Raw genomic sequence first — 112,504 nt, forward strand, 5'->3', positions numbered from 1 at the left:
GCGTCCCGGGACTCGACCCGTCCACCACGGCCCTCGTAGCCGCCTACCGCACTCTCAAGAACGTTCAGGAGAACTGATCATGCAGCTCGGTCTCATCGGTCTCGGCAAGATGGGCGGCAACATGCGCGAGCGGATCCGCCGCGCCGGCCACACCGTCATCGGCTACGACCGCAACCCCGACGTCTCCGACGTCAAGAGCCTCGCCGAACTGGTCGAGAAGCTGGACGCACCCCGCCACGTGTGGGTGATGGTCCCGGCCGGCACGGCCACCCAGACCGTCGTCGACGAGCTGGGGGACCTGCTCTCCCCCGGTGACACCGTGATCGACGGCGGCAACTCCCGCTGGACGGACGACGAGAAGCACGCCGCCGCCCTCGGCATCAAGGGCATCGGCTTCGTCGACGCCGGTGTCTCCGGCGGTGTGTGGGGCCTGCAGAACGGCTACGCGCTCATGGTCGGCGGCGACAAGGAGCACGTGGAACGGCTCCAGCCGATCTTCGACGCGCTCAAGCCGGAGGGTCCCTACGGCTACGTCCACGCGGGCCGGGTCGGCGCCGGGCACTTCTCGAAGATGGTCCACAACGGCATCGAGTACGCCATGATGCAGGCCTACGCCGAGGGCTGGGAGCTGCTGGAGAAGGTCCACTCGGTGGAGAACGTCCGCGAGGTGTTCCGCTCGTGGCAGGAGGGGACGGTCATCCGCTCCTGGCTCCTCGACCTCGCGGTCAACGCCCTGGACGAGGACGAGCACCTGGAGAAGCTGCGCGGCTACGCGGAGGACTCCGGTGAGGGCCGCTGGACCGTCGAGGCGGCCATCGACAACGCGGTGCCGCTGCCCGCGATCACCGCTTCCCTCTTCGCCCGGTTCGCCTCCCGCCAGGACGACTCGCCGCAGATGAAGATGGTCGCGGCGCTGCGCAACCAGTTCGGCGGCCACGCGGTCGAGAAGAAGGGCTGACTCCCACCGCCCCCTTCCTACGGGCCCTCCCCGCCCGCTGCCTGGGCCTGCCGCCCGAGGGCCGGCTGTTGAGCTGGCCCTCGGCACGGTGAGCCGGCCGCCGACGGAACACGGCCGCCCGGTGATCGCGGGCGTCACCCGCACGGTCAGCCGCCAGTAGCCGCGTGCCGGGCGCCCGGGCGCCCGGCCGCCCGGGGCCGTCGCGGCCGTCCCGGGGTGTGACGAACATCCCCGCGGAAACCAGCGGCCCTGCTTCTAAAATCACCGGCACGCGATCGGGCGCGCCGCCCGGGCGCCCCACGGCCGAAGGAAACCGATGACCAGCGTCGAAGAGCCGGCAAGACCCGGCGGGCGGGTGCGTGACGCCGCCCGTACCAGGGCCGAGATCCTCGACGCGGCCACGCAGGAGTTCGCCCGCGCCGGCTACGACGGCGCCCGGGTCGACGAGATCGCGGCCCGCACCCGCACCACCAAGCGGATGATCTACTACTACTTCGGCGGCAAGGAGCAGCTGTTCACCGCCGTGCTGGAGCGGGCCTACGAGGCCATCCGGGAGGCCGAGCGGCAGCTGGACGTCGAGCACCTGGACCCGGTCGCGGCGATCCGCCGGCTGGCCGAGCTGACCTTCGACCACCACGAGCGGCACCCGGACCTCATCCGCCTGGTCAGCATCGAGAACATCCACGGCGCCGAGCACATCACGTCCTCCGCGGGCCTCGGCCGGATCGGCTCCCCCGCGCTGGACGTGATCCGCCGCATCCTCGCCGCCGGCCGGGAGTCCGGGCTGTTCACGGCCGACGTGGACGCGGTCGACCTGCACGCCGTGATCAGCTCGTTCTGCTTCTTCAGGGTCGCCAACCGGCCCACCTTCGGCGCGCTGTTCGGCCGGGACCTGACGCACCCGGCGCAGCGGGAGCACTACCGGACCATGCTCGGCGACATGGTGATCGCCTACCTCACGGCGGAGCGCACGGCCGGCTGACGCCGTGGCCGGCGCCCGGCGTCAGCCGCTCACCAGCAGCTCGGTCCAGGCCGCCGCCACCCGGTCCAGCGCGTAGCTCTCCCGCACCTGGGCACGGGCGGCCTCCGCCGCGGACCGCCAGGTCTCCTGCGTCTCGCCGAGCCCGGCGATCGCCTCGGCCATCGCGTGCGGACCGTCGTGGATCCAGCGCCGGTCGTAGATCTCGTCGGCACCGGGCCACGGCAGCAGCGCCGGTACGGCGCCGGAGGCCATGCCCTCGGCGGGGGCGAGGTGGAAGCTCTCGTCGTCGCTGGTGGACAGGACGTGCCCGATCCGGCGCAGCCAGGCCGCCACGTCCGCGCCGAATTCGTCGAAGACGACCGCGCCCCTGAGCAACGGGGAGGTCTGGACCCGGCGCAGGACCGCGTCGTAGTGCGCGCGCTCCTCGGGCTTGTTCCAGATCCACCAGTACTCCCAGGGCGGTCTGGACTTGACCGACAGGTGCCAGCGCCGGTCCCGGGCGCGCAGCGCCTCGAGCACGTCCAGGCCGAGGTCGAGGCGCTTGCGGCTGGGTGCAATGCCGATCATGCCGAGCCGGTGCCGGGCGCCGGGCGCCTTGGGCCGGTCGAGCTGGTCGTGGTCGACCCAGTTCGGGACGACCACGACCTTGGACTCGGGCCAGCCGGTGTGCTCCAGGGTGCGGCGGGCGTAGAGGGGGCTGACGCAGACCACCTTGTCGACGGCGTCGATGTCGACCTGCCGCGGCCACTCGGCGTCGAGTTCGAAGCGGTGCAGCCGGATCACGAGCCGGCTGCCGCGCCGCTTGTGGCGGCTGTACCAGACGGCGGCCGGGCCGCACCACTCGACGACCACCACATCGGCCCAGTCGGCGAGTTCGCGGCTCGCGGCGGGATCATGCCGGGCCAGCGCGCGCCAGGCGTCGACGCGGACGTCGAGTCCGGGCAGGGCGTGGAAGTGGTCGAGGAGCCGGGTGAGGAACTTCAGGTCGTGGCCGGCGACGCCGACCCGGAGCGGGCGGGTGCGGTGGGCCACGGCGGCCGGTGCGGGCGGGAAGGCCCGCTCGAGGTGGGTGCGCCAGCGGCCGGCGGCGGCCCGGAGGGTGTGGCGGCGGGCGGCGTCCTGGCAGCGGGCCGCCGCGAGCCGGCGGGCCTCGGGGTCGCCGGCGGCCCGGGCCACGGCCTCGGCGGCGTCCTCGAGCCCGGCCCGGCCGGGGACGTAGAGGGGGTAGTCGGTGCCCAGCAGCGCCTCGTGGGCGGGCGTGCGGTTGAGTACGACGGGCAGGCCGAGGGCCCCGAACTCCAGTACCTTGGTGGACAGTTCGAGGCTCGCGTCGAGCCGCGGGTCGCGCCAGCCGAGGCCGAGGTCGCAGTCGGCGGCGATGCGCATGGCCTCCTCGCGGGGCTGTCCGCCGTGGTGGCGGACGCCGGGGGCGCCACCGTGCAGGGCGCGGAACATGGCGTCCTGGAACTCCGGGTGCGCCCGGTCGTGGTGGATCTTGTCGCCGACGGTGTGGAGTTCGGCGTGGACCCCCCGTCCGGCCAGCAGCGCCGGCAGCCGGGTCATGGGCAGGGTGTTCCACAGGGGCGCGAACTTGCCGGTGTAGACGAGCCGCAGCGGGTCGTGCGGCCGGTCGTGGACCGGCACCGGGAAGGCGGGCTCCGGAACGGCGGGCGGGCAGAGCACGCTGCGACCGCAGGCCTGCGGCACCCAGGTCTCCAGGAAGCAGCGCAACTCTTCGGTCTGGCACAGGAGTTGCCCGGAGGCGGCGGCGATGCGGGCGAGTTCCGCGCGGGACTGCTCGGTCATCGCCGCGGCGGACTGCGGGATGTCCGTCAGGTAGGCCCAGATCCGTCCGTCGAAGTGGCCGTCGGCGACGACCCTGCCGACGAGCCTGCGTCCGCGCAGGACGAGCAGGTCGCAGGGTTCCTCCCGGTCCAGCCGCGCGAGCAGCCGCGAGGCCTGCACCGGTGACAGGGGCCGGCCCGCCTGCCCGTCGACGAGCCGTTCCTCGGCGGGCCGCACGAGTCGTACGCCGGGCAGCCCGGTCAGCGGGTCGGTCAGCCGGCCGGTCTCCACAGGAGCCTTGAGCACCAGCCGGGTCTCGCAGCCGGCCATCGCCAGCGCCTGCACGGTCGACTGGGCCCACACGGCGGAGCCGTCGATGAGGTTGAGGTCCACGTCGCCGTAGACCAGTGCTCTTACCACGCGGCTCATGACGGCTCCTTCCCGCGCACGGCGAACAGGCGGTATCCCCGGCCGCACCAGGTCTCCGGTGGCGCCCCCGTGAGGTACAGGGCGCGGCGGACCAGCAGGGGCCGCCGCAGTGCCGGTACGAACGTGAGGTCGGCGTCGCCGGGCGCGTGACCCAGCGCGTCGGCGCCCGAGTACTCCTGGGCGCACATCAGGTCCAGCAGCAGGGTGTCCGGGCGTTCCTCGGTGAGGTCGGTCCAGTCGGCGACCCAGGCCGCGGTGGGCGGGCCGGTGCGGACGGCCACGCCGGCGCCGGCGAGTTCCTCCAGGCCCGCGGGGTCGGGGACGACGACTTCGGCGGGGCGGTGCTGCTGGCCGAGCACCTGCGCGACCAGACGGGCCACGTCGTGCCGGCCGCGGGGGGCGGCGAGCACGGCGACCCGGCGTCCGTCCAGCGGGTCGGGGGCGCCGACCAGCCGGGCGAGTTCCGCCAGCCGCACCCTGGTGCTGTCCCACTGGAACGCCTCCCGCAGCCGCTCCCTGCCGTCCGCGGCCGGGTCGAGCCGGGACAGCCGCACGCCGGTGTCGGCGTCCAGGACGGCGTCCCAGGCCAGGTGGGCGAGGCCGGGCGCGGCGGACGCCGGGGCGTCCCGCCACAGGACGGCCGAGCGGCCCAGGGCGCGTGCCTCGGTGAGGAGTTCGACGAGCCTGCGGTCGAGGTCAGGGGCAAGGCCGGTGCCGGTGAGCGACCAGGGGCCGTCCTGGGTGCAGGCGCTGAGCTGTACCACGACGGCGTCGGGATCGGTGCGGCGCACGAGCAGGCCGCCGTCGTGCGGGAGCGGGCGGTTCACGACGGCGTCGGCCGCGAAGTCCTCGGCGGTGCGGTCGGTGAGCACGCCCGCGATCACCAGCCGGTCGCGGGGGGCGCAGGAGAAGGCGCGGTGGACGAGGTGCAGGCGGTCGTCGGCGACCACGGCCGCGGCACCGTCCGCGGCCGCCGGAGACGCCGGAGACGCCGGAGACGCCGGGGCGGGTTTCCGCGTGGCACGCGCCCGCCACAGCCCGTACAGCTCCCGGGGCAGCCGCGCCGCCCTGTGCCGCGGCGACCGTGCCGCCGAGACCAGTGCCTTGCCGACTTGGAGCGAGGTCGAGCCCTCCAGCATGGTCACCCGGGCCTGCAGCACCTCGACGCGTGCCCGGGCCCCGCGCAGGGCGGAGGCCAGCCGTTCCTTCTCGCGTACGGCGGCGGCGAGACGGTCGGCGAGCCCGTCCTCGCGGACGGTGTCCCGGGCCCGTTCCGCCTCCTCCGCGCGGCGCTGCAGATCCAGGTGGCGGGCGCGCAGGGAGCGGGAGACGAGGTCGGCGAGGACGTACTCGCCGGCGGTCCGCAGGGTGGTGGCGAAGCCGCCGTCCGGCACCGGCCGCCCGAACCAGTCGTGCGGGGGCAGGAGTTCGTCCGTGCCGAGGCGGGCGAACACCGCGCCCGCGTGCAGGTGGGCGTAGTCGAGGGGGGCGGCCCGCAGCACCTGGCAGCGCTGGGCCACCAGGCCGTCCAGCAGCCGGTGGTAGGGCGGCTCGGGCCCGGGGTGGCCGAAGAGGAGCAGGCCCCGTGCGCCGGGGCGCATGCGCGCCAGCACCGCGAGGCAGCCCGCCTCGGTGCCGTGCAGGGCGGGGTCGGGCCCGTAGGACAGGAGCACCAGCTCCGTCGCGCCGATGTCCCGTTCGCCGTCGTCGCCGAGCAGGGCGACGCCGTCGGGGAGATGGACGTAGGGCTCGAGGCTCAGGCCGGGGCCGGCCGCGTCGACGACCGTGGTGACGCCGTCCAAGTGCGGGTGGAGCAGATCGGTCAGGCGCATCAGCGGATCCTCGTGAAGACGTGGAAGCCGACCTCGATCTCCCGGAAACGGTACGGCCGGAACTCGGTGTGCCGCAGGCCGAGGGGTTCGAGTGCGGCGCGGTAGGCGGCCGTCGGCCGGTGCAGGATGTAGTCGCCGCGGGCCCGGGGTACGGGCGTGTCCTCGTCGGTGAGGATCAGGCGGCCGGTGAGGCGGACCAGGGAGGCCAGGTTGCGCAGGGCCGCCGACCACTCGGTGTCGTCGAGGAGGTGGAAGAGCACGTCGACGCAGACCACGATGTCGTACGGCCACGGGCTGCGCCATGTGTCGAGCCGGGCCCGGGCGTAACGCGGGCCGCCGCCGGCCGCGCGGGCCCGGTCGACGGCCTCCTCGCTGGCGTCGAAGGCGTCGACGCGGTGACCGCAGCGGGCCAGGGCCCGCGCGAAGTGGCCCTTGCCGCAGCCGGCGTCGAGGACGAACAGCGGGGCCGCCGGGCTGCTGAGGTCGCCGACGAGGCCGAGCAGGGTGCCGAGGCGGAGCGCGTAGAAGAGTTCGTTGCCGGCCCGGTCGAGGCCGATGTGGCCGCCGGAGGCCAGCTCGTCCTGCTGGCGGTGGCGGGTGTCCCAGTAGTCGAGGGTGCCGTCGGTCTCAGTCATGGTGCTCCAGCCACCGGGTGACCACCCGGGCGATCCGGGGGCCCGCCTTGCCGTCCCACAGCGGCGGTCCCTCCGGGGGTGCGGCGGGTCCGCCGTCGAGGGTCTTGCGCAGGGCGGGGACCAGTTCGGAGTGGGTGACGAGGCGGTTGGTGCCGTGGGTGACGGTGACCGGGCGCTCGGTGGTGGTGCGCAGCGTCAGGCAGGGCACGCCGAGGACGGTGGTCTCCTCCTGCACCCCGCCGGAGTCGGTGACCACGGCGGCGGCCCCGCGCACCAGGCTCATGAACTCGACGTATCCGAGCGGTTCGAGCAGATGCACGCCCGGGGCGCCCTCCAGGCCCGCCGCGCGCAGCGCGTCCCGGCCCCGGGGGTGCAGCGGGACGGCGAGGTCCAGGTGGCGGGCCGCCTCGGTGAGCGCACGGGCGGCGGCGCGGGCGGCCTCGGGGTCGTCGACGTTGGCGGGGCGGTGCAGGGTGACGACGGCGTAGCGGCCGGGCAGCCCGTACGCGGTGCGGGCGGCTGCCGCGTCGAAGAGGTCCAGGTGGGTGAGCAGGGTGTCGATCATGGGGTTGCCGACGAAGTGCACCCGGGCCGGGTCGGCGCCCTCGCGGGCGAGGTGGCCGACGGCTTCGGGACTGGTGACGAACAGCAGCTCGGCCAGCTGGTCCACCAGGCGCCGGTTGACCTCCTCCGGCATCGCCATGTCGAAGCTGCGCAGGCCGGCCTCCACGTGGGCGACGGGGACGCCGAGCTTGGCGGCGGCCAGGGCGGCGGCCAGTGTGGAGTTGACGTCGCCGTAGACCACGGCGAGGGCCGGCGCGCGGGCGGTCAGCTCGGCCTCCAGCGCCACCAGGAGGTCTGCGGTCTGCCGGGCGTGACTGCCGGAGCCGACGCCGAGGTCGGTGTCCGGCCGGGGCAGGCCCAGCTGCCGGAAGAACACCTCCGACATCCGGGCGTCGTAGTGCTGGCCGGTGTGGACCAGGACCTGGTCCACACCGGCCGTTCCGAGCGCGGCGACGACCGGTGCCGCCTTGACGAAGTTGGGCCGGGTGCCGACCACATGGAGTACTCGGCCGTTCATGTCCTCGCCTTCCGTCGGCGGTCGAACGAGCGGGGATCGGGGGGGGGAGTCGGTGCCGGGCCGTCCCCGGCGCGTGCCCACGGCCGGAGCGCACCGGGCCGTGTCGGCCTACCGTGGCGGCATGTCCCGACATGTCCCCCGCGCTGTCAGTCTGGCCGCATCCGTGGCGTGGGGCGAGTTGCGCCACGATCCCGCCCGGGCCGCGCTGCTCGGCGTACGACTGCTGCCGGCGGCCGTGCGCCGCCGGGTGGGGCCGGTGGAGCGGTGGCTGTCGGCGCGGGCCCGTGCCACGGGTCCCGGCGCGGCGCCGTCCGCCGTCCGGGTGATCGCGCCCGCCGGGCGGCCGGTACGTCCCGTGCCCGGCCGGGTGCTGCATCTGGTGACCAACTCGCTGCCGTTCGCCCACGCCGGGTACACCGTGCGCACGCAGAAGCTCGCCGAGGCCCAGCGGGCCGCCGGGCTCGACCCGCACGTCGTGACCCGGATCGGGTTCCCGGTGACGCGCGGGGTGCTGGACGCCTCGCCGGTGCAGACGGTGTCCGGGGTGCCGCAGCACCGGCTGCTGCCCGCCCGGCTGCCGTACGGGCAGGGTGCGCTGCTGGCCCGCAACGCCGAACTCGCGGGGCGGCTGGTGGAGCGGCTGCGGCCGGCCGTGCTGCACGCGGCCACCGACCACGGCAACGGGCGGGTGGCCCTCGCCCTGCGGGAGGCCTACGGGCTGCCGGTGGTCTACGAGGTGCGGGGCTTCCTGGAGGAGACCTGGCTGACCCAGGACCCGGCGCGCAGTCCGCTGGATCCCGTGTACCGGACGCGGCGCGAGCTGGAGACGCACTGCATGCGGGAGGCCGACCTGGTGCTGACGCTGGGTGCGGCGATGAAGGCCGAGATCGTGGCGCGGGGGGTGCCCGGGGAGCGGGTGCTGCTCGTGCCGAACGCCGTGGACGGGATGTTCCTGGCGCCGCCGCCGGACGGGGCGCCGGTGCGTGCCCGTCTCGGTATCGCGCCGGACGAGTACGTGGTGGGCACGGTGAGCAGCCTGACCCCGCACGAGGGGATCGCTACGTTGCTCCATGCGGGTGTCGAGCTGAGACGGCGCGGAGTTCCGCTGCGGCTGCTGATCGTGGGCGACGGTCCGGAGCGCGGGGCGCTGCAGCGGCTGGCCGCCCGGCTGGGCCTGGACGACGGCGCCGTGCTGTTCACCGGCCGCGTCCCGCACTCCCAAGTGCGGGAGTTCCACGCGGTGTTGGATGTGTTCGCGGTGCCGCGCACCGACGAGCGGGTCTGCCATCTGGTGACCCCTCTCAAACCGGTCGAAGCGATGGCGAGCGGTCTTCCCGTCACGGCCAGTGATGTCACCGCCATGCGAGAACTGGTCGAACCGGAGGTTAACGGACGACTAATTCCCCACGGATCCCCCCTTGCCTGGGCAGATGCGATCGAAATGGTGCTTTACAGTCATAAGCGGCGGCTCGAATGGGGAGCCGCCGCTCGCGCGACGGTTGCGCGGGAACGCACCTGGGACCGGGTCGCCGCGACGACCCTCGAGGCGTATCGCTCTCTCGGATGCGTCTGAGGCCCCGCGCACCCTTACCAGTCCAGCCGTGAAGGCCGGGTGACGCCCTATGCAGGTCGAACGGATACAACCGCTCTGGCACGAGGAGCGGGACGACAGCGAACCGCTCGGGCACGAGGAGCGGGACGACAGCCAGCCGCTCGGGGACGAGGAGCGGGACGACAGCGAACCGCTCGGGGACGAGGAGCGGGACGGACCGGACGGCGACGTCGAACTCGCCGTGATCGGGCTCGGTTACGTCGGACTGCCGCTGGCCCGGGAGGCGTCCGCGGTGGGCCTGCGCGTGCTGGGCCTGGACCGCGACCCGCGCGTCGTGCGGGGACTGAACGCCGGACGTTCGCACGTCGACGACGTGTCCGACGAGGACGTCCGCCGGATGCGGGACGCCGGTTTCACCGCCACCACCGACGAGGCCTGCCTGGCACGCGCCCAGACCGTGGTCATCTGTGTGCCGACACCGCTGGGCGATGACGGCGGGCCGGACCTGGGCGCGGTCGTCTCGGCCGCCCGCGCGGTGGCCGGCAGGCTCCGCCGCGGCCGGCTGGTGGTGCTGGAGTCCACCACCTATCCCGGCACCACCGAGGAGGTCGTCCGGCCCCTGCTGGAGGAGTCCGGACTGCGCGCCGGCGAGGACTTCGCCCTCGCCTTCTCACCGGAACGCATCGACCCCGGCAACACCCGGCACGGGCTGCGCGAGACCCCGAAGGTGGTCGGCGGCTGCACCCCGTCCTGCGCGCTGCGCGCGGTGACGTTCTACGGCAAGTTCGTGGACATGGTGGTCCAGGCCAAGGGCACCCGCGAGGCCGAGATGGCCAAGCTGCTGGAGAACACCTACCGGCACGTCAACATCGCGCTGGTCAACGAACTGGCCGTCATCAGCAGGGAACTGCGCGTGGACGTGTGGGACGCGATCCGCTGCGCGGCGACCAAGCCGTTCGGCTTCCAGGCCTTCCGGCCGAGCCCCGGAGTGGGCGGCCACTGCATCCCCATCGACCCCAACTACCTGTCGTACAAGGTGCGTTCGTCGCTGGGCTACGAGTTCCGGTTCGTCGAGCTGGCCCAGGAGATCAACCGGCGGATGCCGGAGTACGTGGTGCGCCGCGCCCAGGACCTGCTCAATTCCGCGGGGCGCCCGCTGCACGGCTCCCGGGTGCTGCTGCTCGGGGTCACCTACAAGCCGGACGTCGCCGATGTGCGGGAGACCCCGGCGGCACCGGTGGCCCGGCTGCTGCGGGAGCGGGAGGCCGAGATCGCCTTCCACGATCCGCACGTCCGGCAGTGGTCGGCCGACGGGCGGCCCGTCCCGCGCGTCGGCGACCTGACGGCCGCGCTGCGCGAGCACGACCTGACGATCCTGCTCCAGGACCACTCCGCCTACGACCTGCCGGCCCTCGCGGACGAGGCGCGGCTGCTGTTCGACACCCGCGGACGGATCTTCAGGCCCGGCGTCGAGGTCCTGTAGCCCCCGCCTCGGCAACCGCCCCGCCCGGCGGGGAGTGGAAAGGCACCGCCATGCGGATACTCGTCGTCACCGTCGTCCACCATCCCGAGGACGCGCGGATCCTGCACCGCGAGATCGCCGCGCTGCACGAGCGCGGCCACGAGGTGGTGTACGCGGCCCCGTTCACCGCCCGTGGCACGGCCCCCCGGCCGGAGGTCGAGGGCGTGGACCTGCCCCGCGCGTCCGGCCGGGACCGGGTCGCGGCACTGCGCGCGGCCCGGTCGCTGCTGGCCGAGCGCGGCCCGGTGGCGGACGTGATCCTGCTGCACGATCCGGAGCTGCTGCTGGCCCTGCCCGGCACGCTGCGCCGCCTGCGGCGGGAGGGTCCGGCCCCGGTGACCGTGTGGGACGTCCACGAGGACACGGCGGCGGCGCTGGTCATGAAGGCCTGGGTGCCCCGGGTGCTGCGCCCGCCGCTGCGCACGGCGGTACGGGCGGCCGAGCGGCTGGCGGAGCGCCGGCTGCGGCTGCTGCTCGCCGAGGACGCCTACCGTTCCCGCTTCCGCCGGGCCCATCCCGTCGTCCCCAACCTCGCCACCCCGCCGGCCGGACCGCCGCCACCGCCCGGGAACGACCGGGTCGTCTATCTCGGGCAGCTGTCCCGGGCGCGCGGTGCGCTCGACCTGATCGCCACGGCGCGGCTGCTGGCTCCGGACGTCGGCGTCGAGGCGATCGGCGCTGCGGATCCCGACGTGCGGGACGCCCTGCAGGCGGCCGACCGGGACGGGGTGTTGCGCTGGCGCGGCTTCCTGCCCAACGACCGCGCCCTGGCCCGGCTGGAGGGCGCCCTGGCCGGCTTGTCCCTCCTGCACGACCAGCCCAACTACCGCCACTCCCGGCCCACGAAGGTCGTCGAGTACATGGCCCATGGCGTCCCCGTCGTCACCACCCCCACCCCGCTGGCGGCGGAGCTGGTCGAGCGGCACGGCTGCGGTCTGGTGGTGCCGTACGAGGACCCGCCGGCCGCGGCCGCCGCGCTCCGCCGGCTCGCCCGGGACAGCCGGCTGCGACTGGACGCGGCCCGGCTGGGACGCGCGGCCGCCCTGTCGGAGCTGAACTGGGGGCACCGGGCGGCGGGCTTCGTGGACCAGCTCGAGGCGTGGGTCGAGGAGGAGACGGCCGGGGTGCCGGTGGCGGCCGGCACGGCGGGCGCCGGCCAGGGGGTGGTCAGGGGCGCGCGGCGGCGTCGAGCAGGGGCCCGAGTTCCCGCACGACCGTGGTGAGGGGCCGTACGTCCCGCTCCGCACGCGCCATCAGGATGGCGCCTTCCAGGGTGCTGATCATCAGCGTGGCCAGGGACCCGGTGCGGGCCGCGGGGACTCCCATGCCGGTGAGGGCCGCGGCGAGCGGCTCCCGCCAGGCCGCGAACGCGGCGGCCACCGCCTCCCGGGTGGAGTCGCCGGAGGACGCGCAGTCGACCGTGGCGGCGGCGACCGGGCACCCCGCCCCGAAACCGTCCGCCGCGTACTCGTCGGTCCACTGCGCGGCCATCGCCGCGAACAGAGCGCTCGGGCTCGGTTCGTCCAGCCCCGCAAGGAAGCGTGCGATCCGTTTGCCCGCGTAAACCCCGGCCCAGGCGACGGCCTCGTTGACCAGTTGCTCCTTGCCGCCCGGGAAGTAGTGCTGGAGGGAGCCGCGGGGGGCGCCGGCGTGTGCGGCCACCTCGCGCATGCCGGTCGCGGTGACCCCGTCGCGCCGGATCAGCTGGGCGGCACTGAAGACCATCCGCTCCCGCGGTCCGGGACGCGCCTGCGTCATCGTCGACCTCCGTTCCTCGCCCTCACCCTATGACCACTGTCATAGCGCCCGCTACTATGACCACTGTCATAGTCAGCCCGTGCTGCGAAGGGCGGCCTCCCGTGCGCGTCGGATTCATCGGTCTCGGAGTGATGGGCCGGCCCATGGCCCTGCGCCTGGCGTCCGCCGGTACCCCCTTGCTGGTCTGGAACCGCACACCCGGCCGCGCCGAGCCGCTGCGGGCGGCCGGGGCCGAGGTGGCCGCGGACGCCGGGGAGGTGTTCACGCGGACGGAGGTGGTGCTGCTGATGCTCGCCGACGAGGCCGCGCTGGACGCGGTGCTCGGCCGGGGCACGCCCGCCCTGGCCGCGCGGGTCGCCGGCCGGACCGTCGTGCACATGGGCACGACCTCCCCGGAGTACTCCCGCACGCTCCAGGCCGAGATCCGCGCCGCCGGCGGCCGGTACGTCGAGGCGCCCGTGTCCGGCTCCCGGGTGCCGGCGGAGCAGGGGCAGCTGGTGGCGATGCTGGCCGGTGAGGAGGCCGCCGTGGCCGCCGTACGGCCGCTGCTCGCCCCGATGTGCCGGGAGACGTTCGTCTGCGGTCCGGCGCCGGGCGCGCTGCTGATGAAGCTGTCGGTGAACCTGTTCCTGATCACCCTCGTCACCGGGCTCACCGAGGCGTTCCACTTCGCCGAGCGGCAGGGCCTGGACCGCCGGCTGTTCCTGGAGGTCCTGGACGCGGGCCCGATGGCCAGCGGGGTCTCCCGGATGAAGGCGCCGAAGCTGCGCGAGCGGGATTTCGCGGTGCAGGCTGCGGCGCTGGACGTACTGAAGAACAACCGGCTGATCGCCGAGGCGGCCCGCGGGGCGCGGCTCGCCTCGCCGCTGCTCGACGTCTGCCACACGCTGTTCGAGGAGACGGTGGCCCACGGGTACGGCGGCGAGGACATGGTCGCCGTGCTCCGGGCGATCGAGGCACGCACCGCCGACGCCCGCCGGCCCGGCCGCGGGCCGGCCTCCGGGGATCCCGTACGCCCGCCCGGCGTACAGCCGCAGCACCGGCCGGCGCCCGCGGACCACGGCGGCCGGTAGCCGTCCCGGTCCGGATGTGTTCCGGGGACGTCCCGGCAGGGCGGGACCTTCCCGAAGGTCTCGTGGTGCGGGGCGCGGAGATCGGACCCGGCCGAAGTAGACACTGTCTACGAGGCCTGGTAGACAGTGTCTATGACCGAGTCCGACATCAGCCTGCGGGACCGCCTGGTCGACGTCGGCGTGCAACTGCTGGCCGCCGAGGGGTTGCAGGCCCTGACCCTGAGGGAGATCGCCCGGCGCGCCGGCGTCTCGCACGGGGCGCCGCGCCGCTACTTCCCCACCCACCTCGAACTGCTGTCGGCCATCGCCCGCCGCGGCTTCGCCGACCTGGCCGGGCGGGCGCACGGCGCGCTCGCGCGGGAGACCGGCGGGCCACGCGCACGGGTGGGCGCGCTGGCCCGGACCTACCTGGAGTTCGCCCTGGACGAGCCGGGCATGTACGAGCTGATGTTCCGTCACGACCTGCTGGAAAGCGGACACCTGGGCCTGCGCGGGACGAGCCTGCCACTGTTCGGGCAGCTCGCCGGCCTGGTCGCGGAGGTACGCCCGGAAGCCGACGCCCGCCGGGTGGCCGGCGCCCTGTGGGCCGGCCTGCACGGGATCGCCCAGCTGTGGCGCTGGGGCAGTCTGCAACTCGCCGCGGGCGAAGAAGACTTCGGCCCGCTGCTCGACACCGTGCTGACCGCGCACCTCGGCCCCGAGGCCGGCCGGTGAACCGGGGCTGGACGCTGACGAGCAGCGTGGCGGGGGCGGTGGTGGTCGCCCTGGACGGCACGGTCCTCACGGTCGCGCAGCCCGATCTGCAACGGGAGTTGCACGCGTCGTTCGCCGAGGTGCAGTGGACCAGCACCGCCTACCTCGTCGTGGTGGCGAGTCTGCTGGTGTTCGCGGGGCGGCTCGGTGACCGGTACGGGCAGCGGCGCGTGTTCGGGCTCGGGATGCTGGGCTTCGGCGCGGCCTCGGCCGGTATCGGACTCGCGCCCGGGGTGGGGTGGGTGATCGGACTGCGGGCGGTGCAGGGGCTGTTCGGGGCCCTGTCGCAGCCCGCCACACTGGGCATGCTGCGGATCGCGTATCCGCCGGACCGTCTCGCCCGGCCGCTGGCCGTGCGGACCGTCGCGATCGGGCTGGCGGCGGCAGCGGGGCCACTGCTGGGCGGGGCGCTGGTGACGGGTTCGGGCTGGCGGGCGGTGTTCTTCGTCAACGTGCTGCCCGCGCTCGTCTTCGGCCTGCCGGCCCTGCTGGGTCCGGACCGGCGCCCGGCGCCCGCCCGGACCCCGCTGGACCTGCCCGGGGCCCTGCTGCTCGCGGTGACGCTGGCCTGTCTGGTGTACGCGCTCACGGCGCGGCCCGTGTCCGGCGCGGCCCTCGCGCTCGCCGTGCTCACGGCCGCGCTCCTCGTGCGGCACGAACGGCGCACGGCGAGCCCGCTGTTGCCGGCCGCGGTGATCGGCTCCCGGGCGGTCGGAGCGGCGCTCGGCATCCTGATCGCCGTCTCCGCGTCCCTGTCCGGCACCCTGTTCGTCGCCACGTACGTCCTGCAACGCCACCTGGGACTCGACCCGTTCGCCAGCGCGCTGCGCAGCCTGCCGCTCGCGGTGCTGATGGTGCTGTCGGCGGCCCTGTGCCCCGCCCTGCTGCGCCGCCGCGGCGCCCGCCGTACGACCGCAGGAGCAACCGTGGCGCTCGCGCTCGGCGTCCTCCTGCTGTCCCGGACCACCTCGCCGGCCGGGCTCGGCTGCGGATTCGCGCTGCTGGGCGCCGGATTCGGCACGGTGATGGTGGCGGCCACCCAGGTGATCGTGCGGCGGGCGGAGCCGGAGGTGGCGGGAGTCGCCGGCGGACTGCAGCAGACCGCGCTGAACGTCGGCCCCGCCGTGGGCGTGGCCGCGGCGGCCGCACTGCTCGGCGCGGGCACCGGGCCGGCGCTGCTCGGCCTGGCCTGCCTGGCCGCGCTCGCCCTGCCCGCCGCCCGTGCGCTGCCGGGACCGGCCGGGACCGTACCTCCCGCGGACACTCGCGGTGAGCCGGTCCCGGCGGGTGGTCCTGCGCGACGATGAGAGGGCGACGGCCGGGCGGGGCAGCCGGGCCGCACCGGGGACGACGCGACCGGAGGACGAGCGATGGCACAGCTGCGACAGGACGTCGAGGCGGCGGAGGCGGGGCTGGACGGCGCGGCGCTGGACCGCCTGGACCGGCACCTCGCCCGCCTCGTCGACGAGGGGCGCCTGCCCGGCCACCTGGTGGCGGTGGCCCGCGGCGGCCGGGTCGCCCACCTGACCACGTACGGCCACCGGGACGTCGCGGCCGCACTGCCCGTCGAGCCGGACACGCTGTGGCGGATCTACTCGATGACCAAGCCGGTCACCGCGGTCGCCGTGCTGCTGCTGGTGGAGGAGGGCCGGCTGTCCCTGGACGACCCGCTCGACCGGCATCTGCCGGCCTTCGCCGAACCCCGGGTGTACGACGGCGGTGAGGGTGCCGGCATGCGCACCCGCCCGGCCGCCGGCCCGGTCCTGATCCGGCATCTGCTCACCCACACCGCCGGTATGACCTTCGGCTTCTACCACCGCCACCCCGTGGACGCGCTCTACCGCGCGTCGGGACTGGAGTACTCGGTGCCGCCGGGCGCCGGACTCGCCGAGACCGTCGAGGTGTACGCGCGGATGCCGCTGCAGTTCGACCCGGGCACGCAGTGGAACTACTCGGTCGCCTCCAACGTGCTGGGCCGGGTGATCGAAGTGGTCTCCGGGCAGCCGCTGGACGCGTTCTTCGAAAACCGCGTCCTGCGCCCGCTCGGCATGACCGACACCGGCTTCCACATCGCGCCCGGCCAGGCCGGCCGGCTCGCCGAGTTGTACGGCGAGACCGACGAGGGCGGGATCGAACCGGTGCCGGGACTGCCCGTGCACGGCCGGCCGCGGTTCCTGTCCGGCAGCGGCGGCCTGGTCTCCTGCGCCCACGACTTCCACCGGTTCATGGAGATGCTGCGCCGGGGCGGCGAGCTGGACGGCGTGCGCCTGCTGTCCCCGCGTACGCTCGCCCTGATGACCCGCAACCAGCTGCCGGGCGGGGCCACCCTCCGTTCCTTCGGCGCCCCGGTCCACCAGGAGGCGGGCAACGACGGCCTCGGCTTCGGCTTCAACGTCTCGGTGGTCACCGACCCGGCCCGCACCCTGGCCCCGTCCAGCCCCGGCACGTACGGCTGGACGGGCGTGGCCAGCACCGCGTTCTGGGTCGACCCGGCCCACGATCTGACCGTGCAGTTCATGAGCCAGGTGCGCCCCAGGAAGCTGAAGGTCTTCCCCGAGCTGCGGCGGCTGGTGCACGCGGCCCTGAGGGACTGAGCCCGGCGGCCCGCTACTGGCCGAGGGTCAAGGTGAACTCCACTCCCTGATCAGCGAGTTCGGCCAGCCAGCGGTCCGACCGCTGGGCGGTCTCCGCCGCCCGGTGCAGGCCCGCCGGCAGGCTGCCGTCCAGGATGCGGCCCACGCCCAGGGCGAGCGGACGGGAGACACAACGGGCCATCGCGGACTCCTCCGTGTCACCGGTCAGGTCGAGCAGGTAGGCGCCGGTCCAGGTGCGGCCCTCCCCCGCGTCGACCTCCAGTGCGACGGACAGCACCACCCGGTCGCGGTCGGCCTCCGTAGTCGGGTGAGCGTCCGCCAGTTCCCGGGCCAGCGCCGCGATCCGGTCGTCGTCGCCCGCTGTCAGCTCCTCGAAGACCGGCTGCCACGCCTTGAGCCAGCCGTCCAGCCGGAGGGTGCCCCGGACGAAGGTGCGCGGGGACCATGCGTCGGGCAGGTCGTACTGGTCGATGAAGGGGATGCTGTCCCGGTTGGGGTACGCCTCGAAGGTCTCGCCGGCCAGGACGAGCGTCCGCGTCGCCTCCCAGGGGCGGTCCGCCGTGGTCTCGGTGCCCTCGTCCAGGTAACGCGCGGGTGAGCGGAGGGCGTTGAGGACACCGAGCGGGGCCCAGCTGAAGCGGTACCGGAACTCGTTCGGCACGGCCGGGACGCCGCCGCAGTAGGAGGTGAGCCGGTAGGAGGCCGGCGTGTGCTCGCCGACCCGCGCCCGGGCGCGGCCGATGAGACTGTGCGCGAACAGGTGGTCGATGCCGGGGTCCAGGCCCGTCTCGGTGAGGACGACGAGACCGGCCGCCCGCGCCGCCCCGGCGTGCTCGAGCACCTCCGGCGACACATAGCTGGAGCAGGCGAAGTGCGCCCGGCCCCGCACGCACGCGGCCAGCAGCCCGGCGTGCTCCGCAGCCGGCAGCATCGACACCACGACGTCACCCGGCCCGAGTCCGGCGGCGAGGGCGTCCGGGCCGAGGGCCCGCGGCTCGGCCCGGCCGGTCAGTCCCAGGCCGGCCAGGGCCTCGGCCGCCCGGTCCACGGTGCGGTGCCACAGCAGCACCCGGCCGGCCGAGGCGCACAGGGCGGCCAGGCCGCTGCCGGTGGACAGGCCCGCACCGACCCAGTGGACGGTGCCGCTCGCCGGGACACGGTCGGTCATGACTCCCACTCCCCTTCGACGATGCCGAGTTCACGGCAGGCCTGGTGGAACCGGTCGAGACAGCGGCCCCAGGCAGCGCCGGAGCCGAAGGCGAGCAGCTGCGGCAGCAGGGCCGCCGAGAAGTCGACACTGGACTCGCGGGGCAGCAGGGACGGCAGGTTGTCGATGGCGATGAGGTCCAGCGGGGGCTCCTTGCGCAGGCGGCGCACGGGCTCGGTCCAGTCGGTGGTGCGGTCGTACACCGGCAGGACGTTGAACGGCGAGCCGACGTCGCAAGTGACGTCGCACAGGGTGCGCAGCCTGCGGGCCGGGGTGTCCAGGTCCTCCTCGCGCAGGAACGGCGGGACCAGGCTGGTCGCGAGGACCGCGTTCACCATCACGTCGTGCCCGAGCAGGGCCTGCCGGTCCAGGTCCCGGGTCTCCGCCAGGTCCCAGCGGGTCACCGGGACGCCCGCCGTGCCGAAGGCGGTCCAGGCGCCCCGGCCGCTGCGGCCCAGGGCGCCGATCACGAGCGCGGTGAACTCCTCGTCGCCGGCGGCCGGCCGCAGCTCGGCGTCCAGGTCGTCCTTGGCCGTCGGCGTGAGCGGTGCCGCGAGTCTGCCCCGGTGCTGGAGCACGGCGAGCGCCGCGCCCAGGTAGCCCGCCCAGAAACCGAAGGCGGCGAGCCTGCGGCCCTCGTCGTCCACCAGGTACTCCAGGTCCAGCAGCGCCCCGCCGCCGGCCGCGAACCGGCGCAGCAGCTCCGCGGCGCCCGGCTGCCGCTTGTAGGCGTGCCCGAAGAAGACGTGCCGGTGCGCCAGTTCCGCCGGTTCGCCGGGGAGTTCCTTCAGGCCGAGGACCACGGCGTCCCGCGGTGCCGTCGGCCAGGAGCCCGCCGGGGCGCGCCGGCAGCCGGCCGCCTCGTACTCCTCGACCGGGAAGATCCGCTGCGGGGACTCCTCGACGGTCAGCCTCACCCCGCTGCCGGTCAGACGGCGGGCGTCGGCGGGGACGACCGGTGTGCGCCGTTCGGTCGTACGGGGCTCGTGGCGCAGCCACAGGTGCAGCTCGGTCATACCAGGTTGGCCTCCGGGCGCGGGGCGTCGGCCGTGAACCGGCCGGCGCTCAGGGGGCTGATGTCCAGGAAGGGTACGCGTCCGAGGTACAGGTCACGGACGATCTCGCCGACGGCGGGTCCCTGCAGGAAGCCGTGCCCGGAGAAGCCGGTCGCGTACAGGAACCTGGACACCGTCGTCGCCTCGCCGATGAGGGCGTTGTGGTCGGGCGTGTTCTCGTACAGGCCCGCCCAGCCGCCGGTGCGCCGCAGGTCCAGCAGGGCCGGCGCGCGCTGCCGCATCGCCTCGGCGAGCCGCGGGATCCAGCGGTCGTGGGTGGCGGTGGCGAAACCCGGCTTCTCGTCCGGGTCGGACATGCCGAGCAGCAGGCCGGGGCCCTCTCGGTGGAAGTAGAGGCTGGTGGTGAAGTCGATGGTCATCGGCAGGTCGGGCGGCAGGCCCGGGACCGGCCCGGTGACAGCGATCTGCCGGCGCAACGGCTGCACCGGCAGCTCCACTCCCGCCATCGCGCCGACCGCCCGCGACCAGGCGCCGGCCGCGCAGATCACCGTCTCCGTCTCGATCCGGCCGAGGGTCGTACTGACCGCGGTGATCGTGTCCCCGCGCAGTTCGATGCCGGTGACCTCGGTGTGACGCAGGATGCGGGCGCCGTGGCCGCGGGCGGCCGTGGCGTAGCCGTGGACGACGGCCTCGGGGGTGCAGTGGCCGTCGTCGGGTGACCAGGCGGCGGCCAGCAGGCCGTCCGTGCCGATCAGCGGGGACAGCCGGCGGGCCTCCCGCGGGGTGAGCAGGCGGCTGGGCACCCCGAGGGAGTTCTGCAGCCGCACCCCCGCCTCGAAGGAGGCCAGCTGCCCGGGGGTGGACAGCAGGAACAGATAGCCGACCCGGTGCAGTCCGATGTCCTGCCCGACCTCCTGCGCGAACCGGCCGAACGCCTCCAGGCTGCGCGCGCCGAGCTGGATGTTCAGCTCGTCCGAGAACTGCGCCCGCACCCCTCCGGCGGCCTTGGAGGTGGAGCCGGCGGCCAGCTCGTCCCGCTCGACGAGGACGACGTCCCGCACCCCGGCGCGGGCCAGGTGCCAGGCGATGCTCGTGCCCATCACCCCGCCGCCGACGATGACCACCCGGGCCCGAAGGTTCACGCCGCCTCCTTCACCGCTCCACCGTCTCACCGCGCGGTCACGATCGCCCCCTGATCCTGTCCACCCGGCCGCCCGCCGAACCGGCCGGCGTCAGGAGCCGTGGGCGACGGCGTCCAGGTGCGGCAGGTGGTGGTCCATCCGCTCGCGCTTGGTCCGCAGGTAGGTGATGTTGCTCTCGCACGGCTCGATCAGCAGCGGCACCTGCTCGGCGACCTCGATGCCGTGCCGGACCAGCGCGTCCCGCTTGGCCGGGTTGTTGGACATCAGCCGTACCGAGCGCACTCCGAGGTCGCGCAGGATCTCGGCGGCGACCTTGTAGTCGCGGGCGTCGACCGGCAGGCCCAGCGCGAGGTTCGCCTCCACCGTGTCCAGGCCCTCCGCCTGCAGGGCCATCGCGCGCAGCTTGGCGAGCAGTCCGATGCCGCGGCCCTCGTGTCCCCTCAAGTAGACGACGATGCCGCTGCCTTCGGCGACGACCCCGCGCAGGGCGGCCTCCAGCTGGTCGCCGCACTCGCAGTGCCGGGAGCCGAACGCGTCCCCGGTCAGGCACTCCGAGTGGAGCCGGACGAGCACGTCCTCGGTGCCTATCTCGCCGTACACCAGGGCCACTTGCTCGTCACCGCGGTCGTGGTCCAGGTAGCCGATCGCCTGGAATTTCCCGTACACGGTGGGCAACGGTGCATTCACGACGCGTTCCGCGCCCGAACGCCGCGGGGACTTCTTGCCGAGTACGCCGATGTTGACGCTGGTGTTTTCTGTCATGATCTGATTCCTAAGCAGAGACGAAAGGCCGTGAAAAGATGAGTGGTTCGGGCGTACAGGCGGACGGCTACGGGGTGGCACACGTAGTGGTGCCGGCGGACACCACGGAGGACGTACGGACCAGGGGGGCGGGCGTTTCAGCACAGGTCGCGGTCCTTCCCGTCGGGAGCTTCGAGCAGCACGGTCCGTTCCTTCCGCTGGCGACCGACACGCTGGTCGCCTGCGCCGTGGCGCGGGAGATCGCCGCCGCGTACCCGGTGCACCTCCTTCCTCCGGTGACGGTCTCCTGCTCGCACGAGCACGTCGCCTGGCCGGGGACCGTCAGCATCTCGTCCGTGACCCTCCACGCGGTGGTCTCGGACATCGCCGCGTCGCTGCGCCGTTCGGGCGTCGACGCGCTGGTCGTGGTGAACGGGCACGGCGGCAACTACGTGCTGGGCAACGTCGTCCAGGAGGCGTCCGCGCGCGGCGAGCGGATGGCGCTGTTCCCGGCCGCCGAGGACTGGGAGGGGGCGCGGGAGCGGGCCGGTGTGGTCACCTCGCTGCTCACCGACATGCACGCGGGAGAAATCGAGACCTCGATTCTGCTGCACGCTCACCCCGAATTCGTCCGACCCGGACACGAGTCCGCCGATTTCACCGCCGACGACCGGCGCCATCTACTCACCGTGGGAATGTCCGCCTATACGGAATCGGGCGTCATCGGCCGTCCTTCCCTGGGTTCGGCGGAAAAGGGGAAGGCGCTGTTGGCGAGCCTCGTGAAATCCTTCGAGCCGTATTTCGCGCTGCTCACCTCGGCGACCGGGGAGGAGTAGCCCGGGGCGGGAGCACGGCCGGGGCCCATGGGGGCGGCCCCGGCCGGCAGGCGCTCGTCGGTCGCGGATTCCCCGTCCGGCGGACGCGTGCCCGCCCCGCGGCACTCCGCCGGAAGGCGCACGTCGGTCGCGGGCGGTCCCGGCAGGGCGGGGCCCACAGCGGGCCGGGGGCCGGGCACCCGGCCGGGCGCCGGAGTGGGGGATCCGGCGCGCAGGCCCTCGTACCAGCGCCAGGCGAGTACGACGGCCCCGGGCAGGCTCGCCACGAGGCTCAGCACGCCGTAGACGACGGCCACCGCGACTCCGGTGTCCGCGCCGAGCCCCGCCGCGCCGAACGCCCATGCGGTGACGCCCTCCCGGGGGCCGAAACCGCCGACGTTCAGCGGCAGACCCATCGCCACCAGCGCCAGTACGGCGAGCGGCACCAGGACCGCCACCGGGGCGGCCGAGCCGGCGATGCGGGCCGCCACGACGAACATGGCCAGATGCCCGGCCAGGACGATCGCGGACGACAGCGCGACCCCTGGCCCGCTCTGCCGGGAGGCCAATCCCCGGCGGGCCTCGCCGAGGGTCTGCCGCAGCGCGCCGCCCCGGCGGGCCGGCGGGCGGTTCATCCGCACGGCGAGCGCGACGGCCAGCGCCCCGGCGGCGGCCAGGGCGAGCAGCGGCGCGAAGCCACGGACATCGGCACGTACCGGCGACGGCAGGGTCAGCAGCACCGCCGCACCGGCCACGGCCAGCGCGACCTGCCCCGCGACGCGTTCCAGTACGACCGCCTTCACACCACGCTTGAGGTCACCTGCGCTCTGCCCGTGCCGGACCGCCCGGTGCACATCGCCCAGGATCCCGCCGGGCAGGGCCGCGTTCAGGAACAGCGCGCGGTAGTAGTCGGCGACGGCGGCGCCCAGCGGCAGCCGCAGCCGCAGCCCCCGGGCCACCAACTGCCAGCGCCACGCGCTGAACACGGTGGTGACCGCGCCGATGCCGAGCGCGGCCAGCACCGTCACGGCGTCGATCCGCCGCAGCCCGTCCAGCAGCACACCGGTACCGAGCCGCCACAGCAGCGCGACGAGGATGCCGGTGCCGACGAGGGTGCCCAAGTGGGCTCGCAGGGAACGGGAGTCACGACGCCGGGCCTCACCCGCCGATGCCACGCCGCCGCCGGTCGCGTCGGCCGGCACCGCGGATGCGCAGGTCACGTCGACCGGCACCGCGGATGCGCCGGTCGCGGCGGCCTGCACCGCGGAGGCGCCGGTCGCGGCGGCCGGCAGCGCGTCGGCCTGCGCCCCGGATGCGCGAGTCGCCTCCGGGGGTGTCGGGGCCGTGTGGGCTGTGTCCGGTGACGGTGCCGGGCGGCGGCGGGCTCGGCTCGTCGCCAGGGCCGTGCGCGTGTGTGCCGGGTTCGGGGGCGTCGTGCGCGTCTGTGTGCCGATGGACGGCCCCGGCACCGCCCTCGTCCCGGCCCCCGCCGCAGCCCCCGTACTCATGCCGCGCCGTCCGTGGGCCGGGGCAGGGCCAGCAGGTCGCTGTGGTGGAGGGTGACCCGCAGTGTGCCGGCCGCGCAGGCGGCGAGCCGGGCGTTCAGGTAGCGCTCGGCCCGGTCGGCCAGCTCGGGCCGTTGCTCGACGGCCGCGCCCACCCAGCCGCGCAGCCACTGCTCGGTCAGCGCGGCCTCGCCGGGCCCGAGCCGCCACGGGCTCGGCTGCACGCGGACCGTGGCACCGCGCTCGGAGAACGCCTCGCAGGCGAAGGTGATCGCGTCCGGGCCGAGCAGTCCGGTGCGCCGCTGGTGGGCGTTGAACGCGTCGGCGATCTCGGCGTCCAGCGGGTCCCCCGGGGCGAGTTCGACCCGGCCCGCGACGGAGAGCGTGAGCAGGACCGGGCAGCCAGCGCCCGTGCAGGCGTCCGCCAGGGTCTCGATCTCCTCCTCGGTGAGGACGTCGAGCAGCGCGGACGCTGTCACCAGCGAGGCACCGGTGAGCGCGTCCGGGGTGAGCCTGGCGACGTCGCCGCGCCGGGTCTCGACCGTGACGCGGCTGCCGTCGGCGGCGGAGCGCGGGGACGCCACGGCGGCGAAGTGCAGCAGGTACGGGTCCCGGTCGTGCAGGACCCAGTGCTGGGCGCCGTCGAGGCGGGGCGCGAGCCAGCGGCCCATCGAGCCGGTGCCGCAGCCCAGGTCGTGCACGACCAGTCCGCCGGATCGGCCCGGCAGGTTGGCCAGCCGGATCCGCAGCGGGTCGAGCAGGTCCTCCGCGCGGGCCGCCGCGTCGGCGGGCTCGCGCAGTTGCAGCCACTCGGGCGCGTACCGCGGGCCTTCCTCGGGGCCGCCGTCCCGCAGCCGCACGGTGGCCCGCTCACCGGGGCGGGTCACGGGCCCGGCACCCGCGATGACCGGACCGGCGGCGCCGGCCGGCCCGCCCGCCGCGCTTCCGACGGCACCACCCTGCGCCCCGGCCTCGGAAACGCTCCCGGGCCCCGTGCCCAAGGCTCCCGCCTCAGAAGCGTTCCCGGACTCGGTGCCCAAGGCTCCCACCTCAGAAGCGTTCCCGGACTCGGTGCCCAAGGCTCCCGCCTCAGCAGCGTTCCCGCGGTCAATACTCAGGGCCATAGCCCCGGAAGCATCCCCACGCTCCATGCCCAAGGCCCCAGCCCCAGCCCCAGCCCCAGAAGCGTTCCCGGGCTTCGCGCCCAGGGCCCCAGCCCCGGGAACATCCCCGCGCTCCATGCCCAGGGCCCCAGCCCCGGAAGCATCCCCGCGCTCCATTTCCAGGGCCCCAGCCCCGGAAGCGTTCCCGGGCTTCGTGCCCTGGGTCTCCGTACCCGCAGCGCTGTCCACGGCCGCCGCCTCCTCGTTCCGCGTGTTCGCGGTTCCCCGCACGGACTCCTCGTCGGCGGGCCCCGGCTGCGCCGGGATCAGTCCGCCGGTCTCCGACCGGATCGCGGCAGGCCGGCCCGGCCCCCGCTTCGCCGCGGACAACCCGGCCGGAACACCTCCACGGCTCCCGCCGCTCCTGGCGCCGCTCATGCCGCCCTCCTCGGGGGTTCGGGGAGTCGTCCGAGGACTCCGGCCAGGCTGCGGGCGGTGGTCGCCCAGCCGTCGAGCGCGGCGCGGCGGCTCCGGGCCGCGGCCTTCAGACGGCGGCGCACGTCGGGTTCGCCGAACCAGCCGCGCAGTTCGGCTGCGAGCGCGGCGGGGTCCTCCGGCGGCACGAGGATGCCGGGCACGCCGCCGTCCGGAGCGCGGCCGACCGCCTCGGGCAGCCCGCCGACGTCGGTGGCGAGCACCGGGATGCCACGGGCCAGGGCCTCGGTGACCGCCATGCCGTAGGTCTCGGCGTACGAGGTGAGGACCGTCAGGTCGGCCGCGGCGTAGGCGGCGTCGAGGTCGGCACCGGAGCGCGGGCCGCTCAGGTGCAGCCGGTCGGCGAGGCCGTACCGGGTGATCAGCTCGCGCAGGTGGGCGACGTACGCGGGGTCCTGGCCGAGACCGCCGACGCACTCGCAGGTCCAGGGCAGGTCCCGGACCGCCGCGAGGGCCTCCACCAGCCGGTGCTGGCCCTTGCGCGGGGTCACGGCGGCCACGCACAGCAGCCGGGAGACGCCGTCGGTACCGGGCGCGAGGGGTGCGATGTCGGCGCCGGGCGCGGCGACGTGCACCCGGTCGGGGGCGAGTCCGTGGTGGGAGACGAGCCGGCGGACCGCCCAGTCGCTGGTGGCGATGACCGCGGGCGCCGCCCGCAGCACCGTCCGCTCACGGCCGTCCAGGTCGGCGGCGACGGCCGGGTCCAGGCCGGTCTCGTCACCGAGCGGCAGGTGGACGAGGACGGCGAGGCGCAGCCGTGCGGCCTCGGGGACGACGATCTCCGGGACGCCGCAGGCGACGAGGCCGTCGAGGAGGACCACCGTGCCGTCCGGCAGGCCGCGGAGCACGCGGGCCAGGCCCTCCCGGGCGGTGCCGTCGGGGCGCGGCCAACTGCCCGGTGCGGCGTGCCGGGTGACCTGCCAGCCGAAGCCGGGCAGGTCCAGGCAGACCCGGCGGTCGTAGGCGTTGCCGCCGCTGGGCGTGGCCGGGTCGTCGACGCCGCCCGGCATGACGAAGTGCACGTTGCGCAGGGACATGGGGACGATTCCGGCGTTCTCGGCGGCGACGGCCTGCGCGGGCACGTACGTGAGACGGGCCCGTTCCACGGTCAGGTCGGTCACAGGTCACGCTCGTAACTCGCCCAGGCGATGTGCGACTCGTGCAGGGTGACCGTGATCCCCGCGAGGCCCTTGGCGCCCTCCCCCAGCGCGCCCTTGTGGACGCGCTCGGCGAGCCGGTCGGCGATGACCTTGGCCAGGAACTCGGTGGAGGTGTTGGTGCCGGCGAACTCGGGTTCGTCGTCGAGGTTGCGGTAGTTCAGCTCGGCGGTGACGGCCCCCAGTTCCTGGGTGGCCAGGCCGATGTCGACCACGATGTTGTCCTCGTCCAGCTGCTCGCGGCGGAACGTCGCGTCGACGAGGAAGGTGGCGCCGTGCAGTCGCTGCGCGGGCCCGAAAACCTCGCCGTGGAAGCTGTGGGCGATCATGATGTGATCGCGGACGGTGATGCTGAACAACTGACGACCCTCCAGGTGCGGCGCGTCCGGTCCCCCTGCCCTTGACCGCCGGGGGATGCCCTCTAGTACGGCTCCTCGCTTCCCCGTGTTCAGCCGTCCCTCACTCTTTTCTCAGGTCAGGCCGTCACCGCGTACCGGACCCGGTGGCACAGGGCCGGGATCTCACCGGAGGCGAGCCGCGGCATGACGTCGGGGAGTTCCTCGAACGCGCACTCCCCGGTGACGAGCGCGTCCAGCGCCGGGTCGGCGAGCAGGTCCAGGGCGAGGGCCATCCGGTCGGCGTAGCCGCGGCCGGCCCGGGCGGCCGGGGAGACGGTGCCGACCTGGCTGCTGCGCACGGTGAGCCGGCGGGAGTGGAAGGCCTCGCCGAGCGGCAGGGCGACGCTCCGGTCGCCGTACCAGCTCAGCTCCACGACCGTGCCCTCCGGGGCGAGGAGCTGCAGGGCCCTGGTGAGGCCGGCCTCGGAGGCGCTGGCGTGCACGACGAGGTCGCAGTCGCCGAGGGCGTCGGCGGGCGCGGCGAAGTCGACGCCGAGCGCCTCGGCGGTCTTGGCGCGGTCCGGGTCGGCGTCGACGAGTTGCAGCCTCACGCCCGGGAACCGGGCGAGCAGCGCGGTGACCGCGCAGCCGACCATGCCGCCGCCCACCACCGCGATCCGGTCACCGATCAGCGGCCTCGCGTCCCACAGGGCGTTCACGGCGGTCTCGACGGTTCCGGCGAGTACGGCCCGCGCGGCGGGCACGCGTTCGGGCACCACGGTGACGGCGCTCACCGGGACGACGTAACGGCTCTGGTGCGGATACAGGCAGAACACCGTGCGGCCGAGCAGCCCGGCCGGGCCCTCCTCGACCACGCCCACGCTGAGGTAGCCGTACTTCACCGGGCCCGGGAAACCGCCCTCCTGGAACGGGGCCCGCATGACTGCGTGCTGGCTCTCCGGCACCCCGCCGCGGAAGACGAGCGTCTCCGTGCCGCGGCTGACCCCGGAGTACAGGGCGCGCACGAGGACCTCGTCCTCGGCGGGCGCCGCGAGGGTGACGTCCCGCAGTTCCCCGTGGCCGGGTGAGCGGAGCCAGAACGCGCGGGCCGACCGGTTCATCGGCATCCTCCTGAACGATCGGGAAGTTGTTCACGTACCGAGTTGTGCACAGGCCGCGCAGAGTACGCGGCGTTGATCGACTCTGTCACTCGGCCGGAGGAATGCGCGGTGGCCCTGAACAACACGTTTGACGCGAGGCTCCAGCAGGAGACGGCCGTGGGAGCGGGCGTCCAGATCCTGCTGCTGGCCCTGCTCGGCTCGGCGATCGGCATGGGGCTGGCCGGCTGGCTGACCGGGCTCGCCTTCGCGTTCGCCACCTGGGCGGTCCTCTCCCGTGCCCTGCACCGGTCCCGGCTGCGCTCCTTCGGCCCCGCGAACCGGGTCACGCTCGGCCGGGCCACTCTGGTCGGCGGGGTGACCGCGCTGGTCGCGGACTCCTTCGAGAGCGCGCCGCCGGTGACGCTGCTGGTCGCCCTGACGGCCGTGGCCCTGCTGCTGGACGGCGTGGACGGCAAGGTCGCCCGCCGTACCGGCACCTCGACCGCGCTGGGCGCGCGCTTCGACATGGAGGTCGACGCGTTCCTGATCCTCGTGCTGAGCGTGTACGTGTCCATGCAGCTGGGCCCGTGGGTGCTCCTGATCGGCGGCATGCGGTACGCGTTCGTCGCCGCGGCCCGGGTCGCGCCCTGGCTGAACGCGCCGCTGCCGCCGTCGTTCGCCCGCAAGACGGTCGCCGCGCTCCAGGGCATCTGCCTGCTGGTGGCGGGCGCCGAGCTGCTGCCGCCCGCGGTCAACCTGGCGGTCGCGCTGCTGGCGCTGGGCTCCCTGGTGTGGTCCTTCGGCCGGGACGTGCTGTGGCTGTGGCGCAACCCGCGCACGGCGGCGCAGCCGACGGGTCCCGAGCCGGAGCCGAGGGTGCTTGAGCTGGCGGCCCACTGAACACCCGCACGCGAGGGGCCCGGACCGGTACCGGTCCGGGCCCTTCAGCGTCCCGCGGCCCTTTCGTGTCCCGGGCCCTTCGTGTCGCGGCCCTCACGTGTCCACGGGCCCATCGATTCCCGCGACCCACACGTGTCCACGGGCCTTCGAGTTCCCGCGGCCCTTTCGTGTCCCGTGGCCCGATGGTGTGTCGTGCGTGTCGTGCGTGTCGTGCCGCGCCGGGTTATGACCGCGTGGACCGTCCCCGTACGAGCGCGAACGCGGCGGCGGCGAGGCCGAGCACGCCGACCACCAGCCCGGCGACACCGAGCCCGCGGGCGGTGGAGTCGCTCGCGTCGGCGGCCTCCGACGTGCCGGCCGCGCCGGTCTTCGACGCCGCGGGGGCCGTGCCCTCACCGCCGGCGGTCAGTTCCAGCACGGGCGCCGGGGTCTCCGGCTCCTCGTCACCGGCCGGCTGCTCGATCCAGCGGGCGACCTTGCCGTCGGAGTAGGTCTGCAGCGTCTTGAAGGTCAACCGGTCGGTGTCCTCGGGCAGTTGTCCGAAGGCGACGTCGAAGTCCTCGTACTGCCCGGCGCCGATCTTCCCGCCGGTGAAGGTGATCTCGGAGGCGGCCTCCGTGATGGTGCCGTCGTCGGTCTTGACCGGGGTCTTGAGCTTCGTGGTCGTCACCTTGGCGGTCCAGCCGTCCTGCGGGTGGACGAGGACGCCGAGGACGGGGTGGTCGGTCGGCAGGAACACCTGCACCTTGGTGGTGGAGGCGCTGTCCTCCTCGTTGGGCACGCGGAAGGTGAGGACGCCGTCGGTGGCTCCCTTGGCGTAGCTCTCGGGGTGGACGGTGACGTGCGCGGAGGCGACACCAGCGGCGAGCAGGACCGAGCCGGCGGCGACGGCGGTGACGGTTGCGGCACGGCGCAGGGTGATGCGTGACGTGGACATGGGTGAATGGATCTCCGTACGAAGGATGGGCGTGAGGGGCCGGAGCGAGTACGGGATCAGGACCGGTGGCCCGCGCCGACGGACCGCGTGACGCAGCGGAGTCCGGCGGCCTGGCACGCAGTCGCCCGGGGCGCGGGCCGCGTCGAAGGCGAGGTGCGGGACCGCCTGGGTGAGAAGCATGGCCGCGGCGAACACGGCGGCACGCACACCTCTCACCGTCGGGGACGCGCTCATGGTGAGGGATCTTCCCACGGCCGGGAGATACGTGCCGCGCAGAAGCTGCGTTCATCACCGCCGCGGAGGTGTACAGCGCGCCCGGTGCCGGAGTGGAACACGGGCCGCGCGCCTCGAGTGTCACACCACGGCGGACTCCCGCTCCGTCCGACCGCACAGCTCACGGAGCTTCCCGCGCGTCTCAGGGTCCGTCGAGTACACGACCGTGCCGATCATGCCGCGGGTGAGCAGCACTTTGTAGGTGTTGCGGATCAGGCGGTCCACGTCCGCGTCGGACGTGGACCTCTTGAAGACCGGGTCCTTGGACTGCGTACGGTCCGTGATCCAACGGTCGCCGCGCCAGACGAGATCGGGGCCGATGATCACACCGGACCAGTCGTACTCGAAGCCCTGGGCGGTGTACACGCAGCCCACCTGGCCGAAGCCGGCAGGGTCGGTGGCCCACAGCGCGGACGGCGGTGCCCCGGAGACCGAGCGCTCGCCACGGAGGTTCCAGGGGCGTGCCCAGTCGCCGATCGTCACGTCGGCAGGGAGGGGATCGCCGGGCCTGGGTTCCGGGGACCACGGCCAGCAGTATCCGGCCGACATACGGGCGCCGTAGCCGTGGGCGCGCCGGGCCTCCAGGAAGGCCTCCAGCTCCGAAGGGCTGTCGGCGACCAGCAGTTGCATGCGGTCGTCGGGTTCCCAGACCACCGGCCCGCCCGGCTGCAGGCCGAGAAGGCGCACCACCCAGCGCAGATACGCGTCGCTGCCACCGCAGCGGAACTGGCTCTCCAGCGGTACGACCTGGCACTCGAGGCCCTGTGCCGCCGCGGCCGCCTTGATGTCTTCCACCGTTCCCATCTCGCCGGGGCGCACCACCTGGTGTTCGTCGAGGAGGAAGACGGGGACGCGGGCGACATCGATGAGTTCGTCGATCTGTCGTCTGCCGGTCCGCTGGGCCGCCGGGGTGTACCGGTTGGCGGAGGTCTCGCGGATGCGGTGGGCCTCGTCGCAGATCAGCACGTCAAGGGAGTTCCGCTCGGCCGTCATGAAGCTGTTGAAGTACTTGAAGAGGTCCTGGACCTCCCGCTTGCGCGTACCCGCGACCTTGCGCATCGTCTTGGTGAACGACTGCGAGCCCGTGGCGTGCAGCGCCGGCACACCTTGACGGTACAGCTCACCCAGCAGGGAGAGCGCGATCACACTCTTTCCGGTGCCCGGGCCGCCGGTGACGACCACGACCTCCTTGTGATCGGACTGCTTGGCCTTGCGTACGGCGTTGAGCACCATGCGGTACGCGACCTGCTGCTCGTCCAGGAGCACGAACTGCTCGCGGTCACGCACCTCCTGGGCCGCGACGGACATCAGCTGCTTCGACGGCACCGCCTTGCCCGCCAGCAGTTCGTCGGCGGCCCCGGCTCCCGGCGTCTGCGCGCGGAGTCTGCTGCGGAGGTAGTCGATGAACTCTCCCCGCCGCTCCCCCGTGAACATCTGGCCCCGGTCGTCGAGTTCGAGGGCCCGTAGACCGCCCACTCCGAACTCCGTGGCGTTGTGCAGGTACGCCACGCCGCTGACCCTGCCCGGGTGCCCGGCCACGGCGCCGTTGAAGTTGACGAGGTACTCGCAGTACCGCCGCACCTGCTCGATGGGGTTGAGGACCGGGTGCGCGTAGGCATCGATCCGGCACAGCGCCGGGTCGTCCTCGTCCGGTTCGGCCTGGCTCCACTGTTTCAGCTCCACGACGACGTACGACGGCTCTCCCGTCGCCGGGTGCACTCCGGCGAGGATCGCGTCGGCACGCTTGCTGTTCAGTGGCAGCGCGTACTCGAGCATCACCTCGACGGCACCCAGGCCCGCGTCGTTCAGCGCGGCGGTCAGCGCGGGGATGCTCCGCTCCCAGGAGCGGACTTCGGCGGCGCTGGGCCGGTGGCCGTGCATGTGGACGAACTGCTCGGTGAGGTGGAGGTAGAGCGAACTCTCGAGCGCACTCGCGGCGATCGTTCGGGCGGACTCGCGGAACAGCAAGAACTTCCCCCAGGCAGCACGAAGTGACTCGTGCGGGTGGGGGCGTGTCCTTCGAAACTCCGCCGTGGCGGAGCGGAAGCCCGTCGGGCCGCTATGACGATGTGATCAAGCGTACCTGGCCCCGGTCGACGCGCGGGGGCGCACGCGGAGGGACCATGCGCTGCGAGCGCACGCTCCCGTACCCGGCTCCTGTGCTTCCAGCCCTTCTGCTCCACCGCACCCAGGCCACCTCCGCCTGCACTCCGCCGCCCGCGACGCGGTCCACGCTCGGCTGCGGGAGGCCCCGAGTACGGGTGGGTGGAGCGAAAGTTGCGGCTCGCTGTGGTGCCGGCCGGTGGGCACGGGATCTGCCTCCGTGTCCACCGGCCCTCCGGGCCCGGCTCAGGCGGCCCGGTGTGAGCGGCCGCGGTGGACCCGGACGATGTCCGCGTACCGGTGTCCGCTGCCCTTGATCGTGCGCACCTGGGTGCGGTAGTCGACGTGGACCAGACCGAAGCGTTTGTCGTAGCCGTACGCCCACTCGAAGTTGTCCAGCAGCGACCAGGCGAAATAGCCGGCGAGCGGGGCGCCCTTGCGGGCGGCCGCGGCGCAGGCGGCGAGGTGCCGCTCGAGGTAGTCCTGGCGCTCGGGGTCGTCGATGCTGCCGTCGGGGCGCACGACGTCCGGGAAGGCGGAGCCGTTCTCGGTGACGTAGATCTTCCGGGCGCCGTACTCCTCGGTGAGCCGCAGCAGCAGCGTCTCGATGCCGTCGGCGTCGATCTCCCAGTCCATGCCGGTGCGCGGGACGCCCTCACGGCGCACGGAACGGACGTACGGTGCCGGCCCGCCGGGGTCGTGGGCGACGTACGCCGGGAAGTAGTAGTTCAGACCCAGCCAGTCCAGCGGGGCGGCGATCGTCTCCAGGTCACCGCCGAGTACGGGGAGTTCGACGCCGTAGGTCTCCACCATGTCGGCGGGGAAGCCGCGGCCGTGCACCGGATCGAGCCACCAGCGGTTGACGTGCCCGTCGTGCCGGCGGGCCGCCTCGCCGTCCTCGGGGCGGTCGGTGGCCGGGTGCACGGTGGAGAGGTTGTTGACGATGCCGACCCGGGCGGCGGGGGCTGCGGCGCGGATCGCCTCGGTGGCCAGGCCGTGGCCGAGGAGCAGGTGGTAGGACGCCCGGACGGCGGCGGTCAGGTCCGTCCAGCCCGGGGCCATCCTGCCCTCGAGGTGGCCGATCCAGGCTGAGCAGGAGGGCTCGTTGAGGGTCGCCCAGAGCGTGACGCGGTCGCCGAGGCGGTCCGCGACGGCCGAGGCGTAGTCGGCCAGGGCGAAGGCGGTGTCCCGCTCGGGCCAGCCGCCGTGGTCCTGGAGCACCTGCGGCAGGTCCCAGTGGTAGAGCGTGACGGACGGGGTGACGCCCGCCTCCAGCAGGGCGTCCACCAGCTCGTCGTAGAACGCCAGGCCTGCGGGGTTCACCGCGCCCCGCCCGTCCGGGACGACGCGCGGCCAGGCCACGGACAGCCGGTAGGCGTTGACGCCGAGCCGGCGCATCAGGCCGACGTCCTCGCGCCACCGGTGATAGTGGTCGCAGGCGGTGTCGCCCGTGTCGCCGTTCGCGACCTTCCCCGGGGTGTGCGAGAAGGTGTCCCAGATCGAGGGCGAACGGCCGCCCTCGGCGACGGCACCCTCGATCTGGTACGCCGCTGTGGCCGTGCCCCACAGGAAGTCGTGCGGGAAGGCGGCCAGGTCGATGCGTTCGGACACGGAAGTCCCTTCGGAGTACGGGGTGCCGGTCACTTGACGGCGCCTGCCGTCAGACCGGTGACGAGATAGCGCTGCAGGAGGAGGAAGCCGGCCACCACGGGCACGCTGACGACCAGCGAGGCGGCCATGATCTGATTCCAGTAGACGTCGTTGAGGGTGGAGTAGCCCTGGAGACCGACGGCGAGGGTGCGGGTGGTGTCATTGGTCATGACGGACGCGAAGAGCACCTCTCCCCACGCGGTCATGAAGGCGTACACGGCGACCGCGACGATGCCCGGGACCGCGGCCGGCACCACGATCCGCAGCAGCGCGCCGAACGGGCCGCAGCCGTCCACCAGGGCCGCCTCGTCGAGGTCGCGCGGCACCGAGTCGAAGTACCCGATGAGCATCCAGATCGAGAAGGGCAGGGAGAAGGTCAGGTACGTCAGGATCAGGCCGCCGCGGGAGCCGAACAGGGCGACGCCGGTGGCGTTGCCGATGTTGACGTAGAGCAGGAACAGCGGGAGCAGGAAGAGGATGCCCGGGAACATCTGCGTCGACAGGACGGTGACCGTGAAGACGCGTTTGCCGCGGAACTCGTAGCGGCTGACCGCGTAGGCCGCGAACACGGCGATGACGACCGAGCACAGGGTCGCCGCGCCGGCCACGATCAGCGAGTTCACGAAGTACTTGGCGAGCGGGACCGTGGACCAGATGTCGATGTACGGCCGGACGGTCAGCCCGCTGGGCAGCCAGCGGAACTTGCCGGTGACGTCGGCGAGGGGTTTCAGCGAGCTGGAGACCATCACGTACACCGGGACCAGCACGAACCCGGTGAGCACGGTGAGGAAGATCCGCCGGGACCACAGGAAGGAACGGGGTGGTGCCAGCGGCGAGTTGCGCTTGGGCGGGGCGGTGGACGGGGCGGACCACGGCGAGTTGCGCTTCGGCCGGGCGCGGGGCGGGCTAGACATCGGCGGCCCTCCGTCCGCGCGAGGTGACCAGCAGGTACACGCCGGTCACGGCCAGCAGGAAGAGCAGCAGCAGGACGGACATGGCGGAGCCGGTACCGAAGTTCCAGGTGACGAAGGAGGCCTGGTAGATGTGGACCGAGACGAGGTCGGCGGCCTCGGGGGCGGACTTGCCGAACAGCACGTACGGCGTGTTGAAGTCGTTGAACGTCCACAGGAACAGCACGAGGACCAGGACCTGGTTGACGGGCCGCAGCGACGGCAGGGTGATGCGGCGGACCTGCTGCCACATCCCGGCGCCGTCCAGCGCGGCCGCCTCGTACAGCTCCCGCGGGATGTTCTGCAGTCCGGCCATCACGATGAGGAAGGCGAACGGCCAGCCCCTCCACACCGAGACGGTGAGCAGCGCGTAGAAGCTGTTGTCACCGATGAGCCAGAAGGACGGCTCGCCGGTGAGGTGGAGCTGGTCGTGCAGGACGTGGTTCACCAGGCCGTTGTCGTGCTGGAACATGAACACCCAGGTGATGACGGCCGTGTAGACGGGCAGCGCGTACGGCACCAGGAACAGGGCGCGCAGCAGGCCCCGGCCGCGGAAGGTGTCCTGCATGCAGATCGCGGCGGCGGTGCCGATCAGCCAGCACAGGCCGACCGACAGCAGGGTGAAGCCGACGGTGACGGAGAAGGAGTGCAGCAGGGCCTTGCCGACGGGGGCGTCGAAGTCCACCGACACCTTGTAGTTGCCGAAGCCGGACCAGGGGGCGGCCCCCCAGTCACGGATGTAGAACTGGGTGAGTTCCTTGAAGCTCATCACGACGCCGATGACCATCGGCACCAGATGGACGAGGAGTTCGAGCAGGAGGGCGGGCAGCAGGAGCAGGTAGGGCAGTCCGATGCGGCGGATCCGCCCGGTGCGGCGGCGGGGTTCGCGCGCCGCACCGGGGGACGTCGGGCGCACCGGCTCTTTCAGGGCGGTGGTGGTCATCTCGGATCAGGCCGCCGGCATCTGCTGCTGGGCCTTCTCCAGCTCGGCCTTGACGGAGTCGGTGGTCACCGCCCGTCCGGCGGCGGCGTCGGCGAACAGGTCCTTCACGGCGGTGCCCACCGCCGTCTCGAACTGTGACTCGGAGGGGACCTGCGGCAGCGCCGCCGCGCTGGTGGCCAGGGTGTTCTTGAGGACGGCGGTGTCGGGGGCGTCGAACGCCGCGTCGCCCTGCGCGGCCTTGACCGGCGGGATGGTGCTGTAGGCGGTGTTGAGGGTCTTCTGCTCGGCGTCGGACGTCATGAACTCCACGAACTTCGTGGCGCCGTCGAGGTTGCGGGTGTTCTTGAAGACGGCGATGTTGATGCCGGCCACCATGGAGTTGACCTGGGGGCCGCTGCCCGGGGCGCCGGACCGCACGGGCACGGGGGCGACTCCGTAGGCGTCCTCGCTCATGCCCTGCGACGTGAGGTTGGCGGCGGCGGACTGCCACAGCAGCATGGCCTGCTTGCCCTTGGCGAAGTCGCTCACCGACTGGTTCTGCGCGTACTCGGCGTCACCGGTGGGGATGACCTTGTCCTTGGCCATCAGGTCGACGTACTGCTTGACCGCGTCGACCACCTTGGGGCCGGTGAAGTCGGGCTTGCCGTCGGCGGTGAAGAAGTCGGCGTCGTGCTGCTTGGCGAAGACGAAGACGTGGTGGATGTTCTCCGACAGGTTCGCGCCCTCGGCGCCGAGCACCGCCTTGCCCCCGGCCTTGATCTTCTTGCCGTCCGCGACCAGTTCGTCCCAGGTGGCCGGCGGCTCGGCGATACCGGCGTCGGCGAAGATCTTCTTGTTGTAGTAGAGCGCGTAGGCCATCGAGTACAGCGGGACGGCGGCCGGGTCCTTGCCGCGGACGCCCGTGGAGCTCAGCGCGGAGTCCACGAAACGGTCCCTGCCGCCGATCTTCGCGAAGTTCCCGTCGTCCCACGGGAGCAGCGCGCCGGTCGCCTGGAGCGAGGCGCTCCAGGTGTTGCCGATGTTGAGCACGTCCGGGCCTTGACCGGAGGTGGTCGCGGTCAGGATCCGGTTGAGCAGATCCGACCAGGGCACGACCTCCAGCTTCACCTTGATGCCGGTCTTCTTCTCGAACTTGTCGAGTTCGGGCTGGAGGACCTTCTTGTCGACGGCGATGCTGGCGCCCTGGTTGGAGGCCCAGTACGTCAGGGTCCCGGGCGAGTCGTTCGACCCGCTCCCGTTCGACGAACCGCCTCCGCAGGCCGTGGCCGCGAGGGCGAGAGACAGGGTGACGGCGCCTACGGCCGCGGCTCGGATACTGCGCATGGCTCCTGGGGTCCCTTTCCGGGAGTCGGCAACCGCGAGGGCGATCGGCGGGGACCGGCACCCCGTTCGACCCACGACCGCCCTCATGGCTTAATTTAGGACGTGAGTTAAACCTCAAGACAATCGCTCGTCAAGGGATCCGGCACCGGCAACCGATCCGGCGGAGCGGCAAAACGCGGCAAACTGGGAGGCCAGGTGGCGGAGTTGGGCGGCCGTACAGTGCGTGACCTGCGACGGGAGAGCCGGAGCGCCGTTCTGCAACGGTTGTATGTCGATGGGCCGATGAGCCGGCAGGCGCTGGGCCCGGCGACGGGTCTGAGTTCGGGCTCCGTCAGCAATGTGGTGGCCGGGCTGCTGGCCGACGGCCTGCTGGAGGAGGCGGGCACCGTCGGTGCCGACGCGGGCCGGCCGAGCCGGCTGGTGCGCATACGGCCGGGCAGCGGACACCTGATCGGCGTCGACGTCGGCGAGACCCGGGTCAGGGTGGAGCTGTTCGACCTGGCCTTCACCGAACTCGCCCGCAGCGAGCACCCGTTGGGGCCACGCGGCTACGACGTCGACGCCGTCGTCGGTCATGTGGTGGACGGCGTGGGCACGGTACTGCGGGCGACGGGCCCCTCCCCGGGCGAACTCCTCGGCATCGGTGTCGGCGTCCCCGGCATCATCGAGGACTCCGGCCCGGGGGGTGCCGTCGTGCACGGCCAGACGATCGGCTGGGACGCCGTGCCCCTGGAACGGCTGCTGCGCCTGACCGGCCGGCTTCCCGCGCACGTACCGCTCTTCATCGACAACGGCGCCAAGGCCCTGGGACAGGCGGAGATGTGGTTCGGCGGTGGCCGCGGGGCACGCAGCGCCGTGGTCGTGCTGTTCGGTTCGGGCGTCGGCGCCTGCGTGGTCGCCGAGGAGGCGGCGCGGGGCCGGGCCGTGGAGTGGGGCCACCTGACGGTGCGGGTGGCCGGGCGCCGGTGCCGGTGCGGGGCGCACGGCTGCCTCGAGGCGTACGCGGGTGCCGAGGCACTGGTGGCGCGCTGGCGGGAGGCGGGCGGGCGGCCCACCGCGGGGGCGGACGAGGAGCAGGCGCTGGGCGAGCTGCTGACCGCGGCCCGCCCCGCGGAGGGCCGGGCACCGGACGCGGTGGCCGCGGCGGTGCTCGAGGAGACAGCCGCGTACCTCGGCGCGGGACTGTCCGACCTGATCAACCTCTTCCAGCCGGAGCGGGTCCTGGTCGGCGGCTGGGCGGGCCTCCGGCTCGGGTCGGGCTTCCTGGAGCGGGTGCGCGCACACGCCCTGGCCCAGGCGCTGCGCTACCCGGCGGGCCGGGTGAGCGTCGAACTGGGCCGGCTCGGCCCGGACGCGGTGACCGTGGGAGCGGCGGTCCTCCCCCTGGCCGCGTTCTTCGCAGCCGGCGGCCACCGCCCCCGCCCGGCAACCCCACCGGCCCCCTCACCGGCCTGGCGGACGGCGCTGGAAGGGCGGTTGATGTGAGGGGCGGTTGGTGTAAAAGGCGTTGATGTCAGGGGCGGTTGGTGTGAGAGGCCGGGGGTGGGCGGGGCGGCGCGGGGCGAGCGTGGGCGGTACGCGGTGGGGCGCGATCCGAGGCGTGAACCGTGTGGGAGGTGATGTGGGGGCCCGGAGGGTCGGCAAGGCCGGGGTGGCGGGGCGCGCGGTGCGAGCGTGGGCGGTACGCGGGGTGGGGCGCGATCCGAGGCGTGGGCCATGTGGGGGGATGTGCGGGCCGGGGCGGGCGAGGCTGGGGGCGTGACCCCGGCCGCCTGCACCACCGCAGTCGCGACGGCGGTGCAGGCGGCCGGCGGGACTACCGGACCGCTGCCGGCTGTGGCGCCGGTGCGTAGCCCGCGGGCCGGGTGGTGAAGGTGCCCCGGCCCTGCGTGCGGCTGCGCAACCGCGTGGCGTAACCGAACAGTTCGGCCAGCGGCACGGTCGCGGTCAGGACGGCCGCGCCGCCCCTGCTCTCCGAGCCGCCGACCCGGCCCCGGCGGGCGGCCAGGTCCCCGAGGACCCCGCCGACCGCGTCCTCCGGCACGGTCACCGTCACCTCGGCGACCGGTTCCAGCAACACCGTCGTACAGGCCCGCAGGGCGTCGCGGAGGCCGAGCCGGCCGGCGGTGCGGAAGGCCGTGTCGGAGGAGTCCTTCACATGCGTGGAGCCGTCGGTGAGCGTGACACGCAGCCCGGTCACCGGGTGCCCGGCGAGCGGTCCCTCGGCGAGGGCGTCCCGGCAGCCGGCCTCCACCGCGCGCACGTACTCCTGCGGCACCCGCCCGCCGACCACGGCGGAGCGGAACTCGAAGCCGGTGACGCCGGCTTCGGGCCCGAGCGGTTCCACGTCGAGCACGACATGGGCGAACTGCCCCGCCCCGCCATCCTGTTTGACGTGCCGGAACACGAACCCGCTCACTCCGCCGACGACCGTCTCCCGGTAGGCGACCCTGGGGCGGCCCACGGTGACCTCCGGGCCGCCGTCGCGGCGGATCTTCTCCACCGCGACCTCCAGGTGGAGTTCGCCCATCCCGGACAGCACGGTCTGCCCGGTCTCGGCGTCGGTACGCACCACCAGCGAGGGGTCTTCCTCGGCGAGCCGGGCGAGCGCCGTCGCAAGCCGTCCGGTGTCCGTGCTCCGCCGTGCCTCGACCGCCACGGACACCACGGGGTCGGCGGCCACGGGCGGCTCCAGCAGCAGCGGGGCACCGGCGTCGCACAGCGTGGCGCCGACCCGGGCCGACTTCACCCCCGCGAGCGCGACGATGTCGCCCGCCACGGCCCGGTCCAGCTGGACGTGCCGGTCCGCCATGACCCGCAGGATCCGCGCCACCCGCTCGCCGCGCCCGTTGCCCGGGTCCCACACGGTGTCCCCTTTCTCGATCGTGCCCGAGTAGACGCGCGCATAGGCGAGCCGCCCGGTGCCGGTCGCGGTCACCTTGAACACCAGCCCCGCGAAGGGCACTTCCGGATCGGCGGCCCGGCGCTGCTCGGCGCCCTCGTGGACCCCGCGCACGGCGGGTACGTCCAGCGGAGACGGCAGGTAGGCCAGCACCGCGTCCAGCAGCGGTTCGATGCCGCGGTTGCGGTAGGCGGAGCCGCACAGCACGACGACGCCGTCCCCATTGAGCGTGAGGTCGCGCAGTGCCCGGGTGAGGGTCGCGGCCGAGAGCGTCTCGTGGTCGCAGAACTCCTCCAGGGCGGCCGGATGCCGCTCGGCGACCGCCTCCTCCAGCGCGCGCCGCCGTCGTACCGCCTCCTCCCGCAACTCCTCGGGCACCGCCTCTTCCACGGCCGCGCTCAGCCCGTCCCGCCACACCAGGGACCGCATCCGCACCAGGTCCACCACGCCGGTGAAGCCGTCCTCGGCGCCGATCGGCAGCTGGACGACCAGGGGCGCGGGGTGCAGCCGTTCCCGGATGGAGTCGACGGCACGGTCGAGGTCGGCCCCGGCGCGGTCCAGCTTGTTGACGAACGCGATCCTCGGCACGCCGTGGCGGTCGGCCTGCCGCCACACCGACTCGCTCTGCGGCTCGACCCCGGCTACGGCGTCGAACACGGCGACCGCCCCGTCGAGGACGCGCAGCGACCGCTCGACCTCGTCGGCGAAGTCGACGTGGCCGGGTGTGTCGATGAGGTTGATGCGGTGGCCGTCCCAGGTGCAGGTCACCGCGGCGGCGAAGATGGTGATGCCGCGGTCGCGTTCCTGCGGGTCGAAGTCGGTGACGGTCGTGCCGTCGTGCACCTCGCCCCGCTTGTGGGTGGTGCCCGTCGCGAAGAGGATCCGCTCGGTGACGGTGGTCTTGCCCGCGTCGACGTGGGCGAGGATGCCGAGGTTGCGTACGGCGGCGAGGTGGTCGGTGTGGTTGCGCACGGCCCGGTGCCTTTCGGGGAAACGGTGCTGAAAAGGGCAGCGCGATTTCCCGTGCGCCGTTCGGAGCGGACGGTACGGCGCCGGCCGGGCGGGATGCCGGGCAGGGCGCCGGGGTGTCAGCGGGGCGTCACGGGTTCCGGTGCCGGCCGCGCAGCGGGCACCGGCCGGACGAGGACACGAGGATCACCTCGTACCGGGAACGGGGAGCCATGACAGCGGTGCGCTCGTACACGGCCTGGCCCCCCTCGCTCGTCGTTCCGGTCCCGACCGGCGGCCCCGCTGCGGGGCGGCGCCGGTTGCGTGGTGAGTCTAGGCAGGGCGGTCGGGCGGGGGCATGCGATTTTCCGCGGCGGTCATCCGTAACGGGCGGCGAGTGTCCGTACCGTTCCTGCGATGCGGGTGCGGAGTTCGGGCGGTGCCAGGACCTCGACGTCGCCGCCCAGCCGGAGGAACTCGCCGTGGGCGTGGTCGATCGACTCGATGGGCACCCGGATCGTCGAACTCCGGCAGTACACCCTGCGGCCGGGGGCCCGGGAGACGCTGGTCGAGCTGTTCGAGCGGGAGTTCGTGACCGGGCAGCAGGCGGCCGGCATCACGGTCGGCGGCCGGTTCCGGGACCTGGACGACCCGGACCGCTTCGTCTGGCTGCGCGCCTTTCCCGACATGGCGCACCGCCGGCGGGCGCTGGAGGCGTTTTACACCGGCCCGGTCTGGCGGAGGCACCGCGACGCGGCCAACGCCACCATGGTCGACAGCGACGACGTCCTGCTGCTGCGGGGTCCTGGCTTCGCACCGCAGCCGGGCACCCGCGAGGTGGTCACGACGATCTGCCATCCGTCCGACGCGGCCGCCTTCGCGGCGTACGCCGCCCGGCATCTGGGCCCGGGCCATGCGCTGCACCGCACCGAGCACGCCGAGAACGACTTCCCCCGCCTGCCCGTCCGCACCGGTGAGGACGTCCGGGTCTGGTTCGGACCGTCCGAGCCACCGCCCTGGCCGGCCCAGCGGCTGCGGCTGGAGTCCGTGACGCCTTGACCGGGGACGACTGGGCCGAAACCGCACTCGCCCAGAGTCGGCCTCGGCCGAAACCGCACTCGCCCAGAGTCGGCCTCGGCCGAAGCCGGACTCGCCCGGAGCAGCACTCGGCCGAGCTTGCCCTTCCCGTCGAGCGCACTCCAACTCCTAGACTGACGCCGCCACTTCAACCCCTCCACCTGTGACGGAGCACCGGTATGCGCTATCGCGTCCTCGGCAAGACCGGCATCGAGGTCAGCACCCACTGCCTGGGCACGATGATGTTCGGATCCTCCGGCAACCCCGACCACGAGGACGGCGCGCGCATCATCCACGCCGCGCTCGACGCCGGCATCAACTTCGTGGACACCGCCGACATGTACTCGGCCGGCGAATGCGAGGAGATCGTCGGCAAGGCACTCAAGGGCAGGCGGGACGACGTCGTGCTCGCCACGAAGGTGCACTTTCCGCTGGGTGGCGGACGCAACCGCAGCGGCAACTCGCGCCGTTGGATCCTGCGGGCCGTCGAGGACAGTCTGCGGCGCCTGGACACGGACTGGATCGATCTCTACCAGGTGCACCGGCCCGACCACACCACCGACATCGAGGAGACGCTGTCGGTCCTCGGCGATCTGGTGCGGGCGGGCAAGATCCGGGCGTTCGGCTGCTCCACGTTCCCGGCCGAGGATCTCGTGGAGGCCCACCACGTGGCGGAGCGGCGCGGACTGATGCGAATGCGTACGGAGCAGCCGCCGTACTCGATCCTCGCCCGCGGTGTCGAACGGTCCGTCCTGCCCACCGCGCAGCGCCTCGGCATGGGAGTGCTGACCTGGTCGCCGCTCGCCTCGGGTTTCCTGTCCGGCGCCTACCGCCAGGGGCGGCCCGTCGACCTCACCGGCGGCCGCGCCAAGCGCACCCCGCACCGCTTCGACCCCGCCCTCCCGGGCAACGCCGCGAAGTTCGCCGCGGTCGAGCAGCTCATCGCTCTGGCCGAGGAGACGGGCCGCACCCTGCCGGAACTGGCCGTCGCCTTTCCGCTGGTCCATCCGGCGGTCACGTCCGTGATCATCGGTCCGCGCACCATGGAGCAGCTCAATTCGCTGCTCGGGGGAGCCGACCTGCTGCTCGAGGACGCGGTGCTCGACCGCATCGACGAGATCGTGGCTCCCGGCACCGACCTCTATCAGGCCGACGGCGTCTGGCAGCCGACGTCTCTGACCGAGCCCGCCCACCGCCGCCGCCCGTCCGGCGAGCGGGCCGTCGCGGACTGAGCCCGCCGACGGCCGGGCCGGGAGCGGGCGACAACGACGAAATGCCGGCGAGTCTCATGACTCGACCGGCATTCCAGAGGCACACGAACGCATTCGCAAACGTTCCTGCTGGTGTCCGAGGGGGGACTTGAACCCCCACGCCCGATAAAGGGCACTAGCACCTCAAGCTAGCGCGTCTGCCATTCCGCCACCCGGACTAGGTGTCTGTCGCCTTGCGCGGGGTGTTCCCCGCGGCGACATGCACAACAATACCAAGGTTTCGGAGCGCGTTTCACCTGCGTATCCGTCGGCCGGGCGGCGGCCTGGGGGCGCGTCGGGCAGCCGATTGGCGACCGTATGCAGTCTGCAAGATTCTGCCTACGGTGCGTAGAAGATCACGCAAAGGCGCGAGACGGCCTCCGGCGCGACGGCGAGGCACCGCTGCCAGGCGCCGGCGTACGCCGTGCCGGGCTCGAGGAGTCCGGCGGCCGGCGGCATGACGGCAGCGGATGCGGATGCGGATGCGGATGCGGATGCGGCACGACGGCAGCGGATGCGGCGGCGGCTGTGGCACGGCGGGCAGCGGATGCGGATGCGGGGCCGCCGAACGGCAATCGGCCGCCTGACCGCGCGCCCCGACTCCCCGCGGTCTCCCCGCCGTCCCCCTCTACGATCTGGTCACGGATCACCGGAGGGGGAACATCGCATGCACAAGGACGCCGAGCCCGCCCAGAGACCGGCCCGTACGGGCAGCCGTGACGAGGAGCCCGCGGGCCGGAGCGAGGAACCCGGGCGCCGGGCCGAGGAACCGGCGGGCCGGAGCGAGGAGCCGGGGCGCCGGGTCACCACCCTGGAACTCTTCTTCGACCTGGTCTTCGTCTTCACGCTGACCCAGCTCACCGTCCTGCTGGCGCACGACCTGTCGTTCGCCACGGCCGGGCGGGTGGCGCTGATCCTCGTCGTCCTGTTCTGGATGTACGGCGCGTACGCCTACCTCACCAACCAGGTGCCGCCCGACCGCCCGTCCCGGCGGCTGCTCCTGATGCTCGGCATGGGGGCCTTCCTGGTGTGCGCGCTCGCGATACCCCGCGTCTTCGAGGACACCGGGGTGGTCTTCGGTCTGGGGCTCCTGCTCGTGGTGATCGTGCACACCGTGCTGTACACACGCAGCCACGGCTGGGACTCCGTCTGGTACGGCGTCCCGAACGCGTCGGCCGCCCTGGCCGTGACGGCCGCGGGCGCCACCGGCGGCCTCGCGGCGGACGGACTGTGGCTGCTCGCGATCGCCCTGCAGTTCGTCACCCCCTTCGTCGCCGAGCACGGTCCCGGCCGCAGGGACGGGCGCAGCGCGGCCACGCTCCGGGTGCAGCTGGGCGCCCTGGACCCGGCGCACTTCGTGGAGCGGCACGGGCTGCTGCTGATCATCGCGTTCGGCGAGTCGGTGATCTCCATCGGTGTCGGCATCGGTGATCTGCCGCTCACGGCGGGGCTGTTCAGCGGGGCGTTCCTCGCGCTGGCACTGGCGGTCGCGCTGTGGTGGACGTACTTCGTGCGGGACGAGGAGGCCGCCGAGTCCGTGTTCCGCGCGACCGCGGCACCGCAGCGCTGGCGGCTGGCGATGAACGCCTACTACTACGCCTTCCTGCCGATGCTGCTGGGCATCGTCTATCTGGCCGCCGGGGTGAAGAAGACCCTGGGGCACCTCGGCGACCACCCGCACCGGGGCCCGGCGCTGGCGCTGGCGGGCGGTGTGGCCCTGTTCCTGGCGGGTGACGCGGTGTTCCGGCGGACCCTCGGCCTGCGCCCGGTCCGCTTCCGCGCCGCCGCGGCTCCGGTGGCCCTGCTGACCGCCCTGCCGGGCACCCTGCTGCCCGCGTACGCCGAACTGCTGGCCCTGGTGGCGCTGCTGACGGTCATGCTGGCGGTGGAGGCGCGGTGGTGCACGACGCCGTCCCCGGCCCGGGAGCGGGCCGGCGGCTAGCCGGGGGTGTTCAGACGCTCAGGCCTCGGGGCGGTCGTGGTACGACCGCCGGGTGTGCTCGGTGTGTTCGCGCATCAGACGCATGGCACGCTGCTCGTCCCGGTCGGCGAGCGCGGTGATCAGCTCGCGGTGCTCGGTCCATGACTGACGGCCGCGCTGCCGGGCCACCGGCGTGTAGTACCAGCGGACCCGCCGCTCCACCTGGGCGGCGAGTTCGGCGAGGACCGTGTTGCCGGCCAGTTCCATCACCTTGGCGTGGAAGGCCGCGTTGAGGGCGACCGCGGCGTCCACGTCCTCGGCGGCCACCGCCTTCTCGCCCTCGGCGCACAGCTCCTCGAGGGCGGCGATGCCGGGGCTGCCCGCGTGGGCGGCGGCCAGCCGGGCCGCCTCCGCCTCCAGCAGCGTGCGGACGGTGAGCAGCTGGTCGGCCTCCTCCTCGGCGGGCTCGTGCACGAACGCGCCCTGGGCGGGGCGCAGATCGACCCAGCCCTCGGTGTTGAGCCGCTGCAGTGCCTCGCGCACGGGCTGCCGGGAGACGCCGAGGTGCCCCGCGAGTTCGCTCTCCACGAGGTGCTGGCCCGGCTGGAGGGCGCGGGTGGTGATGAGTTCCAGCAGCGCCTCGTACACGCGCTCGCGCAGCGGGCCGGGCCGTTCGAGCCTGGGCACCGCCCCCTGCGGCAGTCCGGTCGACCACATCGCGGTCCTTCCTGGGCATTCGGAACGCGTAGGCGCTGGACGCTCAGCATCTGCTCGTGTCCACAGTCTACGGTGCGCAGGATCCACGGACCGGGCGCACGGGGAGCCGGCGCCAGACCCGCGATGGCGCGGTCGAGCCCCTGCGACGTCTCAGGCCCACGATGGCGACGGTCGAACCCCGGCGACGCCTCAGGCCCACGATGGCGACGGTCTAGCCCCGGCGACGCCTCAGGCCCACCATGGCGACGCCTCAGGCCCACCATGGCGACGGTCGAACCCCGGCGACGCCTCACGGGCAGCGCACGACCTGCCCGGCGTACGACAGGTTGCCGCCGAAGCCGAACAGCAGCACGGGGTCGCCGGCGCGCAGCGCTCCTCGTTCGACCAGCTTGGAGAAGGCGAGCGGGATGCTGGCGGCCGAGGTGTTGCCGGACTCGATGACGTCGCGGGCGACGACCGCGTTGACGGCGCCGAGCTTCTCGGCCAGCGGTTCGATGATGCGCAGGTTGGCCTGGTGGAGGACGACCCCGGCCAGTTCCTCGGGTGCCACCTGGGCCTTCTCGCAGGCGCGGCGGGCGATGGCGGGCAGCTGGGTGGTGGCCCACCGGTAGACGCTCTGTCCCTCCTGGGCGAACCGCGGCGGCGTGCCCTCGATCCGTACGGCGTGCCCCATCTCCGGCACCGACCCCCACAGCACCGGGCCGATCCCGGGCTCCTCCCCCGGCGGGCAGGCCTCGACCACGGCGGCGCCGGCGCCGTCGCCGACGAGGACACAGGTGGTGCGGTCGGTCCAGTCGGTGACGTCGGACATCTTGTCGGCGCCGACGACCAGGGCGCGGGTGGCCGCCCCGGCGCGGACGGTGTGGTCGGCGGTGGCCAGCGCGTGGGTGAAGCCGGCGCACACCACGTTCACGTCCATGGCCGCGGGCTGCGGCACGCCGAGCCGGGCCGCGACCCGTGCGGCGGTGTTCGGGGAGCGGTCGATGGCGGTGGAGGTGGCGACCAGGACCAGGTCGATGTCGTGGGGGGCCAGGCCCGCCGCGGCCAGGGCCTTGGCGGCGGCGTGCGCGGCCAGCTCGTCGACGGGTTCGTCGGGGCCGGCGATGTGCCGGGTGTGGATGCCCACCCGGCTGCGGATCCACTCGTCGCTGGTGTCCACCATGCCGGCCAGGGCTTCGTTGGTGAGCACCTTGGCGGGCTGGTAGTGACCGATGGCGGCGATGCGCGAGCCGTTCATGCCGGGGATCCCCCTCGTTGCCGTGGTAGCGGGATCCCTCAGTCTGATCAGTGACTCGCGGGTACGACGGCAGGTGAAGCCACAGGAATCGGGCGCCGGGATTGTCGGCTCCCCATCAGAGCGCCGGTCGCGACACGCGTCCCACCGGGCTCATCGGGCTGACCGGGCTCACCGGGCTCACGGCCGTACCTCGTACGGTGCTCCGCCCGCGCTGCGGCTTCGGCAGACCGGGACGAGCACGGTGCGCGCGTACCGCGGAGTGGGCTGCACCCTCGCCCTGCACGTGCAGGACAATGAGATCGTCGAGGTCACCTCTCCGCACGACAATGCGGTGACCCACGGCAACCTCCGCACCAAGGGCCGTTTCGGCTACCAGCACGTACAGAACCGGGGCTGATCAGAACATGGGACGAGTCACGGAACGCCGCAAGGTCCTGCGCATCCGGGACGGGGAGGTCTCCACCCGGCCGGACACGCTCGTCGCCGAGGAGCCCCTGGAGATCCGGCTGAACGGCAAGCCGCTCGCGATCACCATGCGCACCCCCGGGGACGACTTCGCGCTGGCGGCGGGGTTCCTGGTGAGCGAGGGCGTCCTGGCGACGGCGGCCGAGCTGCAGAACATCGTGTACTGCGCGGGGGCCACGGCGGACGGTCACAACACCTACAACGTGGTCGACGTGAAGACCGCGCCGGACGTCGCGCTGCCCGACTTCACCCTGGAACGGAACGTCTACACCTCGTCCTCGTGCGGGCTGTGCGGCAAGGCCAGCCTGGACGCCGTCCGCACGACCGCGCGCTGGCCCATCGCGGACACTCCCCCGCTGCGGATCACCCCCGGTCTGCTGGCGAGTCTCCCCGACCGGCTGCGTGCGGCCCAGCGCGTCTTCGACCGGACCGGCGGCCTGCACGCGGCGGCCCTGTTCAGCGAGGGGGGCGAGCTGCTGGACACCCGGGAGGACGTGGGCCGGCACAACGCCGTCGACAAGCTGGTCGGGCGGGCGCTGCAGAACGGGGACCTGCCGCTGTCCCGGACGATCCTCATGGTCTCCGGCCGGGCCTCGTTCGAGCTGGCGCAGAAGGCGGTCATGGCGGGCATCCCGGTCCTGGCCGCGGTGTCGGCGCCGTCGTCGCTGGCGGTGGACCTGGCCGCCGAGACCGGGCTGACCCTGGTGGGCTTCCTGCGGGGCAGTTCCATGAACGTGTACGCGGGTGAGCACCGGATAGCCCTGCGGGAGGCGGCCGCCCAGGACTGACCGGCTCCCCGCGGCAGCGGCGGCGGGGCGCCGGTGCGGGTGTCAGCCCGTGCCGAAGCGCAGCCGGGAGGCGGTGACGACGGTGCCCAGCCGGGGGAAGTCGAGCCGTACCGTCGCCTCGTGCTCGGCGGCGGTGAACGCGGCCATGGTGTCCTCGGCGAAGACCAGGTCGTAGCCGAGGTCGGCGGCGGCGCGGGCGGTGGACTCCACCCCGAGGTTGGTGGCGATGCCTCCGAACACCAGGGTGGTGACGCCTCGTTCGCGCAGCCGCTCGTCGAGGCCTGTGCCCTGGAAGGCGCCGATGGTCCGCTTGACCACCTCAAGATCGCCGTCCCGGAGCAGGCCGGGCACCAGCCCGCTGCCGGGCGGCTGTTCGGCGACGGCGGGGCGCTCGACCCGCACCAGGACGACGAGGGCGCCGGCGCTGCGGAAGGCGCGCGCCAGCTCGTCGGCCGTCGCGAGCACTTCGGTGCCTTTGCGGGGTTCCAGGGGCAGCGCGACGATGCGTTCCATCAGGTCGACGAGGATCAGGGCGGTGCGCTGCGGATCGAGCACGGGAGCTGCGGTCATGACGGAACGTTAGCCGCCGTCAGCCGTCCGTGCCGGAGATCCGGATCAACAGGCCCATGAACTGATCGCGTTCGGCGGCCGAAAGGGGGGCGAGGAGTTCGTCGTTGGCGGCGCGGGCGGCCTTCTCGCAGCGTGCCAGGAGCCGGGCGCCGTCGCCGGTCAGGGTGACGGCGTTCTTGCGCCGGTCGCGGGGGTCCGGGGCGCGGTCGACGAAGCCGCCCGACTGCAGGTCGTTCAGGACGCCGACCAGGTCCTTGGGGTCGAGGTGCACGCTGCGGCCGAGGTCGGCCTGGGCGACGGGCGCGAGGTCGTGCACCGCGGACAGGACGACGTGGTGCCACATCTTGAGGCCCTCCGCGGCGAGGGCGTCGGCGACCAGGGTGCGGCCCCGCGCGGCGGCCCGGCCGAGGAGCCAGCTGGGCAGGGAACGGATCGCGGGCAGGGGTGCTTCGGCCATACCGGCAGCCTAACCGAAGAATCATTGGACTTCCCAACGAAAGTTGCCTACCGTTGGGCTTCCCCACGAATTCGTGGGTCCTCCCAACGATTCTTTCCGCCGGGCGTGCCCGGCCCTGGAGGTGTCCGATGCGTCGTGTCCGGTACGAGTCCGCCGGTGGCCCGCTGTTCCTGGAGGAGGCGCCGGTCCCCGAGCCCGGCGCCGGCGAACTGCTGGTGCGCTGTGAGGCGGTCGGCGTCACCCTGCCCGTCGTCCGTAAGGTCGCCGAGGCCGCCGAGCCGATCGCCCTGGGCGGGGAGATCGCCGGCGAGGTGGTGGCGGTCGGCGAGGGCGTGACCCACTTCCGGACCGGTGACCGCGTCACCGGGCTCTGCTTCGGCCACGGCTACGCCGACTTCGCCCTGCTGCACGAGGGCATGGCCTCGCCGGTGCCCGACGAGGCCACCGCCGTCGACGCGGTCGCACTGGTGTGCGCCGGGCTGGTGGCACTTGGCGCGCTGGCGGCGGCACGGCCCGAACCGGGCGAGTCGGTGCTGGTCACGGCCGCGGCGAGCGCGGCCGGGCATCTCGCGGTGCAGCTGGCACGGGCGCGGGGCGCGGGCCGGGTGGTGGGCGCGGTGTCCGACCCGGCCAAGGCGGACTTCGTCCGCTCACTGGGAGCGGACGACTGCGTGCACTACGGCGACGACAGCTGGGGGGAACCGGTCGACTGCGTGCTGGACGCGGTCGGCGGCGACCTGCTCACGCCCGCCCTGGCCGCCCTCGCCCCCTACGGCCGCCTGGTCGCCTACAGTTCGGGCGGTGGCACGGTCCGGGCGTACGACCTGCTGGTGGGGGCGAAGTCGGTGATCGGCTTCCAGATGAGGCTGATCGCCACCGGCCGGCCGGAGCTGTACGAGCGGTGGCGGCAGGAGCTGTGGCGGCGGTTCGCCGACGGCAGCGTACGGCCCGCCGTGCACGGCGAGTTCGCGCTGGAGGACGCGGCGGAGGCGCACGCGGCGATCGAGCGGCGGGCCAACCTCGGCAAGGTCGTCCTGCGCCCCTGAATCCGCACCTTCCCCTCCGGGCCGGGCGGGCTTCATGCTCTGCACGCTTCTTGTGAGGTGCCCGGGCCCCAACTACCTTCGTTGGAGCGCACGTTGGACATGGGATGTCCGGATGTCCAGATGCCCGGCCGACGAAGGGCAGGTCGCTCCATGCCGTCAGGTCTTCGCGCCCGTCTCAGATCCGCACTGTCAACCGCCCTCACGGCGGCGGCGCTGGTCGCGCTGCCGCTCGTGTCCCCCCACTCGGCCCACGCCCGGCCGGCCACCGACGCGCCGGCGTTCGAGCAGCAGATCCTCTTCAAGGCGTCCCAGGACCCGGGGTACGCCTGCTTCCGCATCCCGGCGATCGTCCGGTCGGCCGACGGCACCCTGCTGGCGTTCGCCGAGGGCCGGGTCCTCAACTGCGGTGACGCCGCCGACATCGACCTGGTGCTCAAGCGCTCCACCGACGGCGGCCGCACCTGGGGCCCGTTGCAGGTCGTCAACGAGGGCGCCGGCGACACCCACGGCAACCCGGCGCCGGTCGTGGACCGCGACACCGGCCGGATCTGGCTCGCGGAGACGTACAACACGGGCCGTACGGACAGCGCCAGTTGTGCGGTCCCGTGCGACCGCACCCCCCATCTGCAGTACAGCGACGACGACGGCCGGACCTGGTCGCAGCCGCGCGACCTGAGCCCCGAGATCCTGCCCCCCGACTGGAACTCCTGGTACGCGACCGGGCCCGTGCACGGCATCCAGCTCACCCGGGGCCGCCACGAAGGGCGGCTGGTCTTCGGGGTCAACACCGAGACCTGGAACGGCAGCAGGGTCACCGCCAACCACGCGGCCCTGATCGTCAGCGACGACCACGGCGGCCACTGGCGGATCGGCGCCACCGACAGCTGGCCCATCGCCGGCGACGGCACCTTCCGGCAGAAGCCGTCGGAAGTCACCCTCGTCGAGCGCGACGACGGCACGGTCCTGGTCAGCGGCCGGGAGCAGGACGGCACGGACCTCGGCCACCGCACCCAGGCGGTCAGCCGCGACGGCGGCGGCAGCTTCACCGCCCCGTTCCGCGACCTGCCCGGTCTGTACACGCCGCAGGTGCAGGGCTCGATGCTGCGCCTGGGCGACCGGCTCCTGCTGGCCTGCCCCGGCGACCCCGACCGGCGCCGCACGATGATGATCCGCTCCTCCTACGACGGCGGCCGGACCTGGGACAGCGTCGACCGCGGCACGGTCGTCACCACGGACTGGTCCGGCTACTCCGACCTGGTGCGCCTCGGCTCCGGCACGGTGGGCCTGATGTACGAGGGCGGTGCGGTGGACGCGCGCGACGAGATCCGCTTCGCCCGCTTCACCGAGGACTGGCTGACCCCGCCCCGCGGCCCCGACCCGGTCACCCCCGACCGCGCCCGGCACGCCCCGGACGCCGCGGTGCTCGGCGACGCGGAGGAGACCGACGGGGTGACCCGCGGGGCGCTCGCGTTCGACGGCACCGACGACGCCGTGCGCCTGCCGTACCGGTCCTCGCTCCCGCTGGGCACGAAGGACTTCACGGTGTCGCTGTGGTTCCGGTACACGGCGACGTCCGGGGAGCAGCCGTTCCTGTGGATGGGCGGGACCGGCACCAGCCAGCCGCAGGTGTGGCTGCGCGGGGAGCCGGCGAACAACCGGGTCCAAGGCCTGATCACGGTGCGCAACGGAGCCGCTCCCCCGCAGTCGGCCTACGTGCGCACGGCCACCGCCCACAACGACGGCCGGTGGCACCACGCCGTGCTCCGGCGCGGCGGAGGCCGGCTTTCCCTGGCTGTCGACGGTGCCCAGACCTCTGCCGCCGACGTGACGGGCACGGTCAGCCGTAACTCGCCCTTCGGTGTCCACGTCGGTCAGCGGATGGACAGCCGTGCCTTCTTCACCGGCACGCTGGACGAGGTCCGGGTCTGGGACCGGGCACTGACCGACGAGGAGCTGGCGGACCCGGACGTGCTGCGGTCACCTCAGGACACGGTCCTGTGGCTGCCCCTGGACCGGGTGAGCGGCGGCTGAGCCGTCGGGCGCGCCCGCGGCCGGCTCCGGGTCGCGGGCGCGGCGCTTGGCGATGACCGCGCACACCATCAGCTGCATCTGGTGGAAGAGCATCAGCGGCAGGACGGCCAGCGAGGCGTGGCTGCCGAAGAGGACGCTCGCCATGGGGAGCCCGGAGGCGAGGGACTTCTTCGACCCGGCGAACTGGATGGCGATCCGGTCCTCCCGGCCGAAGCCGAGCGCCTTGCCGCCGTACCAGGTCAGGACCAGCATCACGGCCAGCAGGACTGCCTCGACACCGAGCAGTCCGACCAGCCGGACGGGGCTGACCTGGTGCCATATGCCCTGGTTCATCCCCTCACTGAAGGCGGTGTAGACGACCAGCAGGATGGAACCGCGGTCGACCGGCCCGAGGATCCTCTTGTGCCGGGTGACGAACCCGCCGACCCACCTCCGCAGCAGCTGACCGGCGACGAAGGGCACCAGCAGCTGGAACACGATCTTCACCACCGAGTCGGTGGAGAAGCCGACCGCGTCGCCCCCGAGCAGCCCCGCCGCGAGCAGCGGGGTGACGACGATGCCGACGAGGGAGGAGAAGGACCCGGCACAGATCGCGGCGGGCACGTTCCCGCGGGCGATCGAGGTGAACGCGATGGACGACTGGATCGTGGACGGCACCAGCGTCAGGAACAGCAGGCCCTGGTACAGGGGCTGGGTCAGCAGCACCGGCTCCAGACCGCGGGCGGCGATCCCGAACACCGGGAAGACGACGAAGGTGCAGGCCAGCACGGTGATGTGGAGCCGCCAGTGCTTCAGTCCGTCCAGCGCCTCGCGGGTGGACAGCCGGACGCCGTAGAGGAAGAAGAGAAACGCGATGGCGGCCGTGGAGGCACCCGAGACCACGTCGGCGGACGTGCCGTCGGCCGGCAGGAGTGCGGCGAGGCCCACCGTCCCGAGCAACAGCATGACGTACGGGTCGATCGGCATCCAACTCGGCCAGCGCAGGCGTTTCACGGTGCTCCGATTGCTGTGCGTGTCATCCGGTCCGGGCCCACAGGCCCCCCCTCCATCGTCCTCTCCTGGGCACCGATCGGGAATCCCGTACGCCGCTCTGACTGCCATCACGTTACGCGATAACGGAGGTAGTCTCGGTGGCGTGTACGAGCCCACGCAGCTGCGCACCTTTCTGGCGGTCGCCCAGACGCTGAGCTTCACGCAGGCCGCCCGGCGGCTGGGGCTGCGCCAGTCGACGGTCAGCCAGCACGTGCGCCGGCTGGAGGGCGCGGCCGGCCGGCAGCTGTTCGCACGGGACACCCATTCGGTGGAGCTGACCGAGGACGGCGAGGCCATGCTGGGCTTCGCCCGCCGGATGCTGGAGGTCCACGAACAGGCGACGGCGTACTTCACCGGCACGCGCGTGCGGGGCCGGCTGCGTTTCGGTGCTTCGGAGGACTTCGTGCTGACGCGGCTGCCGGAGATCCTGGAGGGGTTCCGCTACGACCACCCCGAGGTCGACCTGGAGCTGACCGTGGAGCTGTCCGGCACCCTGCACGAGCAGCTGGCCGCCGGGAAGCTCGACCTGGTGCTGGCCAAGCGGCTCCCGGGGGACCCCCGCGGGGAGCTGGTGTGGCGCGACGACCTGGTGTGGATCGGCGCCGAGCGGCTGCGGCTGGTGCCCGACCGGCCGGTCCCGCTCATCGTGTACCCGCCCCCCGGCATCACCCGGGCCCGCGCGCTGGAGGTGCTGGAGCGGCAGGGCCGTCAGTGGCGGATCGTGTGCACCAGCGGCAGCCTCAACGGGCTCGTCGCCGCGGCCCGGGCCGGTCTCGGGGTGATGGCCCACTCGCGCCGGCTGATCCCGCCGGGGCTGTTCCGGCTGCCGGAGCGGGCCGGCCTGCCCGACCTCGGCAGGACCGACTTCGTCCTCGTCCACGGACACCGCAGGGGCCCGGCCGGGGGCGCCGCGGACGCGCTGGCGGCGGCGATCCTGGCGGGTGGTGAGCGGCTGCGGCGCAGCAGCGGCTGACGCACCGGCCCGCTCTCACCGTGCCGGGCGGTACGTCAGCTGCTTCACCCGCCGCAGGAAGGGTGTCGCCTCCACGTGCTGTACGCCTTCCAGGTGGCCCAGGGGGCCGCTCAGGTAGGCGTACAGGGCCGCGGTGTCGCGGACGACGACGGTGACGACGATGTGGGAAGGTCCGGCCGTGGCGGACGCGAAGGCGACCTCGTCATGAGCGGCGAGGGTCCGGCCGACGGCGTCCAGGGCACCCGGGGCCGTCGTGATCCACAGGATGGCCGCCCTGGGGTAGCCGAGGATCTCGGAGTCGTACTCGATGTCGACGTACACCGCGCCGGAGGCCAGCAGGGCGGACAGGCGGCGTTTGACCGCGGACTCGGAGCGGCCGGTGGCGCGCTGGAGTTCGGGATAGGTGGCCCGGCCGTCGCGTTCCAGGACGGCGAGCAGCGGGGCGTCCTCGGGCTCCAGGCGGGCCGGTCCGGGCTCGGGGTACCGGGGGCGCAGGGCGGCGACCTGGTCCTCGTCGAGCGCCCGGAACTTCGGCAGCCAGCCGACAGGGCCGCCGTAGAAGCGGTGCAGGAGCTGCAGGGCGCGGATCTCGACGACGCTCGGGGTGCGGGGCAGCTTGCCGAGCAGCAGGTCGTCGTGCTCGCCGGGGTTGCGCGGCCGGGTCATGCAGGCGATCTCGGTGCCGCCGGAGGCCAGCCCGATCCAGTGGGTGTCGGGGCGCCGGGCGAGTGCGTCGGCGATGACGGCGGCGCCGTCGGGGGCACAGCGCAGGCGGAGCATCCACTGGTCCTGCCCGAGGCGCACGGCGTCCCGCAGGACGACGACGCGGAGGCCGCCCTCGGCGCACAGGCGGCGGTAGCGGCGGGCGACGGTCTGGTCGGAGACGCCGAGGACGGCGGCGATCCGGCTGAAGGGAGCCCGGCCGTCGATCTCCAGGGCCGAGAGGAGCTGGAGATCCAGAAGATCGAAGGTGTCGGATTCCATCCGCAGCATGCTCTCCCCCATCGGATTCCGTCGGCCGTCCCGGGGTGGGGCGTCCGATCGGCCGGCGCGCCGCCATCGTACGCAGCGATACGCACTCGTCGGTGAAGGGGAGTTGAGGACATGCGTACCTGGGGGACGCTCACGGCCGTGTGCCTGGGCACGTTCATGCTGCTGCTGGACGTGACGATCGTGGTGGTCGCGCTGCCGGACGTGGCGGGCTCGCTGCACGCGTCGCTGGGCGATCTGCAGTGGGTGGTCGACGGATATGCGCTGGCGCTGGCGGCGCTGCTGCTCGGACTGGGCGCGGCGGCGGACATCCTGGGCCGGCGCCGGACCCATGTGGGCGGCGTGGTGATTTTCGCGGCGGCCAGTCTGCTGTGCGGGCTGGCCTCGGGGCCGGGGACGCTGGTGGCGGCGCGGGTGCTGCAGGGGATCGGCGGGGCGGCGATGTTCGCCACGACGCTGCCGCTGCTGGCCTCCGCCTACCAGGGCCGGCAGCGGTCGGCGGCCCTCGGGGTGTGGGGGGCGGTCAGCGGCGGGGCCGCGGCGGTCGGACCGGTGCTGGGCGGCCTGATCACCGAGGGCCCGGGGTGGCGGTGGATCTTCTTCGTGAACCTGCCGGTGAGCGTCGTCGCGGTGTGGCTGACGCTGCGGATGGTCCCCGAGTCGCGCGGACCGCGCGGAAGGAGCGTCGACTGGGCGGGTACGGCGGCCTTCGCGGCGTTCGCGGGCGGCGCGACGTACGCCGTGGTGCACGCGGGTACGGACGGCTGGACGGCGCCCGCCACGACGGCGGCGTTCACCGCGGCCGCACTCGCCCTGGCGGTGTTCGTGCTGGTGGAGCGGCGGGTGGCGCACCCGCTGCTGGACCTGTCGCTGCTGCGCCGGCCGGCGTTCGTCGGGGTGATGCTGGGCTCGTTCGCGTTCAACGGCGTGGCGTTCGGCGGCATCGCCTGTCTCTCGATCTGGATGCAGACGCTGTTGGGCCTGTCCCCGGTGCGCGCCGGCCTGACCCTGCTGCCGATGACGACGGTGTCCATGGTGGTCGCGGTACTGGTGGGGCGCCTGCTGCACGGGGTGCCGGCCTGGCTGACGGTCGGCGGCGGTCTGCTGCTGATCTCCGCGGGCACCCTGTGCCAGGCGGTGCTGGACGCGGGCTCGGGCTGGACGGCCCTGGTGCCCGGGTTCGTGCTGGTCGGGGTCGGCACCGGGTTCGTGGCGCCGACGGTGGCGGGGGCGGCGCTGGCGGCGGTACCGGCGGAGCGTTCCGGGATGGCGGGCGGGGCGGTGAACACGGTCCGGCAGCTCGGGTACGCGCTCGGCGTGGCCGTCTTCGGCACCGTGCTCACCTCGCGGATGTCCGGGGCGCTGCCGGGCGGCGCGGCGCACGCGCTGGCGGGCGGGGGTGCCGGGGACCTGCGCGGCGGGTTCCCGGAGCGCACCCTGCGGGCCGCGTTCGCCTCCGGTCTCAACGGCGCGCTGGTGGTGGCGGGCCTGGCCGGGACGGTCGCGGGCGCCCTGGTGCTGCTGCTCGTCCGGGCTGCCCGGCCGGCACCCCGGCGGCCCTCCGGTGCGCCGGCCGGGGAGTCGGCAGCGGTCCGCACCTGAGCGACGGAACCGCCGCGCAGGGCGGCACAGCGCAGCACGGAGCAGCACACGAGCAAGGCGTGTGGCGCACGCGGGACGGTCACGCAGCGGGAGCTGCGGGGCGTGCGGGGCGGTCATGCAGCGGGAGCTGCGGGGCCGCCCCGTGGGGCGGGCCGGGGTAACCGGCACGTACAGATTCGGTGGAGATTACGGCACCGAAACTTACTGACCCGTCAGTATCGTGTCCGGCCCTTCCCCATGTGCGGGCATTTCACAGCACGCGGCCGGGAAAAACGTGAGGTTTGCTAGGTTTCCGCACCCCTCCCGCACGTCGGCCGCGTGAGGTAGCTTTCACGGCGCTGTGCGGTACCTGGACCATCGACACTGAGGCGCGAGACACGGGGAGCGAGGTTGCGCGAGTTCACCAACCCTCCACTGGCGTCAGCGGCCCCGGTGGGCGGCCTGGCAGACGCCGTCTTCGAGCATGCCCGGACCGACCCCCTGCACATCGCCCTCGGCCGCAAGGACGACTCCGGACAGTGGCGGGACGTCACCGCCGCCGAGTTCCGTGACGAGGTCCTCGCCCTCGCCAAGGGCCTGCTCGCCCGTGGCGTCCGGTTCGGCGACCGTGTCGCGATCATGTCCCCCACCCGCTACGAGTGGACGCTCTTCGACTTCGCACTGTGGACGATCGGCGCGCAGGTGGTGCCCGTCTACCCGACGTCCTCCGCCGAGCAGTGCTTCTGGATGCTGTACGACGCCGAGGTGACCGCGGCGATCGTGGAGCACGAGGACCACGCGATGACCATCGCCACCGTCATCGACCGGCTCCCCCAGCTGCGCCAGCTGTGGCAGCTCGACGCCGGCTGCGTGCAGGAGCTGTACGACGCCGGGGCGCACCTCGACGACGAGGTGGTGCACCGGCACCGGCAGGCGGTCACCCCGGACTCGGTCGCCACGATCATCTACACCTCCGGCACCACCGGCCGCCCCAAGGGATGCGTCCTGTCGCACGCCAACTTCATGTACGAGGCGGACACGATGATCCAGCGGTGGCAGCCGGTGTTCCACACCAAGAAGGACGACGAGGCGTCCACGCTGCTGTTCCTGCCGCTGGCGCACGTCTTCGGGCGGATGGTGGAGGTCGCCGCGATCCGCGGCCGGGTCCGCTTCGGGCACCAGCCGCAGCTGCACGCCGCCGCCCTCCTGCCCGACCTGGCCGCGTTCCGGCCGACGTTCATCCTCGCGGTGCCCTACATCTTCGAGAAGGTGTTCAACGCGGCCCGCCGCAAGGCCGAGAAGGAAGGCAAGGCGGGACCGTTCGAGAAGGCCGTCGACATCGCCGTGAAGTACGCGGAGGCGGTCGAGGCGAAGGCCTGGGGCACCGGGCCCGGCCCCTCGGCGGGGCTGCGGATGCAGCACCAGTTCTTCGACAAGCTCGTGTACGCGAAGGTGCGCGCCGCGATGGGGGGGCGGATCCGGAACGCGATGTCCGGGGGCTCGGCGATGGACCGCCGGCTGGGGCTGTTCTTCGCGGGCGCGGGAGTGCAGATCTACGAGGGCTACGGCCTGACCGAGTCGACGGCCGCGGCGACCGCCAACCCGCCCGAGCGCACCCGCTACGGCACGGTGGGCCAGGCCATCCCCGGCGTGACCGTGCACATCGCCGACGACGGGGAGATCTGGCTGAACGGCGGCAACGTCTTCCAGGGTTACCTCAACAACCCGAAGGCCACCGACCAGACCCTGCACGACGGCTGGCTGGCCACCGGCGACCTGGGGACGCTGGACGAGGACGGTTATCTGACCATCACCGGCCGCAAGAAGGAGATCCTGGTGACCTCCGGCGGCAAGAGCGTCTCCCCGGGCGTGCTGGAGGAGCGGGTGCGGGAGCATCCGCTGGTCAACCAGTGCATCGTGGTCGGCAACGACCGGCCGTACATCGCCGCCCTGGTCACCCTGGACCAGGAGGCCGTCGAGCACTGGCTGCAGATGCGCGGCAAGCCGCGGATGACGTCGGCCCAGCTGGTGCACGACGCGGACCTGGAGACGGAGGTGCGGCGGGCCGTGGTGGCCGCCAACACCCTCGTCTCGCAGGCCGAGTCGATCCGCACCTTCCGCATCCTGGCCCAGCCGTTCACCGAGGAACACGGCCTGCTGACGCCGTCGCTGAAGCTGAAGCGGAAAGCTATCGAGAAGGCTTACGGGAACGAGGTCGAGGCCCTCTACCACGGCTGACGGCCCCGTGCCCCGGACACCGGCCCCCGAGCACGGTCACGGGCACACGCGTTTGGGGCCGCTCTCCGCCCAGGACACTGACCCGTCGGTCAGTTGCGACGGATTCCGCGGTCAGGAATGCGAAGCGGCCGGTGATCGTTGACGATAGGAGTACGACCTGTCGACAACCTAAGGATCAAGAGGCTCGTGAGCAGCAAGGTCCCCCCGATCATCCTCAACAACGGCGTCGAGATGCCCCAGCTGGGCTACGGCGTCTGGCAGGTGCCCGACGACGAGGCCGAGCGGGCCGTCGCCACGGCACTGGAGGCCGGCTACCGCAGCATCGACACCGCTGCGATCTACGGCAACGAAGAGGGCACCGGCAAGGCCATCGCCGCATCCGGCCTGCCGCGCGAGGACATCTTCGTCACCACCAAGCTCTGGAACAGCGACCAGGGGTACGACTCCACCCTGCGCGCCTTCGACGCGTCGCTGGAGAAGCTGGGGCTCGACCACGTCGACCTGTACCTGATCCACTGGCCGCTGCCGTCCCGCGGCAAGTACACCGACACCTACAAGGCGTTCGAGAAGCTGCACGCCGACGGCCGGGTCCGCGCCATCGGTGTGTCCAACTTCCTTCCCGAGCACCTGGAGCGGCTGATCTCCGAGACCTCCGTCGTGCCGGCGGTCAACCAGATCGAGCTGCACCCGCACCTGCAGCAGCGGGCGGCGCGCGCGTTCCACGCGGAGCATGGCATCAGGACCGAGGCCTGGTCGCCGCTCGGCCAGGGCAAGGGTCTGCTGGAGGTGCCGGCGGTCGTCGCGATCGCCCAGAAGCACAACCGCACGCCGGCCCAGGTCGTGCTGCGCTGGCACATCCAGCTGGGCAACATCGTGATCCCGAAGTCCGTGACGCCGTCCCGGATCCAGGAGAACATCGCGGTGTTCGACTTCAGCCTGGACGACGAGGACCTCGCGGCGATCAGCGCGCTCAACGAGGACCGGCGCCTGGGTCCCGACCCGGCCACCTTCGACATCGGCTGAGACCCGGGCCGGCACGGCGGCACGGCGGCACGGTCAAGCGCCGGCGGGCTGGCTCCTGATCTGACACGGCCGTGCGCCCCGCTCCGGAGCGGGGCGCACGGCCGTGTCAGTCCAGCCGGACGTCCGCGTACACCACCTCGAACTCCTCCAGCCCGACCACGTCCACGTGTGCCTTCGCCGATGCCTCGTGACGCGCCATCGCCATGGCGGCGCGGGAGGCCGCCAGCGAGGACCGGTCGACGAACAGGGCGCCGGCCAGGGCCCTTCCCCGCTCACGGTCGATCAGCAGGGACGTCCTGGCCAGCCCGGGCAGGGACTCGACCCGCGGCACGACCGTCGCCCGGAAGGCGTCGACGATCAGGTCCCCGTCCCGCGGATCGAACTCCAGCCTGGTGACGCGCAGACTGCCGCCCTGCTGCGGATGCCGGATCTGGTGCACCACCGCGGCCTCGAAGTTGCCCACCGCCACCGTCCCGGCGAACGGCTCCATGAGCGGCCCGCGCCGCTCGCGCATGACCTCGTCGCTGTTGCGCCGCGCGTCCTCGGTCTCCCACCAGCTCACCGCCGCGAGTTTGCCGAGGGCCCGGTCGGCGAACACGCCGGCCCCGCGGTATCCGGGACGTTCCTCCAGGAGGTCCCGGCCCTCGCTGTTCAGGGACCGGAGGGCCGTGTCGAGCAGCGCCGGGTCGCCGGTCGCGTACACGGTGCGTATGAACATGAGCCTCGCCTCCCGGGGGAGTGTGACCGCCGGCAGCATCGGACCGGACAGACACCCCCGAATGGGGGATGCCCGACCCCATCAGTCTCACCGCCGGAGGAAATCGCCGCAATGCGCGCGGGATTCAGCCGTTCACGACCCAGCGCTTGACGAGGGCATGCCGCCGGGGCACGGTGTACGACACCCGGTAAGGAAACTTTCCTAACAGAAGGGCACCCCCCCATGCGCCTTCGAACCCTGACCCTCGCCGCGGCCTCCGGCAGCGCCCTGCTCGCCGCCGGGCTCCTCCCCGCGCACGCCTCCGCCACGCCCTCGCCCAGGTCCCCACAGGAGGGCACGGTCAGCGCGGCCGACCTGCTCGCCAAGGTGACGACCTGCGCGCAGATCTCCAATGGCAAGTACAAGACCGACGACGAGACCTCGGCCACGATCCCCGTCTGCGGCAAGAACGGCGCGGTGTTCTGGAAGGCCGACATGGACGTCGACTGCGACGGCCAGCGCACCACCAACTGCAACGAGGACCGCGACCCCTGGTACCAGGACGACACCGCCTTCCACCAGTCCGACGGCAGGCCGCTGAAGGCGGAGACGCTGCCGTACGTCGTGGTGCCCAGCACCAGCAGCATCTGGAACTACTCCGGCGCCGGCATCAAGGGCGGCGGTGTGGTCGCGGTCGTCTACAACAACAAGGTCGAGTACGCCGTCGTCGGCGACACCGGCCCCACGAAGATCATCGGCGAGGCGTCGTACGCCACCGCCAAGGCGCTCGGCATCGACCCGGACCCGGAGACCGGCGGCACCGACTCGGGCGTGACCTACATCCTGTTCAAGAACTCCAAGGTCTCCCCCATCGAGAGCCACAGCGCGGCGGTCTCCCTCGGGGACCAGCTCGCCAGGCAGTTCCTCGCCAACAACTGACCGTCGCCGCAAGGCGGTCCGGCGGACGGACGACGACGTGTTCACCTCGGCCCCGGCCGGCTGCCGGATCGCCCGGACGACCGAGCCGGCGATCCGGTCCGCGGGACGGGGCCGGGCCCGGGAGCGGTCCGCGGCCGAGCGGGCCCGGAGAGCGGGCCGTCGCCGGACTACACCGGACGCGTCGCCGTGTGCACGGTGTACGCGCCCAGCACGAACACGTCCGGCCGTACGTGCACGCTCGCGGGGTCGGCCGGGTCGAGCAGTCGGTCGAGGGTGGCGCGGTCGTCGGCGTCCAGGGCGTCGCCGAAGCCCTCGCGCAGACGGGTCAGATGAGCGGTGACGTAGGCACGGCCCCGGTCGCCGAGCGGCGCGGGCAGATCGAGCAGGAAGGTGCGGGAACGGGCGTGCCTCAGGCCGGCGCCGTTCAGCAGGGCCGGCCAGTCCTCGGTCACGGCGACCGAGCCCGGCAGGCCGGCCCGCATCCGGGCGAACCACTCCTCCTCCAGCGCGTCCAGCCGCGCCTGCAGTCCGGGGCGGCCGGTGCCGGGGTCCCGGGGCAGGAAGCGGGAGGGCAGGCCGCCTTCGAGGAGGGCCAGGGTGCCACCGGGGGCGAGGCGTTCGGCGAACGCGGTGAGCGCAGCCTGCTGGTCCCCGAGGTGGTGCAGGCTGCGGCTGGCCCACAGCAGGTCGGCCGGGTGTTCCAACTCATTGAGCACCTCGGGCAGTTCGCCGGCGAGGGTGTCGAAGCGGTCGGCCACGCCCTGGCCGGCGGCCCGGGCTCGGGCACGCTCCAGCAGCGGGGCGGTGCTGTCGACGGCGACGACACGGGCCGTCGGGAACGCCTCGGCGAACAGACAGGTGACGACGCCGGGTCCGCTGCCCGCGTCCACGATCAGGCCCGGCCCGGTCACCTCCTTCGCGAGCCACGCCATGGCCCGCTCGTAGACGGGGGCGAACAGCTCGGCCTGCGACTCCAGCAGGGGGGCCATCTCGTTCCAGTCGATGTCTGTGCCGTGAGCGTGCCCGTGCCCGTTTCCGTGTCCGTGTGCGTGTCCTGCGTGCTGCTGGTCGTGGTGATCGTGCGCCATGGCGGTCAGCCTCTCCTCGGGATGCGGCCAGCCTCCGACGGCACTCCGGCCGGAGGCCAGCTCCGTTGCCGATACGGCAAAACCGGCCGGCGCGGTCCGGCACGGTCGGCACACCGAGGCCGTCGGAACGTCCCCGCCCGGCACGACGCCCCCACCGTCGCGCCGGGCGGGGACGCGGTCCACGGGCCGCACCCCCCGCCCGCAGCGCTACTTGACGTTTCCGGTGAAGACCGCCGCGTCCGACTCGAAGTCGGGGGTGACCTCGATCTGGATGAGCTTCTCGCCCTTGGGGAGTTCGCAGCCCCAGGGCACGTCGAGCGACCGTCCGGCGAGGAGTTTGGTCTCGGGACCGCCCTCCAGGCCCGCGTCGGAGTCGAAGACCGAGTCGCTGGTCTTGCCCTTCTGCCCGTACGAGCAGTTGACGGTGAGCTGCGTGGCGTCGAAGGCCTTCTTGCCGCCGTTCTTGAGCCTGACCGTGAACTGGAGGTACGGCGTGTTCTCGGGCTCGGCGTACTCGCCGGTGACGGACCGCTTGAGACCCGTGAGGCTGACCTCGATGTCCGGGTCGTAGACGACGGTGTCGTCCAGGGCGTAGACCCCGTCGCCGTCGTCCTCGGGGGCCGAGGTGGACTCGTCGTCGGCCTGGGCGGCGTCCTCGTCCGCGCCGGCGGCGCCGTCCGCGGCGGCCGTCTTCGTGACGGTCACGGTGGGCGCCGGCTCGGCTTCGGAGTCGCCGGTGACGCCTGCCGTGACCACGGCCGAGACGAGGGCCGCCGCGACGGCCGCCGCCACGGCGACCAGGGCGGTGCGGGGCTTCCGCGGCGGCACGGGCGGAGGGATCGCCGGCCCGTAACCCGGCAAGGGCGGTGGTGGTGTCATGTCTGAACTCATGGTCCCCCCAAGGACGTGATGTTGAGGGTTCAATGATCGCTTCCCGAAGCGGAATATGAAGCCCCTGTGATCAAATCGTGTCCCCGGCACTTATCGATCCGCCCAGCTCAGGGACATGGACACAGCCGGGGTCGCGATCACTTTTCACCTCTCCTCCACGAGTGCCGTCGTCGAGGCGGACGCGGAGCCTGTGCCGCGCGGGCCGGCGACGAGGGGGAGCCGCCCGGCCTCAGACGGCTGCCGGCCTACGGAAGGCGCACACCCGGAACGACGGGTCGGCGCGGGGACGGTCCTGGTCCGGGAGCCGAGCCAGGCGTGCGGCGAACTCCTCGGTGCGCGGCCCGCCCGGCGGCAGCACGGTGAACCAGCCGCGGCGCAGGTCGGCGATGGCGCTGCGGGGACTGCGGCCCTGCCCGGTGCCGCGGAACACGGTCTCACCGGCGGGCCGGAGTCCGTGCCGCACGGCGTGCTCGGTCACGGTGGCGGCGGCGTCGGCGGCGGGACGGCGGGGACGGTCCGCGAGGACGGCGTCGATGTCGCTGCCCACGTCGTGCGCGGCGGCCTTGTCGACGGTGGTGACGTACACCCCGCCGGGCCGCAGCACGCGCGCGCACTCGGCGACGACCGTCCGCACGTCCTCCGGGTCGTCCAGCAGGTGCAGCAGCCAGATGGAGGTGACCGCGTCGAAGGCCGCGTCGGGGAAGGGCAGTCGGCGGCTGTCGGCCCGGACGACCGCGCCGGGCAGCCGGGCCGCCGCCATGCCGACCATGGCCGGTGTGAGGTCCACGCCGGTCACCCGCAGCCGGGGGCGGGCGGCGGCGAGCCGCCGCGTGACGATCCCGGTGCCGCACGCGACATCGAGGAGACGGCCCGCTCCCCCGGGTGTCAGACCGAGAACGGCTCGCGCGGCCGCCTCGGCACGGGCCTCGCCGCCGCGCAGGGCGTCGTAGTCCCCGGCTTCCTTCTCGTAGTCGAGCACATCGCTCAGTGTGCCCCGTGACCTGGGGCGATGTCCTCCACCCTGCGGGCGAGAGCGAAATCCTTCCCGGTGACGGTGCCGCCCGCGCTGTGGGTGTGCACGGTGAGCGAGACGGTGTTGTAGCCGAGGGTGAGATCGGAGTGGTGGTCCAGCTCGTCCTGGACGGCGGCGATGTGCGCGACCAGCGCCGCCGCCGCGAAGTGCGAACCGAGCCGGTAGGCACGGGTGAGGCGGTCACCGTCCACCGACCAGCCGGGCAGTTCGGCCAGCCGGTCCTCGATCTCCTTCTGCGACAGCGGTTCGACGGCCATGGCCGGGCTCCCTCCGTGATGTGCCGGTTACGGATTCAGCCTGCCACGACGGCGATGCGGGCGGTATGCCGACGCGTCCCCGGCACGCCCTGCCGCGTCACCGGCTCGTTCCCGGGTGCCGCCGCCCTCGGCTAGGGTCGGCGCCATGACCATCGTCGCGTCCGGTCCGGCCGCCTCCGCCGCCGTCACCGGCAAGGGTGTCGGCCCCCTGCTGCGCGCCTGGCGGGAGCGGCGCCGGATCTCCCAACTGGAGCTGGCGCTGCGGGCCGACTCCTCCGCGCGGCACATCAGCTTCGTCGAGACAGGCCGGTCCCGGCCGAGCGAGGAGATGGTGCTGCGGCTCGCCGAGCGGCTGGAGGTGCCGGTGCGGGAGCGCAACGCCCTGCTGCTGGCGGCCGGTTACGCCCCGCGCTTCCCGGAGACCCCGCTGGACGACCCGGCGCTCGACGCGCTGCGCGACGGCATGGAGCGCCTCATCCGGGGCTACGAACCCTATCCCGCGCTGGTGGTCGACGCCGGGTACACGGTCGTCGCCGCCAACCGGGGCATCGCGATGCTGCTGGAGGGCGTGCCGGAGAAGCTGATGCTGCCGGCACCGAACGCGATGCGGCTCACGCTGCACCCGGAGGGCCTGGCGCCGCGCATCCGGAATCTGCGGGAGTGGCGGGGGCACCTGCTGGCGCAGATGGAGCGGGAGATCGCGCTGCACCGCTCGGACCGGCTCCGCGCCCTGTACGAGGAGGTGGCGGCCTACCCGGTGCCCGAGGAGCCGCCCGGCGCCGAACCTGCCGCGCCCGTGCCGTATTTCGCGCTGCCGATGTGCATCGAGCACGACGGCCGGACCCTGTCGTTCGTGTCGTCGATCTCCACCTTCAACACCCCGATGGACGTCACGGTGGCCGAACTCGCCATCGAGACGTTCCTGCCGGCGGACCCCGCCACCGCCAAGTATCTGCACACCCTGGCCGGTTGAGTCGCTCCGCACACGATTCGTCGCCTCGGGCACGTGTGCGGGACGGCGTCACGTGACAGACTGCTGCCCGCGTTCGTCGGCGCACAGGGGAGGGGCGTGGCGTGAGTGAGCGGCGGGCCGCGCCCACCGTGGGCCAGGTGGTGCTCGGCAAACGGCTGCAGGAACTGCGCGAGGCGGCGGGGCTCAGCCGGGAGGAGGCCGCCCGCGTCCTCAGGGTGGCCTCGGCGACCGTGCGGCGGATGGAGATGGCCGAGGTCGCGCTGAAGATCCCCTACGTGCAGGTGCTGCTGTCCGCCTACGGGGTGGCCGAGGACGAGGCCGACGCGTTCGTGCGGCTGGCCGAGGACGCGAACCAGCCGGGCTGGTGGCAGCGCTTCCACGACGTGCTGCCGGACTGGTTCAGCCTGTACGTCAGCCTGGAGGGAGCCGCCCGCATCATCCGCTCCTACGAGCCGCACTTCGTACCGGGCCTGCTGCAGACCGAGGCGTACGCGCGGGCGGTGATGGAGGCCGGGACGATAGGGCAGACCTCGCCGGAGTCGGTGGAGCGGCATGTGTCGCTGCGCATGGAACGGCAGCGGCTGCTGGAGCGGGACGACCCGCCCCACCTGTGGGTGATCATGGATGAGACGGTGCTCAGACGCCCGGTCAGCATCCGTCCCGAGGTGCTGCGGGACCAGCTGGACCGGCTGCTGGAGTACGCCGAACGGGACCGGGTCACCCTCCAGGTAGCCGAGTTCGCGTCGGGTCCGCATCCGGGGACGTACGCGCCGTTCACGCTGTTCCGGTTCGCCGAGCCGGAACTGCCCGACATGGTGTTCACCGAGTACCTGACCGGTGCCCTCTACCTGGACTCGCGCCGGGAGGTCGCCGCGCACCTGGAGGTGCTGGACCACATGACGGCCAGGGCCGCCTCCGCCCAGCGCACGCTGAAGCTGCTGCGGGAGCACCGCGAGAACATCTGAGCCCCCGGCGTGCCCGCCGTGACGCGTGCGGCTCGCCCCCCCGCACCGGTCGGGCACGACCCGCGTGCGTCCTCGGTCCGCCGTGACCCGTACGGGTCTGTGAACGGGTGCCCTCCCGGGCCCGCCCCTAGGTTCGGTAGTACGGGGTCAGCCTAGGGAGCGTACGTGACCGACACGCAGATACCGCCCAAGGAGCCCGGCGCCGCCCTGCTGGCCGCCGGCCGCTTCTTCCGGCCCGGCACGCCCGCTCCCGGCCTGCACAGCGTGACCCGGGACGGCGGCCGGGAGGCGGAGACCCGGGCGCCGGACCACCCGTCGGCGGGCCCGGACCGCCCCGGGTCCGAGCCGTGCGGCTGCCCGCGTGGAGCCGCGTTCTCCTGGTACACCTACTCCCCCACCCGGCTGCGCCACCCGTACGTCCGGGGCGTGCTCCTGGAGATGTACCGGGAGGCGAAGGAGCGGCTGAAGGATCCGGTGCTGGCCTGGGCGGAGCTGCAGAACGACCCAGAGCGGCGCCGCCGTTACCAGCGGGCGCGCGGCGAGGGCGGCCTGGTGCGGGCCACATGGGACGAGGCCGTCGAGATCGTCGCCGCCGCGCAGGTGCACACCATCAGGACCTACGGCCCGGACCGGATCGCCGGCTTCTCCCCGGTCCCGGCGATGTCGATGGTGTCGCACGCGGCCGGGGCCCGCTACCACTCCCTGATCGGCGCGCCGGTGCTGTCGTTCCACGACCGGAACGCCGACCTGCCGGTCGCCTCGCCGCAGGTCTTCGGCGACCAGACGGACGTGCCGGAGTCGGGTGACTGGTGGGACGCCGCGTATCTGATGATGTGGGGCTCGAACGTGCCAGTGACGCGGACCCCGGACGCGCACTGGACGGCGGAGGCCCGCTACCGCGGCCAGAAGGTCGTGGTGGTCGCGCCGGACCAAGCGGACGCCGCCAGGTTCGCCGACGAGTGGCTGCACCCGCACCCCGGCACGGACGGCGCGCTGGCCCTGGCGATGGGGCATGTGATCCTCAAGGAGTTCTTCGTCGCCCGGCAGACGCCGTTCTTCGCGGACTACGTACGGAAGTTCACCGACCTGCCGTTCCTGGTGACGCTCGCCGAGCGCGGCGGGGCGTACGTGCCGGCCAAGTTCCTGCGCGCCGCGGATGCCGGGCAGGACGGTGAGGGCGCCGAGTGGAAGACGGTCGTCCTGGACGAGACGTCCGGCCGGCCCGTCGTGCCGAACGGCTCCCTGGGCTTCCGCTGGACCGAGTCCGGCGCGGGCGGCTGGAACCTCCAGCTGGGCGGGATCAGGCCGCGGCTGACGCTGTACGGCGAAGAGTTCGCGGTCCCGGTGGAGGTGCTGCTGCCCCGGTTCGACACCGCGGGCGGGGCGCGCGGGCAGGGGCGGGGCGAGGTGCTGCGGCGCAGTGTGCCGGCGACGCGGCTGGGCGGGGCGGACGGCCCGCTCGTGACGACGGTGTTCGATCTGCTGCTGGCGCAGTACGGGGTGTACCGGCCCGGGATGCCGGGCGACTGGCCGGCCTCGTACCAGGACCCGCGTTCGCCTGCGACGCCCGCCTGGCAGGAGGCGCACACCTCCGTCCCGGCCGCCAAGTGCATCAGGATCGCCCGTGAGTTCGCGGGGACGGCCGAGCGTTCCCGGGGCCGCTGCATGATCCTCACGGGCGCCGGCACCAACCACTGGTTCCACTCGGAGACCATCTGCCGCGCCCTCCTGGCCCTGCTCCAGCTCACCGGCTGCCAGGGCCGCAACGGCGGCGGCTGGGCACACTACGGCGGCCTCGAGAAGTGCCGCCCGGTGACCGGCTGGGCGACGCTGGCCGCCGCCTCCGACTGGTGCCGGCCGCCCCGGCAGATGGCCGGCACCGCGTACTGGTACCTCAACGCCGACCAGTGGCGCTACGACCGGTTCGGCGCGGACGTGCTGGCCTCACCGCTCGGTGAGGGCCGGTTCGCGGGGATGACCGGCGCGGACTGCCTGGCCCTGTCGGCCCGCTCGGGCTGGATGCCGTCGTACCCCACGTTCGACCGCAACCCCCTGGAGCTGGGCGAGGAGTCCGGCGATCCGGTGGCGAAGGCCGTGGCGGGGCTCCGCGCGGGCACGCTGAGGTTCGCCTGCGAGGACCCGGACGCCCCCGAGAACTGGCCCCGAGTGCTGACCCTGTGGCGGGCCGACCTGCTGGGCGCGTCCGGGAACGGCGCCGAGTACGTCACCAGGCACCTGCTCGGCACCCGCTCCTCGCTGCGTGACGAGGAGGCCGCGCCCGGCACCCGGCCGCGGGACGTGACCTGGCGGGAGCAGGCGCCGGAGGGCAAGCTCGATCTGCTGCTGTCCCTGGACTTCCGGCGGACGGCCTCGACGCCGCTGTCGGACGTGGTGCTGCCGGCGGCGACCTGGTGCGAGAAGCACGACCTGTCCTCCAGCTGCATGCACCCCTACGTGCACGCGTGCACTCCGGCGGTGGACCCGCCCCGGCAGGCCCGCACCGACTTCGAGGCCTTCAAGGCACTGGCGGAGAAGCTCAGCGAACTCGCGGTGGAGCACCTGGGTGTCCGCAAGGACCTGGTGGCGACCCCGCTGCAGCACGACACGCCGGGCGAGACCGCCCAGCCCGGCGGGGTCGTGCGGGACTGGAGGCGGGGCGAGTGCGAGCCCGTGCCCGGGCGGACGCTGCCGGACCTGACGGTCGTGGAGCGGGACTACCCGGCGGTCGGCGCCAAGTTCGGCGCGCTCGGCCCGCTGGTGGAGGAACTGGGGCTGCCGGCCGGAGGGATCACGCTGTTGCCGGACAAAGAGGTGGTCCGGCTGGGGAAGTCGAACGGCACCGTGCGCGGCGGGCCCGCGGACGGGCGGCCGTCCCTGGACACGGCGGTGAAGGCGGCCGAAGCCGTACTCGCCCTGTCCGGCACCACCAACGGCCGGCTGGCCGCGCAGGGTTTCCGTACGCTGGAGCGACGGACGGGGCAGGAGCTGGCCCACCTGGCCGCCGAGCACGAGGGCAAGCGGGTCGGGTACGCCGACACGCAGGCGGCGCCCGTGCCGGTGATCACCTCGCCGGAGTGGTCGGGCAGCGCATCCGGCGGCCGGCGGTACACGGCCTTCACCTTGAACACCGAGCACGGCAAGCCATGGCACACCCTCACCGGTCGGCAGCACTTCTTCCTGGACCACGACTGGATGCACGAACTCGGGGAGGCGCTGCCGGTGTACCGGCCGCCGCTGGACGTGCACCGCCTGATGGGCGAGCCACGGCTCGGACCGGACGGCCGGCGAGAGCTGGCGGTCCGGCACCTCACTCCGCACGACAAGTGGTCGATCCACTCCGCGCACGATGACGACCTGTTCATGCTGGCGCTGTCCCGGGGCGGGCGGAACATCTGGATGTCGCCGCAGGACGCCGCGGCGATCGGCGTCCGGGACGACGACTGGGTCGAGGCGGCCGACCGCAACGGCGTGGTCGTCGCCCGCGCGGTCGTCTCCCACCGGATGCCGGCCGGCACGGTCTGTGTGCAGCATGCGCGGGAGGAGGCCGGCACGGTCCGCGTGCAGCACGCGCGGGAGGAGGCCGGCACGGTCCGCGTGCAGCATGCGCGGGAGCACGCGGTGAGCGTGCCGAGGGCGGAGACCACCGGGATGCCCGGCGGCAGCCACGCCTCCCCGGCCCGGCTGATCCTCAAGCCGTCCCATCTGATCGGCGGCTACGCCCAGTTGTCCTGGGCGTACAACTACATGGGCCCGACGGGCAACGAGCGCGACGAGGTCACGGTGATCCGGCGCCGCGCCCAGGAGGTCGAGTACTGATGCGCCCCATGGCCCAGATCGCGATGGTCATGAACCTCGACAAGTGCATCGGCTGCCACGCTTGTTCGGTCACCTGCAAGCAGGCGTGGACCGACCGGCGGGGCATGGAGCACGTCTGGTTCAACAACGTGGAGACCCGGCCCGGACAAGGCTATCCGCGCCGCTACGAGGACCAGGAGATGTGGCGCGGCGGCTGGCGGCTGAACCGGCGCGGGGCGCTGAAGCTGAAGGCCGGCGGCCGCCTGCACAAGCTGGCCGGGATCTTCTCCGAACCGAAGCTGCCGGAGATCGAGGACTACTGCGAGCCCTGGACATACGACGACCGCACCCTCGCCGGTGGCCCCGCGCACGGCGAACCGGACCCGATGGTGGAGCGGGTCCGCCGGCAGGCCTCGGAGAAGGTGCGCTTGGCCTACGAGCAGACGTTCATGTTCTACCTGCCGCGGATCTGCGAGCACTGTCTGAACCCGTCGTGCGTGGCCTCCTGCCCGTCGGGGGCGATGCACAAGCGGGCCGAGGACGGCATCGTGCTGGTCGACCAGGACCGCTGCCGGGGCCGGCAGATGTGCGTGACCGGATGCCCGTACAAGAAGGTGTACTTCAACCACGCCACCGGCAAGGCGGAGAAGTGCACGCTGTGCTCTCCGCGGATCGAGGCCGGACTGCCGACGGTCTGCTCGGAGACCTGCGTGGGCCGGCTGCGCTACCTCGGTGTCGTCCTGTACGACGCGGACAAGGTGACGGCCGCGGCCTCCGTGCGGGACGAGAAGGACCTGTACGAGGCCCAGTTGGGCGTGTTCCTGGATCCGGACGACCGCGCCGTGCAGCGGGCCTGCCGGGAGGCGGGCATCCCGCGCGACTGGACGGAGGCGGCCCGCCGCTCGCCCGTGCACGCGCTGATCAGCCGGTACCGGGTGGCGTTGCCGCTGCACCCGGAGTACCGGACGATGCCCATGGTCTGGTACATCCCGCCACTGTCGCCGGTGGTGGACGCGCTGACCGAGTCCGGTCACGACGGGGAGGACGCGGAGAACCTGTTCGGCGCGATCGACACCCTGCGGATCCCGCTGGAGTACCTGGCGGAGATGTTCACCGCGGGCGACACCGGGCCGGTGCGGGCCGCGCTGGACAGGCTCGCCGCGATGCGTTCCCACATGCGGGCGCTCAACCTCGGCGAGGAACCGGACACCGCGGTCGCCGCCGCGGTCGGCATGGAACCGGACGAGATCGAGGCGATGTACCGGCTGCTGGCGATCGCCACGAACGAGGACCGTTACGTCATCCCGACCGCCGCCGCCGGCGACGCCCGCCGCCTGGAGGAGTCGGCGCTGCCCGGGGGATGCAGCCTCGACTACGCGGGCGGCCCCGGGATGGGCGGCGACGGCCCGTTCGGCCGGGACTCCGGCCGCAGGAACCTGCCGCTGGTGTCCCTGGAGAACTTCCATCTGCTGCGCAGACGGCAGACGTCCGACGACGCCAAGGAGGCCTGATGCCCTCGGACGCGGTGTTCTACCAGGCGGCGGCCCTCTGCCTGACGTATCCCGACGACGACTTCGTCGCCCGGCTGCCGTTGCTGCGCCAGGCCGCGCCGCAGCTGCGGAGCTTCACCGACCACGCGGCCCTCACCCCGCCGCGGGAACTGGCCGCCCACTATGTTCAGGTCTTCGACTTCAGGAACCGGCACAGCCTGTACCTGAGCTGGTGGCGCGACGGCGACACCCGGCGGCGCGGGATGTCCCTGGTCCGCTTCCAGGAGATCTACCGCCGGCACGGTCTGGAGTTCAGCGGCGAGGAGCTGCCGGACTTCCTGCCGGCGGTGCTGGAGTTCACCGCGCGGACCGGCGACACCAGCCTGCTGACCGAGCACCGCGACGCCCTGGAGCAGCTGCGCACCCGGCTGACCGATTACGGCACGCCGTACGCGGGCGTGCTCGACGCGGTGTGCGCCACCCTGCCGACCGCACACAGCGGAGCGCGCCGGTGACCGTCGTCCTGTGTCCGCCCGGGCCCGCGCCCGGAGCGGCGCGGCTGGGAGCGGCTGGGCGGTCGAGGACACAGGGGCCGCCCGAAGTGCGGCGCCGCCGCGCCCGCGGACGGGACACGGCGGCGCGCGGCGCGCGGCGCGACGAGCATCAGGCCAGCTCGGCCGTCAGGGTGATCGTCGTACCGGTCAGGGCCTGGCTGACCGGGCAGTTCTTCTTGGCGTCCTCGGCGGCCGAGGCGAAGCCGTCCGCGTCCAGGCCGGGCACCTCGCCGCGCACGGTCAGATGGATGCCGGTGATGCCCTCTCCCGGCTGGAAGGTGACGTCGGCCTTGGTCTCCAGCCGGGTGGGCGGGGTGCCGGCGCCCGCCAGGGCGTGCGAGAGGGCCATGGAGAAGCAGCTGGAGTGGGCGCCGGCGATCAGCTCCTCGGGGCTGGTCTTGCCGTTCGCGTCCTGGGAGCGCGAGGCCCACGTGACCGGCTGCTGGGCGATGCCGGAGGAGTCGAAGGTGACGACGCCGTTGCCCTCCAGCAGGTTGCCTTCCCAGACGGTGTGTGCGGTGCGCTTGGTAGCCACGGTGGTTCCTTTCACAGGGGGTCCGGGTTGTCGGATGCCAGGTCCCATCCGATCACACTCCGGCTCACTGCACCCTGAAGACCGGGCCACGTGCGGTGAACGGCAGGCGTGCTCCCCGGGGGATCAGATAGGCGTGCTCGCGCCGCACCCGCAGCACGTCGCACCAGCCGTCGGTGATCACCAGCACGGGCGCGGCCGGCGGGAAGTCCTCCGCGCGGTGCAGCAGGTCGATGCCGGGCTGCAGGACCGTGCCGCCGCGGCCGCGCACCCGGACCCGGCCGGCGATCTCGGTGACCGGGAGATAGCCGGCGTCGTGCGGGGCGGCGTCGCAGAACACCACGCGGGCCGCCGGTACGTCGCGGGCCTCGGCGTAGGAGGCGATCGCGCCGAGTGCCTTGCCGAGCAGGGTGCGGTCCATCGATCCGGAGGTGTCCAGGACGACGCCGAAGGTGCAGCGGGCGATCTCCTCGGGCGGGAACCACCGTCCGGCGCGCGGGATGCCGGGCGTGGACGACTGGCGGCGGGAGGGGCGGGCGTACGACCGTACGGCCTGCGGACGCGGCACGAACTCGTCGAACCAGCGGGCGAGTTGCGCGTCCCAGGGCAGCGGCGGATGGCTCAGCGCGCGGATCTCCTCGACCAGGCCGCCGGGCAGGAAGCCGCGCTCCTGCGCCTGGTGCAGGACCAGGCCGCGGCGGTAGAACTCGTCCAGGTCGACGGCGGCGCCGGGCGGGCCGAGGGGACCGCCGAGGACGTCACCGACGCCCTTGCCGCGCAGGGTGGCGAGCCGTCGCATGCGGCGCAGATCGCCGGCGATGCGGTCGTAGACCTCTTCGGCGGACAGCCCGCTCAGCTGCGGGTCGTGCAGCAGCCCGTCGGGCATGGCACCGACCTGCATCTCGACGAGCCAGCCGTTGATGACGTAGTCGCAGGCGACGTTGAACAGGTACGGGTCGCGGGTGCCGCAGCGGTCGCCGTGGCGCAGGGCGGCGTGCAGCATCTCGTGGGCGAGGACGAACCGCCACTCCTCGTCCTCGAAGGTGCGCAGCGGATTGATGTAGATCTCGCCGGCGCCGGTGTCGACGGCGGCGACGTCGATGCCGTGGGCGCGGGCGAGTTCGGCGTCGGCGACCAGCGTGATGCCGGCCGCGATGCCGCCGAGCAGCGGGTACGAGGAGACGAACCAGCTCAGGGCCCGCTCCCAGGGGCGCCGCGGGACCGGACCGCCCTGCATGGAGTCGCGGCGGCCGCCGGCCAGGTCCATGGCGGTGGCCATGGTGCGGGTCAGGCCGTGGGCGAAGGCGAGCTGCCAGTCCGGGGGTCCGTGCCCGCCGAACCAGGGCACGAGCAGCTGGTCGGGCTCACGGCCGGCCGTGCCGCAGTGCTCGTACACCGCCGGGATGTGCTCGGCGCGGCGCCAGCGGGCGGCGATCTGCTCCTCGTCGCCGTCGGGGTAGGAGACGGGCAGGTCCTCGGGGGTGCGGCCGACGGGGAAGGTGAGCAGGAAGCGGTTGACGACGGCGCAGCGCGCGGCGAGGTCGTAGCGGTCGGGCTGCACGCGTGCGCCCTTGGCGGCGGGTACGTGTCCGAAGCCGAGGTGGATCAGGCCGTGGGCGATGGCCCAGGCCCACTCGGCGGGTTCCGCCCGGCGGGCAGGGTGCAGGTGGACCCGGCCGGCGGAGTCGATGCGGACGAGGCCGTCGCGGGGCGAGTCGGGGCAGTCCTCCTGGCGGCACATTTCGGCCTCGATCGCGGCGAGCGCCGGGTTGGCCCACACCAGCTGGACGCCCTTGGCGCAGTCCTCGGTGGCCGGGTCCGGCTTCTTCCTGTTCCGGGCGGCGTTCTTCGCGCTCCGGCTCATCGGCGGGCCTCGACCAGCCGGGGCATGTCCCGGGCGGCCTCGATGAGGAACCAGCCGGGCAGCACGGGGTTGCCGTCGTCGTCGGTGGCGATGACGCTCTGCGCGACCTCGACGGAGATCTCGGCGAGCTGCACCAGCAGCGACTTGGCTCGGAAGGCGGTCTGCCGGCCGTTCGCCGACATGTGCTCCTTGCTGGCCGGCAGCTCCTTGACCAGCCGGCCCCGGAAGGACTCGGCCAGGTAGTACAGCAGGTCGCGGTCTTCGGGGCGGTGCGGCCAGCGGGCCTCGCCCTTGAGGATCGCCTCGATGCCGAACCGGCTGCGCACGATCTTGACGTAGCCGCAGAAGGCCGTCGCGTGCGCGGGGGTGAGCATGCCGTGCGCGAGGACGGCCAGGGTCGGCTCGTCCGGGCCGGGACCGAAGGAGTGCAGGGCGTCGGAGAGCATGTGCCAGGAGCGGGGCGTGGAGAACGGCTCCTCGGTCTTGGGCGGCTTGGACCACAGGTGGTCGGGCCGGTCGGTGAGGTGGTCCAGGATCCACGGGTGGATGCCGTTGCCGGCGGCCCATGCCAGCCAGTCCTTGGCGGAGACCTCCAGGTGGACATGGGCGAGCCGGTTGACCAGGGCGGAGGCGAGCGGCCGGGCGAGGGCGTTGTCGGTGGACCGGTTGCCGGCGCCGATGACGATGGAGCCCTCGGGCAGTTCGTAGGTGCCGATCCGGCGGTCGAGGATCAGGGAGTAGAACGCCTTCTGCACGTCCGGGGTGGCCGCGTTCAGCTCGTCCAGGAACAGGCAGTACGGCTCGTCCCGGGCGATCGCCTCGGGCGGGCAGAACACCGAGCGTCCGTCGCGGATCTGCGGCACGCCCATCAGGTCCTCGGGGGCGAGCTGGGTGCCGAGCAGGCTCACGCACTCCAGGCCGAGCGAGGCGGCGAACTCCCGCACCAGGGAGGACTTGCCGATGCCGGGAGCACCCCAGAGGAAGACCGGCCGGACGGTGGCCAGACCGAGGAGGAGTTCGGGGACACGGGCGGGAGTGACGGTGACTGCAGCCTGCAAGGCGGGGATTCCTCGGGGGTTCGAGTGAAGTGCGACTCGAACAGTCTGGGTGTGCGGCGGCGCGGGCGCAGCCGAATTTCAGGCGGCCCGCTCCTCCTCCACGTCCTCGGTGAGCGGCACCTGCGGTCCGTCCAGCTCGCCGAGCCAGCGCCGCAGTACGCCGTGGACCTGCTCGGCCCCGGTCAGCCGCTCCCCGTCCCCGGCCGGCGCGGACAGGTCCAGCGGGGAGAGCAGGAAGGGACGGGACTGTGGGCCGCCGAGGCCGCCGTGCGAACCGATCTGCTCCTCGAACGCGAGGACTTCGCCGTCGGCGGGGTCGAGGGCGGAGTTCACCATGATGTCGGCGGTGTGCGGGAAGGAGTGGGTGCGGCGGACGGCGTCGGCGGCGCCGGGGCCGAAGTGCGCCAGCGGGCCGGGTCCGTCGTCGAGCCGGGCGAGCGGGACCTCGGCGCCGCCCGCCCCCAGCACCACGCCGTCGTGCTTCTCGCTGCGCACCAGCAGGAAGCCTATGCCGGGGTGGCTGGCGAGGGTGGTGAGCAGGGCGGGGTGGCGGGCGTCGATCTCCTCCTTGGTCATGCGGTGCGGGACGTCCGGGAAGGAGACCAGGCCGAGGTTGCCGGAGGCCAGCACGATCGGCTCGGAACGGCGGGAGGGGCGGTGGTGCTCGCCCTTCTCCTCCACGGGCCGGCGCAGGGCGGCGCGGACGGCGGCGCGGGCCTCGGCGCCGCTGCGCGTGCGTTCGGCCCGGCGCGGCACGTGCAGTCCGCAGCCGGCCCGGACGAGGTCGCCGAGGGTGAGCCCGTAGCGGGCGCGGAAGGTTTCGCCGCAGCTCTGTCCGTGGTCGGAGAGGACGACGAGCCGGTAGGGCCGGGGGGCGTGTTCGGCGACGCGTTCGAGGAGGGCGAGGGACCGGTCGAGGCGCTGCAGGACCTTCTCGGCGTCCCGGCTGCGGGGGCCGGAGTGATGGGCGACCTCGTCGTAGGCGACGAGGTCGGCGTAGACGGCGGTGCGGCCGGCGAGCATGTCGCCCATGACCGCGGCGACGACGACGTCCCGTTCGACGACGGTGGCGAAGGCGCGGACGAACGGGTACAGGCCGCCCCGGGCGACCCGCGGGCGCTGCTTGCGCAGGCGGGCCCGGGTGGACTCGCCGATCTCGCGGGCCACCTCGGCGATGAAGGACAGGGCGGTGCGGACGGCGCCCGCGGGGTCGGAGAAGTAGGCGAAGTAGCCGGCGCGGGAACGGTTCTCCCGGCCGCGGCGGCGCGTGGCGATCGACAGCACGAGGGCCTGTTCGCCGGCGCCGCCGCTGAAGAGGTTGCCGCGGCTGGCGCCGTCCACCGCGAGGAGCCCGTCGTCACCGGTGCGCAGCACGGCGCGGCGCTGGAGTTCGGCGGCGCTGGTCGGCCGGTTGCTCACCATCACCTCGCCCCGGTCCTTCTCGTACCAGCGGAAGGCCGGCACGTCGAAGGTGCTGCCGTGCAGGATGCCGAGCTGGCTGGCGCCGGTCTGGCTGGACCAGTCCGTGTGCCAGGGATCGAGGCGGTGGGTGGGCCGGTGGGCGGGTCCTCCGGTGCGGCGCACGCCGTGGTCCGGCGGCGGTGTGCCGTCACCGGTGGACAGCCAGCGGGCGACCGTCGGCATCAGGCCCTTGGCGACGGCGTCCGTGAGGACGTCGTGGCCGACGCCGTCGAGCTGGACGCAGACCAGGCCTGGCGCGGTGGGGCAGGGCGGCTGGGCCCGGCGGCTGCGCGTGGCCAGGCGGTGCAGGCGGCGCCGGTACGTCTCGTCGTCCCGGACGGTGAGGGCCGCGCCGGTGGCGGAGGCGACGGCGGACATCACGGCCGCCACGATGACGGCGGTCTCGGGCGCGGCCTCGCCCCGCCCGGAGGGGTTGAGGCGCAGCGCGAGCAGCAGCAGGGAGCCGTTCAGGAAGAAGACCAGCAGGCCGAGGACGAAGGCGGGGACGAGCAGCAACAGCCGTACCAGGAGCGGCCAGACCACGGCCGAGAGCACACCGAAGGCGCCGGCGCCGCAGGCGGCGGTCACGGCGATGCGGGTGGCGCTGTCACCGTCGGCGGACTGGAGCTGGAAGTCCGGCAGGAGGGCGGCCAGGGCCAGCATGGTGACGGTGGACACCGCCCATACGGCGGTGCTCCGCCCGACCTGACTGGCGATCCGCCGCCACCGCACCCCTCGCACGCCCCGCACACCTCACGTCCCGCCGCTCCCCCGCCCCGCGGGCGGGGACGCCCCTGTCGTCGCCCGCCGGCCGGGCCCGGCTCCACCTTGTCACACCGGGCCGCGGCCGCCCGGGCGGGCCGGGGGGCGTCAGCGGCCGTCGTACCCGGCCGTCGGCATCGACAGCCGCCGGTGCACCCGGGCCTTCATCTGTGCGTCGTACGACGGTTCGGCCCGCCCCACCGTCTCCACGCGCACGCCCCGGCGGGCGCACTCGTCGGTGAACTCCTCCACCGAGGACACGGCCCGGCGCAGCACCCGGAGGCTGGGGGCGACGAACACGTCCACCCCCGGCCGGACGCCGTCCCACAGCGCGCAATGGTCGAAACGGAGCCCGCCGACGAGGAGTTCCCGGGCGACCACGTAGCCGCGCTCGGCCGCCCAGCGGGCGCACATCGCGTGCTGGCTGCGCGAGTCCACCAGGAAGGGGTCGGCCTCCAGCTCCTCCAGTGGTGTCAGGCTCGCGATGGCGGTGACCCGCACCGGCATGAGCGCGCCGGAGGCACCCCGCAGCTGTCCCATGGCGTCCCCCTCACCTCCGGGTTTCGCCGCCGACCCTACTCCTGCCCGTAGGCTTCGGGGAGTCGCGTGAAGGAGGCGAAAGAGGTGCCGGTGGAGATCACCTGGTGGGGCCACGCAACCTGCACGGTGGAGGATGCGAACACACGGGTGCTCACCGATCCTCTGTTCGCCCGCCGGCTGGCCCATCTGCGCCGCCGCCGGGGCGCCGTGCCGCCCGCCGAGGCCCGGCGCGCGGACGTGGCCCTCGTCTCCCACTTGCACGCCGACCACCTGCACCTGCCCTCGCTCGCCCGCCTCGGCCCCGGCACGCGCCTGCTCGTGCCCCGGGGCGCACCACGGGCGGTACCGGGCGTGCGCCGGCTGCGGCACCTGCGCATCACCGAGGTGGTCCCCGGGGACGAGGTGCGGATAGGCGAGCTGCTGGTGCGGGTGGTGCCGGCGCGGCACGACGGGCGCCGGCTGCCGGTGGGCCCGCAGCGGACCCCCGCGCTGGGCTACGTCGTCGAGGGCGAGGCACGCACCTACTTCGCCGGGGACACCGGCCTGTTCGACGCGATGGCCGAGCGGGTCGGGGCGGTGGACGTGGCGCTGCTGCCGGTGGGCGGGTGGGGCCCGTACCTCGGGGAGGGTCACCTGGACGCCGGACGGGCGGCGCAGGCGCTGGCCCGGCTGGCGCCGCGGGCCGCGGTGCCGGTGCACTACGGCACGTACTGGCCGCTCGGCATGGATGCGGTGCGCCCGCACGAGTTCCATGCGCCGGGCGACGAGTTCGTGCGGCTGGCGGCGGCGGCCGCGCCGGGGGTGGCGGTGCACAAGCTCGGGCACGGCGAGAGCGTGCGGCTGGAGGTCGCCCGGTGAGGTGGCCGGCCGCCGTGGTGGCGCTCGCCGCCGCTTCGACGTCGGCCGTGCCGCCGGAGTCGACGCAGCGGGCGCTCGGCTACCCGTCGTTGTTCCTGCTGGTGCTGATCGGGGCGCTGGTGCCCGTGGTGCCGACCGGGGCGCTGGTGAGTTCGGCCGCGGTGGTGGCGTTCCATCAGACGGCGCCGTTCTCGCTGGCGCTGGTGTTCGTGACGGCGTCGCTGGCCGCGTTCCTGGGGGATGCGGCGCTGTACTGGCTGGGGCGGCGCGGCTTGCGGTCGAAGAACGGCTCGCGGTGGCTGGAGGCGATCCGCTCCCGGGCGCCGGAGGAACGCCTGGCGCAGGCGCGGGAGAAGCTGGCCGGGCACGGGGTCGCGGTGCTGGTGCTGTCCCGGCTGGTCCCCGCGGGGCGCATACCGGTGATGCTGGCCTGCCTGATGGCCGAATGGCCGCTGCGCAGGTTCGCCCGGGGGAACGTGGCCGCCTGTCTGGCGTGGGCGGTCACGTATCAAGTGATCGGGATCCTGGGGGGCTCGCTGTTCCCGGAGCCGTGGGAGGGGGTCGTGGTGGCGGTCGCACTGACGGTGGTGGTCAGCGCGGTTCCGGGCGCGGTCAGGCGCCTGCGGTAGCGGGACCCCCGGGACGGTGGTGCGCGGGCCGGGGCGCAGGGTGCGGTCGCTCGCCGTGTCGTGCCGCCGTTCGCCGCGTGGTGCGGTCACTCGCCGCGTCGTCCCGCCGTTCACCGCGTGATGCGGTCACTCGCCAGTCGTGTCGCCGTTCACCGCGTGGTCCGGTCACTCGCCGCGTCGTGCGCCGCTCGTGGTGTGGTGCGGTCGCTCGCCTCCCTGGTGGGGCGTCTCAGTCGAGCACCCTCGATCCGCCGATCGGAAGGTCCCACAGGTCCTCCCGTGCGAGGCCCGCCTTCTCCCAGGCCGCCGCGGCGCGCGTGAGGGGCTCCAGGACCGGCTCGGCGGAGAGGACGAAAGTGCCCCAGTGCATGGGGGCCATGCGGCGGGCGCCCAGGTCCATGGTGGCCCGGACCGCCTCCTCGGGGTCGCAGTGGACGTCGCGGAGCCACCAGCGCGGATCGTAGGCGCCGATGGGCATCAGGGCGAGGTCGATGCCGGGGTGGCGGCGGCCGATGCGGGAGAACCAGTGGCCGTAGCCGCTGTCACCGGCGAAGTAGAGCCGCTTCCCGTCGGCGGCGGTGATCACCCAGCCGCCCCAGAGGCTGTGGCACGTGTCGGTGAGGGTGCGCTTGGACCAGTGGTGGGCCGGCACGAAGTCGAAGCGGACACCGGACAGTTCGGCACCCTCCCACCAGTCCAGCTCGGTGACGCAGGTGAACCGGCGCCGGCGGAACCAGCGGCCGAGGCCGGCCGGCGCGAACACCGGCGTCTCGCGCGGGAGTCGGCGCAGGGTGGGGGCGTCCAGGTGGTCGTAGTGGTTGTGGCTGATGACGACGGCGTCGACACGGGGCAGGGTGTCCCAGGGCACGCCGACGGGGGTGATGCGGGCCGGGGTGCCGAGGATGCGGCGGGACCACACCGGGTCCGTGAGCACCGTGAGTCCGCCGATGCGGACGATCCAGCTGGCGTGTCCCGCCCAGGTGACGGCGAGGGTGCGGGTGCCGGCGCGGGGCAGCGGGGCCGGTGCGTACGGAAGCCTGGGGATGCCGGCGAGGCCGTCCGCGCCGGGGCGGACGGCTCCTTCGCGGGCGAAGCGGGCGAGGGCCTTGAGGCCGGGCAGGGGCGCGGTGAGCCGGTCGTGGAAGGTCCGGGGCCACACCCGGAGTTCGCCCAGCGGGCGGGGCTCGGCCAGCGGCGGAGAAGGGGGCCCGAGGGCGGTCCGCACGGCGGGCTCGCCGGCTGTCGCGGTCGTGGAGACTGGCTCGCCGGCTGCGGTGGTCGTCGGGACGGGCTCGTCGGCTGTCGCGGTCGTCGGGACGGGCTCGCCGGCTGCGGTGGCCGTCGAAGTGGGGCCGGGCTCATGCGTCTGCTGCGTCATCGAGGAGGCTCCCATCGCTGAGCGTCGTCGCGGAGGCCGTCGAAGGCCGACCTCAAGGAGATCAACGCCCGTTGCAGGTGTGGCAGTTCCAACGGTGCGGGTGACATGAGGCATTCCGTGCGCTCCTCGTCCGTGCCGCCCAGCAGGGGCCCGGTGGCGAGCCGTACGCGCAGCGCCTGGAGGTCGTCGCCGAAGCGGTGGCCGCCGGGCGCGGGCATGCCGAGCCGCGCGGTGAGGAGGTCCTCCAGTTCCTGTGCGTCGCCCGCGCCCTGCGCGGCGAGGGGTTCGCGCAGCGGGCCGAGGTCGGCGTACAGGTGACGGCCGGCCTGCGGCGGCCGGGCGAGCGCCCCGGCGGCGACGACCGCGGCGTGCACGGCCGCGGCCACGCGCGCGTGCAGCCGTACGGTGGCCTCGCGGCGCTCGGTGACGGGCGGGGGCTCGTCGAGGGCGTACCCGGCGGCCGCGGCGACCGGTACGGCGATGGCGGCGCCGAGTGCGGTCAGGATGTCGAGCACACGCGCGTGGAGGTGCCGTCCGGCACCGGTGGCGGGGAAACGGGCGACGGCGGCGGGCCAGCCCGGGGGCAGCAGCGAGCCGGCCAGATCGGTGACGACGGTGACCTGCTCGGGCTGCATCTCGGCGGGGCTGAGCAGCACGGTCTCGTGCGGGTCGTGCAGGGTGTCACGCCAGGTCTCGTCGCTGACCAGGTGCAGGCCTTCGGTCGCGGCGGCCTCAATGGTCTCGTGCAGCAGTTCGGGCGGGGAGACGGTGGCGGTGGGGTCGTCGGCCACGGACAGCACCAGGAGCCGGGGGTCACCGCCCTCGGCACGGACCCGGCGCACGGTCTCCAGCAGGGCGTACGGATCGGGGACGCCGCCGCTCTCGGCGGGCGTCGGCACATGGAAGACGGGCCGGCCGAGGAGGCGGGCGTACGGTGCCCACCAGGCGGCGCAGGGGCGGGGCACGAGGACGTCGGCGCCGTCGCCGGCGAGCGCGGCGGTCAGCGCCAGCAGCAGCGCGGGCGCACCGGGTCCGGCGACGACCTGGTCGGGGACGCTGGGCAGGCCCCGCCGGGTCCAGTAACCGCAGGCCGCCTCCAGCAGGGCGGGAGCGCCGCCGATGGGCTGGGCGTCGGCCCGGCCCGCCGCGGCGGCGATCACGGCGGACAGCTCGGGGAGGACGGGCAGGCCGTCGCCGGGGAGGTGCGGGCCGTAGCGGACCGGGCCGTGGCCTTCACCGGGGTCCGTCCGCCGCATGTCCGCCTCCGCCCAGTCCGTGGTGCCGTCGTGACGTCGTGCCGCCCGGTCGGGGCCGTACCTGTCTCACGGGCGCGGGCCGCTGTGCGCCGCCGTGCCGCGGGTGCGGCGTGCCGTGCGCCCCTGAAGGTGTCAGGGCCCGCGAGGCGTCCCGACCGAGGTGCTCCCTCTGTCGTCTGCCGTGTGCCTGTCGTGTGCCGGATGCCTGTCGTGTGCCGGATGCCGTTCGTATTCCGAGTGCCGTTTGCCGTGCGACTGCCGTCTGCGTCTGTGCGTCTGTGCGTCTGCTGCGTCTGTGCGTCTGCTGCGTCTGTGCGTCTGCGGTACGTGGCCGGTCGTGCGTCCTCGGTCGTGCGTCGCGCTCGTCGGGTGGTGCCGGTGCCGCTCGTACGGTGGCCGGTCACGCAGTGGTGCGTGCGGGTTGTGCTCGGGAGGGTGTGTACCCGCCGGGCGGCCCTCCATGGGGGTCGCCGACGTTGTGCGGATCACATCCCCGAGAACCGGCCTGCCGTGGACCTCCTCAGGCCGTACAGCCGGTAGACGGCTCCCGCGCAGGCCGCGGCGATCAGGGCACCGCCTGCGACGAGCGCCGGTACCGAGTCCTCGAAGGTACCGCCGGTACCGGCCGCCACCCCGTGCTGGACCGTCGCCGGGTCGCACCCGCCGGAGGCGCTGGACCCACGGCACCCGTCGCCGTCCTGGCAGCCTGCACCGTGCGACTCCCCGCACCGGCCGCCGTCACCGCCACCGCCGCCACGGCCACCGCTGTCGCGCCCGCCGCCGTCCTGGCCGGCTCCGTCCCGGCCCGCACCGTCACGACCGCTGCTGTCACGACCGGTGCTGTCACGACCGGTACCGGTCTGTCCGCCACCGTCGCGACCCGCGCCCGTCTGTCCCCCGCTGTCGCGGCCGGCGGTGTCCTGGCCGGAACCGGGACCGACGGGCCCGCCGCCGTCCCGGCCTGCGCTGTCGTGGCCCGCGGACGCCTGTCCGCCGCTGTCACGCCCGCCGCCGTCCTGGCTGCCCCCGCCTTCGCGACCGGAGCCGACCTGCCCGGCGCCGGCCTGTCCGCCCGTCTCGCAGTACTGCCCGGGATCGGCGCAGGAACCGGCGTCACCGGTCCGGGTGCCGAGGTAGGGCGCGCCCGTTCCGTCGGGCACGCCGGTTCCGTTGGGGACACCCGTTCCGTCAGGCACGCCCGTTCCGTCCGGCACGCCCGTTCCGTCCGGCACGCCCGTTCCGTCCGGCACGCCGGTTCCCTCAGGGGCAGCCGGGCAGAGGGCGTCGGCGGAGGCCGGTGCGGTGCCGTCGAGGCCGTCCGGGACCAGGCCGGTGACGGGGTCACAGACCGCCGGGGCGATGGCGGCGGTGGCCGGAGCCGCGGTAACCGCGAGGGCCGCGGGCCCGGTCAGGGCCAGTGCGGCGCCGGCGGCGAAGAGGACGGGGAGGGCACGGGCGGCGGTGCGGAGCATGGGAGGGGCTCCTCGCGGGCGGCGGGCGGTCGGACGGCGGTACTCCGGCGCACCGGTACGACGGCAACGCCGTACGGCGCCCGGCACGGGCACGTTCGTGCCCTGGCTGCCATCACAGCCCGCGGAGGGCCGTACCGCGCGCGGCCGGAGCCCATTCGCGGGACACGCGGGGCCGGGCGGGTGAACGGGGACGGCCCGCGACGGCCACGCACGGAAGGCATGCGGGAACCCCGCGCCCGGTCACGGCGCACCCGCACGCACACCCGGCCCGGTCAGCCTCGGCCCGACGCGGGCTCGGCCCCGGGCACACCAGTGCCCGGGGCGGCGCGAGGTGCGGGAAACCCGCTCGGCGGCCGTCGGCAACCCGCGGCGTACACCCCGCCCGGGGAGGTTTTCCGTCTCCCGCGCAGGTGACTCGGTATGTGCTGACCGGATCGTCCGCTTCGCACTGCACCTGGGAGGTCTCTCCATGAGCACCAAGGTCGCCGACCACATCCTCGAGCGCCTGCGCGCCTGGGGCGTGGATCAGGTCTTCGGCTATCCGGGCGACGGCATCAACGGGCTGCTCGCCGCCTGGGGCCGCGCCGAGGACCAGCCACGGTTCATCCAGTCGCGGCACGAGGAGATGTCCGCCTTCCAGGCGGTCGGATACGCCAAGTTCAGCGGGCGCATCGGCGTGTGCGCGGCGACGTCGGGTCCCGGCGCCATCCATCTGCTCAACGGCCTGTACGACGCCAAGCTGGACCACGTGCCGGTGCTTGCGATCGTCGGCCAGACCAACCGGACCGCGATGGGCGGCTCGTACCAGCAGGAAGTCGACCTGCACACGCTGTACAAGGACGTCGCCTCGGAGTTCGTGGAGACGGTGACCGTGCCGGAGCAGCTGCCCAACGTGCTGGACAGGGCGATCCGGACCGCGTACGCGCGGCGCTGCCCCACCGCGCTGATCATCCCCGGTGACGTGCAGGAGCTGGACTACTCGCCGCCGACCCACGAGTTCAAGATGGTGCCCTCCAGCCTGGGCATGAGTGACTACACGGCGACCCCGACGGACGAGGCGCTGCGCCGGGCGGCGGACGTACTGAACGCGGGCGACAAGGTCGCCGTCCTGGTCGGCCAGGGCGCCGCCTCGGCCGTCGTCGAGGTGCAGGAGATCGCCGAACTGCTCGGTGCCGGTGTCGCGAAGGCGCTGCTCGGCAAGGACGTGCTGAGCGACGAACTGCCGTACGTGACCGGTCCGATCGGGCTGCTGGGCAGCCGGCCGTCGTACGAGATGATGCGGGACTGCGACACGCTGCTGACGATCGGTTCGTCGTTCCCGTACACGCAGTTCATGCCGGACTTCGGCAAGGCGCGCGGGGTGCAGATCGACATCGACCCGCACATGATCGGCATGCGCTACCCCTACGAGGTGAACCTCGTAGGGGACGCGAAGGCGACGCTCCAGCGGCTGATCCCGATGCTGAAGACCGACCGGGGCGGACGCGAGTGGTACGACACGGTGTGCGCGAACGTGAAGCGCTGGCACGAGACGATGGACCGGCGGGCCGGGCTGGCGGCCGATCCGATCAACCCCGAGTACGTGGCCCGGGCACTGGATCCGCTGCTGCCGGACGACGCGATCCTCACCGCGGACTCCGGTTCGGTCGCCAACTGGTACGCACGGCACATCACGATGCGGCCGGGCATGCGCGGTTCGCTGTCCGGGACGCTGGCGACGATGGGTCCCGGTGTGCCGTACGCGATCGGCGCGAAGTTCGCCCACCCGGACCGGCCGGTGATCGCGCTGGTCGGGGACGGGGCGATGCAGATGAACGGCCTGGCCGAGATGATCACGGCGGCGAAGTACCAGGACCGCTGGACGGATCCGCGGCTGGTGGTGGCCGTGTGGAACAACCAGGACCTGAACCAGGTGACCTGGGAGATGCGCGCCATGGAGGGCGCTCCGTCGTTCCTGCCGTCGCAGTCGATCCCGGACGTGCAGTACGCGGCGTTCGCCCGCTCGCTCGGCCTGACCGGCATCCGGGTGGAGAAACCGGAGGACGTGGAGGCCGGCTGGCGGGCCGCGCTGGCGGCCGACGGTCCGGTGGTGATCGAGTTCCTGACCGACCCCGCCGTACCGCCGATCCCGCCGCACGCGACCTGGGAACAGATGGAGGCGACGGCCGCGTCGATCCTGAAGGGCGACGCCGACCGGGGATCGGTGATCAAGCAGGGGCTGAAGGCGAAGGTGCAGGAGTTCCTGCCCGGCCGGACGAAGCAGTAGCCGTCCGGCGCGGACCCGTGTCGGACGCACGGCACCGGGTACGCGGTGCGGACTCGACCCTCTGGAGGGAGACATGCAGCGAGGCAGTGACCGGCTGAGCGTCCATCGCGACGACGAGATGAAGCACGAATTGAGGGGCCTGCTGCGGTCCGGGCACCCGACACGCGTGGAGGAGTGGCACGACCCGGAGCCGGCCGCGGACGACGACCCGGAGCTGTGGAGCGGACCGGTGGGCGGTCTGGGCTCCCCCGCGTCGCTGGAGCGGACCCGGCTGGAGCTGGCCCGGCGTCTGGGACGGCACGCCTTCCCCGCGAAGCCGGGGGAGCTTGCCCGGGCGCTGCGCCGGAGCAATGCGCCGGGTGGGCTGATCGACGCGGTGGCCGGTCTGCGGCACGGCAACCGGTACGAGAACGTCCAGCAACTGGCCGAGGCGCTGGTGGGCGGCGAATGAGCCGGGATCAGGCGGCAGAGATCGCGCGTGGCGCCACCGTGGACGTCGGGGACGCCACGACGCGGTTTCTGCTCTACGGCCTGCTGCCCGGCTGGTTCGCGCCGGGGCTCGCCGACTGGGCGATGCACCGGCGCACCCGGATCGAGGACACGACAGGGACGAAGGAGTCCCTGATCCACTCCCTGATGATGGCGGAGGTGGGCCTGCCCATCGCGCTCACGCTGCGCTACGAGGTCAATCCGCTGCTGCTGACGGTGCAACTGGGCGCGGCGGCGGCGCACGAGGCGACGGCCTTGTGGGACGTGCGGACGGCCGTCGACAGCAAGCGCGAGGTCAGGCCGGTCGAGCAGCACATCCACAGCTTTCTGGAGTCGCTGCCGTTCGGCGGGCTGGTGTCGCTGATGTGCCTGCACTCCGACCAGGTGAAGTCGCTCCTGCGGGCGGGCCGCGGCGATCCCGACGCCTGGCGCCTGGTGCCGCGCCGGCGCGCCCTGTCGCCCGCCTACCTGGCGGGCATCGGTCTCGCGATCGGCACGTGCGTGCTGCTGCCGTACGGCGAGGAGCTGCTGCGCTGCCGGCGGGCGGCCCGGGCGAGGAAACGGCGCGCCCGGGCGCACAGGGCCGTGCTGAGGAAAGTGAAAGGAAGCTGAGGATCATGCGTATCGCGTTTCTGGTGGCACCCGAGGGCGTCGAGCAGGTGGAGCTGACCGAGCCGTGGAAGGCGGCCTCGGACGCCGGGCACGAGCCGGTGCTGGTGTCGACCGCGTCCGGGAAGATCCAGGCGTTCAACCATCTGGACAAGGCGGACACGTTCCCCGTGGACGAGGTGGTCGGTGAGACGTCGGCCGGATCGTTCGGTGGCCTTGTGCTGCCGGGCGGGGTCGCCAACCCCGACTTCCTGCGCATGGACGAGAAGGCCGTCGCTTTCGTGAGGGACTTCTTCGAGCAGGGCCGGCCGGTCGCCGCGATCTGCCACGCGCCGTGGACGCTGGTGGAGGCGGACGTGGTGAGCGGCCGGGTACTGACGTCCTGGCCGAGCCTGCGCACGGACATCCGCAACGCGGGCGGCACCTGGGTGGACGAGCAGGTGAAGATCTGCGACCACGGCTCCAACCAGCTGGTGACCAGCCGCAAGCCGGACGACCTGAAGGCGTTCTGCGACGCCTTCCTGCACGTGTTCGCCGGTGAGCCCGGCTGAACGAGTGCTCCGACAGGGCCGGCCCGCTCGGGCCGGCCCTGCTGCGTGCGCAGGTCAGGTACCGGAGGTCTCCGGGGTGGCCGCCTCGCCGCAGCTGCGCTCGCGGGCGCCCTCACGGGTGCGGCCGGCGCTCACCAGACGGCGCGGGTTGCGGCGCAGGTACTCGCCCTCCAACTGCGCCATGCGCTCGTTGTGGGCGCGCAGTGCGTCGTTGGAGCCGTACAGCAAGGTGTCGTGGCGCGTGCGGTGGATCGTCTCCAGCTCCTTCATGAGCTGCTGGTCGTCCAGCCGGCTGGGGTCGACTCCGGTCATGGTGGTGCCCCGCTCGTCGTGTTCGTTCATGCGGTCCGGGTACCCGCCCGGCATGCACTGCCCCCGAGCGGTTTCCGGGAGGAATCCATGGAGCTCGCGTTCCTGAATCCACTGTACGAACATCCGGGGTCCTGGGCCTCCGCATACGTCGACCTGTCCCGGCACGACGAGGGAACGGACCACCGACGGCATCTGACGGCGGAGGCCGTGTCCCGGCAGCTGCGGGACCAGGGCGCCGACGAGTCCACGTGCCGGGCGGTGTACGACGCCGTCGAGGGCCTGCGGCACTCCACCGAGCCGTACGGGAGGGCCGTGTTCGCCCGGAACGGCGAGGTGGCCCTGCAGGTGCCGCTGACCCAGCCGCCGCCGGACGGTCTCGTGCACTGGGGCACCCTGCCGCACGTGACGCCGCTGCTGGACCTGGCCGGTGAGGACCCGGTGTCGCTGGTGGCGTACATCGACCGCACCGGTGCCGATCTCGAACTGCGCAGCGCGGTGCTCCAGGAGGAGGCCGGGCACGTCACGGGCAGCCGGCAGTGGCCGATGCACCGGTCGAAGGCGTCCGACTGGTCCGAGCGGCACTTCCAGCTGAAGGTGGAGAACACCTGGGAGAACAACGCACGGGAGATCGCCGCGGCGCTCGCGGACTGCCAGGCCGAGACCGGCGCCGATCTGCTGATCCTGTGCGGCGGGGAACGGGAGCGCCGGTCGGTGCGCGAGCGGCTGCCCGAGCCGCTGCAGGACCGGGCGGTGGAGACCTCGCACGGCATCGGCAGCAGGCTGCTCCCCCGTGAGGTGGAGGACATCCGTGCCGCGCACGTGCGGGAGCGGATCCTGGCCGAGGTGGACCGGTACCGGGCCGCACGGGTGCCCGACGAGGAGCGGCGGGCGGCGGCCGTCGAGGGCGTGCCGCAGCTGATCGAGGCGGCGCGCGAGCACCGGCTCGCCGAGCTGCTGATCCGCCCGGACGCCCCCGACACCCACCGCGAGGTGTGGATCAGCGAGGACCCGGCCCAGTTGGCGGCCCGCCGTACGGAGCTGAAGAACCTGGGCGAGCAGCAGTCCTGGCGGGCCCGTGCCGACGACGCGCTGGTCCGGGCGGCCGCGGTGACGGACGCGCCGGTCCTCTCGCTGACGCCGGTCCTGGACGAGACGGGCGACGAGGTGCCGGCGGGCGGTCTGGGCGCGCTGCTGCGCTGGCGGTGACCGCCGCGCCTGGCCGGGCGGGTCCGGGCTAGCGGGCCCGCTCCACCCGGCGTTCGTCCCAGACCGGGTCGGCCGTCTCCCGGACCCGGCCGTCGCTGCCGAAGACCAGGAAGCGGTCGAAGGAGCGGGCGAACCAGCGGTCGTGGGTGACCGCGAGCACCGTGCCGTCGAACGCCTCCAGCCCTTCCTGGAGGGCCTCCGCGGACTCCAGGTCGAGGTTGTCGGTGGGCTCGTCCAGGAGCAGGGCGGTGGCACCGGCGAGTTCCAGCAGCAGGATCTGGAAGCGGGCCTGCTGGCCGCCGGACAGCCGGTCGAAGGTCTGCTCGGCCTGCTGGGTGAGTTCGTAGCGGCGCAGCCGGGACATGGCCGCGCCCCGGTCCTGGGCGTGTTCCTTCCACAGGATGTCGAGGAGGGTGCGGCCCTGGAGTTCGGGGTGCGCGTGCGTCTGGGCGAAGTGGCCCGGTACGACGCGGGCGCCCAGCTTCCACTCGCCGGTGTGCGTCACGTCCTCGCCGGCGAGCAGTCTGAGGAAGTGCGATTTGCCGGAGCCGTTGGAACCGAGGACGGCGACCCGTTCGCCGTAGAAGACCTCCAGGTCGAACGGCTTCATCAGGCCGGTCAGTTCGAGTCCCTTGCAGGTGACGGCCCGCACTCCGGTGCGGCCGCCCTTGAGCCGCATGGTGATGTCCTGCTCGCGGGGCGGCTCGGGTGGCGGTCCGGCCTCCTCGAACTTGCGCAGCCGGGTCTGCGCGGCCTGGTAGCGGGAGGACATCTCGTGGCTGACCGCGGCGGCCTGACGGAGGGTCAGCACCAGCTTCTTCAGCTGGACGTGCTTCTCGTCCCAGCGGCGGCGCAGCTCCTCGAAGCGGGCGAAGCGTTCGCGGCGGGCCTCGTGGTAGGTGGCGAAACCGCCACCGTGCACCCAGGCGTCGGCGCCGGCCGGTCCGGGTTCGACGGAGACGATCTTCTCGGCGGCCCGAGCGAGGAGTTCACGGTCGTGGGAGACGAACAGGACGGTCTTGCGGGTCTCCTTGAGCTGCTCCTCCAGCCACCGCTTGCCGGGCACGTCCAGGTAGTTGTCCGGCTCGTCCAGGAGCAGCACCTCGTCGGTGCCGCGCAGCAGCGCCTCCAGCACGAGCCGCTTCTGCTCACCGCCGGAGAGGGTGCTCACCTGCCGCCACTGGGCACGCTCGTACGGCACGCCGAGCGCGGCCGTGGTGCACATGTCCCACAGCGTCTCGGCCTCGTAGCCGCGCGCCTCGGCCCAGTCGGCGAGGGCCTGGGCGTAGTTCAGCTGGGCGGCCTCGTCGTCGACGGTCATGATGGCGTGCTCGGCCTTGTCGACGGCCCGCGCGGCCTCGCGGATGCGGGGCGGGGCCACCGAGACGAGCAGGTCGCGTACGGTCGTCTCGTCCCGTACGGAGCCGACGAACTGGCGCATGACGCCGAGGCCGCCGCCGACGGTGACGGTGCCGCCGTGCGGTTTCAGCTCGCCGGAGATCAGGCGCAGCAGGGTGGTCTTGCCGGCGCCGTTCGGGCCGACCAGCGCCACGACGGCGCCTTCGCCGACCCGGAAGGAGACATCGCCGAGCAGCGCCCTCCCGTCGGGGAGGTAGTACTCGAGGTGTGCGGCTTCCAGATGTCCCATGGTCAGGCATTCTCCGGGGCACCCCGGACCGCGGGCAAACCGTTATCCGGCGGTCGCCACCGGACCCGCGCCGGCGGGCGCCGCCCCGCGGCCGGGCTGCACCCGGCCGCCCGGCCGCGGCCGCCGTCTCCCCGCCGGCCGCGTCCCCGCTAGGGCCACTCTTCCGGATCTTGCCCGGGTCGCGGTCGGCCGGAAGGCATCGTCGCCCGGAGCCGGCCTGATCCGGAAGAAAGGCCTCAGCCCGCCGTGTCCAGGGCCTCCCCCGTCGGACCGGCCTCGCCGGCCGGTTCCACCGTGGCGCCCTCCCAGGACAGTGCCTTCCAGCCGTCGGACGGGGAGCCCTCCAGGACCACCACGCCCGTGTTCTGCAGCGGGCGGGCGGCGGCGTAGGCGACGTCGACGTTGTCGGCGCGGGCGGCGGTCCACACGCGGATCGCGGCGCCGTGGCTGACCATGGCGACGGTCCGGGCGCCGCTCGCCGCGGCCTCGGCGACCACGGCGTCGTACCGGGCGAGGGCCTCCTCGCCGCTCTCGCCGCCGGGCATGCGCAGCGCGGTGTCCCCGGCCGCCCAGGCGAACACCGTGCGCAGGTACTGCTCGCCCGCGGGGGTGTGGCCGGGCAGCATCTCCAGGTCGCCGGCGGACAGCTCGCGGATGCCGTCGCGGACGACGACGTCCAGGCCGCGGGCGGCGGCCAGCGGGGCGGCCGTGAGCTGGGTGCGGATCAGTGTGGAGGCGTAGAGGGCCTCGATGTCCTCGCCGGTGAGCGCCGCGGGCAGGGCGGCGGCCTGCGCCTCGCCGAGCGCCGTCAGCCCCGCACCCGGCACGGCGGTGTCCAGCAAGTGGTCCACGTTGGACGGGGTCTCGCCGTGGCGGACGAGGAGCAGGCGCATCCGGGGCTTCTCCTTCTCGCGCCGGGTGGCGCCCGGCGCCCGGGGACACAAGAAACGGGCACTTCAGGGTAACCGCACCCCATGAGCCCAGACGTGGACCTGACCGTTGCCAAGACCGTCCGCAGCCCGCTGCGGACGGCCCTTCGTCTCGACGCCCGGCTGTTCGAGGCCGCCGCCGGCTGGCACTGGCCCGGCGCCGAGCGGGTGCTTCCCCGGCTGAGCCGGAGCGCGAACCACGGCGTGCTGTGGTTCGCGGCGGCCGCCGCGATCGCCGCGAGCCGCACCCCCCGGGCCCGCCGCGCGGCGGTCCGCGGGGTGGCTTCGCTGAGCCTGGCCTCGCTGGCGATCAACACGATCGGCAAGCGCTCGGTGCGCCGTCCCCGGCCGGTGCTGGACCCGGTGCCGCTGGGGCGGCAGCTGAAGCGGCAGCCGATCACCACGTCCTTCCCGTCCGGGCACGCGGCCTCGGCCGCGGCCTTCGCGTGCGGGGTCGCCCTGGAGTCGCCGGCGTGGGGCGCGGCGGTGGCGCCGGTGGCCTTCTCGGTGGCGATGTCCCGGGTGTACACCGGGGTGCACTTCCCGAGCGACGTTCTGGCCGGGGCGGCGCTCGGCGCGGGCGCCGCCTTCCTGGTGCGGCGGCTGGTGCCGGCCCGTACCCGGGTCGTGCGGCCCGCCCGGCCGCGGGCCGACGCCCCGGCGCTGCCCGAGGGCGACGGTCTGGTGGTGGTCGCCAACCGGGCCTCGGGCACGGCGGACCGGGTACGGGCGCTGCGCGACGCGCTGCCGAAGGCGGAGATCGTCGAGTGCGCGCCGGAGGAGGTCGCGGACGAACTGGAGAAGGCTGCGGCACGGGCGCGGGTGCTCGGTGTGTGCGGTGGCGACGGCACCGTGAACGCGGCCGCCGCGGCCGCCCTCCGGCACGGTCTGCCGCTCGCGGTGCTGCCCGGCGGCACCCTCAACCACTTCGCCTACGACCTCGGTGTGGAGGACGAACGGCTGCTGGCCCGGGCGGTGCGGAACGGCGAGGCGGTCCGGGTGGACGCGGGCCGGTTCGTCACCGGGGAGACGGAGGGCCTGTTCCTCAACACGCTGAGCCTCGGCGTGTATCCGGAACTGGTGCGCGAGCGGGACCGCTGGTCGCACCGGATCGGCGGCTGGCCGGCCGGGGTGCTCGGCGCCCTGCGCGTGCTGCGCGCCGACCGGCATCCGCTGGAGGTGGAGGTGGGTGGTGAACGGCGGCCGCTGTGGCTGCTGTTCGTCGGCAACGGCGTCTACCACCGCATGGGGCTCGCCCCGGGCCGGCGTACCGACCTGGCGGACGGTCTGCTGGACGTGCGGGTGGTGCACGGCAGCCGCAGGCCCGCGCTGCGGCTGCTCGCCGCGGCCGTCGCGGGCCCGCTGACCCGCTCGCCCGCGCATGCGGCGGTGCAGGTGAACCGGCTGCGGCTGACCGGTGTCGCGCCGGGCACCCCGCTCGCGTACGACGGCGAGGTCACGGCCGTCTCGGGTGAGGTGGCGGTGGAGAACCTGCCCGAGGCCCTGACCGTCTACCGTCCGCTCCGGTCCGTCCGCTGACGCCACGTCAGTCCATATCCCGAAACCGTGGTCTCATCATTCGATCTGCGGGCGTACGGTGGGCCGTACCGGCGGACGTGGTCCGGCCGGTACGCCGACGAGGGACCAAGGGGTACAGCCATGCCGAGAGCCCGGGAGACCGCCGTCTACACGCACGGGCACCACGAGTCGGTGCTGCGCTCGCACACCTGGCGGACCGCCGCCAACTCCGCGGCCTACCTGCTCGGCTCCCTGCAGCCCCGCATGAAGATCCTGGACATCGGCTGCGGCCCCGGCACGATCACCGCCGACCTGGCGGAACTGGTCCCCGACGGCCATGTCACGGGCGTCGACCGGGCGCCCGGCGTGCTGGAGCAGGCCCGGGCCACCGCCGCCGGCCGGCACCTGGCCAACGTCGACTTCGCGGTGGCCGACGTGCACGCCCTGGACTACCCGGACGACACGTTCTGCGTGGTCCACGCCCACCAGGTGCTGCAGCACGTCGGCGACCCGGTGCAGGCGCTGCGCGAGATGCGCCGGGTGACGCGGCCGGGCGGGTTCATCGCCGTACGCGACGCCGACTACGCGGCCATGACCTGGTATCCGGCGGTACCCGGTCTGGACGACTGGCTGGAGCTGTACGAGCGGGTGGCCCGCGCCAACGGCGGCGAACCGGACGCCGGGCGGCGGCTGAAGGCCTGGGCGCGGGCCGCCGGTCTGACCGACGTGACGGCCGGCTCCAGCACCTGGACCTACGCCACGGCAGCGGAACGGGCCTGGTGGAGCGGCCTGTGGGCGGACCGGACGCTCGCCTCCGACTACGCCGACCGGGTCACGCGGGGCGGTCACGCGACGCCGGAACGGTTGCGGACAGTGTCGGCGGCCTGGCGGGAGTGGGGGCGTCACGAGGACGGCTGGTTCTCGGTCCTGCACGGAGAGATCCTGTGCCGCAAGGAAACCTGACCGGCCCCGCGCCGGCCAGGTGAGGCCGGCGCGGGGAAGCGGCGGGGCGGGCCACCGCCGGGGTCGACGACGGGGCAGCAGCAGGCCGGTCACAGGGCAGCGGCGGGCGGGTGCAGCGGGTCAGTCGCGGGGCAGCAGCGGTCCGAGCGGTCCGAGGTCCAGGTTCAGGTCCTCGGGCCGCAGGCCGTACCTGTCCCGCAGCTCGGCCATCCGCTCCTCCAGGAGCATCAGGGTGAGCCCGATCCGCTCCTCCTGCTCCTCGGTCAGGTCGCCGGTGTCGAAGCGCCGCACGGCCTGCCGCTCCATGAGCTGGCGCAGCAACTCGACCACGGTGAGCACCAGTTTCACCAGGTCGCGTTCGACGGTGTCGGGCTCGAGGTCGAGCCGTTTGCGCGGGGTGCGCGTGGTCATGCCGGCTCCTCGAAGGGCGACGGTACCTGCTGGTTCACGGAGCTGATCAGTGCGTTGAGGTCGATGCGGACGAGGTCGACGTCCGCGATGCGCAGCGTGATGTCACCGGTGATGACCACTCCGCCGGCGAGCAGCCGGTCCAGCAGGTCCACAAGGGCGACTTCACGGCGTTCGACGACGGTCACCGTCCCTCCCCGGCGTTCTCGACCGTTGCGCCGGCGGTCTCACCGACGGTCTCACCGGCCGCCTTGCCCGCCGTCTCACCGGCCGCCTCACCCGCCGCCTCACCCGCCGTCTCGCCTGCCGTCTCGCCGGTGAACGAGTACGCGGCCCACGGGCCGGTGAGTTCCACCCGGATCCCGGGCGCCTCGTCCTTCGTGCGGTCCACCAGTTCCACGAACTCCTCGGAACGCTTCCGCGGCACCAGATAGGCCGCGTTCATCACATTCCGTCCGGCGGCGCCGGACAGCTCGGCATTCTGCGGGCGGTGCATCCGGAAGTCCTCGGCCCGCTCGGTGAGGCGTTCGTGCAGGGACCGTGCGAACTGCTCGGCCCGCTGCCATTTCTCCTCCAGCGCGTGGCTCTGCGCGCGCCGGCTGCGCAGGTAGTCCCGCCCGCTGGCGGGTTTCGCGGCGGGCGCGGGCGTGGCCTCGGCCGGTTCGGCCTCCAGGTAGACCTTCACGCCCCACTCCACGCGCCCGCCCAGCCGGTCGAGCAACTGCCGGAAGTGATCCTCGCGGGCCTCGATCATCATGCGTACGGCGCTGTCGTCCCGGAAGACGGTCGCGAGCCGCAGCGGCAGCGGCGTGGTGACCGTGGTCAGCGCATCGATCACGCCCTCGTGGGCGCGGGCGGTCGCGGCCAGCCAGTCCAGGTCCTCCAGGCGGGCCTTCAGGGCCTCCTCGGAGAAGTCTGCCGCCGGCACGGTACTGACGACGGCGACCAGGCCGTGGTGGTGCAGCAGCGCCGGCGGGGCGCCCCCGATGCCCGTGAGCTGGGCCTGCAGGGGCGTCCCGAAGGGGCGGCAGACGGCGTACACGTACCGCAGTCCGGTCATGGTGCCTCCTTGGGGGCGCGGCCCGGCTCGAGTTCCTCCAGCCGGGCGAGGCGTTCTCTCAGCTCGGCGTTCTCCCGGGCCAGCTCGTCCCGGCGGGCCCGGGAGGAGAGCGCCGGGTCGGTCTCCCACCAGTCGATGCCCATCTCCTTGGCCTTGTCGACCGAGGCGACGATGAGCCGCAGCTTGACGGTGAGCAGTTCGATGTCGAGCAGGTTGATCCTGATGTCCCCAGCGATGACGATACCCTTGTCGAGCACGCGTTCGAGGATGTCGGCAAGGTTGGCCCCCGAGCCCTGGCCGTAGGGCTCGGGAAGGCGGCTGGGCATCGTCATCGACGGCTCCCGCGCTCGGCGTACTCGGGCTCTTCCTCCTCGTACTCCTCGTCCTCCCCGCCTTCGTCCTCGTAGGAGTCCTCGGCGGGCTCCGCCTCTTCCTCGCCCTCCTCGGCCTCGGCCTCGTCCTCGTCCTCGTACGGGCCCTCTTCCTCGTCCTCGTAGGCGCCCTCTTCGTCCTCGCCGGGCTCCTCTTCGTCCTCGCCGGGCTCCTCTTCCTCCTCGTCGGGCTCCTCGCGTTCCTCGTCAGCCTCCTCGGGGCGTTCCTCGTCCTCCTCCTCGGGGGCCTGTCCTTCGGCCTCCCGCTCCTTCTCCTCGGCCTCCTCGGCCTCGGCGTCCTCGTGGCTGCGGACCACCTCGCCGTCGCGGATCTCGCCGCGCCAGCTGTCCTCCGCCTCTCCCTTGATCGTGATGAAGCGGGCGAAGTTCTTCAGGTCCAGCCTGGCCCGGCGGCCCTGGGCCCGCCAGATGTTGCCGGTCTTCTCGAACAAGCCGGTCGGGTAGTACTCCATGACCAGCAGGACCCGGGTGAGGTTCTCCTCCAGCCGGTGGAAGGAGACCACGCCCTTCGTGGTGCCCTTGGCGCCCTCCGACGTCCACTGGATGCGGTAGTCGGGGATCTGCTCGGTGGTCTGGGCCTTCCAGCTGCGGGTGGACCAGAAGATCTTCGCCTGCCAGTCGGAGTGGGTGTCGTCGGCGCGGTTCGCGCTCTTGACGCCCTTGGCGAAGGTGGAGAAGTCCTGGTACTGGGTCCACTGGTCGTAGGCGGTGCGCTGCGGCACGCCGACGTCGACGGACTCCATGATGACCGTGGGCTTCTTGCCCGCCTTGCCCTTCTTGCCCTTGCTGCCGCCGAGGCTTCTGACCGCGTCCATCACATTCTCCTTGGCACGGGAGGCGCCCAGTTCCAGCGCCGTGCGCAGCGGGCCCTTGCCCTCGGCGAGCTTGCGCCCGCCGTCGAGCGCGAGCTTGGCGAAGCCCGGGCTGTTGCCCTCGGCGATGTCGTTCAGCTTGCCGGTGGTCTCGCCGAGCTTGCGGCCGAAGCCGGTGAGCAGCTTCGTGGCCTGAGCGGACAGGAATTCCTGTGCCTCCGCCTTGAGGCGGTCGGCGGCCTCACTGTGCGCGAGATCGGTCAGCGGGCTGCCCTTGGCCGCACCGGCGGCCTTGCCCGCCGTCGAGCGGGCGGATCCGAGGGTCTCGCTCATCGTTCGTCACCGCCCTTCGAACGGCCGCCGGCACGCCGGGCGGCGCCGCCGGCCGAGGCCGTCTTCTGCGCGGCCGTCTTGCGGGCCGCGGTCGTCTTCTTGGCCGCCGCCTTCTTCGCGGGAGCCGTCTTCCTGGCTGCGGCCTTCTTGGCGGAGGGCTTCTGCCCCGACGCCTTCCCGGCCGGCTTCTTGCCGCGCGACTCGTCCTCCTGGGCCTCGCGGTCGTCACCCTCCCGGTCGCCCCGGTCCTCCCGGTCCTCCCGGTCGGCGGACTCCTCGGGAGCCTCGTCCTCGTCCTGCTCCTCGTCCGGTCCGCCGGGCAGTGCTCCGGACAGCTGGTCGCGGACCTGCGCGGTACGGCCGTGCAGCCGGTCGGCGAGCGTGTTCATCTGCCGCTCGACCATCGCACCGGTGGCCGCCTTGCCGGCGCCTCGCAGGTCCTGGCGCAGCTGGTCCCCGAGTTCCTTGAACTGGGGGTTGTTCTTGAGCTGCTGGTTCACCAGGTCCGCGACCATCTTCGGACTGAGGTTGAGCTTCTTGCCGGCCACCAGCGAGCCGACCGCGAGCGCCATTTTCAGCTTCTTCGTGCGCCCGAGCAGATATCCGGCCCCTATGGCGAGGCCCATCGCAGTGCGGTTCATCGTCCCGTCCCGTTGCCTGTGGTGTCGCCGGAGCGCTGGGCGATCTCCAGCCGGTCGAGCAGTTCGTCCTCGCGCCGGTCGAACTCCTCCTCGGTGATCTCGCCTGCCTCCAGCTGTTCTTCGAGGCGGGCGAGTTCGGCCCGTACGGTGGCGGGGTCGTAGTAGATCCGTTCCGCCTCGCGGAGCACCTGCCTGATGGCCCACGCGCTGCCGCGCACGGGCGCGAACGGCAGCATCAGTACTTCGCCGATCAGTCCCACGGTGGTCTCCTTCCGCTCGGGCCCGGAGCGCTACTGCGCGCCTGCGCCCGCGCCTTCCGCACGGCCGGCGGTCTGGGCGGGCCCGGGTTCCACGAAGCTGTAGGGCGGCAGCGGGCCGTTGACCCGCAGGTCGAGATGCGGGTGGCTCTTGCGGACCTGCTCGACGGTGCCGAGGAATTGCTCGGCCGAGTCCCGCGGCACCAGGTACGACACGTTCAGCAGCCAGCCGGTGGACTCGGGGCCCACGCTGACCGCGGCGGCGGCCGGCGTCAGCAGGCCCTCGACCTCGCCGGCGTCCTCGGCCTCCTTGGCCTTGACCGCGGCGGCCACCATTTCGCCGAGGCGGATCTTGTCGTCGTAGCTGCCTCCGCCGGAGCGGCGGTTGGCCTCGGCGAGGGCCCGCACATCGGGGTTCGCGGCCATCACCAGGTGCAGGACGGCCTCTTCGACATGGGTGGCCTTGACGTTGTACTCGACCTTGCCGTCGAGTTCCCGCAGCCGTTCCGCGTAATGTCCGGCCCGCTCGGTCAGCACCTGTGTGACGGCGTCGTCGTCGGGGGCGACGCTGCCGAAGCGCATGGGCAGCACACAGCCGGCGGCGCCGGCCTCGGCCAGCACGTTCTGGTGGGCGAGCAGGTCCCGGCGCTTGGGACGCAGGTCCTCCGGTGCGTCACTGACCACGGCGGTCAGCTCGCCCGCCGTGAGGAGGCGCACCGGGCGGGCCGGCTCGCCGACGCCCGTCATGCCTTCGGGCAGGGCGGGGTGCGACCGGTCGGTGATCCCGTAGACGTAGGTGCTCACTCCTGCTCCTCCTTCCGGCGCGCCGGAGCCTTACGGGCGCGCGGCCGGGACTCGGCGTCCCCTTCCTGGCGGGCCTGGTTGAAGGCGTCCGATATGGTCTGCGCGGCACCGGACAGCGCCCCCTTGGACTTGCCGCGGGCGCCGGACTCGGTGACCTCGCCGACGATCTCGGGCAGCCCGGGGTCCTTGTGGGGGCCGGACTCCAGGTCGAGGCGGTTGCACGCCTCGGCGAAGCGGAGGTAGGTGTCGACGCTGGCCACGACGACCCGGACGTCGATCTTCAGGATCTCGATGCCGACCAGAGAGACGCGGACGAACGCGTCGATGACGAGCCCACGGTCCAGGACCAGCTCAAGTACGTCGTAGAGGCCGCTGCTGCCGCCTCCGCCTCCGGTCTGCTGTGCCGGAACAACAGTCATGCCGGCGATTCCTCCTCATGCGTAGTCGGTTCGCGGTCTGCCCCGCGCGGAGCCGGTTCGCGGTCCGCGCGGGCGGGTACGGGCGGTGACTCAGCGGCCACCGCGCGGATCGGCCCTGCCGCGTTCGTAGCGGCGGACGCGGCGGTAACCGGTCAGCTGGCCCTCCGGGTCCAGTTCGACCTGGTAGCTCGCCATCAGACTCATGGTGTCGGGCACCCTCGCCAGTTCGAGGACCTCGACCTCCAGCGCCCACCCGTCGTCGGTCTGCTCGAACGAGGACACCGATTCCGGGGCGAGGCCGGTGAGTTCCGCGAGCTGGGCGCGCGCCTGACGCAGCACCTCCATGGGGCTCGGACGGTTGCCGTCCGCCGCGCGCCTCTCGTTTGCGCTCTGTGTGTTCTGTGCTTCTCGTGGCTCGTGTGGTTCCTGTGGCTCCCGAGAATCGTGTGATTCCCGTGAACTCTGCGACTCTGATGTGTTCTTTGCGTTCGACATGGCCACCTCTCCCCTGCGTGTGGCCGCCAGGCCCACGGCCAAACCTCAGGAGGCGGACCGCGTGGGACGAGAACACCGTCGTCGGTGGTGGGAGGGGGTACGTGCGTCAGCCACGCAGTGCCGCGAGGCGGCTCCTGGGACGCTTCAGGGAGCGGCCGCGGCCCGGCGCGCCGGCCCAGGGGTCGCTGCGCGCCTGGTCCACGGCGTCGGCGAGGGACCAACGGCGGGCGTCGACACCCGGGTCGTCCACCTGTTCCCAGGTTAGAGGCACCGCCACGGGCGCGCCCGGGCGGGCACGGACGGTGTACGGCGCGACGGCGGTCTGTGCGTACCCGTTGCGCTGCACATCGAGATACAGGCGGTCACCGCGGTCCTGTTTGCGGGCAGCGGTGGTGAGCCGGTCCGGGTGCTGTGCGACGGCGAATTCGGCGACGTCGTGGGCGAAGGCCCGTACGTCGTCGAAGTCGTGGCTGCCGTCGAGCGGGACGACGAGGTGCAGGCCGCGCGAGCCCGTGGTCATCGGGGCGGCGGGCAGGCCGAGTTCGCCGAGCAGCTCGCGCAGCCCGCCCGCGGCCTCGCGGACGGCGCCGAAGTCGTCACCGGGGGGATCGAGGTCGAACACCAGCCGGTCGGGGTGGTCGGGCCCGCGGGCCCGGTCGGTGCGCGAGAGCCAGCGGTGGAGGGTGAGGCAGGCCTGGTCGGCCAGGTACAGCAGGGTGGCGGTGTCGTCGCACACGACGTGCGTGACGGTACCGCCCTCCTTGGCGACCTCGGCGCGGGTGATCCAGTCCGGGTAGTGCTCGGGGGTGTTCTTCTGCATGAACCGCTGCCCGTCCAGTCCGTCCGGATACCGCTCCAGCATCAGCGGACGGCCCCGGACGTGGGGCAGCAGGTACGGCGCGACGGACCGGTAGTAGTCGGCCAGGTCCCCCTTGGTGTACTCCGACGCGCTCCCGCCGCCGGGGAAGAGCACCTTCCCCGGCCGCCGGATCTGCACCGTGCGGCGCCCCGCGCGTACGGCCCGCACGTCGTCGCTCATCGCACGACCGCCTCCTCGACCAGCAGCTTGGCCGCCGCCGCGATGCCCGCGGCGTCGATCCCGGCCGCGTGCAGCTGCTCGTCGGGCGCGGCCGAGCCCGGCATGGTGCGCACCCCGAGCCGGACCAGGCGCGGCACGGGGCGGCCGTCGCCGAAGGCCTCCGCGACGGCGTCCCCGAGGCCGCCCTCCGGACGGTGGTCCTCGACGGTGAGCAGGCAGCCGGTCTCCTCGGCCGCGCGGCGCAGCGTCTCGGCGTCGACGGGCTTGACCGAGTACAGGTCGATCACCCGTACGCCGATGCCGTCCTCGGCGAGCCGGTCGGCGGCGGCCAGCGCCTCGTGCACGGTGACCCCGGCCGCGACGACGGTCAGCCGGTCGTCCTCGCCGGAGCGCAGCGTCTTGCTGCCGCCCACCGGGAACTCCTCCTCGGGACCGTAGATCACGGGGGTCTTGCCGCGGGAGGTGCGCAGGTAGCGGATGCCGTCGAGGCCGGCCATGGCCGCGACCAGCCGGGCCGTCTGGTTGGCGTCGCACGGGTAGAGCACCGTCGAGCCGTACACGGACCGGAACATCGCCAGGTCCTCCAGGCCCATCTGCGAGGGTCCGTCCTGCCCGATGGCGACACCCGCGTGCGAGCCGACCAGGTTGATCCCGGAGCCGCTGATGGAGGCCATGCGCACGAAGTCGTGGGCGCGGGTGAGGAACGCGGCGAACGTGGAGGCGTACGGCACCCAGCCGCGCGTGGCCATGCCGACGGCGGCGGCGACGAGCTGCTGCTCGGCGATGTAGCACTCGAAGAACCGGTCGGGGTGGGCCTTGGCGAACTCCTCGGTGCGGGTGGAGTCGCCGACCTCGCCGTCCAGGGCGACGACGTCACCGCGAGCGGTGCCGAGCGCGGCGAGGGCCTTGCCGAAAGCGTCCCGGGTGGCGGCCTCGTCGCCCTGGTCGTAGCGCGGGAGCTGGAGCACCTCGGTGGTGAGCGAGCGCAGCGCGGCGGCGGCCGGGGGCTCGCTGACCCGGACGTGGAGCCGGCGCGGCCCGCCCAGCTCGGCGATCGCCTCCTCGGCCTCCGGCAGCGGCTTGCCGTGCAGGCCCTCGCGGTCCTGGACGGAGGCCACGCCCTTGCCCTTCAAGGTGCGGGCGAGGATCACGGTGGGCTGCCCGGTGGTGGACAGCGCCTCGCCGTAGGCCCGGTCGATCGCGTCGACGTCGTGGCCGTCGATCTCGATGGTGTGCCAGTCGAAGGCCTGGAAGCGGCGGGCGTAGGCGTCCAGGTGGTGGCCGTGCCGGGTGGGTCCGCGCTGGCCGAGCCGGTTGACGTCGGCGATGACGATCAGGTTGTCCAGGTTCTCGTGGCCGGCGTGCTCGGCGGCCTCCCACACGGAGCCCTCCGCCAGCTCGCTGTCGCCGCACAGCACCCACACCCGGTAGCCGGCGCGGTCCAGCCGTTTCCCGGCGAGCGCGATGCCGACGCCGACCGGCAGGCCCTGGCCGAGCGAGCCGGTGGCCGTCTCCACCCAGGGCAGCCGCCGGGGCGTCGGGTGGCCCTCGAGCCGGCTGCCGAGCTTGCGGAACGTGACCAGCTCGCCGTCCTCGATCGCGCCGCACGCCTTGTACGCCGCGTACAGCAGCGGCGAGGCGTGTCCCTTGGACAGCACGAAGCGGTCGTTCGCGGGGTGTTCGGGCCGCTCGAAGTCGTAGCACAGGTGGTTGGCGAGCAGGACGGCCAGCAGGTCGGCCGCGGACATCGAGGACGTGGGGTGCCCGGAGCCCGCGGCGGCGGACGCCCGCACGCTGTCCACGCGCAACTGCTGTCCCAGTTCGGCGAGTTCGTCGGTCTTCATGGGTCTCCTCGGTCTCCTTGCCTCAGTCGGGTGCGTTCGGGCGGTCCGCGGGGTCAGGGGGGTCGGTGCGCTTGACGGGTCCGGGCGCGGGGTGGTCCGGGTGCCCCGGATGCGCCGGCCTCGTCGGAGGTGTGGGTGCCGTCTCGGGGGCCATCGGTTCGTCTCCCGGCTGCGGGGACGGCCACTGCGGGCCGCCCGGCACCCGGGCCAGTTCCGGTGAGGCCGTGTCCAGGGGGACGGACCAGGAGCGCACGAGGCCCAACTGGACGCCCTGGCGGGGCAGTACGGCGTCCAGCAGCCAGTCGGCGGCGACCCGGATGCGGTTGCCGGGCAGCGCGGCCAGGTGGTAGCCGCGGGTGACCGCGCCGGCCGCCGGGCCCGACAGCGGGACGCCGAACGGGTTGGCAGCGGCCCGGACCCCGCCGAGGTCGACCGCGAAGCCCAGGTCGCGGTGCCGGTAGGGACGCCGGCGCCGGCCGAGGCCGAGCGAGCCGGCCACGTTCTCGCCGGCCACCTTGCCCTGCCGCCAGGCATGCTGGGCCGTCATCGGTGTGAACGACCCCGGGTGCTGAAGGTCGGGTACGGCCGCGGCGTCCCCGCACGCGAACACGTCGGACCTGCTCGGGAGTTGCAGGTACGGGTCGACGATCAGCCGTCCGCGTTCCAGTGGTTGTCCGACGCCCTGCACCAGCGGGTCGGGCCGTACGCCCACGCACCACACCAGGGTCCGGGACGCGACGAACTCCCCGTCGGTGAGCACCACTCCCTCCCGGGTGGCCTCCTTCACCGACGTGCCCATCCGCACCTCGACACCGCGTGACCGCAGCACCCGGTCGGCCGTACGGGAGAGCCGCTCGTCCAGCTCCGGCAGCACCCGCGGTGCCACGTCGAGCAGGATCCAGCGGGGGCGCACCCCGGCCGGCAGCGGCTGCCGGCGGACCAGCCGGTCGGTGAACATCTTCAGGTGCGCGGCCACCTCGGTACCGGTGTATCCGGCGCCGACCACGACGAAGGTGCAGCGCGCGGCACAGGCGGCCGGGTCGTCCTCGGCGGCGGCGAGTTCCACCTGCCGGGTCACGTGGTCGCGCAGGTACAGCGCCTCGGGCAGCCCCCGGAACCCGTGCGCGTGCTCGGCGACGCCGGGGATCGGCAGCAGCTTGTTGACGCTGCCCACGGCCAGCACCAGCCGGTCGTAGGCGAGGCTGCCGGTGCCGCCTTCGGGGCCGGTGTAGCGGACGGTACGCCCGTCGAGGTCGACGGCGTCCGCCTCGCCGAGCACCAGGCGCACCCCGTGCAGCGTGCCGGGCAGCGACACGGTGACCCGGCGGGCCTCGAGGATGCCCGCGGCGACCTGCGGAAGCAGCGGCAGGTACAGGAAGTAGTCGGTCGGGTTCAGCAGGGTGACGTCGGCCCGGTTCCGGGTCAGCCGGGCCAGGGTTCGGGCCGCCCGGTACCCGGCGAAACCGGCGCCGACGATCAGGACGTGAGGTCGGCTCACAGTACGCCTCCGGCGGTCTGGCTCGTCCGAGGTCTTCCGCGTAACCGGGGCCGGAGCACCCAAACGCCGCGCGGGTCACCCGTACGCCGGTCGCAGCACCCGAACGCCGCCGGGCCGGGCGCCCGGGCGACGCCGCCGGGCCGCGCGCCCGTGTGGTGCCGCCAGGCCGCACTCCCTCGTGACGCCGCGCGCACTCCCGCTTGGCGCCACCGCGCACACTCCTTCGTGACGCCACCGCGCATACTCCCGCCTACCGGCGTTTCGCCCTGTCGCCCCCGGTTACCCGGGCCGGGACCACACCCACACCACTACCGGCGTCGTCGCGCGCGGAGGTTTCCCATGCCCGAGTACGGCTATTTCCTGGCGGCCGAGGAGCACGACCCCGCGGCACTCGTCGAACAGGCCCGGATGGCCGAGCAGGCCGGGTTCCAGGCGCTGTGGATCTCCGACCACTACCACCCGTGGAACGACGCACAGGGGCAGAGCGCGTTCGTGTGGTCGGTGATCGGCGCGCTGTCGCAGGCCGTGTCGCTGCCCATCGAGACGGCCGTGACCTGCCCGACCGTGCGCATGCACCCGGCGGTCGTGGCGCAGGCCGCGGCGACCAGCGCGGTGATGACCGAGGGCCGCTTCCGGCTCGGCGTCGGCACCGGCGAGGCGCTGAACGAGCACATCCTCGGGGACGCCTGGCCGCCGTTGCACGTGCGCCTGGAGATGCTGGAGGAGTCGATCCAGGTGATGCGCCGGCTGTTCACCGGCGAGGTGGTCAGCCATCGCGGCACGCACTACACCGTGGAGAACGCCCGCCTGTACACCGTCCCCGACGAGCCCGTCCCGATCGACATCTCCGGTTTCGGCCCGAAGGCGACCTCGCTGGCCGCGCGCGTGGGCGACGGCTACATCACGATGACGCCGGAGGAGGAGATGGTCACCCGGTTCCGTAAGGGGGGCGGCGGGGCGAAGCTGGTCAGCGGCGGGACGAAGGTCTGTTACGGGGCGGACCGCGATGACTGTGTCCGTACCGTGCACAAGCTCTGGTACAACGCGCTGCTGCCCGGCGAGATGGGGCAGGTCCTGCCCTCGCCGCGGCACTTCGAGCAGTTGCATCCGCTGGTCACCGAGGACATGGTCCGGGACAAGGTGGTGTGCGGCGACGACGTCGATCAGCATGTCGGCACGTTGCGGGCGTTCGCGGAGGCCGGGTTCGACCGGGTGTACGTGAACCAGATCGGGCTGGATCAGCAGGGGTTCTTCGACTTCTACCGGACGAAGGTGCTGCCCCGGCTCAACGGGTGAGCGTCCGTGTGGGGGTGAGCTTCGCCGGGTGAGCATCGGGGTGCTTGCGGTGGGTTCGAGGGCGCGGGTCGTGCGTGGCTCGACGCGCGGTTCCGTGCGCCCCCGGGTTGGCCGTGTGGGCCGCGTCGTGAGGGCGGCGTTGGCAGTCGACGGTGGGCGCGGGGAACTGCGCGCTTGCCGCGCAGTTCCCCGCGCCCCTGGGGCCGCTTCGGTGGGTGCGGTATCAGGCCGTGGCCGATGGGTCAGGCCCTGTGGTGGGGGGAGTCCGGGTCGGTCGGGGGGTAGGGGGGAATCGGGGGGTAGGGCAGGCCCGTGCCGCTGGGCGGGGCGCCCGGGGCGGTGCCGCCGATGACGCGGTGCGGGGCGTGCGGCCGGTGGGCGTGCGCGGGGTGGGCGGCGCCGCGCAGCAGGTAGGCCACGGCTGCCATGACGGCGGCGGTGATCAGCGCGGCTGCCCAGCCGGGCAGGCCGATCGCCAGAGCGAGGCCCACGGCGAGGGCGACCGCACCGCCCGCGTAGAGGGCGGCGGCGCCCGATGCGGCATAGAGCATGGCGGTGCGGCGCTGCTTGCGGGACTGCTCGCGCAGTTCGTCGCGTACCGTCTCGCGTGCCACCTGAGCCAGCTCTTCGACGAGTTGCTTGTCCAGATGTTCCAGGTGATCCAAACGGTCCATGTCCTGCGGGTACCCGCCGGACACAGCGAGTAACGCGGGGGCCCTGCGCGTCACCCGCGGCCCCAACTAGGCTCGGACGCATGGAGATTCTGGGCGCCTCGCTGCGCATCTGCGTCGACGACCTCGAAGCCGCGATCCCCTTCTACGAGCGTCTGGCGGGCGGCAGAGCGCACCGTTTCCGGCGAGGCGGTGTCCAGGTCGCCGCGGTCGGCTCCTTCCTGCTGATGAGCGGCCCGGAGCAGGAGCTGGAGATCCTGCGGAAGGTCGCGGCGACGATCGCCGTCGAGAACGTGGACGAGGCGCACCGGCTGCTCACCGAGCTGGGCGCCCAGGTCGTGGCGGGGCCCGTGCCGACACCGGTGGGCCGCAATCTGCTGGCGGTGCACCCGGACGGATCGGTCTTCGAGTACGCGGACCAGAGCGGCTGATCCGCTCACCCGGGGTCCGGGCGCATCCGGAAGTCGTAGCGGGCGGGCAGCGGCTCGTCGGTGAGGCGCTCCCACAGCCGGCCGATGTCCTCGGCTCCCTCCCGCAGGTCGGCGACCTCGAAACCGGCGTCGAAGACGGCCCGGGCGTCGGCGGGCCGGCCCTCGGCGAGCAGCAGCCGGGCCAGGAGCAGCCGGAACCGGCCGCGCCGGCGGACGGTCCCCGGCAGCCGCTCCCACACGGCCCGGGCATCGGCGGTCCGCCGGGCGCGGAGCAGCGCTTCGAGCGCCTCCCGGCCGAGCGCCGCCAGGGCGGCCGTCCAGGTCCCGCCGTCGTCGTGGCCCTGCCGGCACAGGTCGCGGAAGGCGTCGGCGTACCGCTCGGCGGCCCGCTCGTGGTGGCCGGACTCCTGGTCGGCGACGGCCAGGCAGCGCAGCAGCGGCCACGGTTCGGACGCCCGGTGCAGCGCACGTTCCCAGCTGCGGACGGCCTGGGCGCGGTCGCCGGCGTGCCACTGGGCGACGCCGAGGTGGTACTCGGTGTGCGGGGTGGCGGGGGCGGTCTCCAGCATGTCCCGCCAGGGCCGGGCGACCAGTGTCGGACCGGGCGGCCGGTCCGGGTGCGGCCGGGGCAGGGATCCGGTGCGCAGCAGCTCCCGCCAGGGTGCCTGCGCGTCCCCGAGGGTGGACTCGGGGAACGGTGTCCCGGGCAGCTTCAGGCCGGCCCTGAGCACCTCGAGCGCGCCCCAGCCCGAGCCCACGGCCAGGACCGCGGCGGGTTCGGTGTCGGCGTACGGCTGCCAGGCGGCGTACGCCTCCTCGACCCGGCCGGGTGGCAGCACGGCCGCCAGCCGCTGCTCCGCTCGTCCGACGGCGTCCGGCCACTCCCCCGAGGGCGGTGTGTCGAGCGGCCCGTACGCCTCCAGCCAGGACACCTCGCTCTCCGGTTCCAGCCGGACGTGTTCCAGCTGGGTCCGGGCGAGCCCGGCCTGGATCTCGCAGTAGCCGCCGGTGCCGGGTTCGGTCAGCCACTCCTGCCAGCGCCGTCCGCCGGGCCGGCTGCCCCACACGAACAGTTTGCGGCCGCGCAGCACCTCGGTGGAGGTCTGCACCAGCCCGTGCCCGTCCGTGTCCAGCGCGGCGATCCAGCGGCGGCGGCCGTCGGGGATCTCGTAGAAGTAGTCGGCTGCGTACGGGCTGTTCAGCGGGTGGGTGCGGTCGATGCCGTCGGACGAGGGGACGGGCACCCGGTGCAGCCGCCGCTCGTACCCGAACTGCCAGGCCTCCTCGGCGGGGACCAGGATGCGGCGGTCCTCGGGCACGGCGGTGTTGGACCACCAGTAGGCGGGCACCGGGCGCTCGTGCGGGTTGCGGACGCGGACGCCGGCGTAGAGGAAGTCGGAGCCGTCCGGGAGCCACAGGTCGACCTGGAACGGCAGGTCGCGCAGCCGCTCCCACTCCCACAGGCGGAGCATCTCGGTGCCGTCCGGCGCGGTGACGCGGGCCGCGTGCAGGGGCGCGCAGGAGAGGGTGGTGTGGCCGGTGGCGCCGATGTTCCATTCGATGCCACCGGAGTACCAGGCGCCGTTGAGGGCGAAGGCGGCGGGCTGGAACACCGGGTTGCGGTAGAGGAGTTCGCGTCCGGTGGGCAGGTGGACCAGGGAGGCGATCCGGCCGCCGAGTCCGGGCAGGACCGTGGCGCGCAGCCGGTCGTTCTCGAGCACGAGGGCGTCGACCGGGCGGGGCTCGCGGGTGCGGCCGTAGCCGTCACGGACAGCGGCCGGCAGCAGGCTGCGCAGCGGGTCCGCCCCGAGCTGGCGGGCCATGTCCCGGGGCAGGTCCGGGAGATGGTGGCCGTTGATGCGGTGGACCTCGTCCGGGGGACGCAGCGGGGGCAAGGGGTTGTCCGGTCCCAGCTCCGCGGCGGGCAGCGTCAGTACCTCATGTCGGATCCTCGTCACGCTGCCCAGGGAACCCGGCTCGGGGCGAGCCGGCCAGGGGAGCGGTCGGTCAGGATTGCGCAAAGGCGTGGACGGGGACGTCCGTCGCGCCGACGGAGCCGACGCCGCCCGTACCACGGCCTCTCCGACTACGGCGTCTCCGCGGTGAGCGCCCAGCGTTCGTGGTCGCGCCAGGCTCCGTCGACGTACAGCATGGCCGGGGAGAAGCCCTCCCGGCGGAAGCCGGCCCCGCGGGCGAGGGCGATGGACGCGGTGTTCCCGGGCTGTGCGTTGATCTCCAGCCGGTGCAGGCCCAGCGGTCCGAAGGCGTACCCGATCACGAGGTCCAGCCCCTCACGCATCAGTCCCCGCCCGGCGGCGTGCGCGAAGACGCCGTAGCCGAGCGCGCCGGACTGGAAGCCGCCCCGGACGATGTTGTTGATGTTGATGAAGCCGGCGATGGCCCCGCTGTCCTTCTCGCACACCAGGAATCCGGCCCGGTCCTCGGCCTCGATCAGCCGGCCCGCGTACTCGGCGTACGCCTCGTCGCCGTCCGGTGGGAACAGCCAGGGCCGGTGCAGGTCCTTGCTCTCGCGGGCGCGTGCGGTGAACTCGGGACCGTCGGCGAGGGTGAACGGCCGGATGGCGACGCGCGGGCCTTCGGCGAGGTAACGGGACGCTGTGTGCGGCATCCGGCCAGCCTACGGTGCCCGGCCGGCGGTGTCGCACGCGGTGCGCGGTGCGCGGGCGCCGTGTTCCCGCGTCAGCGCAGCGCGGGTTCGTCCAGCGTCAGCGTGCCCGTCTCCGCGTCGAGTTCCGCCGCGACGCCGAACGGAATGGTCAGTGCCCCGGCGCAGTGACCGAATCCGACGTTCTCCGCCACCGGCACGCCGAGCGCGCCGAGCCGGTCGGCGAGCACGGGCCGCAGTTCGGCGTAGTCCGAGCAGCCCTCCCAGGAGCCGAGCAGCACCCCGCGCACCCCGTCCAGCCAGCCGGAGCGAAGGAGTTGGGTGAGATACCGGTCCAGGCGGTACGTCTCCTCGCCCACGTCCTCCAGGCAGAGCAGCCCGCCGTCCGCCGAGGGCCGGGCGCCTCGGGTGCCGCACTCCGCGGCGAGCAGGCACAGGCAGCCGCCGAGGGTGACGCCCCGGGCCCGGCCGGGCACGAGCGCGCCGCCGCCGGAGGCGATGGTGCGGACGGTCTCGGGCGCGAAGAGGGTGGCCCGCAGGTGCTCCTGGGCCCGGGTGTTCTTGACGAAGTCGATGCCGGCCGCCATCGGCCCGTGCAGCGTGGCGAGCCCCAGGCGGGTGGCGAAGGCCTCGTGCAGCACGGTGAGGTCGCTGAACCCGACGAAGACCTTCGGTCCGGCCGTCCGCAGCGCGTCCCAGTCGAGCAGGTCGATCATGCGCTGCACGCCGTACCCGCCGCGCGCGCACAGCACCGCGTCCACCGACGGGTCGCACCAGGCGTTCTGGAAGTCGGCGGCGCGGTCGGCGTCCGTGCCGGCCAGGTAGCCGAACTCCGCGTGGCGGTCGAGGACATGGGGTCCCGCCACCGGGTCGAGGTCCCAGCCGCGCAGCATGTCGAGCCCCGCCTGCAGGCGCTCCTCGGGCACCGGCCCGCTGGTGGCGACGACGGCCACCCGGGCGCCGGGGGCCAGCCGGTGCGGCCGTACGAGTTCCTTCACGGGGTCAGGTCCACCTTCGGGGTGCGCGGTGCCGGCTCCAGCCCGAACACCTGGGCGTACAGGGACAGTTCCGCTTCCAGGGCGCGCACCATGGTCTCGGCTCGCCGGAACCCGTGCCCCTCCCCTTCGAACGTGAGGTAGGCGTACGGCACGCCCCGGCCCGCGATCCGGGCGAGGAAGCGTTCGCACTGTGCGGGCGGGCAGATCACGTCGTCCAGGCCCTGGAGCAGCAGGAAGGGTGCGGTGAGCCGGTCGGCGTGCGCGGTCGGGGAGCGCTCGGCGTACCGGGCGGGCACCTCGGCGAGCGGGCCGATCAGCGACTCCAGGTAGCGGGACTCGAAGTCGTGGGTCTCCCCGGGGCCCCAGGTCGCCAGGTCGAGCACCGGGTAGATGATGGTGCCGCAGGCGTAGACGTCGGTCGTGGTCAGGGAGGCGGCGGTGGTCCAGCCGCCCGCGCTGCCGCCCCGGATCGCGAGCCGGGCCGGGTCGGCGGTGCCCTCGTCGGCGAGGGCACGGGCGACGGCCGCGCAGTCCTCGACGTCGACCACGCCCCACTGCTCGCGCAGCCGCTCCCGGTAGGCGCGGCCGTACCCGGTGGAGCCGCCGTAGTCGACCTCGGCGACCCCGATGCCGCGCGAGGTGAAATAGGCGATGTCCAGGTCCAGGACGAGCGGCACCCGGCTGGTGGGCCCGCCGTGCGCCCAGATGACGTAGGGCGGCAGTTCGCCGTCGGTCGCGGTCCGTGCGGGGTGGTGCGGTGGGTAGACGTAGGCGTGCACCTCGCGGCCGTCCGGGCCGGGGAAGGTGCGGATCTGCGGCTCGGGGTAGTACGCCGGGTCGACCGGGTCCTCGTGCCGGGATCCGACGGCGCGGGCACGGCCGGTGGCGGTGTCCAGCTCGACCACCTCGTAGGCGGTGCGCGGGCTGCCGCCGACGCCGACGACGCGTGCGCCGTGCACCGCGAGCATGCCGGTGAACTCGGTCCAGGGTCCGGCGGCGTCGACGATCTCGCCGGACTCCGGATCGAGTATGCCGAGCACGGTCGGCCCTCTGCCGTGCACGACGGCGATCAGGCCGTTGTCCAGCGGCGCGAACCAGCGGAAGCCGAGCAGCCACAGGGGCCCGGCGAACTCCTCCTCGCGCGGGGCCAGCGCAGCGGGACGCGGGTCCCCCGGCCCGTCGGCCGGGGAAGGGGTGCCGTCGCGGTAGAGGTTCCACCAGCCGCTGCGGTCGCTCGTGTACAGGAGCCCGCCGTCCGCCGACCACTCGACCTGTGCGACGGCCTCCTCCGGTCCCCCGGCGACGGTCCGTGCGTCCTTCAGCCGGCCGTCCTCCGTCACGTCGGCGACCAGCAGCTCCGTCCCGTCCCACGGCATCCGCGGATGGTCCCAGGCGATCCAGGCCGCGCGCCGGCCGTCGGGCGAGAGCCGGGCGCCGGTGACGAACCGGTGCCTCGGTTCGGTGAGTTCGCGGACGGCGCTGCGGTCGTCGGCGGCCGATCCGTCCAGCGGCACGGCGGCCAGGAGGCGCCGTACGTCGCCGGGGCCGTCCCCGGTGAACTCCTCCAGCACGCACCAGACCTCCCCGCGGGCGAGGTCC

At 73.5% G+C, this 112,504-nt stretch carries 100 protein-coding genes, 1 tRNA gene and 2 pseudogenes (1 of these 103 cut by a window edge); 40 read left to right on the forward strand and 63 right to left on the reverse strand.

All coding sequences use genetic code 11. From position 1 onward, the window contains the following. The first annotated feature begins 79 nt into the window (after positions 1-79). Together gnd and JK359_RS17760 are read left to right on the forward strand one after the other, a co-directional pair. Complete coding sequence (gnd, locus tag JK359_RS17755) at positions 80-958, forward strand: phosphogluconate dehydrogenase (NAD(+)-dependent, decarboxylating) (protein ID WP_201836697.1); 879 nt, start codon at positions 80-82, stop codon at positions 956-958. 316 nt (positions 959-1,274) lie between these two features. After that, on the forward strand, positions 1,275-1,940 hold the full coding sequence (locus JK359_RS17760; protein WP_201836698.1) for a TetR/AcrR family transcriptional regulator: 666 nt from the start codon (positions 1,275-1,277) through the stop codon (positions 1,938-1,940). 21 nt (positions 1,941-1,961) lie between these two features. On the opposite strand, the gene JK359_RS17765 is transcribed toward JK359_RS17760, so the two are convergent. From JK359_RS17765 to wecB, 4 genes are read right to left on the reverse strand one after another with little or no spacing between them, the layout of a single operon-like run. Next, complete coding sequence (locus tag JK359_RS17765) at positions 1,962-4,154, reverse strand: glycosyltransferase (protein ID WP_201836699.1); 2,193 nt, start codon at positions 4,152-4,154, stop codon at positions 1,962-1,964. After that, positions 4,151-5,986 carry a hypothetical protein gene (locus JK359_RS17770; protein ID WP_201836700.1) on the reverse strand — a complete coding sequence of 612 codons (1,836 nt, stop codon included), beginning with the start codon at positions 5,984-5,986 and terminating at the stop codon, positions 4,151-4,153. Before JK359_RS17770 ends, JK359_RS17765 begins: the two co-directional genes overlap by 4 nt. Further along, a complete protein-coding gene (locus JK359_RS17775) occupies positions 5,986-6,621 on the reverse strand; it encodes a class I SAM-dependent methyltransferase (protein WP_201836701.1) in 636 nt (211 codons plus the stop codon). Before JK359_RS17775 ends, JK359_RS17770 begins: the two co-directional genes overlap by 1 nt. Further along, complete coding sequence (gene wecB / locus JK359_RS17780; RefSeq protein WP_201836703.1) at positions 6,614-7,702, reverse strand: non-hydrolyzing UDP-N-acetylglucosamine 2-epimerase; 1,089 nt, start codon at positions 7,700-7,702, stop codon at positions 6,614-6,616. The genes JK359_RS17775 and wecB overlap by 8 nt, the downstream gene beginning before the upstream one ends. 121 nt (positions 7,703-7,823) lie before the next feature. On the opposite strand from wecB, the gene JK359_RS17785 reads away from it, so the two are divergent. The 3 genes from JK359_RS17785 to JK359_RS17795 are packed head-to-tail and all read left to right on the forward strand — an operon-like array spanning position 7,824 to position 11,999. Next, the gene (locus tag JK359_RS17785; protein WP_236678044.1) at positions 7,824-9,275 is read left to right on the forward strand and encodes a glycosyltransferase; all 1,452 of its coding nucleotides are present in this window, start codon (positions 7,824-7,826) and stop codon (positions 9,273-9,275) included. Positions 9,276-9,324: 49 nt separating this feature from the next. Beyond that, positions 9,325-10,737 (forward strand): nucleotide sugar dehydrogenase, encoded by a 1,413-nt coding sequence (locus tag JK359_RS17790; RefSeq protein ID WP_201836705.1) that lies wholly within the window; start codon positions 9,325-9,327, stop codon positions 10,735-10,737. Between the two features lie 50 nt (positions 10,738-10,787). Beyond that, on the forward strand, positions 10,788-11,999 hold the full coding sequence (locus JK359_RS17795; protein ID WP_201836706.1) for a glycosyltransferase: 1,212 nt from the start codon (positions 10,788-10,790) through the stop codon (positions 11,997-11,999). On the opposite strand, the gene JK359_RS17800 is transcribed toward JK359_RS17795, so the two are convergent. Beyond that, complete coding sequence (locus JK359_RS17800) at positions 11,944-12,534, reverse strand: TetR/AcrR family transcriptional regulator (RefSeq protein WP_201836707.1); 591 nt, start codon at positions 12,532-12,534, stop codon at positions 11,944-11,946. The genes JK359_RS17795 and JK359_RS17800 overlap by 56 nt on opposite strands. A 101-nt stretch (positions 12,535-12,635) precedes the next feature. Between JK359_RS17800 and JK359_RS17805 the strand changes: the two genes are divergently transcribed. The 4 genes from JK359_RS17805 to JK359_RS17820 all read left to right on the forward strand — a co-directional run bounded on the left by JK359_RS17805 (position 12,636) and on the right by JK359_RS17820 (position 16,954). Further along, positions 12,636-13,607 (forward strand): NAD(P)-dependent oxidoreductase, encoded by a 972-nt coding sequence (locus JK359_RS17805; RefSeq protein ID WP_307788163.1) that lies wholly within the window; start codon positions 12,636-12,638, stop codon positions 13,605-13,607. Between the two features lie 132 nt (positions 13,608-13,739). Further along, the gene (locus tag JK359_RS17810) at positions 13,740-14,321 is read left to right on the forward strand and encodes a TetR/AcrR family transcriptional regulator (RefSeq protein ID WP_201836708.1); all 582 of its coding nucleotides are present in this window, start codon (positions 13,740-13,742) and stop codon (positions 14,319-14,321) included. Next, complete coding sequence (locus tag JK359_RS17815) at positions 14,318-15,667, forward strand: MFS transporter (RefSeq protein WP_201836709.1); 1,350 nt, start codon at positions 14,318-14,320, stop codon at positions 15,665-15,667. Before JK359_RS17810 ends, JK359_RS17815 begins: the two co-directional genes overlap by 4 nt. A 63-nt stretch (positions 15,668-15,730) precedes the next feature. Further along, positions 15,731-16,954, forward strand: coding sequence for a serine hydrolase domain-containing protein (locus tag JK359_RS17820; protein ID WP_201836710.1), 1,224 nt, complete (start codon positions 15,731-15,733; stop codon positions 16,952-16,954). Positions 16,955-16,967: 13 nt separating this feature from the next. Here JK359_RS17820 and JK359_RS17825 read toward each other — a convergent pair whose 3' ends face one another. From JK359_RS17825 to ribA, 4 genes are all read right to left on the reverse strand, one after another. Further along, the gene (locus JK359_RS17825) at positions 16,968-18,122 is read right to left on the reverse strand and encodes a saccharopine dehydrogenase family protein (RefSeq protein WP_201836711.1); all 1,155 of its coding nucleotides are present in this window, start codon (positions 18,120-18,122) and stop codon (positions 16,968-16,970) included. Continuing rightward, positions 18,119-19,177, reverse strand: a complete 1,059-nt coding sequence (locus tag JK359_RS17830; RefSeq protein WP_201836712.1) for a saccharopine dehydrogenase — start codon at positions 19,175-19,177, stop codon at positions 18,119-18,121. Before JK359_RS17830 ends, JK359_RS17825 begins: the two co-directional genes overlap by 4 nt. Continuing rightward, the gene (locus tag JK359_RS17835; RefSeq protein ID WP_201836714.1) at positions 19,174-20,319 is read right to left on the reverse strand and encodes an NAD(P)/FAD-dependent oxidoreductase; all 1,146 of its coding nucleotides are present in this window, start codon (positions 20,317-20,319) and stop codon (positions 19,174-19,176) included. The genes JK359_RS17830 and JK359_RS17835 overlap by 4 nt, the downstream gene beginning before the upstream one ends. A 90-nt stretch (positions 20,320-20,409) precedes the next feature. Then, a complete protein-coding gene (ribA, locus tag JK359_RS17840; protein WP_201836716.1) occupies positions 20,410-21,081 on the reverse strand; it encodes a GTP cyclohydrolase II in 672 nt (223 codons plus the stop codon). A gap of 38 nt (positions 21,082-21,119) precedes the next feature. On the opposite strand from ribA, the gene JK359_RS17845 reads away from it, so the two are divergent. Continuing rightward, complete coding sequence (locus JK359_RS17845; RefSeq protein WP_201836718.1) at positions 21,120-21,896, forward strand: creatininase family protein; 777 nt, start codon at positions 21,120-21,122, stop codon at positions 21,894-21,896. Positions 21,897-22,207: 311 nt separating this feature from the next. Here JK359_RS17845 and JK359_RS39160 read toward each other — a convergent pair. From JK359_RS39160 to JK359_RS17870, 5 genes and pseudogenes are all read right to left on the reverse strand, one after another. Continuing rightward, positions 22,208-23,383, reverse strand: a pseudogene (locus tag JK359_RS39160) (lysylphosphatidylglycerol synthase transmembrane domain-containing protein); the annotation flags it as partial. Further along, entirely contained in the window at positions 23,380-24,285 is a 906-nt protein-coding gene (locus tag JK359_RS17855) for a class I SAM-dependent methyltransferase (RefSeq protein ID WP_201837174.1), read from the reverse strand. The gene JK359_RS17855 and the pseudogene JK359_RS39160, both read right to left, overlap by 4 nt. A 632-nt stretch (positions 24,286-24,917) precedes the next feature. Continuing rightward, the gene (locus tag JK359_RS17860) at positions 24,918-26,099 is read right to left on the reverse strand and encodes a glycosyltransferase family 4 protein (protein WP_201836720.1); all 1,182 of its coding nucleotides are present in this window, start codon (positions 26,097-26,099) and stop codon (positions 24,918-24,920) included. Continuing rightward, positions 26,096-26,494, reverse strand: coding sequence for a 6-pyruvoyl trahydropterin synthase family protein (locus JK359_RS17865; protein WP_201836721.1), 399 nt, complete (start codon positions 26,492-26,494; stop codon positions 26,096-26,098). Before JK359_RS17865 ends, JK359_RS17860 begins: the two co-directional genes overlap by 4 nt. A 116-nt stretch (positions 26,495-26,610) precedes the next feature. Continuing rightward, positions 26,611-27,594, reverse strand: a complete 984-nt coding sequence (locus tag JK359_RS17870; RefSeq protein WP_201836723.1) for a zinc-dependent alcohol dehydrogenase — start codon at positions 27,592-27,594, stop codon at positions 26,611-26,613. 108 nt (positions 27,595-27,702) lie between these two features. Between JK359_RS17870 and JK359_RS17875 the strand changes: the two genes are divergently transcribed. Then, a complete protein-coding gene (locus JK359_RS17875) occupies positions 27,703-28,473 on the forward strand; it encodes a CDP-alcohol phosphatidyltransferase family protein (protein ID WP_201836725.1) in 771 nt (256 codons plus the stop codon). 223 nt (positions 28,474-28,696) lie between these two features. Here the strand turns inward: JK359_RS17875 and JK359_RS17880 are convergent, their stop codons facing one another. The 6 genes from JK359_RS17880 to JK359_RS17905 all read right to left on the reverse strand — a co-directional run bounded on the left by JK359_RS17880 (position 28,697) and on the right by JK359_RS17905 (position 36,652). Beyond that, the gene (locus JK359_RS17880; protein ID WP_201836727.1) at positions 28,697-29,410 is read right to left on the reverse strand and encodes a YcnI family copper-binding membrane protein; all 714 of its coding nucleotides are present in this window, start codon (positions 29,408-29,410) and stop codon (positions 28,697-28,699) included. Positions 29,411-29,764: 354 nt separating this feature from the next. Next, a complete protein-coding gene (locus JK359_RS17885) occupies positions 29,765-31,651 on the reverse strand; it encodes a DUF2075 domain-containing protein (protein ID WP_201836728.1) in 1,887 nt (628 codons plus the stop codon). A gap of 381 nt (positions 31,652-32,032) precedes the next feature. After that, a complete protein-coding gene (locus JK359_RS17890; RefSeq protein ID WP_201836729.1) occupies positions 32,033-33,397 on the reverse strand; it encodes a GH1 family beta-glucosidase in 1,365 nt (454 codons plus the stop codon). 29 nt (positions 33,398-33,426) lie between these two features. After that, complete coding sequence (locus JK359_RS17895; protein WP_201837176.1) at positions 33,427-34,266, reverse strand: carbohydrate ABC transporter permease; 840 nt, start codon at positions 34,264-34,266, stop codon at positions 33,427-33,429. Positions 34,267-34,342: 76 nt separating this feature from the next. Continuing rightward, on the reverse strand, positions 34,343-35,329 hold the full coding sequence (locus tag JK359_RS17900; RefSeq protein ID WP_201836730.1) for a carbohydrate ABC transporter permease: 987 nt from the start codon (positions 35,327-35,329) through the stop codon (positions 34,343-34,345). Between the two features lie 6 nt (positions 35,330-35,335). Continuing rightward, positions 35,336-36,652 carry an ABC transporter substrate-binding protein gene (locus tag JK359_RS17905; protein ID WP_201836731.1) on the reverse strand — a complete coding sequence of 439 codons (1,317 nt, stop codon included), beginning with the start codon at positions 36,650-36,652 and terminating at the stop codon, positions 35,336-35,338. A gap of 195 nt (positions 36,653-36,847) precedes the next feature. Between JK359_RS17905 and JK359_RS17910 the strand changes: the two genes are divergently transcribed. Continuing rightward, positions 36,848-38,137 (forward strand): ROK family protein, encoded by a 1,290-nt coding sequence (locus JK359_RS17910; RefSeq protein WP_201836732.1) that lies wholly within the window; start codon positions 36,848-36,850, stop codon positions 38,135-38,137. A gap of 331 nt (positions 38,138-38,468) precedes the next feature. Here the strand turns inward: JK359_RS17910 and fusA are convergent, their stop codons facing one another. Both fusA and JK359_RS39165 read right to left on the reverse strand, forming a co-directional pair. Then, positions 38,469-40,526, reverse strand: a complete 2,058-nt coding sequence (fusA, locus tag JK359_RS17915; RefSeq protein WP_201836733.1) for an elongation factor G — start codon at positions 40,524-40,526, stop codon at positions 38,469-38,471. A gap of 353 nt (positions 40,527-40,879) precedes the next feature. Then, entirely contained in the window at positions 40,880-41,014 is a 135-nt protein-coding gene (locus JK359_RS39165) for a WCX domain-containing protein (protein ID WP_504739955.1), read from the reverse strand. Between JK359_RS39165 and JK359_RS17925 the strand changes: the two genes are divergently transcribed. Both JK359_RS17925 and JK359_RS17930 read left to right on the forward strand, forming a co-directional pair. Further along, positions 41,007-41,561, forward strand: a complete 555-nt coding sequence (locus JK359_RS17925) for an NIPSNAP family protein (protein ID WP_236678050.1) — start codon at positions 41,007-41,009, stop codon at positions 41,559-41,561. The two genes, JK359_RS39165 and JK359_RS17925, sit on opposite strands and share 8 nt — an antisense overlap. A 197-nt stretch (positions 41,562-41,758) precedes the next feature. Beyond that, positions 41,759-42,811: an aldo/keto reductase gene (locus JK359_RS17930; protein ID WP_201836737.1), complete on the forward strand. Its 1,053-nt coding sequence runs from the start codon at positions 41,759-41,761 to the stop codon at positions 42,809-42,811. A gap of 109 nt (positions 42,812-42,920) precedes the next feature. On the opposite strand, the gene JK359_RS17935 is transcribed toward JK359_RS17930, so the two are convergent. Then, positions 42,921-43,008, reverse strand: a tRNA-Leu gene (locus JK359_RS17935). A 488-nt stretch (positions 43,009-43,496) separates the two neighbouring features. Here JK359_RS17935 and JK359_RS17940 point away from each other — a divergent pair. Continuing rightward, complete coding sequence (locus tag JK359_RS17940; protein ID WP_201836739.1) at positions 43,497-44,771, forward strand: low temperature requirement protein A; 1,275 nt, start codon at positions 43,497-43,499, stop codon at positions 44,769-44,771. Between the two features lie 18 nt (positions 44,772-44,789). On the opposite strand, the gene JK359_RS17945 is transcribed toward JK359_RS17940, so the two are convergent. Continuing rightward, complete coding sequence (locus tag JK359_RS17945) at positions 44,790-45,467, reverse strand: GntR family transcriptional regulator (RefSeq protein WP_201836741.1); 678 nt, start codon at positions 45,465-45,467, stop codon at positions 44,790-44,792. 289 nt (positions 45,468-45,756) lie between these two features. After that, on the reverse strand, positions 45,757-46,704 hold the full coding sequence (locus JK359_RS17950; RefSeq protein WP_201836742.1) for a beta-ketoacyl-ACP synthase III: 948 nt from the start codon (positions 46,702-46,704) through the stop codon (positions 45,757-45,759). Positions 46,705-46,927: 223 nt separating this feature from the next. On the opposite strand from JK359_RS17950, the pseudogene JK359_RS17955 reads away from it, so the two are divergent. After that, a pseudogene (locus JK359_RS17955) lies at positions 46,928-47,101 on the forward strand (2Fe-2S iron-sulfur cluster-binding protein); the annotation flags it as partial. A 7-nt stretch (positions 47,102-47,108) separates the two neighbouring features. Beyond that, positions 47,109-47,957 (forward strand): formate dehydrogenase accessory sulfurtransferase FdhD, encoded by an 849-nt coding sequence (gene fdhD, locus JK359_RS17960; RefSeq protein WP_201836744.1) that lies wholly within the window; start codon positions 47,109-47,111, stop codon positions 47,955-47,957. A gap of 42 nt (positions 47,958-47,999) precedes the next feature. On the opposite strand, the gene JK359_RS17965 is transcribed toward fdhD, so the two are convergent. After that, entirely contained in the window at positions 48,000-48,527 is a 528-nt protein-coding gene (locus JK359_RS17965) for an isochorismatase family protein (protein WP_201836746.1), read from the reverse strand. A 19-nt stretch (positions 48,528-48,546) separates the two neighbouring features. Further along, positions 48,547-48,984 (reverse strand): MarR family winged helix-turn-helix transcriptional regulator, encoded by a 438-nt coding sequence (locus JK359_RS17970; protein WP_201836748.1) that lies wholly within the window; start codon positions 48,982-48,984, stop codon positions 48,547-48,549. A 128-nt stretch (positions 48,985-49,112) separates the two neighbouring features. On the opposite strand from JK359_RS17970, the gene JK359_RS17975 reads away from it, so the two are divergent. Together JK359_RS17975 and JK359_RS17980 are read left to right on the forward strand one after the other, a co-directional pair. Continuing rightward, entirely contained in the window at positions 49,113-50,030 is a 918-nt protein-coding gene (locus JK359_RS17975) for a quinone oxidoreductase family protein (protein ID WP_201836750.1), read from the forward strand. Between the two features lie 150 nt (positions 50,031-50,180). Next, entirely contained in the window at positions 50,181-52,061 is a 1,881-nt protein-coding gene (locus tag JK359_RS17980) for a sialidase family protein (protein WP_201836752.1), read from the forward strand. Here the strand turns inward: JK359_RS17980 and JK359_RS17985 are convergent. Further along, the gene (locus tag JK359_RS17985; RefSeq protein WP_201836754.1) at positions 52,008-53,027 is read right to left on the reverse strand and encodes a bile acid:sodium symporter family protein; all 1,020 of its coding nucleotides are present in this window, start codon (positions 53,025-53,027) and stop codon (positions 52,008-52,010) included. The genes JK359_RS17980 and JK359_RS17985 overlap by 54 nt on opposite strands. Positions 53,028-53,196: 169 nt before the next feature. Between JK359_RS17985 and JK359_RS17990 the strand changes: the two genes are divergently transcribed. Next, on the forward strand, positions 53,197-54,066 hold the full coding sequence (locus JK359_RS17990) for a LysR substrate-binding domain-containing protein (RefSeq protein WP_201836756.1): 870 nt from the start codon (positions 53,197-53,199) through the stop codon (positions 54,064-54,066). A 15-nt stretch (positions 54,067-54,081) separates the two neighbouring features. Here JK359_RS17990 and JK359_RS17995 read toward each other — a convergent pair whose 3' ends face one another. Beyond that, positions 54,082-55,059: an Lrp/AsnC family transcriptional regulator gene (locus JK359_RS17995; protein ID WP_201836759.1), complete on the reverse strand. Its 978-nt coding sequence runs from the start codon at positions 55,057-55,059 to the stop codon at positions 54,082-54,084. A 111-nt stretch (positions 55,060-55,170) separates the two neighbouring features. Between JK359_RS17995 and JK359_RS18000 the strand changes: the two genes are divergently transcribed. The 3 genes from JK359_RS18000 to JK359_RS18010 all read left to right on the forward strand — a co-directional run bounded on the left by JK359_RS18000 (position 55,171) and on the right by JK359_RS18010 (position 59,898). Continuing rightward, positions 55,171-56,658: an MFS transporter gene (locus JK359_RS18000; RefSeq protein WP_201836761.1), complete on the forward strand. Its 1,488-nt coding sequence runs from the start codon at positions 55,171-55,173 to the stop codon at positions 56,656-56,658. A gap of 390 nt (positions 56,659-57,048) precedes the next feature. Then, a complete protein-coding gene (locus JK359_RS18005) occupies positions 57,049-58,875 on the forward strand; it encodes an AMP-dependent synthetase/ligase (protein WP_201836763.1) in 1,827 nt (608 codons plus the stop codon). 186 nt (positions 58,876-59,061) lie between these two features. Beyond that, complete coding sequence (locus JK359_RS18010) at positions 59,062-59,898, forward strand: aldo/keto reductase (protein ID WP_201836765.1); 837 nt, start codon at positions 59,062-59,064, stop codon at positions 59,896-59,898. 106 nt (positions 59,899-60,004) lie between these two features. On the opposite strand, the gene JK359_RS18015 is transcribed toward JK359_RS18010, so the two are convergent. Beyond that, a complete protein-coding gene (locus JK359_RS18015) occupies positions 60,005-60,616 on the reverse strand; it encodes a hypothetical protein (protein ID WP_201836767.1) in 612 nt (203 codons plus the stop codon). A 222-nt stretch (positions 60,617-60,838) separates the two neighbouring features. Between JK359_RS18015 and JK359_RS18020 the strand changes: the two genes are divergently transcribed. Next, the gene (locus JK359_RS18020) at positions 60,839-61,534 is read left to right on the forward strand and encodes a glycoside hydrolase family 75 protein (protein WP_201836769.1); all 696 of its coding nucleotides are present in this window, start codon (positions 60,839-60,841) and stop codon (positions 61,532-61,534) included. Between the two features lie 167 nt (positions 61,535-61,701). Here the strand turns inward: JK359_RS18020 and JK359_RS18025 are convergent, their stop codons facing one another. The 4 genes from JK359_RS18025 to JK359_RS18040 all read right to left on the reverse strand — a co-directional run bounded on the left by JK359_RS18025 (position 61,702) and on the right by JK359_RS18040 (position 64,803). Beyond that, positions 61,702-62,622: a class I SAM-dependent methyltransferase gene (locus tag JK359_RS18025; RefSeq protein ID WP_201836771.1), complete on the reverse strand. Its 921-nt coding sequence runs from the start codon at positions 62,620-62,622 to the stop codon at positions 61,702-61,704. 207 nt (positions 62,623-62,829) lie between these two features. Further along, the gene (locus tag JK359_RS18030; protein WP_307788165.1) at positions 62,830-63,450 is read right to left on the reverse strand and encodes a hypothetical protein; all 621 of its coding nucleotides are present in this window, start codon (positions 63,448-63,450) and stop codon (positions 62,830-62,832) included. A gap of 292 nt (positions 63,451-63,742) precedes the next feature. Continuing rightward, positions 63,743-64,492 carry a class I SAM-dependent methyltransferase gene (locus tag JK359_RS18035; protein WP_201836775.1) on the reverse strand — a complete coding sequence of 250 codons (750 nt, stop codon included), beginning with the start codon at positions 64,490-64,492 and terminating at the stop codon, positions 63,743-63,745. Positions 64,493-64,497: 5 nt separating this feature from the next. Further along, complete coding sequence (locus tag JK359_RS18040; protein WP_201836777.1) at positions 64,498-64,803, reverse strand: 4a-hydroxytetrahydrobiopterin dehydratase; 306 nt, start codon at positions 64,801-64,803, stop codon at positions 64,498-64,500. Positions 64,804-64,948: 145 nt separating this feature from the next. Between JK359_RS18040 and JK359_RS18045 the strand changes: the two genes are divergently transcribed. The 5 genes from JK359_RS18045 to narJ all read left to right on the forward strand — a co-directional run bounded on the left by JK359_RS18045 (position 64,949) and on the right by narJ (position 72,541). Further along, positions 64,949-65,776 (forward strand): helix-turn-helix domain-containing protein, encoded by an 828-nt coding sequence (locus tag JK359_RS18045; protein ID WP_201836779.1) that lies wholly within the window; start codon positions 64,949-64,951, stop codon positions 65,774-65,776. Between the two features lie 101 nt (positions 65,777-65,877). Then, positions 65,878-66,741, forward strand: a complete 864-nt coding sequence (locus JK359_RS18050) for a Sco1979 family transcriptional regulator (protein WP_201836781.1) — start codon at positions 65,878-65,880, stop codon at positions 66,739-66,741. A gap of 165 nt (positions 66,742-66,906) precedes the next feature. Then, positions 66,907-70,557: a nitrate reductase subunit alpha gene (locus tag JK359_RS18055; RefSeq protein WP_201836783.1), complete on the forward strand. Its 3,651-nt coding sequence runs from the start codon at positions 66,907-66,909 to the stop codon at positions 70,555-70,557. After that, positions 70,557-72,047, forward strand: a complete 1,491-nt coding sequence (locus JK359_RS18060) for a nitrate reductase subunit beta (protein ID WP_201836785.1) — start codon at positions 70,557-70,559, stop codon at positions 72,045-72,047. The genes JK359_RS18055 and JK359_RS18060 overlap by 1 nt, the downstream gene beginning before the upstream one ends. Next, complete coding sequence (gene narJ / locus JK359_RS18065; RefSeq protein ID WP_201836787.1) at positions 72,047-72,541, forward strand: nitrate reductase molybdenum cofactor assembly chaperone; 495 nt, start codon at positions 72,047-72,049, stop codon at positions 72,539-72,541. The genes JK359_RS18060 and narJ overlap by 1 nt, the downstream gene beginning before the upstream one ends. Positions 72,542-72,689: 148 nt before the next feature. Here the strand turns inward: narJ and JK359_RS18070 are convergent, their stop codons facing one another. The 5 genes from JK359_RS18070 to JK359_RS18090 form a co-directional block, all read right to left on the reverse strand. Further along, positions 72,690-73,115 (reverse strand): OsmC family protein, encoded by a 426-nt coding sequence (locus JK359_RS18070; protein WP_201836789.1) that lies wholly within the window; start codon positions 73,113-73,115, stop codon positions 72,690-72,692. Positions 73,116-73,179: 64 nt separating this feature from the next. After that, positions 73,180-74,976: a vWA domain-containing protein gene (locus JK359_RS18075; RefSeq protein ID WP_201836790.1), complete on the reverse strand. Its 1,797-nt coding sequence runs from the start codon at positions 74,974-74,976 to the stop codon at positions 73,180-73,182. Further along, positions 74,973-76,034 carry an ATP-binding protein gene (locus tag JK359_RS18080; protein WP_201836791.1) on the reverse strand — a complete coding sequence of 354 codons (1,062 nt, stop codon included), beginning with the start codon at positions 76,032-76,034 and terminating at the stop codon, positions 74,973-74,975. The genes JK359_RS18075 and JK359_RS18080 overlap by 4 nt, the downstream gene beginning before the upstream one ends. A 78-nt stretch (positions 76,035-76,112) precedes the next feature. After that, positions 76,113-78,236 carry a phage holin family protein gene (locus tag JK359_RS18085; RefSeq protein WP_201836792.1) on the reverse strand — a complete coding sequence of 708 codons (2,124 nt, stop codon included), beginning with the start codon at positions 78,234-78,236 and terminating at the stop codon, positions 76,113-76,115. A gap of 129 nt (positions 78,237-78,365) precedes the next feature. Continuing rightward, on the reverse strand, positions 78,366-78,797 hold the full coding sequence (locus JK359_RS18090) for a hypothetical protein (protein WP_201836793.1): 432 nt from the start codon (positions 78,795-78,797) through the stop codon (positions 78,366-78,368). Positions 78,798-78,881: 84 nt separating this feature from the next. Here JK359_RS18090 and JK359_RS18095 point away from each other — a divergent pair, with 84 nt between their 5' ends. Beyond that, positions 78,882-79,655: an MBL fold metallo-hydrolase gene (locus tag JK359_RS18095; protein ID WP_201837178.1), complete on the forward strand. Its 774-nt coding sequence runs from the start codon at positions 78,882-78,884 to the stop codon at positions 79,653-79,655. Positions 79,656-79,669: 14 nt separating this feature from the next. Further along, positions 79,670-80,284, forward strand: coding sequence for a DedA family protein (locus JK359_RS18100; RefSeq protein ID WP_372445432.1), 615 nt, complete (start codon positions 79,670-79,672; stop codon positions 80,282-80,284). Positions 80,285-80,513: 229 nt separating this feature from the next. Here the strand turns inward: JK359_RS18100 and JK359_RS18105 are convergent, their stop codons facing one another. The 3 genes from JK359_RS18105 to JK359_RS18115 form a co-directional block, all read right to left on the reverse strand. After that, positions 80,514-81,662: an MBL fold metallo-hydrolase gene (locus tag JK359_RS18105; protein ID WP_201836794.1), complete on the reverse strand. Its 1,149-nt coding sequence runs from the start codon at positions 81,660-81,662 to the stop codon at positions 80,514-80,516. Further along, positions 81,659-82,918, reverse strand: a complete 1,260-nt coding sequence (locus tag JK359_RS18110; RefSeq protein WP_201836795.1) for an aminotransferase class I/II-fold pyridoxal phosphate-dependent enzyme — start codon at positions 82,916-82,918, stop codon at positions 81,659-81,661. The genes JK359_RS18105 and JK359_RS18110 overlap by 4 nt, the downstream gene beginning before the upstream one ends. 485 nt (positions 82,919-83,403) lie before the next feature. Next, on the reverse strand, positions 83,404-84,390 hold the full coding sequence (locus JK359_RS18115; protein ID WP_201836796.1) for a hypothetical protein: 987 nt from the start codon (positions 84,388-84,390) through the stop codon (positions 83,404-83,406). Between the two features lie 469 nt (positions 84,391-84,859). Here JK359_RS18115 and JK359_RS18120 point away from each other — a divergent pair, with 469 nt between their 5' ends. The 4 genes from JK359_RS18120 (at position 84,860) to JK359_RS18135 (ending at position 88,305) form a co-directional block, all read left to right on the forward strand. Then, on the forward strand, positions 84,860-86,656 hold the full coding sequence (locus JK359_RS18120; RefSeq protein ID WP_201836797.1) for a thiamine pyrophosphate-requiring protein: 1,797 nt from the start codon (positions 84,860-84,862) through the stop codon (positions 86,654-86,656). Positions 86,657-86,729: 73 nt separating this feature from the next. After that, positions 86,730-87,107, forward strand: coding sequence for a DUF2795 domain-containing protein (locus JK359_RS18125; RefSeq protein ID WP_201836799.1), 378 nt, complete (start codon positions 86,730-86,732; stop codon positions 87,105-87,107). Then, positions 87,104-87,757, forward strand: a complete 654-nt coding sequence (locus tag JK359_RS18130; RefSeq protein ID WP_201836801.1) for a diguanylate cyclase — start codon at positions 87,104-87,106, stop codon at positions 87,755-87,757. Before JK359_RS18125 ends, JK359_RS18130 begins: the two co-directional genes overlap by 4 nt. Positions 87,758-87,762: 5 nt before the next feature. Further along, positions 87,763-88,305 (forward strand): type 1 glutamine amidotransferase domain-containing protein, encoded by a 543-nt coding sequence (locus JK359_RS18135; RefSeq protein ID WP_201836803.1) that lies wholly within the window; start codon positions 87,763-87,765, stop codon positions 88,303-88,305. Between the two features lie 54 nt (positions 88,306-88,359). On the opposite strand, the gene JK359_RS18140 is transcribed toward JK359_RS18135, so the two are convergent. Next, positions 88,360-88,647 (reverse strand): DUF6158 family protein, encoded by a 288-nt coding sequence (locus tag JK359_RS18140; RefSeq protein WP_201836805.1) that lies wholly within the window; start codon positions 88,645-88,647, stop codon positions 88,360-88,362. Positions 88,648-88,704: 57 nt separating this feature from the next. Here JK359_RS18140 and JK359_RS18145 point away from each other — a divergent pair, with 57 nt between their 5' ends. Beyond that, positions 88,705-89,823, forward strand: coding sequence for a baeRF2 domain-containing protein (locus JK359_RS18145; protein ID WP_201836807.1), 1,119 nt, complete (start codon positions 88,705-88,707; stop codon positions 89,821-89,823). Between the two features lie 28 nt (positions 89,824-89,851). On the opposite strand, the gene JK359_RS18150 is transcribed toward JK359_RS18145, so the two are convergent. Together JK359_RS18150 and JK359_RS18155 are read right to left on the reverse strand one after the other, a co-directional pair. Beyond that, entirely contained in the window at positions 89,852-91,471 is a 1,620-nt protein-coding gene (locus tag JK359_RS18150) for an ATP-binding cassette domain-containing protein (RefSeq protein ID WP_201836809.1), read from the reverse strand. Between the two features lie 236 nt (positions 91,472-91,707). Then, positions 91,708-92,364, reverse strand: coding sequence for a histidine phosphatase family protein (locus tag JK359_RS18155; RefSeq protein WP_201836810.1), 657 nt, complete (start codon positions 92,362-92,364; stop codon positions 91,708-91,710). Between the two features lie 81 nt (positions 92,365-92,445). Between JK359_RS18155 and JK359_RS18160 the strand changes: the two genes are divergently transcribed. Both JK359_RS18160 and JK359_RS18165 read left to right on the forward strand, forming a co-directional pair. Further along, positions 92,446-93,939: a bifunctional phosphatase PAP2/diacylglycerol kinase family protein gene (locus JK359_RS18160; protein WP_201836812.1), complete on the forward strand. Its 1,494-nt coding sequence runs from the start codon at positions 92,446-92,448 to the stop codon at positions 93,937-93,939. A 120-nt stretch (positions 93,940-94,059) separates the two neighbouring features. After that, a complete protein-coding gene (locus JK359_RS18165; protein WP_201836814.1) occupies positions 94,060-94,881 on the forward strand; it encodes a methyltransferase domain-containing protein in 822 nt (273 codons plus the stop codon). A 120-nt stretch (positions 94,882-95,001) separates the two neighbouring features. Here the strand turns inward: JK359_RS18165 and JK359_RS18170 are convergent, their stop codons facing one another. The 13 genes from JK359_RS18170 to JK359_RS18230 all read right to left on the reverse strand — a co-directional run bounded on the left by JK359_RS18170 (position 95,002) and on the right by JK359_RS18230 (position 104,883). Further along, a complete protein-coding gene (locus JK359_RS18170) occupies positions 95,002-95,292 on the reverse strand; it encodes a gas vesicle protein K (RefSeq protein ID WP_201836816.1) in 291 nt (96 codons plus the stop codon). After that, positions 95,289-95,477, reverse strand: a complete 189-nt coding sequence (locus JK359_RS18175) for a gas vesicle protein (RefSeq protein WP_201836818.1) — start codon at positions 95,475-95,477, stop codon at positions 95,289-95,291. The genes JK359_RS18170 and JK359_RS18175 overlap by 4 nt, the downstream gene beginning before the upstream one ends. Continuing rightward, positions 95,474-96,349 (reverse strand): GvpL/GvpF family gas vesicle protein, encoded by an 876-nt coding sequence (locus tag JK359_RS18180; protein WP_201836820.1) that lies wholly within the window; start codon positions 96,347-96,349, stop codon positions 95,474-95,476. The genes JK359_RS18175 and JK359_RS18180 overlap by 4 nt, the downstream gene beginning before the upstream one ends. Further along, on the reverse strand, positions 96,346-96,681 hold the full coding sequence (locus JK359_RS18185) for a gas vesicle protein (RefSeq protein ID WP_201836822.1): 336 nt from the start codon (positions 96,679-96,681) through the stop codon (positions 96,346-96,348). The genes JK359_RS18180 and JK359_RS18185 overlap by 4 nt, the downstream gene beginning before the upstream one ends. Beyond that, on the reverse strand, positions 96,678-97,886 hold the full coding sequence (locus JK359_RS18190) for an SRPBCC family protein (protein ID WP_201836824.1): 1,209 nt from the start codon (positions 97,884-97,886) through the stop codon (positions 96,678-96,680). The genes JK359_RS18185 and JK359_RS18190 overlap by 4 nt, the downstream gene beginning before the upstream one ends. Further along, the gene (locus tag JK359_RS18195) at positions 97,883-98,527 is read right to left on the reverse strand and encodes a DNA primase (RefSeq protein WP_201836826.1); all 645 of its coding nucleotides are present in this window, start codon (positions 98,525-98,527) and stop codon (positions 97,883-97,885) included. Before JK359_RS18195 ends, JK359_RS18190 begins: the two co-directional genes overlap by 4 nt. Beyond that, positions 98,524-98,787, reverse strand: a complete 264-nt coding sequence (locus JK359_RS18200) for a gas vesicle protein GvpG (protein ID WP_201836828.1) — start codon at positions 98,785-98,787, stop codon at positions 98,524-98,526. The genes JK359_RS18195 and JK359_RS18200 overlap by 4 nt, the downstream gene beginning before the upstream one ends. Before the next feature lie 30 nt (positions 98,788-98,817). Beyond that, positions 98,818-99,588, reverse strand: a complete 771-nt coding sequence (locus JK359_RS18205) for a GvpL/GvpF family gas vesicle protein (RefSeq protein WP_201836830.1) — start codon at positions 99,586-99,588, stop codon at positions 98,818-98,820. Continuing rightward, entirely contained in the window at positions 99,585-100,007 is a 423-nt protein-coding gene (locus JK359_RS18210; RefSeq protein WP_201836832.1) for a gas vesicle structural protein GvpA, read from the reverse strand. The genes JK359_RS18205 and JK359_RS18210 overlap by 4 nt, the downstream gene beginning before the upstream one ends. Before the next feature lie 90 nt (positions 100,008-100,097). Beyond that, positions 100,098-100,502 (reverse strand): gas vesicle protein GvpO, encoded by a 405-nt coding sequence (locus JK359_RS18215; RefSeq protein ID WP_201836834.1) that lies wholly within the window; start codon positions 100,500-100,502, stop codon positions 100,098-100,100. Between the two features lie 106 nt (positions 100,503-100,608). Continuing rightward, entirely contained in the window at positions 100,609-101,541 is a 933-nt protein-coding gene (gene ligD, locus JK359_RS18220) for a non-homologous end-joining DNA ligase (RefSeq protein ID WP_201836837.1), read from the reverse strand. Next, positions 101,538-103,385 carry a transketolase gene (locus JK359_RS18225; protein ID WP_201836839.1) on the reverse strand — a complete coding sequence of 616 codons (1,848 nt, stop codon included), beginning with the start codon at positions 103,383-103,385 and terminating at the stop codon, positions 101,538-101,540. The genes ligD and JK359_RS18225 overlap by 4 nt, the downstream gene beginning before the upstream one ends. Before the next feature lie 22 nt (positions 103,386-103,407). After that, positions 103,408-104,883 carry an NAD(P)/FAD-dependent oxidoreductase gene (locus JK359_RS18230; RefSeq protein ID WP_201836841.1) on the reverse strand — a complete coding sequence of 492 codons (1,476 nt, stop codon included), beginning with the start codon at positions 104,881-104,883 and terminating at the stop codon, positions 103,408-103,410. A gap of 339 nt (positions 104,884-105,222) precedes the next feature. On the opposite strand from JK359_RS18230, the gene JK359_RS18235 reads away from it, so the two are divergent. Further along, positions 105,223-106,179 (forward strand): LLM class F420-dependent oxidoreductase, encoded by a 957-nt coding sequence (locus JK359_RS18235; RefSeq protein ID WP_201836843.1) that lies wholly within the window; start codon positions 105,223-105,225, stop codon positions 106,177-106,179. A 242-nt stretch (positions 106,180-106,421) separates the two neighbouring features. Here JK359_RS18235 and JK359_RS18240 read toward each other — a convergent pair whose 3' ends face one another. Beyond that, a complete protein-coding gene (locus JK359_RS18240) occupies positions 106,422-106,853 on the reverse strand; it encodes a phage holin family protein (RefSeq protein WP_201836845.1) in 432 nt (143 codons plus the stop codon). 80 nt (positions 106,854-106,933) lie between these two features. On the opposite strand from JK359_RS18240, the gene JK359_RS18245 reads away from it, so the two are divergent. Continuing rightward, entirely contained in the window at positions 106,934-107,281 is a 348-nt protein-coding gene (locus tag JK359_RS18245; protein WP_201836847.1) for a VOC family protein, read from the forward strand. 5 nt (positions 107,282-107,286) lie between these two features. On the opposite strand, the gene JK359_RS18250 is transcribed toward JK359_RS18245, so the two are convergent. The 4 genes from JK359_RS18250 to JK359_RS18265 all read right to left on the reverse strand — a co-directional run. Continuing rightward, positions 107,287-109,248, reverse strand: coding sequence for a DUF5107 domain-containing protein (locus tag JK359_RS18250; RefSeq protein ID WP_201837182.1), 1,962 nt, complete (start codon positions 109,246-109,248; stop codon positions 107,287-107,289). 119 nt (positions 109,249-109,367) lie between these two features. Further along, positions 109,368-109,910 carry a GNAT family N-acetyltransferase gene (locus tag JK359_RS18255; RefSeq protein ID WP_201836848.1) on the reverse strand — a complete coding sequence of 181 codons (543 nt, stop codon included), beginning with the start codon at positions 109,908-109,910 and terminating at the stop codon, positions 109,368-109,370. A 71-nt stretch (positions 109,911-109,981) separates the two neighbouring features. Then, positions 109,982-110,905, reverse strand: coding sequence for a S66 peptidase family protein (locus JK359_RS18260; protein WP_201836849.1), 924 nt, complete (start codon positions 110,903-110,905; stop codon positions 109,982-109,984). Then, on the reverse strand, positions 110,902-112,504 hold the 3' portion of the coding sequence (locus JK359_RS18265) for a S9 family peptidase (protein WP_372445426.1). It continues 392 nt past the right edge of the window; the window shows 1,603 of its 1,995 coding nt (coding positions 393-1,995); the start codon falls outside the window, past its right edge; the stop codon is at positions 110,902-110,904. The genes JK359_RS18260 and JK359_RS18265 overlap by 4 nt, the downstream gene beginning before the upstream one ends.

This window comes from Streptomyces actinomycinicus (assembly GCF_016741775.1).
Taxonomy (GTDB): Bacteria; Actinomycetota; Actinomycetes; order Streptomycetales; family Streptomycetaceae; genus Streptomyces; species Streptomyces actinomycinicus.

What these genes read in the sequence shown, in the direction of transcription:
- gnd (WP_201836697.1), top strand. Translation starts at nt 80, where the DNA reads ATGCAGCTCGGTCTCATCGGTCTCGGCAAGATGGGCGGCAACATGCGC.
- JK359_RS17760 (WP_201836698.1), top strand. Translation starts at nt 1,275, where the DNA reads ATGACCAGCGTCGAAGAGCCGGCAAGACCCGGCGGGCGGGTGCGTGAC.
- JK359_RS17765 (WP_201836699.1), bottom strand. Translation starts at nt 4,154, where the DNA reads ATGAGCCGCGTGGTAAGAGCACTGGTCTACGGCGACGTGGACCTCAAC.
- JK359_RS17770 (WP_201836700.1), bottom strand. Translation starts at nt 5,986, where the DNA reads ATGCGCCTGACCGATCTGCTCCACCCGCACTTGGACGGCGTCACCACG.
- JK359_RS17775 (WP_201836701.1), bottom strand. Translation starts at nt 6,621, where the DNA reads ATGACTGAGACCGACGGCACCCTCGACTACTGGGACACCCGCCACCGC.
- wecB (WP_201836703.1), bottom strand. Translation starts at nt 7,702, where the DNA reads ATGAACGGCCGAGTACTCCATGTGGTCGGCACCCGGCCCAACTTCGTC.
- JK359_RS17785 (WP_236678044.1), top strand. Translation starts at nt 7,824, where the DNA reads ATGTCCCGACATGTCCCCCGCGCTGTCAGTCTGGCCGCATCCGTGGCG.
- JK359_RS17790 (WP_201836705.1), top strand. Translation starts at nt 9,325, where the DNA reads ATGCAGGTCGAACGGATACAACCGCTCTGGCACGAGGAGCGGGACGAC.
- JK359_RS17795 (WP_201836706.1), top strand. Translation starts at nt 10,788, where the DNA reads ATGCGGATACTCGTCGTCACCGTCGTCCACCATCCCGAGGACGCGCGG.
- JK359_RS17800 (WP_201836707.1), bottom strand. Translation starts at nt 12,534, where the DNA reads ATGACGCAGGCGCGTCCCGGACCGCGGGAGCGGATGGTCTTCAGTGCC.
- JK359_RS17810 (WP_201836708.1), top strand. Translation starts at nt 13,740, where the DNA reads ATGACCGAGTCCGACATCAGCCTGCGGGACCGCCTGGTCGACGTCGGC.
- JK359_RS17820 (WP_201836710.1), top strand. Translation starts at nt 15,731, where the DNA reads ATGGCACAGCTGCGACAGGACGTCGAGGCGGCGGAGGCGGGGCTGGAC.
- JK359_RS17825 (WP_201836711.1), bottom strand. Translation starts at nt 18,122, where the DNA reads ATGACCGACCGTGTCCCGGCGAGCGGCACCGTCCACTGGGTCGGTGCG.
- JK359_RS17830 (WP_201836712.1), bottom strand. Translation starts at nt 19,177, where the DNA reads ATGACCGAGCTGCACCTGTGGCTGCGCCACGAGCCCCGTACGACCGAA.
- ribA (WP_201836716.1), bottom strand. Translation starts at nt 21,081, where the DNA reads ATGACAGAAAACACCAGCGTCAACATCGGCGTACTCGGCAAGAAGTCC.
- JK359_RS17845 (WP_201836718.1), top strand. Translation starts at nt 21,120, where the DNA reads ATGAGTGGTTCGGGCGTACAGGCGGACGGCTACGGGGTGGCACACGTA.
- JK359_RS17870 (WP_201836723.1), bottom strand. Translation starts at nt 27,594, where the DNA reads ATGAACCGGTCGGCCCGCGCGTTCTGGCTCCGCTCACCCGGCCACGGG.
- JK359_RS17880 (WP_201836727.1), bottom strand. Translation starts at nt 29,410, where the DNA reads ATGTCCACGTCACGCATCACCCTGCGCCGTGCCGCAACCGTCACCGCC.
- JK359_RS17900 (WP_201836730.1), bottom strand. Translation starts at nt 35,329, where the DNA reads ATGACCACCACCGCCCTGAAAGAGCCGGTGCGCCCGACGTCCCCCGGT.
- JK359_RS17905 (WP_201836731.1), bottom strand. Translation starts at nt 36,652, where the DNA reads ATGCGCAGTATCCGAGCCGCGGCCGTAGGCGCCGTCACCCTGTCTCTC.
- JK359_RS17925 (WP_236678050.1), top strand. Translation starts at nt 41,007, where the DNA reads ATGGGCACCCGGATCGTCGAACTCCGGCAGTACACCCTGCGGCCGGGG.
- JK359_RS17930 (WP_201836737.1), top strand. Translation starts at nt 41,759, where the DNA reads ATGCGCTATCGCGTCCTCGGCAAGACCGGCATCGAGGTCAGCACCCAC.
- JK359_RS17940 (WP_201836739.1), top strand. Translation starts at nt 43,497, where the DNA reads ATGCACAAGGACGCCGAGCCCGCCCAGAGACCGGCCCGTACGGGCAGC.
- JK359_RS17945 (WP_201836741.1), bottom strand. Translation starts at nt 45,467, where the DNA reads ATGTGGTCGACCGGACTGCCGCAGGGGGCGGTGCCCAGGCTCGAACGG.
- JK359_RS17950 (WP_201836742.1), bottom strand. Translation starts at nt 46,704, where the DNA reads ATGAACGGCTCGCGCATCGCCGCCATCGGTCACTACCAGCCCGCCAAG.
- fdhD (WP_201836744.1), top strand. Translation starts at nt 47,109, where the DNA reads ATGGGACGAGTCACGGAACGCCGCAAGGTCCTGCGCATCCGGGACGGG.
- JK359_RS17965 (WP_201836746.1), bottom strand. Translation starts at nt 48,527, where the DNA reads ATGACCGCAGCTCCCGTGCTCGATCCGCAGCGCACCGCCCTGATCCTC.
- JK359_RS17970 (WP_201836748.1), bottom strand. Translation starts at nt 48,984, where the DNA reads ATGGCCGAAGCACCCCTGCCCGCGATCCGTTCCCTGCCCAGCTGGCTC.
- JK359_RS17975 (WP_201836750.1), top strand. Translation starts at nt 49,113, where the DNA reads ATGCGTCGTGTCCGGTACGAGTCCGCCGGTGGCCCGCTGTTCCTGGAG.
- JK359_RS17980 (WP_201836752.1), top strand. Translation starts at nt 50,181, where the DNA reads ATGCCGTCAGGTCTTCGCGCCCGTCTCAGATCCGCACTGTCAACCGCC.
- JK359_RS17985 (WP_201836754.1), bottom strand. Translation starts at nt 53,027, where the DNA reads ATGCCGATCGACCCGTACGTCATGCTGTTGCTCGGGACGGTGGGCCTC.
- JK359_RS17995 (WP_201836759.1), bottom strand. Translation starts at nt 55,059, where the DNA reads ATGCTGCGGATGGAATCCGACACCTTCGATCTTCTGGATCTCCAGCTC.
- JK359_RS18000 (WP_201836761.1), top strand. Translation starts at nt 55,171, where the DNA reads ATGCGTACCTGGGGGACGCTCACGGCCGTGTGCCTGGGCACGTTCATG.
- JK359_RS18015 (WP_201836767.1), bottom strand. Translation starts at nt 60,616, where the DNA reads ATGTTCATACGCACCGTGTACGCGACCGGCGACCCGGCGCTGCTCGAC.
- JK359_RS18020 (WP_201836769.1), top strand. Translation starts at nt 60,839, where the DNA reads ATGCGCCTTCGAACCCTGACCCTCGCCGCGGCCTCCGGCAGCGCCCTG.
- JK359_RS18025 (WP_201836771.1), bottom strand. Translation starts at nt 62,622, where the DNA reads ATGGCGCACGATCACCACGACCAGCAGCACGCAGGACACGCACACGGA.
- JK359_RS18040 (WP_201836777.1), bottom strand. Translation starts at nt 64,803, where the DNA reads ATGGCCGTCGAACCGCTGTCGCAGAAGGAGATCGAGGACCGGCTGGCC.
- JK359_RS18045 (WP_201836779.1), top strand. Translation starts at nt 64,949, where the DNA reads ATGACCATCGTCGCGTCCGGTCCGGCCGCCTCCGCCGCCGTCACCGGC.
- JK359_RS18060 (WP_201836785.1), top strand. Translation starts at nt 70,557, where the DNA reads ATGCGCCCCATGGCCCAGATCGCGATGGTCATGAACCTCGACAAGTGC.
- narJ (WP_201836787.1), top strand. Translation starts at nt 72,047, where the DNA reads ATGCCCTCGGACGCGGTGTTCTACCAGGCGGCGGCCCTCTGCCTGACG.
- JK359_RS18075 (WP_201836790.1), bottom strand. Translation starts at nt 74,976, where the DNA reads ATGAGCCGGAGCGCGAAGAACGCCGCCCGGAACAGGAAGAAGCCGGAC.
- JK359_RS18090 (WP_201836793.1), bottom strand. Translation starts at nt 78,797, where the DNA reads ATGGGACAGCTGCGGGGTGCCTCCGGCGCGCTCATGCCGGTGCGGGTC.
- JK359_RS18105 (WP_201836794.1), bottom strand. Translation starts at nt 81,662, where the DNA reads ATGACGCAGCAGACGCATGAGCCCGGCCCCACTTCGACGGCCACCGCA.
- JK359_RS18110 (WP_201836795.1), bottom strand. Translation starts at nt 82,918, where the DNA reads ATGCGGCGGACGGACCCCGGTGAAGGCCACGGCCCGGTCCGCTACGGC.
- JK359_RS18115 (WP_201836796.1), bottom strand. Translation starts at nt 84,390, where the DNA reads ATGCTCCGCACCGCCGCCCGTGCCCTCCCCGTCCTCTTCGCCGCCGGC.
- JK359_RS18120 (WP_201836797.1), top strand. Translation starts at nt 84,860, where the DNA reads ATGAGCACCAAGGTCGCCGACCACATCCTCGAGCGCCTGCGCGCCTGG.
- JK359_RS18125 (WP_201836799.1), top strand. Translation starts at nt 86,730, where the DNA reads ATGCAGCGAGGCAGTGACCGGCTGAGCGTCCATCGCGACGACGAGATG.
- JK359_RS18130 (WP_201836801.1), top strand. Translation starts at nt 87,104, where the DNA reads ATGAGCCGGGATCAGGCGGCAGAGATCGCGCGTGGCGCCACCGTGGAC.
- JK359_RS18135 (WP_201836803.1), top strand. Translation starts at nt 87,763, where the DNA reads ATGCGTATCGCGTTTCTGGTGGCACCCGAGGGCGTCGAGCAGGTGGAG.
- JK359_RS18140 (WP_201836805.1), bottom strand. Translation starts at nt 88,647, where the DNA reads ATGAACGAACACGACGAGCGGGGCACCACCATGACCGGAGTCGACCCC.
- JK359_RS18145 (WP_201836807.1), top strand. Translation starts at nt 88,705, where the DNA reads ATGGAGCTCGCGTTCCTGAATCCACTGTACGAACATCCGGGGTCCTGG.
- JK359_RS18150 (WP_201836809.1), bottom strand. Translation starts at nt 91,471, where the DNA reads ATGGGACATCTGGAAGCCGCACACCTCGAGTACTACCTCCCCGACGGG.
- JK359_RS18155 (WP_201836810.1), bottom strand. Translation starts at nt 92,364, where the DNA reads ATGCGCCTGCTCCTCGTCCGCCACGGCGAGACCCCGTCCAACGTGGAC.
- JK359_RS18160 (WP_201836812.1), top strand. Translation starts at nt 92,446, where the DNA reads ATGAGCCCAGACGTGGACCTGACCGTTGCCAAGACCGTCCGCAGCCCG.
- JK359_RS18165 (WP_201836814.1), top strand. Translation starts at nt 94,060, where the DNA reads ATGCCGAGAGCCCGGGAGACCGCCGTCTACACGCACGGGCACCACGAG.
- JK359_RS18170 (WP_201836816.1), bottom strand. Translation starts at nt 95,292, where the DNA reads ATGACCACGCGCACCCCGCGCAAACGGCTCGACCTCGAGCCCGACACC.
- JK359_RS18180 (WP_201836820.1), bottom strand. Translation starts at nt 96,349, where the DNA reads ATGACCGGACTGCGGTACGTGTACGCCGTCTGCCGCCCCTTCGGGACG.
- JK359_RS18185 (WP_201836822.1), bottom strand. Translation starts at nt 96,681, where the DNA reads ATGACGATGCCCAGCCGCCTTCCCGAGCCCTACGGCCAGGGCTCGGGG.
- JK359_RS18190 (WP_201836824.1), bottom strand. Translation starts at nt 97,886, where the DNA reads ATGAGCGAGACCCTCGGATCCGCCCGCTCGACGGCGGGCAAGGCCGCC.
- JK359_RS18195 (WP_201836826.1), bottom strand. Translation starts at nt 98,527, where the DNA reads ATGAACCGCACTGCGATGGGCCTCGCCATAGGGGCCGGATATCTGCTC.
- JK359_RS18210 (WP_201836832.1), bottom strand. Translation starts at nt 100,007, where the DNA reads ATGACTGTTGTTCCGGCACAGCAGACCGGAGGCGGAGGCGGCAGCAGC.
- JK359_RS18215 (WP_201836834.1), bottom strand. Translation starts at nt 100,502, where the DNA reads ATGTCGAACGCAAAGAACACATCAGAGTCGCAGAGTTCACGGGAATCA.
- ligD (WP_201836837.1), bottom strand. Translation starts at nt 101,541, where the DNA reads ATGAGCGACGACGTGCGGGCCGTACGCGCGGGGCGCCGCACGGTGCAG.
- JK359_RS18225 (WP_201836839.1), bottom strand. Translation starts at nt 103,385, where the DNA reads ATGAAGACCGACGAACTCGCCGAACTGGGACAGCAGTTGCGCGTGGAC.
- JK359_RS18235 (WP_201836843.1), top strand. Translation starts at nt 105,223, where the DNA reads ATGCCCGAGTACGGCTATTTCCTGGCGGCCGAGGAGCACGACCCCGCG.
- JK359_RS18240 (WP_201836845.1), bottom strand. Translation starts at nt 106,853, where the DNA reads ATGGACCGTTTGGATCACCTGGAACATCTGGACAAGCAACTCGTCGAA.
- JK359_RS18245 (WP_201836847.1), top strand. Translation starts at nt 106,934, where the DNA reads ATGGAGATTCTGGGCGCCTCGCTGCGCATCTGCGTCGACGACCTCGAA.
- JK359_RS18255 (WP_201836848.1), bottom strand. Translation starts at nt 109,910, where the DNA reads ATGCCGCACACAGCGTCCCGTTACCTCGCCGAAGGCCCGCGCGTCGCC.